Genomic DNA, 86805 nt, shown 5'->3' on the forward strand with positions numbered 1-86805 from the left:
GCGGCCATTTCCGAAACCGTGGAACCCACGAACGCCAGCGTGATCGCGACTTTGAGCGAAGCGTAGAAATAAGGGAGGGAGCGCGGCAGGCCGACCTTCAGCAGCACGTCCAGGCGTTTGGCGCCCAGCACCCGCAGCACGTCCTCCAGTTCCGGTTCGAGCGTCGCGAGGCCGGTGGCGATATTCACCATGATGGGAAAGAAGGAGATCAGGAACGCCGTCAGCACGGCCGGCCCGATGCCTATCCCGAACCATACGACCAGCACGGGCACGAAGGCCGCCTTGGGCAGGGCGTTGAAGGCGGTCATGAGCGGATAGAAGGCCGTGTACGCGACACGCGAACTACCAATGATGAAGCCCAGCACCACGCCGACCACGATGGAAATGCCGAAGCCAGCCATGGTGACCCAGTACGTCCGCCAGGCGTGTTGGGCGATGACCGGGGCGTAGTCGATCGTTGCCTGCAGGATCTGTGACGGGCTCGGGAAAATGAATTCCGAGACCTGGAATGCGCGGCAAATGATCTCCCACAGGATGATGACGAAAAGCAGCAAGGCGATCGGGGCGGTGCGTTCAGCAAACTTGTTCATGGGGTTCAATGTCCGATCCGGGTGCGCAGCTCGTGCACCAGGGAATTGAATTCGTCGGTGTAAGTCGTTTCGAGCTCTCGCGGCCTCGGCAGGTCGATCTCGCGCCGGGCAAGGATGCGGCCGGGCCGCTTGCTCATCACGTATACCGTGTCTGCCAGGAACACGGCTTCGCGCAAGTCATGCGTGACGAGCACGACATTGAATTTGCGGGCGGTCCAGAGGTCGCGCAGCACGCACCAAAGCTCCTCGCGCGTGAAGGCGTCGAGGGCGCCGAACGGTTCGTCGAGCATCAGCATCTGGGGTTCGTGGATCAGCGCGCGGCACAGCGAGGCGCGCTGCTGCATGCCTCCGGAGAGTTCCCACGGGAACTTGTGCTCATAGCCGTCGAGCCCCACCGTGGCGAGTAGGGCGCGCGCCCGTTCTTCGTACTCGGCGCGCTTGGCGCGGAAGTTGGAGCGGTACGGTTCCACGATTTCCAAGGGCAGCAGGATGTTGTCCAGCGTGGTGCGCCAGGGCAGCAAATTGGGCGCCTGGAATGCCATGCCGACGATCTTGAGCGGCCCTTTGACAGGTTGTCCGCCGACTACGACGGTGCCTCGCGTGGGCGCCTTCAGGCCCGTCGTCAGTTTCATGAAGGTGGATTTGCCGCAGCCGGAGGGTCCGACGATGGCGACGAATTCCCCCTGGCCGATAGTGAGGCTGATGTCCTCGACGGCGTATTCACCGGAGCGCTCCTGGGCAGGGGTATAGGCCAGCGATACGCGCTGGAAGTCGACGAAAGGAGTCATGGGGCTGGGTGATGCAGAAAGTCGCTGACATGCCGCCGTAGGCGGCAAGAAATTTCTGGCCCCCTGGGGGGCGATGCGCCTTCCCCAGGGGATGGCTTCATCATTACGTCATCATTTATTGCGCAAGACCGTTCCGGTCAGGGATTTCGCCGGCAGGAACGAGCGATCGAACGCAGCTTCGGGGTCCACCGTCGCCTTGGTGCCGTAGGTGCGCGTGACTTGCGCAGCCATCAGGGCCATGCGGGCAGGGGTGATGTCGCCGAACCCGTCTGCGCGCGCGTCCGGCGTGTCGATGGCGGTCTGGATGGCCAGGCGCAGCCGCTTGAGCTCGAGCGCCGTGTCGATGATGCCGTCGCGCTCCTTGACGGTGGCGATCGAGGCGGCGGGGTCGGCAAGCACGTCGCGGGTGGCCTTGGTCACTGCGCGCAGGAAGCCTTTGACCGCCTCGGGATTCTTCTTGGCGAAGCTGCGGTCGGCGATGATGGCGTTGCCGTAGAGCTTCACGCCGTATTCGGGATAGGACATGATGGCGATGTCCTGGTCCGTGATTCCCCGCGCATTCAGGTTCAGCAGCGAGGTGAAATAGAAGCCGGTGATGGCGTCCACGTCGCCGCGGGCGAGCATGGTTTCGCGCAGGGCCGGATCCATGCTGACCCAGTTGACCTTGGAGTCATCGATCTTGTTGGCTTGGGCGAAGATGGGGAAGGAGCGGCGGCCGCCGTCGAAGGACGGCGCGCCGATCTTCTTGCCCTCGAGGTCCTTGGGCGTCTTGATGCCGCTTTTCTTCAGCGAAAACACGGCCGCCGGCGTATTGTTGTAGATCATCATGACGCCCATGGGCTGGTTGGGCGCGCCGGGGTTGTTGCCCTGGAATTCCATCAGGGCGGCGAGGTCGGCGAATCCCATCTCGTACGCGCCGGAAGCCACGCGGTTGACCGCAGCGCCCGAGCCGTTGCCTGCGTCGATGGTGACGTCGAGTTTCTCTTCTTTGAAATAGCCCTTTTTCTCGGCCACGAGGAAGATTGCGCTAGGCCCTTCGAAACGCCAGTCCAATTGGAAACGGATCTTGGTGTTCTGGGCTTGCGCGCTCGCGGCCCAAGTGCTGGCCAAGATCAGCGCCGCCCCCGCAAGGACGATGCGGCGGCTCGGAGTGCGTAGCGTTGTCTTCATGGTCTGTGTTCCTCGTGAGCGTAAACGGTTGTGCCGTCCTGGATTTCGTGGGGAGAATACATTCCGGTTTGATGCGCCAACAACGCAAGAGAAACCCGCATTTGGTGCGCGGTTTCACCAAGTTGGTGCAGTCCGGCATTGCAATTTGTTAAAAGCAGGATCCATGCCGGCACGCGCCGATGGGTTTTTCAAGCGGCCGAGCGGGCGCCGCGCACCGTAGAGGGTCAACCATGTGCCAATTGTTGGGCATGAACTGCAACACGCCCACCGACATCGTTTTTAGCTTCACCGGCTTTGCGACGCGCGCAGGGCGGACAGGAGAGCACGTGGATGGGTGGGGAATCGCCTTCTTCGAAGGGGCAGGGGTCCGGCACTTCGTGGACCATGAGCCCGCGCTGGTGTCGCCGGTGGCAGATCTGATCCGGCGCTATCCGATACGCTCGCGCAATGTCATCGCCCACATTCGGAAGGCGACGGTCGGCAGGGTGGCTCTGGAGAACTGCCACCCTTTCGTGCGCGAGCTATGGGGCCGATATTGGGTGTTCGCGCACAACGGCGACCTCATCGACTATCACCCGCGGCTCGATGGTCCGTATCGTCCCGTCGGTGACACCGACAGCGAACGCGCGTTCTGCTGGATCCTGCAAAACGTGAGCCGGCGGTTTCCCAACCATCCCGGTGCCGAGGCGCTGGCCGAAGCACTGGGCGAGCTGACCGCCGGGATCGCCGCGCACGGCACGTTCAACTACATGCTGTCCGACGGGGCGGCGCTGTACGCGCATTGTTCGACGCGGCTGCACTACATCATCCGCCAACATCCGTTTACCACCGCAAGCCTGTCGGACGATGACATGACGGTAGATTTCTCCGAAGTGACCACGCCCGACGACCGCGTCGCCGTCATCGTCACCGAGCCGCTGACCGCGAACGAGGCCTGGCGCGGCTTCGAGAAGGGCGAGTTGAGGGTGTTCGTGGACGGAGCTCCCGTGCTGGCCCGGCGCGTCAGCCCGTAGCCCGGCGCGGCGGGCGCCGAGCGCTCAGGCGGGCGATCGCTCGGCAGCGAGGGAGCCTGCCATTTGTTCCAGGAAATCCAGCATCAGCTCGCCTGCCAGCTGGGCGTCGTCCGCCGTCATGGTTTCGAGCGGATTGTGGCTGATGCCGCCGTTTCCGCAGCGGGTGAACAGCATGGTGATCGAGGTGGCCTCGGCCATTTTCATGGCGTCGTGCCCCGCGCCAGATGGCAGTTCCAGCACGGGCAAGCCACGTTCGGCGATGGCGCGCGACCACATGTCCATCTGCTTGCGGGCGCAGGGCGCGGCTGCGGCGCGCACCAGTTCTTCGGTCGTCGCGGAAACCCCGCGGCGCGCGCAGATGGCGGCGATCTCCCGCTCGATGTCGGCCAACGCCGCGTCGCGCACGGCATTGTCGGCAGCCCGGATGTCGAGCGACAGCGTGCAGGTTCCCGGGATGACGTTGACCGACCCCTCGGGCACGTTCAGGATGCCGACCGTGCCCACCAGCGAGGGCGCTTGCGCGCATCGCCGCTCGACTGCCAGCACGATTTCCGCCGCAGCGCATGCGGCGTCGCGGCGCATGTCCATGGGGGTGGTGCCCGCGTGGCCCGCCACGCCGGTCAGCGTTACGAGGCGACGCACGCTGCCTGCGATTGACGTCACCACGCCCACCGGAAGATTGCGCTCGAGCAAGACGGGGCCTTGCTCGATGTGGACTTCGAAATAATGCACGAGGCGGGATGTGTCTGCAGCGGCCTTGCCCAGCTGCTCGGGATCGAGCCCCGCCAGCTGCATGGCTTCCCGCATGCTGACGTTGGAGGCGTCGAGCGCGTCGAGCAGGTTCGCGTCGAAGCGCCCGATGTAGGCCGATGACCCCAGGAACGTGCTGCCGTAGCGCACGCCCTCTTCCTCCGCAAAGGCCACGACATCGAGGTCGAAGGGGAAACGTCGATTGCGGCGCTTGAGGTCGGCCACGACGGCGATGGGTAGCAGCACGCCCAGGCGCCCGTCGTACTTGCCCGCGTTGCGTACGGTGTCGTAATGACTGCCGGTGGCGAGCAAGGGCGGCGAAGCGTCGGTGGGGGCGGCGCGGTACCGGCCCACCACATTGCCGGCCGCGTCCTGGTAAACGCTGTCGAAGCCGGCCTCTGTCATCCAGGCCTGGATGCGCGCCGCGACGGCGCGGTGGGCGGGCGTCAGGTACGTGCAGGTGAGATGGTCGGGCGAATCGGAATGCACGGCGAGCGCCTCGGCCCACGCCATGACTGCATCGCCGTAGGGGCGCGTGAGCGACAGACGGTCCGCCAGCCGGATTTCCGCGATGCGGTCGATTTGCCGCAAGGCTTCCGCGAACTCTTGGTCGGGCGCATTGCGCAGCCTGCGCTCCATCGCCGCCATGATGTCGTAGCGGCTCAGTCCGGCACCCGTGGGGCCGCGCACCGCGATGATGAACGGAAAGCCGAAGCGGCTGTTGTAGGCGGCGTTGAGCTGCTGCAGCAGTTCGAACTCCTCGGGCGTGCACTGCGTGAGCCCGGCACGCGCCTGTTCGCCGGCGGAGTCTTCGGTGAGCTGGCCGGCCACGGCCGCGCGGCCAGCGAGCTCGGGGTGGGCGCGTATGAGCGCCAGTTGCTCCTCGCGGCTGGCCTCGCGCACCGTCTGGGCGAGGGCGTACTTGAGTGCCGCGACTGAAGCGAACGGACGCTTGGCGGCCGTGCGTTCCAGTACCCAGGGGCTGTGCTCGTACAGGCCGTCGAGGAATTGCACGAAGCGCGCGGCGCTGGTGGCGTTGAGAACGTCGAGGGTGAGGGATGCGGTCATGGTTGAAATCACTCCCCGGCGATGGCGGCCGGAGCGTACGGGTGTTCCTGCTTCCAGTGCCGTGCGATGTCGATGCGGCGGCACACCCAGACGTCCGGGTGCTTCTCGATGTGGTCGAGGAAACGCTGTAGAGCCCGGAAGCGGCCAGGCCGGCCGAGCAGCCGGCAATGCATGCCGATGGACATCATGCGCGGCTTGTCTGCGCCTTCGGCGTAGAGGACGTCGAACGCATCGCGCAGGTATTGATAGAAATGATCAGCCGTATTGAAGCCCTGTGGCGTGGCAAAGCGCATGTCGTTGGCATCGAGCGTATACGGGACCACGAGGTGAGGCTTGCGCTCGCCGGAGGAGGTCTCGACCTCGGTCCAGAACGGCAGGTCGTCGCCGTAGTAATCGCTGTCGTACAGATAGTCGCCCTGTTCGACCAGCAGTCGGCGCGTATTGGGGCTGTCGCGGCCGGTATACCAGCCGAGCGGCCAGGCCCCGTTGGTCAGCCGGCGAATGATTTCCGTGCCGCGGTGCATGTGGTCGCGCTCCGTGGCTTCGTCTACGTTTTGGTAATGGATCCAGCGCCAGCCGTGGCAGGCAATCTCATGGCCCTGCTCCAGGAAGGCGGCCGTTGCCTCGAGGTTGCGTTCGAGCGCCATGGCGCAACCGAAGATGGTGAGCGGCAGGTGCCTGCGTTCGAACTCGTGCAGGATGCGCCACACGCCGACGCGGGATCCGTATTCGTAGATGGAATCCATGCTCATGTGGCGCGCGGGATATGCCGCGGCGCCGATGATCTCCGACAGGAACTGCTCGGAGGTGGGGTCGCCATGCAGGACGTGGTTCTCGGCCCCTTCCTCGTAATTCAGCACGAATTGCACGGCGACGCGCGCGCGATTGGGCCAGCGGGCGTCGGGGAGGTTGCGGCCGTAGCCGATCATGTCGCGGGGATATGCATTCATGGCATGTGCAGCGAAAGGTGGGAACGCGCACCTCATGCGGGAGCATGCCTCGGCGTTCCCGCGAGGAGTCAGGGGTGCGCGTTTTTGATGTCGTCGTCGATGAAACTATATACACTTTTGTCTGCGCCAAGAACCATCGCCTGCATGCGCCTTGCTCCATCTTCTCCATGAAAGGGTTTCCATGGGAAAACTGACCACCCACGTCCTTGATACCGCCAACGGATGTCCTGCAGTCGGGATGCGCGTCGCGCTGTACCGCCTGGTCGACGACCAACCTGTTTTCCTGCGCGAGGCCGTCACCAATCACGACGGGCGCGTGGATGCGCCGCTGGTCGAAGGGGATGAATTGGTGGCAGGCGTCTACCGCCTGGCGTTCGAGGCGGGTGAGTATTTCGAACGCAAAGGGCTGTCGCTACCCGAGCCGCGCTTCGTGGGCCGCGTCGTGCTTGACTTCGGCGTTGCCGATCCCGCCCAGCACTATCACGTTCCTTTGCTCGTCGGCCCCTGGAACTGGAGCACCTACCGGGGTAGCTAAGGCCCGGGAGCAGGCCGCACGCACGCGACGATCTGCTCGCGCAGCCATTTGATGGGGCCGTCGCGCCGGGTGCGCGGGTGCCACAGCAGGTAATACTGCAGCGGCGGCAACGGCAGCGGGAGTGGCACGACTCGCACGGGCAGCGAGCTTTCGAAGAACGCGGTAAAGCGCCTGCCCGTGGTCAATAGCAAGTCGGTTTGGGTCAGGACGTAGGGGATGAGGCTGAATACCGGGCACTCGAGCACGATCTCCCGTGCGTGTCCCAGGCGTGCCAGCAGCGCATCTACGGTGCTGCGCAGCCCGGGACGCATGGCAGTCGGCGCGGCGTGCCGGGCTTGCAGGTAGGCCTGCACTGTCAGGGGCCGTCGTGCCAGAGGATGGTGATTGCCCATCATGACGACGAGTTCGTCTTCCATCAGGGGCAGGCGATGCAATTGCGCGGGGGGGTCGGGCCAGTTCGCGATCACCAAATCCAGTCTTCCGTCCGCAAGTTTCTGCGCGTAGTCCAGGTCATCGGTCAGCGGATGCACGCTCAGCGACAGGCTGGGCGCCAAGGCGCGCAGGCGGCCGGCCAGGCGCGGCAGCAGCATGGGGTCGAGGTAATCCGGGGCGGCCAGATGCAGCACGCCACGGGCTCGCTGGGGGTCGAAGTCGGCAGCCGGTGCAAGGAAGTGCTCGGCCTGTGCGAGCAATTCGCGTGCAGGCGCTTCGAGGGATTGCGCCGTGGCGGTCGGCACGACCCCTCCGGGTCCGCGGACGAAGAGCACGTCGCCGGTTAGCCGGCGCAGGCGGGCCAATCTCGTGGAAAGCTGGGGCTGCCCCATGCCCAATCTTATGGCGGCGCGTGAAACGTTCAGCGTGTCGAGCAGCGTGACGAAGGCCTGGATATCGGTCAGGTTGAGCTGCGACAGGTCGGTGCCTGCGAGGCTGGCCGGAGTGGGGGAGTGCGGCATGGCGTGTCCCGCCTTTCATTCGCAGAGGCGAATATTGATTATATGGATATACAGATGATAACCGGCCGCAAGGCGCGTATGTTTGAGAGGAAAAACGCCCCGCGGACGGCGGGGCGGCACTCCTGGTAGAACGCTATGTCTTCCGATCTTTCCATTGAGGCGGAATCACCCGCCGTGCAGGTGCGTCCGGTCCGTTTCTGGCATGGGCGGCGGCGCGTCGAGCTAGACGGCCTGCCACCTGCGTTGACGGTGCTGGAATGGCTCAGAGAGGCAGCCGGCTGCTGTGCGGTCAAGGAGGGGTGCGCCGAAGGGGACTGCGGCGCGTGCACGGTAGCCGTGACCGACCTCGACGCAAGTGGCCGGCCCCGGACCCGCGCCATCAATGCCTGCATCCAACCCGTCGCGACCTTGGACGGCAAGGTGCTCGTGACGGCCGGCGACATCGGCGCGCCCGGCGCCCTGCATCCGGTGCAGCAGGCCATGGTGGATTGCCACGGCTCGCAGTGCGGCTTCTGTACGCCGGGCATCGTGATGTCGCTCTACGCCTTGTACGAAACCAAGCGCCGGGCCGGTGACGCATGCGTGACACGGGCCGAGGCGGTGCGGGCCTTGTCGGGCAACCTGTGCCGCTGCACGGGGTATCGTCCCATCCTGGATGCCGCGCAAGCCATGTGCCGTCCGCCTTGGCAAGGCGAGCCCGAGGACGAACTCAAGGGGCGACTGGAGCAGGTGGCGACCGACGACGGGGCGTGGATGCCGGCCGAAGCGAAGGCTGGGTTCGACGGCCACGGGCGAGGACGGTTTTTCGCACCGCGCACCCTCGCACAATTTGCAGCCTTGCGCGCTGCCTGGCCGGAGAGCCGCATCGTGGCCGGCTCGACCGATGTCGGGCTGTGGGTGACCAAGCAGCATCGTAGCCTCGGCGACCTGCTCTGGATAGGTGGCGTCCGTGAGCTGGCGGTCATCGGGAGGATGGAGCGCGACCCCATCGCGACCGAACGCTGGGGCAAGGAAACGGCGAGCCTGGAGATCGGCGCGGCCGTGACAGTGTCCGAAGCCTGGGACGCCTTGGCGCCGCTTTTTCCGGATTGCGCCGAATACTTCGATCGTTTCGCCTCGGTGCCCGTGCGCAACGGCGCAACCTTGGTCGGCAACCTTGCCAACGGGTCGCCGATCGGCGACGCAGCGCCCTGGCTGATTGCATTGGGCGGCTCGGTCGTCCTGCATCGGCAAGGTACGGAGCGCGTATTGCCACTCACGGAGTTTTATCTCGGATACCAGAAAAACGCATTGCAGCGCGGCGAGTTCGTGCGTGCAGTGCGCGTGCCGATTCCGGGTCCCGATGTTGCCGTGCACGCGTGGAAGCTTTCCAAGCGCCCGGAACAGGACATCAGTGCCGTGGCCGTTGCGACGGCGCTTCGGGTGGAAGGAGGACGCATCGCCGCGGCGGGCATCGGCGTCGGCGGCATGGCCGCGGTATCCAGCCGCGCGTCCAATACCGAGCGAGCCTTGGTCGGGCTCGCCGTCGACCGGCTCGGGTCGCGTGATAGCGCGGAAATGCGGCGGGTTTGGCAAACCATGCACGACGAGTTCGAGCCTATCGATGACCACCGCGCCAGCGCGGCATATCGGCGGCGGGCCGCGGCCAATCTGGTGCTGCGCTCATGCCTGGGCCTTGCCGGCGGGGCCGGGGTGCTGCGCATTGGTAGCTTGGCGCCTTTGGAGGTATAGCCATGAATGCGCCGGACCATCCGGGGATTTTCAACGTGGAGGCCGAACCGGCCTCGTGCGGCACGCCGGCGCGGCACGAGGCGGCGCACCTGCACGTCAGTGGGCAAGCCCTGTATGTGGACGACCTGCCCGAGCCGCGCGGCACGCTGTTCGTGGCTCCCGTCTTGTCGAACATTGCGCACGGCCGGCTGCGGGGCATCGACGCTTCGGCCGCCCTGGCCATGCCAGGCGTGTTGCGGGTGGTGACCGCATCGGACTTGCCTGCCGGCAACGTGCTCGGCCCCAAGCATGACGAACCCGTCTTGCCGGTCGATACGGTGTCGTATCTGGGGCAGCCGGTTGCCCTGGTGGTCGCCGCCGGCGCAAAGGCGGCCCGGGTCGCCGCCCGGGCGGTCAAGCTCGACATCGAGCCGCTGCCGGCCATATTGACCATCGACGAGGCCCTGGCGGCCCAGTCTTGGGTGCTGCCGCCGGTGCACCTGGTCGAAGGCGATGTCGACGCCGCGCTGGCCGCCGCCCCGCATAGGCTCGAAGGAGAGATTGCCTTGGGTGGCCAGGAGCAGTTCTACCTGGAGGGGCAGATTGCGTTCGCCCTGCCGGGTGAAGACGGCACGATGAAAGTGCTTTCTTCCACCCAGCACCCGGGGGAAGTGCAGCACTGGGTCGCTGACGCGCTAGGCGTACCTGCGCACTCGGTCCAGGTCGAGTGCCGGCGCATGGGGGGCGGCTTCGGCGGGAAAGAAACGCAGGCCGGGCATGTCGCGGTATGGGCCGCGGTGGCGGCGAAGGTTTGCAACGCGCCATGCAAGATGCGCCTCGATCGCGACGACGATTTCCTGATCACTGGCAAGCGCCATCCTTTCATCGGGCGCTGGAAGGTCGGCTTCGACGACGCGGGCCGCATATTGGGCCTGGACTTGCTGCAGGCTGCGGCCTGCGGCTTTTCGGCGGACCTCTCCGGCCCCATCGCCGATCGCGCCATCTTCCATGCCGACAACGCCTATTATTTGCCCGCGGTGGCGATCCACAGCTATCGCTGCAAGACGAACACGCAGTCGCATACGGCTTTCCGGGGCTTCGGTGGACCGCAGGGCATAGGCATGATCGAAGCCGTGATGGACGACATCGCGCGCCATCTCGGTCTCGATCCCCTGGCCGTGCGGCGCGTGAATCTTTACGGGGAGGCGCCGCGCGACCGTACGCCCTACGGCATGCAGGTGACCGACAACATCCTGCCGCAATTGATCGCGCGCCTCGAAGCCGATTGCCGGTACGCCGCCCGCCGCGCGGCCATCGACGCATGGAATGCGGGCAGCCCGGTGATCAAGCGCGGCCTGGCGCTCACGCCCGTCAAGTTCGGCATTTCGTTCACCGCCACGATGTTCAACCAGGCGGGGGCCTTGGTGAACGTCTATACGGATGGTTCGGTGTCCGTCAACCATGGCGGGACGGAAATGGGGCAAGGGCTGCACACCAAGGTGTGCCAGATCGTTGCCGACACCTTGGGCGTGCCTCTCGAGCGCGTGCGCATCACGGCTACCGATACCGGCAAGGTGCCCAATGCTTCGGCGACTGCGGCATCGAGCGGCACGGACCTGAATGGGCGCGCGGCCGAATTCGCGGCGCGGGAAATCCGGGATAGGCTCCGCGCCTACGTTGCCGGAAAACATGGCATTGATGTCTCCGACGTGTCCATCCGCCACGGCAAGGTGAAGATTCCGGGTGCGGAACTGGAGTTTGCCGAGGTCGCCAAGGCCGCCTACGCTGCCCGCATCGCGTTGTGGTCAGACGGCTATTACGCCACGCCGAAGATTCACTACGACCCGCAGACGCTGCGCGGCATGCCGTTCTATTACTTTGCTTACGGCGCCGCGGCAGCGGAAGTAGCGGTGGACCTCCTTACTGGCGAAACCAAGCTATTGCGCGTGGACATCCTGCACGACGTGGGGCGGTCCATCAATCCCGCCATCGACCTCGGGCAGGTCGAAGGGGGATTCGTGCAGGGCGTGGGCTGGCTGACATCGGAGGAGCTGGTGTGGACCCGGGACGGGCGGCTCGCCACGCATGCGCCGTCGACCTACAAGATCCCGACGGCCGGCGACGTCCCCGCCGAATTCCGCGTCGCATTTTGGCCCGAGCCCAATCGCGAAGACAACGTCTACGGATCCAAGGCCGTCGGAGAGCCGCCTTTCATGCTGGGCTTTGCGGCCTTCTTCGCCATACGCGACGCCGTGGCCGCCGCCAGGCGCGAGCGCGGTCGCTACGGGCCCGTGCCTTTGTCGGCGCCCGCGACGCCCGAAGCAGTATTGCGGGCGGTGGAGCAATGACGGGCGCTCCGCTATTGCCCGAAGGGCTGGCTGATTTCGCGCGCACCGCACCCGGGCCGTTGTGCCTGGTCAGGATACTGGGCGTGCGGGGCAGCGTGCCGCGCGGCACGGATGCAGCGATGCTGGTGGCCGGACAGGGCGTGGCCGGCACCATAGGGGGCGGCCATCTTGAGTACGAAGCAATCCGGCATGCGCGAGCCCTCTTGGCGCGGAGCACCGAGGAGGGCGTCGCACCGGCCGATGAAATCCGCCGATTCGCGCTCGGACCCAGCCTGGGGCAGTGTTGCGGCGGCAGCGTGGAGCTGGGATTTTCCGTGGTGTTCGATCCTGCCGCTGCGGTGCCCATGCTGTCCGCGATGGAGGCACGGCCGCACGAGCTCTGGCTCTATGGCGCGGGCCACGTGGCCCGCGCGCTGGTCCACGTCATGCTGCCGCTGCCGTTCCGGATCCGCTGGATCGATACGCGCGACGACGTTTTTCCCGAACCGTTGCCCTCGCACGTGCGACCTGTATCGACCGACGATGCCGCATCGGAAGCGGCGACGGCGCCGGCCGGAGCCCTGCATCTCGTGATGACCCATAGTCACGCATTGGACTTCGACATCGTGCGCACTGTCTTGGAGCGGGGCAATGCGGCATATTGCGGTCTCATCGGCTCGGCGACCAAACGGGCCACCTTCGAGCGCAGGTTGCGCGCACGCGGCATGGACGAGGCCAGCATCGCCCGCCTGACGTGCCCGGTGGGGCTGCCGCATCTGTCGGGCAAGCTGCCCGGCGTGATCGCGGTGTCGGTCGCCGCCCAGCTGCTGGCGGTGGTGCAGGCGCTCAAGGACGCACAAAAGTAGGTCCGATCATTCGCCCGCCCCTATGTAAGCAAACGGCAACCAAGGCGCTCAGCGTGGCTTCTTGCCGCATCATGCGGCCGCGGCAGCCTGCGGCGGAAGCACGGAGTGATCCATGTTCCGTAGGATGTACATCACGTAGACCACCGTCAACCCGGTAAAGGCGTAGTTGACGATGGAATTCGAAATGTTCAGCTGGTTGTATCCGTCTACGCCGTAAAGCAGGAGCACGACCACCCGCACCAGGATGGTGGCGACTTCCCGCAGCATCAGGAAGGCGGTGAATTTATAGAAGTGCCCGATGTTGACCGAATGCCCGTATAGCTGCTTGGCGCGATCCCGGGGCATGCCCATGCGATGGGCATAGTCGATGAAAAAGAAAATGCCGAAGGGGCGCTTGGCCGCCATGGTCAAGGCGTAGAACACGATGGTCGCCGCGCTGAGCCACACCGGATTCCAGATGGCTTGCGTTGCCGTCGACGAGAGTAGGTTGACGACGAGGTTCAGGGAGATCATCACGAGCAGGAATACGCCCGAGATGCTCCATGTTTTCTCGATGAGCACGGTGGCCGCCGTATAGACGAGGCCCGGCACCAGCCCCAGGGTGATCAGCCAGTAGTCGCTGATTTGCCCGCGGAAGAGATTCCAGCCGAGAAGGGGAATGACGAGATAGACCAGCAGATCGATGAGGATGCGTGTTTTTTTCATGGCGCTAGCCGGCTGGTCCTCGTGAATCGGGCAATGGGGGAGTTTGCTGGCGCACGGGCTGCTGCGCGGGGTGCTGGCGGGGTATGCGGGGCTGGCTCCCGCCGCGCTGGCTTTCGAGTGCAATGCCTGGGGCAAGCCTGCCCTAAGCTCCCGTGTGCAAGACCGCTTCCCGGTCCACTTCAATTTGAGTCATACCCGCGGCATGGCTGTCCTGGCCGTTTGCCTCGATGCAGAGGTCGGCGTAGACGTTGAGCGAGTCGATGCCGGCATCGATGCGCTGGCGCTGGCGGATGCGAACTTTTCCCAGCGCGAGCGGGCGCTGCTGCACGCATGCGTCGGCATGCGGAGAGCGGAGTGCTTCACCGAGATATGGTCGCTGAAGGAAGCATGGGTCAAGGCCCTGGGGCGCGGCTTGTCCGTCCCCCTGGATGGCTTTACCGCCCAAGTCGATGGGCGGCCACCCCACATCGTCGATCACGCATCCGGCGGCGACGTCCGTGCGGCATGCGCGTGCCGGCTCTATGAGTCCGAGGACGGCTACCGGCTTGCCGTTGCGGTGCCGGGGGTGCGCGGCGAGGCGCTCTCGGTAAGGGCCTGGACGGGCCTGCCATTGTTGGGTTTTGCCCCGGCCGGGGCGTTCCCAGCATGGGCCGGGCCTGGGGCGGGCGCGGCGGCGCGAACCGGTCCGGCGTGTAGTTCTTCTGACGGAAGCAATGTTACCCATGGTCGCAAGATTGAATACCGTTCTTCATGACCGCCGTCCGAGCGGGCGCAGGCACCTGAGAACCGGCTTGCGGATGGTGCCCGCATTGATGGCAGCTGCGTTGGCGGCGGCGCCAGCGCCGGGGTGCGCGGAAGATCTCTATGAGATCTACCGCATGGCCCGCGAGGCCGATCCCACGCTGGCCGCGTCCGATGCCACGCGCAAGGCCACCCATGAAGGCGTGAATGCGGCACGCTCGGCTTTCCTGCCGCAAGTCAATGCCACCTATACCGCGGCACGGCAGAATACCGGCGAAAGCACGACCGCGCCGACCGAATTCAACAATACGTGGTTGCTTTATTCCAGTACATATACCCGCGGCAGGAGCAGCGCCGCTGGCATCAGCCTGGACATCCAGTTGTTCAATTGGTCCAACGTCACGACGCTGCGCGGGGCGCAGGCCTCGGCGGTGGGAGCGGATTACTCCTACGACGCAGCGTCGCAGGACCTAGCCGTGCGCACGGTCGAAGCCTATTTCAACGTGCTGACGACGTCCGAGCAGCTGGAGTTTTCCGAAGCCTATGAAAAAGCCCTGGCCTTGCAGCTCAAGCAAGCCAGGGAGTTGTACCAGGCGGGCATGGCCACGGTGACCGACGTGCACCAGGCACAGGCGCAGTACGACAACGCGGTCGCACAAAGCATCACCGCCCGCAATTCCGTCCAGATGGCCAGGGAGAGCCTGAGCCAGATCATCGGCAAGGACTTCGGGCCCTTGAAGCCGTTGCGCGATCGGATCCCGTTGCTGCGTCCGGATCCGGACGACATGGAAGCATGGGTGCGGCTTGCGTATGAGCGGAATCCTCAACTCGCCGCGGCGGACAAATCGGTAGAGGCGGCCGACTACAAGGTCAAGACCGCCGCATCCGGGCACCTGCCCACGCTAACCGGCACGATCCGGCGCACGATGACGCGTGTTTGGGGGACGGAGACGGGTGAAACCATTCCGCCTGGCTACGAATACTCCTGGACCCGGACCGGCAATACGCTGGTGGGCGTGACGCTCACGATACCGATTTACGCCGGAGGCCTGACCACGGCCCAGACGCGCGAGGCCATGTACCAGCGCTACGCAGCGCAGGACCAGCGTGAGGCCGTGCGGCGCGCGGTGGCCGCGAATGCGCGCAACGCTTACCGCAGCGTGATCTCGGGCATCAGCCAGGTGGAGGCCACGCGCGCAGCGGTGGAGTCGGCACAGTCCGCGCTCGACGCCTCGGTGGCGAGCTATCGGGCCGGAAGCAAGACCATACTGGACATCCTGACCAGCCAGGCCAATCTGCTCAATGCAAAGATCGCCTATTCGGTGGCGCGTCACCAGCTCGTGTTCAGCAATCTTTTGCTGAAACAGGCGTCGGGAATCCTGGGTGAAAGCGACGTGGTCGCGATCAACGCGTTGCTGCAATGAGTGCGTTGGGGCAGGGGTGCGAGCCGGGCGGCTCACTAGCGCCGGAGCGTGCGGGCCGGCGCGCTTGCCTCAGGCCTTGATGGCCTCGAGTTCTTCCTGCAGGCTCAGCCAGGCCTCCTCGAGTTCACCCAGCCGTTTCTGCAGGTCGCCGTGCTCTGCCAGCACGCGCAGGCGTTCGTCCCGGCGGGCGTCTTCGTAAAGGCCCGGGTCGGCGATCAGCGCATCGAGCTCGCGCTTGCGTTGCTCGAGCTTCTGCATCTCGTCTTCCACCTTCTTGAGTCGCGCCTCCAGCGGTTTGCGCAGCGAGGAGAGCCGCTGCCGGGTTTCGGCTTCGAGCCGCCGCTGCATCTTGCGGTCGACCGGCGTGTCGGCCGCAGCGCAGTCCTGCGTCGGCGCGGTTTCGGCGCCGCCCTGGCGATTGGCCAGCCAGTCGCGGTAGTCCTCCAGGTCGCCGTCGAATTCGCGCACGCCGCCGTCGCCGACGATCCAGAAGCTGTCCACGGTGGTCCGGAGCAAGTGACGGTCGTGCGAGACGAGGAGCATGGTGCCCTCGAACTCGGCCAGCGCTTCGGTCAGGGCTTCCCGCGTGTCCACGTCCAGGTGGTTGCTGGGTTCGTCGAGCAGCAGGAGGTTGGGTTTCTTCCACACGACCAGCGCGAGGGCCAATCTGGCCTTTTCGCCGCCGGACATGGGACCGACCTTGGAGAGGGCAAAGTCGCCGGAAAAGCCGAAGCCCCCCAGGTAATTGCGCAGGTCCTGCTCGCGCGCTTCGGGCGCGAGGCGCGCCAGGTGCAGCAGTGGCGAGGCTTCGGTGTCGAGCATGTCCAGCTGGTGCTGGGCGAAATAGCCGACTTCCAGCCCCCGGGCGGCCTTGCGTTCGCCCGCGAGCGGGGTGAGTTCGCCGGCCAGGGTCTTGACCAGCGTGCTCTTGCCGGCGCCGTTGGCCCCGAGGATGCCGATCCGCGCGCCGGCACGCACCGACAGCGTCACGCGGTCGAGGATGGGCTTGCCGGGATAGCCCGCCTGCACGCCGTCGAGCGACAGCAAGGGGTCGGGCATGTGGTCAGGGGAGGGAATGCGGATGTCGATGCCTGCGGCTGCCCGTACCGGCGCGAGTGCCTGCATCCGGGCCAGTGCCTTGACCCGGCTCTGGGCCTGCTTGGCCTTGGTGGCCTTGGCCTTGAAGCGGTCGATGAAGCTCTGCAGGTGAGCCGCCTCGCGCTGCTGTTTTTCGTAGGCGATCTGGCTTTGGCGCAGCCGCTCGGCGCGCTGCGTCAGGAAGTCCTCATAGCCGCCCTTGTAGCGTACCAGCTTGGCCTGGTCGAAATGCAGGATGGTCCGCGCCACCGCGTCCAGGAATTCGGTGTCGTGCGAAATCACGAGCACCGTACCCGGGTAGGCCGCCAGCCATCGCTCCAGCCATAGCATGGCGTCCAAATCCAGGTGGTTGGTCGGTTCGTCCAGCAAGAGCAAGTCCGACGGCGCCATCAGCGCCCGCGCCAGGTTCAGCCGCATGCGCCAGCCGCCCGAGAAGCTGGCCACGGGTTGGCGGAATTCGTGCTGGTGGAATCCCAGGCCGATCAGCAATTGCTCGGCGCGGGACTGGGCCGAAAACGCCCCGGCATCGGCCAGTTCGGCTTCCAGTTCGGCCAGCCGCAGGCCATCAAGGTCGGCATCCACGGCGTCGCGCTCGGCCTGGAGGCGACGCAGCCGGGTGTCGCCGTCGATGACGAAATCCAGCGCCTCGCGGTCCGTATCGTGGATTTCCTGGGCGATGGAGGCGATGCGCCAGCTGGCCGGGATCTCGAGCTCCCCGGCATCCGGATCGAGCTGGCCGTTCAGGAGGGCGAACAGCGTGGACTTGCCGGCGCCATTGGGCCCGACGATGCCGACGCGTTCGCCCGGGTGGACCACGAAGTCCGCGCCTTCGAGGAGGACTTTGGTGCCGCGCCGCAGCGTAATGCCTGATGCCCGTATCATGCCGTCGCCTCAGACCAATTGGTCCTGCCTGAGTAGCAGCACTTTGTCGTCTCCGCCGGAGGTGCTCAGCCAAATGGGTTCCAGCTGCGGGAAGGCCTGTTCGAAATAGGCCTTTTCATGCCCTAGCTCCAGCACCAGGATGCCGTGCGGCTGGAGGTAGTCCGCCGCCTGCGCGAGCAGCGGCCGGATCAAGTCCATGCCGTCCGCGCCGCCGGCGAGCGCGATGCTGGGCTCATGGCGGTACTCGGGCGGAAGGGCATTCATCGAACTTGTGTTGACGTACGGCGGATTGCACAAGATCAAATCGTATTGTGCAGGGGGCAGTTGCTCGAACAGGTTCGACTGGTAGAGGGCGATGCGGTCTTGAAGGCCGTAGTCGTCGACATTGATGCGCGCGACGTCCAGGGCGTCTTGCGATATATCGACCGCATCCACCTGGGCGTGCGGGAAGGTCTCGGCTGCGGCGATGGCAAGGCACCCGGAGCCGGTGCACATGTCGAGCACCCATTCTACGGAGTAGGGGTCGTCGATCCAGGGGGCGAGCCCGTCGTCCAGCAGTTCGGCGATGTAGGAGCGTGGCACGATGACGCGTTCGTCCACGTAAAAACGTCGGCCGCGCAGCCAGGCCTCATGGGTCAAATAGGGGGCGGGCCGGCGTTCCGTGATGCGGCGTTCGATGATGTCCAGCACCGCCTGGCGCTCGTCGTCGAGCACGGCGGCGTCGATGAAAGGTTCGAGCCGGTCGATGGGCAGGTGCAGCGTGTGCAGGACCAGGTAGACGGCTTCGTCATAAACGTCCAGGGTACCGTGGCCCAGCGCGATGCCGGCGGCATTGAACCGGCTGACGGCGTAGCGGACCAAGTCGCGGACAGTGCGCAGCGGATGGTAGTCGAGGGCGGGCATAGGGAGTCCAGATTCAACATGCCCCGGCGCTGGCCGTGCCGGAGCGGCCGGGGAGCGGCGCGGGAAGCGCAGTTTTCGTTTCAAGTCCTACGGCGCGGCCCCGGCGTGCAACTTCCGGCGCGTCGGGCGGGCCTTCATCTCAGCAACGCTTCCAGCGTGCGTCGGTAAATGTTCTTCAGCGGTTCCAGGCTGTCAACGGCAATGTGCTCATTGACCTTGTGGATGGTGGCGTTGACCGGCCCGAACTCCACGACCTGGGGACAGATCTGCGCAATGAAGCGCCCGTCGGACGTGCCGCCCGTGGTAGAGAGCTCCGCCTCGATGCCGACTTCGGCGGCGATGGCCTGCGCCAGGGCGCTGCAGAGCGTGCCGCGGGGGGTCAGGAACGGCAGGCCGCTCAAGGTCCAATCCAAGGTGTATTCGAGGCCGTGCCGATCGAGGATGGCCGCGACGCGGCTCTTCAGCTCATCGGCGGTACTGGCCGTCGAGAAGCGGAAATTGAAATCGATCACTGCCTCGCCGGGGACTACGTTGGTGGCGCCGGTGCCGCTGTGGAAATTAGAGATCTGGAACGTGGTGGGCGGGAAATATTCGTTGCCACGGTCCCACTCGGTCACCGCGAGCTCGGCCAGCGCGCCGGCGCACTGGTGGATGGGGTTGCGGGCCTTTTCCGGGTACGCCACGTGCCCCTGGATGCCCTTGACCACGAGCCGGCCGGACAGCGAGCCGCGGCGGCCGTTCTTGATGGTGTCGCCCAGCTGCACCGAGGAGGTGGGTTCGCCGACGATGCAGTAGTCCAACTGCTCGCCGCGGGCCGAGAGCCATTCGCAGACTTTCACGGTGCCGTCGGTCGCGGGGCCCTCTTCGTCCGAGGTGATCAGCAGTCCGATCGATCCGGGGTGGTCGGGACAATGCGCGATGAACTCCTCGGCCGCCACCACGAAGGCGGCGATCGAGCTCTTCATGTCGGCCGCCCCGCGCCCGTACAGGTTCCCGTCGACGATGGTGGGCACGAAGGGGTCGGTGTTCCATTTTTCGCGCGGACCGGGCGGGACTACATCCGTGTGGCCGGCAAAGACAACCAGTGGGCCTTCGGTGCCGCGCCGCGCCCACAAATTGACCACTCCGCCTCCGGCGATGGTCTCGCAGGCGAATCCGCGCGCCGTCAGGCGTTCAATCAGCAAAGCCTGGCAGCCTTCGTCCTCGGGAGTCACCGAGGGACGGCGGATCAGCTCTTCAACCAGGGACAGAACGGAAGTAGTCATGGGGACGCGTTGGATGAAGGTCTATCAGGCGCGCAGCAAATCGTTGATGCTGGTCTTGGCACGGGTCTGCGCATCGACGCGCTTGACGATGACGGCGCAATACAGGCTGTACTTGCCGTCGGGCGAGGGCAGGGTACCAGGCACCACCACCGAGCCCGAGGGCACGCGGCCGTAGAGAATCTCGCCGGTCTCGCGGTTATAGATCTTGGTGCTCTGGCCGATGAAGACGCCCATGGAGAGCACCGAGTTTTCTTCCACGATCACGCCTTCGACCACTTCCGAGCGGGCGCCGATGAAGCAGTTGTCCTCGATGATGGTGGGATTGGCCTGCAGCGGCTCCAACACGCCGCCGATGCCCACGCCGCCGGAGAGGTGGACGTTCTTGCCGATCTGCGCGCAGGAGCCCACGGTCGCCCAGGTGTCGACCATGGTGCCCTCGTCGACGTAGGCGCCGATATTGACGTAGGAAGGCATCAGCACCGCATTGCGGGCGATGTACGAGCCGCGGCGCGCGACGGCGGGCGGCACCACGCGAAAGCCCCCTTGCTTGAAGTCGGCGTCGGTGTAGCCTGCGAACTTGCTCGGTACTTTGTCGAAGAACTGCAGGGGCGTGCCCGGGCCGGCGCCCATCACGACGTTGTCTTCCAGGCGGAAAGAAAGCAGCACGGCCTTCTTGATCCATTGGTGCACGAGCCAGTCGCCATTCTGTTTTTCGGCCACGCGTAGTTCACCCTTGTCCAGCGCGTTCAACACGTGATCGACGGCTTCGCGGATCGGCGCGGGAGCGGATGCGGGCGAGAGCGAGGCACGGTCTTCCCAAGCTTGTTCGATGATGTTCTGGAGGTCTTGGCTCATGGTCGGATATCCGGAAAAAAAATCAGAGAAAGAAAGCGCCGCGCCGGAGCCCGGCCCGGTCCGCGGGCAAGGCAGGCCGGGCGTCCCGCGCCCCAGGAGGGCCGTAGGCATTCATGCCGTGCGGGGGGCAGCCAGCGAGCGGGCGTAGCGGGCCAGCCGGTGGGCGGCCTCGACGCATTCGTCCAGCGGCGCCACGAGCGCCAGGCGCAAGCGGTTGGCGCCGGGATTGCCGGCGCGCGTCTCGCGGGCCAGGAAGCTGCCCGGCAGCGCCGTGACGTTTTCCTGCGCCAGCAGGCCGCGGGCGAACTCCGCGTCGTCGATGGGCGTACGGGGCCAGAGATAAAACGAAGCCTGGGGGCGTTGGACGTCCAACACGTCCTGCAGGATCGGCAGCACGGCCTCGAATTTTTCTCGGTACATGCGCCGGTTCTCGCGCACGTGCTCTTCGTCGTTCCAGGCCGCGATGCTCGCTGCCGCGACGACGGCGCTCATGGCGCTGCCGTGGTAGGTCCGGTACAGCAGGAACCGGGCCAATAGCTTGGCGTCGCCGGCCACGAAGCCCGAGCGCATTCCCGGCACGTTGGAGCGCTTGGACAGGCTCGAAAACACCACGATGTTGTGGAAATCCGTGCGGCCCAGGCGGTGGGCGGCTTCGAGCGCACCCAGCGGCGGCTGCGATTCATCTAGGTAAATTTCGGAGTAGCACTCGTCCGAGGCGATGACGAACCCATACTTGTCGGCCTGCTCGAACAGGTACTTCCATTCTTCCAGGTCCATGACGTTGCCCGCCGGGTTGCCGGGCGAGCATACGTAGACCAGCCGGGTTTCGTTCCACTCTTCGTCCGACACCGAGGACCAATCGCAGCCGAAGTTGCGAGCCGGGTCGGCGTTGACGAAGGTCGGGCGGCCGCCTGCCAGCAGCGCCGCGCCCTCATAGATCTGGTAGAACGGGTTGGGGCACAGCACCCGCGGCCGTTTGGCATCGTCGACCACGAGCTGGGCGAAGGCAAACAATGCCTCGCGCGAGCCGAGCACGGGCAGCACCTGGGTATCGGGATCGACGGCCGGCAGCCCGTAGCGTCGTTGCAGCCACCCTGCGATGGCTGCCCGCAGGGCGGGAGAGCCTTTGGTCGGTGGGTAGCTGGAGAGGCCGGACAGATTCTGGCGCACGGCGTCTTCGATGAAGGCCGGCGTGGCGTGCTTGGGCTCGCCGATGGATAGGCTGACGGGGCGCAGGTTCGCGGGCGGCTCGACACCGGCGTACAGCGCGCGGAGCTTTTCGAAGGGGTAGGGCTGGAGCAGCCCGAGACGAGGATTCATGGGCGCGATTGTAACCTCGGCGCCGCGCTTTTTTGCCGCCGGGGTCAGGCCGCGCGCTTGGATTCCTGCCTGGTGCGCTCGCACGGCTCGGTAAACGTGTAGCCCACGCCCCGCACCGCCTGCAGCGGCAACTTGATGCCTCGATGCGCAGCCTTGCGGCGCAGGCGGCTCACCAGCACCGCCACATTGTGCGACTGGCGCAACCCGTCGCGCAGCGAGGTGTCCTGCCATTGCTCGAACGTCAGGACCCGGTTCGGCGCCAGCAACAGGAGGCTGATGAATTGCCATTCGGTCAACGTGAGCGGCAGGGCACGCTCTTGGGGGTCGACGAGGCGTCGCGGCGGCGCGGTGAGCCGCCAGGTGGCGGGCGGGGGCGGCGTTATTTTGGGCTGTGGCCGCGGCGCATCCAGGTGCTGGCGCAGGGCGCGCAGTACGGAGTTCGCGTGGCCTTGCGGGTCGGGGCCAGCCGCGCGGACGTCAATTCCCCACGCGGTTTCGGTCTCGCGCTTGCCCTCGCCGACCGGGGCGTGCGGGGAACAGATGAGTTTGGGCAGGAGCGGGTCGTTGAAGGCCGACGCTTGGCTTGCGCCGGCTAGGAGCACCGGCCGCTTGCCAGCGCGAACCAAGGCGTGGACTTGCTGCGGGCTGGTGCACACGTAGACGACGAAGCCGGCGCGCATGAGGGCGCTCGCGAACTCATAGTCGCGTCCGGATTCTCCGAGCAGGATGGCGATGTCGGGCAACTTCGTGTCGGTCATGCTGAGGACGGGGGCGTACCCCTTGCATAGGGTGGGATTCCGGTCAGCCCTGGCCGGCGGCGGTGGACGGAGGCCCGTTCCGCCCGTAGCTTGTGCGCATGGGCACGGCATGGCCGGATGACGGGACGCAATCTATCCCAACGCCCCGGCGGGGATGATCAACAAGCGTAATCAAGCGGCCGTGGTGGCCGGTGAAGGGACGGGCGGAATGCAAACAAGGGTCAACCGGCCCTGGCGTGGTGCCGGTTTGCGTGGCGCTAGGGGGCGGGTCCGGCCGGCTCGGAAGGGGTGGGCAGGGAGGCTTTCAAGCGTTTTTTCATAGTCGGGTTACAATCCCATTCCGGATGCGACCGTGGCGAAATTGGTAGACGCAACAGGTTTAGGTCCTGTCGGGAGAAATCCTGTGGAGGTTCGATTCCTCTCGGTCGCACCATGAATGAGTTTTGAACCACCCTGGCGGTGTCCGGCCGCAGCCGGCACGAGGCTGCTCCCCGGGAGCCGGGCGTCGCCCAGGCGCCGTCCGGGGCTGTGGCACAATTCGCGAATGCCCGGATCGATGTTGGTTGCGGTGCCTCTCGCGGCGCGGGTAACTCCGATTCTGTCGATTACACATACTCAATATAGGTTTTTGCATGCAGCCTGTGGTTGAAACCCTGTCAGGTCTTGAGCGGCGCGTGGATCTTTCCGTCCCTGTGGCCGACGTCGAAAAAGAAGTCGAAACGCGCCTGAAGCGCCTGGCCCGCACCGCCAAGATGCCGGGCTTTCGACCCGGCAAAGTCCCTCTGTCCATGCTGGCCCGCACCTATGGGCCCGAAGTGCGGATGGAGGTTTTGAACGCCAAGATCGGCGACGCTCTGGAAAAGGTCGTCAGCGAGGCCAAGCTGCGCCTGGCCGGCTCGCCGTCCGTCGAGCCCAAGACCGAAGGCGTGCCCGAGGGCATGGTGGGCTTCACCGCCACCTTCGAGGTTTACCCTGAGGTCCAGATCCCCGACCTCTCCACGCTGGAAGTGTCGAACGCCAAGAGCGAAGTGGGCGATGCCGAGGTCGAGCGCACGGTCGAGATCCTGCGCAAGCAACGCATCTCCTTCGTCGAGCGCGAAGGCCGCGCTGCCGGCGACAATGACCGCGTGACGCTGGATTTCGCCGGCACCATCGACGGCGTTGCATTCGACGGCGGCTCTGCGACGGACTTCCCCATCGTCCTGGGGCAAGGCCGCATGCTGCCCGAATTCGAGGAAGCCGTGCGTGGCATGAAGGCGGGCGAGACCAAGAAATTCCCGCTCACGTTCCCGGCCGATTACGGTGCGGCCGAGGTCGCGGGCAAGACAGCCGAATTCACCATCACCATCAAGAAGGTGGAAGAGGGCGTGCTGCCCGAGGTCGACGCCGAGTTCGCCAAGCAACTGGGCCAGGCCGAAGGCGACGTCGAGAAACTGCGCGCGGACATCCGCGCCAACCTGGAGCGCGAGGTCCGCAACCGCACCCTCGCCCGTACCAAGGCGAGCGTGATGGACGCCCTTGCCAAGGCCGCTACCTTCGACATTCCGAAGGCGCTGGTCAACGATGACACCGAGCGCCGCATCGCCGCGGCGCGCGAGGACCTCAAGCAGCGCGGCGTGCCCAACGCCGACAAGCTGCCCATTCCCGCGGAGGCCTTCTCGGCCGAGTCCGAGCGTCGCGTGCGCCTGGGCCTGCTGGTGTCCGAGCTGGTCAAGGTCGAGAACCTCAAGGCCCGGCCCGACCAGATCCGTGCGCGGATCGAGGACTTCGCCCAGAGCTACGAGCGCCCGGAAGAGGTCGTGCGTTACTATTTGACCGACAAGGCTCGCCTTGCCGAGGTCGAGGCCATCGTGCTGGAAGACAACGTCGTCCAACACGTCCTGTCCAAGGCCAAGGTCAAGGACGAGCAAGTCTCTTTCGATGAATTGATGGGAACCACCTGATGCAACGCTTCGTAGATTTCTACGCATCGATGTATGGGGCCGAGTCGCTCGGCCCCAAATCCCTCGGCTATGTGCCGATGGTGATCGAACAGTCCGGTCGGGGTGAGCGTGCGTACGACATCTACTCGCGTTTGCTGAAAGAGCGGATCATTTTCCTGGTTGGCCCGGTCACCGAGGCCTCGGCCAACCTGATCGTGGCTCAGCTCCTGTTCCTGGAGTCCGAGAACCCCGACAAAGACATCTCGCTCTACATCAACTCGCCCGGCGGGTCGGTCTATGCGGGCATGGCCATCTACGACACCATGCAGTTCGTCAAGCCCGACGTGGCGACCCTCTGCACCGGGCTGGCCGCCAGCATGGGAGCCTTCCTGCTGGCTGCCGGGGCCAAGGGCAAGCGCATCGCGCTGCCCAATTCCCGCATCATGATTCACCAGCCCTCGGGCGGCGCCCAAGGGCAGGCGACAGACATCGAAATCCACGCCCGCGAAATCCTGTATCTGCGCGAGCGCCTGAATCGCATCCTGGCCGAAAACACCGGCCAGCCGATCGAGCGCATCGCGGTGGATACGGAACGCGACAATTTCATGTCGGCGGCTGACGCAGTATCTTATGGCTTGATCGATAAAGTCTTCAGCCGCCGTAGCGAACAGGGTTGACCATGTCGGAAAAGAAAGGGTCGAACGAAAAGCTGCTCTATTGCTCGTTTTGCGGCAAGAGCCAGCATGAGGTTCGCAAGTTGATCGCCGGACCTTCGGTGTTCATTTGCGATGAGTGCATCGACCTCTGCAACGACATCATTCGCGACGAGGCGGCTGCCGACGTCAAGACCGGTGCCAAGTCCGAGCTCCCCACGCCGGCCGAGATCAAGGAGATCCTCGACCAATACGTGATCGGGCAGACACGGGCCAAGCGGATCCTGTCGGTGGCGGTGTACAACCACTACAAGCGCATACGCCATGCCGGCGGCAAGGCGGACGACATCGAGCTGTCGAAAAGCAACATCCTGCTGATCGGCCCGACCGGGTCGGGCAAGACGCTGTTGGCGCAGACGCTGGCCCGCCTGCTGAACGTGCCCTTCGTGATCGCCGACGCGACCACGTTGACCGAGGCCGGCTACGTGGGCGAGGACGTCGAGAACATCATCCAGAAGCTGCTGCAGAACTGCAACTACGACGTCGAGAAGGCGCAGCGCGGCATTGTCTACATCGACGAAATCGACAAGATCTCCCGCAAGGCCGACAATCCGTCCATTACGCGCGACGTGTCGGGCGAAGGCGTGCAGCAGGCGCTGCTCAAGCTGATCGAAGGCACGGTGGCGTCGGTTCCTCCCCAGGGCGGCCGCAAGCATCCCAACCAGGACTTCGTGCAGATCGACACGACCAACATCCTGTTTATCTGCGGCGGCGCGTTCGACGGTCTGGAAAAGGTCATTCGCGGGCGCACCGAGAAGTCGGGCATAGGCTTTAGCGCCTCGGTCAAGTCCGAGGCCGAGCGGTCGGTCAGCGACCTGTTCGGCGAGGTCGAGCCGGAAGACTTGATCAAGTTCGGGTTGATCCCCGAGCTGGTCGGCCGCCTGCCGGTCGTCGCCACGCTGGACGAGCTGAACGAAGAAGCGCTGATCCAAATTCTGGTCGAGCCCAAGAACGCGCTGGTCAAGCAGTTCCAGAAGCTGTTCGCGATGGAGGGTGCCGAGCTCGACGTGCGCCCGCAGGCCTTGCAGGCCATCGCCCAGAAAGCGCTCAAGCGCAAGACGGGGGCCCGCGGGCTACGTTCCATCCTCGAGGCGGCCCTCCTCGACACCATGTATGAGCTGCCGTCGTTGGGCAACGTCACCAAGGTGGTGCTCGACGAGAACGCCGTCAATGGTGAAGGCGTGCCCCTGCTCATCTACGGCGACAATCCCAAGGTCGCCAGCCAGTAGGCGTGCCTGCGCGCGGGAGCGCGCCGCGAGCGGCGGAGTAGGGCCCGGATTGCCGGGCCCGGTGCTGCTGCACGGGGCGCGCGTTGCCGCGTGGCGGGAGCGCTATGTGCTACATTGGTCCATGGCGTGCAAATGCCTGCCCGTCCGGCGACTGATGTCTCTGCGCCTACCTTCGGGTCCATGCCTTTTTTTCGAGCCTAGACGCGGGAAAACGGCCTGGATCCGGCTGCTTTCGCAGACCCGATTGCCCGCCGACGCTTGAAATCCACGCTTACGCCCTCATCCTGATAGCATTCAAATTCGAGGACGAATCATGTCTGCGAGCCAGATACTCCCCTCCGAACCGATCGAGTTGCCGCTGCTTCCGCTGCGCGACGTGGTCGTATTCCCGCACATGGTCATCCCGCTGTTCGTGGGCCGGCCCAAGTCGATCAAGGCCTTGGAGTCCGCCATGGAGGCCGGCAAGAGCATCATGCTGGTGGCGCAGAAATCGGCCGCCAAGGATGAGCCTTCCGCGGACGACATCTACGAAATCGGATGCGTCGCCAGCATTCTGCAGATGCTGAAGCTGCCCGACGGCACCGTGAAGGTTCTGGTCGAGGGAGCCCAGCGCGCCCGCATCACCCGCATCGACGACCAGGGCGCGCACTTCTCGTGCGAGCTCGTGCCCATCGATCCCGATCGTGGCCAGAGCGCCGAGATCGAAGCGCTGCGCCGGGCCATCGTGTCCCAGTTCGACCAATACGTCAAACTGAACAAGAAAATCCCGCCCGAGATCCTGACCTCCTTGTCGGGCATCGACGAGCCGGGGCGCCTGGCCGACACCATCGCCGCCCACCTGCCCCTCAAGCTCGAGCAGAAACAGAAGATGCTGGAGGTGTTCTCCACCGCCGAGCGCCTGGAGGCGCTGCTGGCGCAGCTCGAGACCGAAATCGACATTCTTCAGGTGGAAAAACGCATCCGCGGCCGCGTGAAGAAGCAGATGGAAAAAAGCCAGCGCGAGTACTACCTGAACGAGCAGGTCAAGGCCATCCAGAAGGAGCTGGGCGAGGGCGAGGACGGCGCGGATTTCGAAGAGCTCGAAAAGCGGATCAAGGCTGCGCACATGCCCAAGGAGGCCAAGAAGAAGGCCGAATCCGAACTCAAGAAGCTGCGCCTGATGTCGCCCATGTCGGCCGAGGCCACCGTGGTGCGCAACTACATCGACACGCTGGTGAGCTTGCCCTGGAAGAAAAAGAGCAAGGTCAACAATTCGCTCCAGCATGCCGAAGAAGTGCTCAACAACGACCACTACGGGCTGGAGAAGGTCAAGGAGCGCATCCTCGAATACCTCGCCGTGCAGCAGCGCGTGGACAAGGTCAAGGCGCCCATCCTGTGCCTGGTCGGGCCTCCGGGGGTGGGCAAGACCTCGCTCGGGCAGTCCATCGCCAAGGCGACCAACCGCAAGTTCGTGCGGATGGCCCTCGGCGGCGTGCGGGACGAGTCGGAGATCCGCGGGCACCGTCGCACCTACATTGGCTCGATGCCCGGAAAAATCCTCCAGAACCTGGCCAAGGTGGGCGCGCGCAACCCGCTCTTCCTGCTCGACGAAGTCGACAAGATGGGCATGGATTTCCGGGGCGATCCGGCCTCTGCGCTGCTCGAGGTGCTGGATCCCGAGCAGAACCATACGTTCCAGGATCACTACGTCGAAGTCGATTTCGATCTTTCCGACGTGATGTTCGTGGCGACCAGCAATACGCTGAACATTCCGCCGGCGCTGTTGGACCGGATGGAAGTCATTCGCCTCTCGGGCTACACCGAAGACGAGAAAGTGCACATCGCCACCCAGCACCTGCTGCCCAAGCAGATGAAGCACAACGGCCTCAAGCCCGATGAGCTCAAGGTCGAGGAGTCGGCGCTGCGCGACATTGTGCGCTACTACACGCGGGAGGCGGGCGTGCGCTCGCTCGAACGCGAGATCAGCAAGATCTGCCGCAAGGTCGTCAAGGGCCTGTTGCTCAAGGGCGAGCAGCAACAGGTCGTCGTGACGCCCGACAACCTGAGCGATTACCTGGGCGTGCGGCGCTACACCTTCGGCGTGGCTGAGAAGGAAAACCAGGTGGGCCAGGTCACGGGCCTGGCCTGGACCGAGGTCGGCGGCGACCTGCTCACGATCGAAGTGGCGGTGATGCCGGGCAAGGGCAATATCCAGCGTACCGGCTCGCTCGGCGACGTCATGAAAGAATCGGTCGAGGCCGCCCGCTCCGTGGTGCGCTCGCGTGCACGGCGCCTGGGCATCGATCACACCGTCTTCGAGAAGAAGGACATGCACGTGCACGTTCCCGAAGGCGCGACGCCCAAGGATGGTCCCTCCGCCGGCGCTGCGATCACCACGGCCATCGTGTCGGCGTTGACGGGCATCCCCGTGCGGGCAGACGTCGCCATGACCGGGGAGATCACGCTGCGCGGCGAGATTCTTCCCATCGGCGGCCTGAAAGAGAAGCTGCTCGCGGCACACCGGGGCGGCATCAAGACCGTCCTCATTCCCGAGGAGAACGCCAAAGACCTGGCGGAGATCCCGGACACGGTCAAGAACCAGCTCGAGATCGTGCCGGTGCGCTGGATCGATCGCGTGCTGGAGCTCGCGCTCGAACGCCTGCCCGATCCCTTGCCGGAGGAAGAGCCTGCAGCCAAGCCCGAGGCCAAGGTCGAGGCCCACGTTACGGCAGAAGGCGGAAGTTCGGCCGACCCGGTCATGAAGCACTGATCATCGCCGATTGAAAGGGCAGAGGGCGCGCAAGCGCCCTCTTTTTTGGCTCCAAGGGAGCACGATGAGGTTTTACGCGGTTTTCCAGCGGGTTTCCCTTGACACGTCTTTCTACCCGAGGATTAAATACTCCTCTGCGTTTCGTATGCGCGGGTGGTACTGACGCGGTATGTCGCGCTCTGGGGGTGCCCCTTGCGACCCAGCATCGGGACCAACAAATTTCTTCCACAGATAGACCTTGTGAGGGGCCTAATGAATAAGACCGAGCTTATCGACCACATCGCCAAGCATGCCGACATCTCCAAGGCGGCCGCTGGCCGTTCGCTGGATGCGTTGGTGCAGGCGGTGAAAACGACGCTCAAGAAAGGTGGCACTGTGACACTGGTCGGTTTTGGCACTTTTGCAGTGACTTCTCGCGCTGCTCGCACGGGCCGCAATCCCCGCACCGGCGAAGCCATCAAGATCAAGAAAGCCAAGGTGCCCAAGTTCCGTCCGGGCAAAGCCCTCAAGGATGCCGTCAACTAATCGGTGTCTGGCTCGCGAGGCGCCTTAGTCGGGGCTGCCTCGGCAAGAGTTCGGGTAATCCGCTATACTACGCGTTCTCGAGGCGGCACACATTGTTTCCGCCTCTTCGGCGGGTGCTTAGCTCAGTTGGTAGAGCGGCGCCCTTACAAGGCGTAGGTCACAGGTTCGACCCCTGTAGCACCCACCACCGCCGACAGACGGATCAGTCCTTGAATTCGAATGTGAAAGGCACAGGGTTTTTGCCCTGTGCCTTTTTTCTTGGCTGTCATCGAGCAACTTCCGGTTTTCTGCGACAGTCGGCGGTGTTGCCTACAGGGCTCAAGCCGTGCGCAAGCTTCCTGAGTCGCATTGAGCGCCGTGCCGATCGATGTAGGCATGCCGTGAAGCCCCAGGCTCTGCAAGCTGCTTGCGCGACGGGCGGGCTAGGGGAGTGCAACATCGCCGGACTCGCTGACGCAAGCCCTTAGGCACGCTCCCGCAGGGGCTCAAACTAAGGCGAACCCCGATGCACCAGTCTGCGATGACGACCTTGCCTTAGCCGCGCATCGCTCGGTCCGGGTAACGCATCCTCGTTGATGTCACCAAGGACACGATTATGTGTGTGCTGCCGAGGTCCCTTGGCCTGGTGTGAAATTCAAGTGACGCGCTCCTTGGGGGCGCCATGCGATCGGTGAAGTGGTTGTCCCAGCGGGTTCCCTGCCTTCGGAGTTGGGCAAATGTTAGGCAGGGATAACCTTGCGAGTTCACCCTCCATGTAGAAAAACGCTGCGACGCCGGTTGTGGGCAGCGCCGCAGCGGGGATGACCTGGTAGGAGCCCGATCATCCAAGGGGGAACAGAGGAAGGCACGTTTTTGCTTCGTGCGCCTGCACGATACCCCCTGCTGGGCGGCCTAGCTAGGGGAGCGGAGCGGGCAAAACGTTATGAAAAATCGACATTTGTTGCCAAATTTGGCCGGCGCCAACGTCCTCGATCAGTTGCCGAACTCACCATCCAGGATCTGGCAGTTCAAGGGCGTCCAAGAAGTCCTTACCGTCCGGGGTTTTTTCCACTTTGCGTAAACAAACTGCTTCCAGTAATAATCACGCCTTCGCTTCTTTATGGGGATGGCAAGAAATGCGGGCGTGCGGGGAGGGGTTGGACTACTTCGTCCTTACGTTCAAGACAGACTCAGACCGGTGGATTGCCGCCTGGCGACTAAGAGAGCAGGGTGCGCAGATAGAGGTGCGAAACGCCGGTGCCAATCCGGAGCGCTTCGAGCTCCACGTATGGATGCCGATATCGCCGGTTGCGCGCCCATCCCTTGAGCAAATCGCAATCGCGTCCAAGAAGAAAAAACGGAGGGCAGAAGTCTGCACACAAAACCCGTGCGAAGCCTAGGACACGCACGTTAAGTTCCGCTTCGTGGAGAACGGATTTGTTATGTCGGAGCTGTGGCAGGGCAAGCTAGTGAATGAGAAGCGCTTTCCCATGTGATTCGCGAACACAGCCACCGAAGGGTTCGCGGAGGAGGTCGATCCAGCATTTTTGGGCTTGGCGCTGGTCGTGAACGGCGTTTCGTAGCTCGTTCTGAGGGTCCGATATTTTCCCCAGTCCACCCATAGCAGCAGCCATAAGCCGAAGAGTGCTCGTGCCACATGCTAGCTCCAGCGAGTCATCTCCCTAAGGAGCAAGCCGGCCTCTACCAAATTCTTGGTCTTGTTGATCGAAGGCGAAACTGCCCAGTCGCGCCAGAAGAAGTAGAGCCCGAGCCTACGCCGTGCGACCTTCCGAACGACCGAGACCTTGAATACGTTCGACTTCACCAATTACCAGTCTGAATCGGGAGGTGGGCATGCCCGGCGGGACCAGACCATTCCGCGAATCGGCTTCTGGCTTCCCGTACGCGACCGGCTTCTGCACAAATGGCTTCTGCTTGGTGCCGGATGGAAATTCCTGTCGCTGTCCACGACTGGGAGCATCTTAAACGCTTGGCAGGGGGAAAACGACCAAAATACAGCTGATTCCACCACCCAAGGTGATGCGTTCACAGCCAGCGTTCTTTTGGATCCCAAATGCGGAAAAATGCGGACTCCTAAACGGTGGAAGGTGATATCAGGCTGTGATCGCGAAATCCAGGCACTCGGACGGGTGCCGTTGCCCTTTCTGCTGCGTTCGGACGACGGCCTGGTATTGACGAGCCGCAGCTTTATCCCGTTGGTGAAAAACTACGGGCGGCGTCAGGAGTTCATGCGCCACAGCCCCGAGCAGAGCCGCTGGGTTGAATCACACCGGGTTTTGAAGAGGCTGTATTTCTTGAGAGAATGCAGTCATGAGCAAGAACAATAAGTTTTCCCCTGAGGTTCGTGAGCGTGCTGTGCGCTTGGTGCAGGAGCATCGCGATGAGTACCGCTCACAGTGGGCAGCGGTGCAGTCCATCGCGCCTAAGATTGGCTGCTCGGGCTACACGCTGTTGCAGTGGGTTCAACGCGCCGAGGTAGAAGCTGGTAGGCGACCTGGCCTCCCAGAGGCGGAACAAGAACGGATTAAAGCGCTTGAACGTGAAGTTAAAGAACTACGCCGCGCCAATGAAATTCTCAAGTCGGCTAGCGCTTTTTTCGCCCAGGCGGCGCTCGACCGCGAACTGAAGAAGTAAACGCCTATATCGATCAGCATCGGGACCTGTATGGGGTCGAGCCGATCTGCAAGGTTTTGCAGGTCGCCCCCTCAGCCTACTGGAGTCATGCTGCGCGACGCCGTAATCCAGAGCTGCGAAGCCAGCGAGCTAAGCGGGATGAGCGGCTCATGGTGCATGTCCAACGTGTTTGGGAACAGAACTTTCGGGTCTATGGCGCTCGCAAGATTTGGAAGCAGTTGTCTCGGGAGGGCGTGGCCGTGGCACGATGCACAGTCGAACGCTTGATGCGACACCTTGGTATCGAGGGCATCAGGCGCGGCAAACGGGTTCGTACCACGATCCCTGATAGCGAGGCCGCCTGCCCGCGCGATCTGGTGAAGCGGCATTTCGAGGCGGACCGGCCCAATCGTCTGTGGGTAGCGGATTTCACCTACGTGTCGACTTGGCAGGGATGGTTATATGTGGCGTTCGTCATCGATGCCTATGCCAAGCGTATCGTCGGATGGAGAGCCTCCAGCAGCATGACCACAGACTTCGTCCTGGATGCGCTCGAGCAAGCCGTTTATGACCGAAGACCGACGCACTCCGACGGGCTTGTTCATCATTCCGATAGAGGGTCCCAATACGTGTCCATTCGCTATTCCGAGCGGTTAGGCGAAGCCGGCATCAATCCATCAGTCGGCAGCACAGGAAGCGCGTATGACAACGCATTGGCCGAGACGATCAACGGCCTCTACAAAACGGAGGTTATTCACCGCAGAGCACCCTGGAAAACCAAGGCTGCCGTAGAGCTGGCCACGCTGGAATGGGTGTCCTGGTTCAATCACCAACGTCTGCTGGAATCGATTGGCGACATCCCACCGGCTGAAGCTGAAGAAAGATACTATCGACAACTTGCAGCACCGGCTGCGGAACCTGTTTTACTTTAACCAAACAGCCTCCGCGATTCCCGGTGTGATTCAGGGTCGCGGATGATTCGCACGCCCGAGGAGCTGTGCGTGCATTGCTACCGCCTTAAATCTCCGCAAATTACGCGTTACCGGCGATTGGAGCCACGGGAGAGCTGACCGATGGCAACATCGGGGTGGTGGCCAATGGCACTGATGGTCTGCAGATCAAGCTGGCCAAGGACATCGACCTGGGTAACGATGGCAGCATCACCACTGGCAACACCCGCATCGACACCAATGGCGTGGCCATCGGCTCGGCCGTGACGCTCAATGCCAGCGGCTTGACCATCGCGGGCGGCCCAAGCGTGACCACCTCGGGTATCGACATGGGGGGTAAGACTATCACCGGCTTGGCGGCGGGGGTCAATGCCACCGATGCGGTCAATGTCAGCCAGTTGAACGACGCCACCAACTCCGCAGCCAACAAGTGGATCACCGGTTCTCAAACCGGCGGCGATTACTCAGCCCCAGAGGCCAGTGGCTCCAATAGCACAGCGGCTGGCTCCGGCGCCGTGGCTTCCGGCAACAACAGCCTGGCGATGGGCGCGGGCGCAAAGGCCAGCACCGACAACAGCGTGGCGCTGGGTAACGGCTCGACCACTACTGAGGCGGTGGCCACCACGGGCACCACGATCCGAGGCACAGACTACACCTTTGCAGGCGGCACCCCCGCCGGCGTGGCCGCCCCCCGGCGATCGCCTGGCGCGCGAAGCGAAGGCGCGGGCGCCCGGACGCTACGACCAGGAGAATCGCAACAAGTGGCTGACGCAGGAAGGCTACGACCTCGACTATCCGTTCTATGGGTTCGAGGATGTAGACCTGGTGGACGATCACGGCGACTCCGTCCACGGCCACTATCGCCAATGGCTGCGCCAGCACCATCCCGCGGTGGAGGCCCTGATCGGGCCGAAGGCTGCCACGCCCGCGCCGGATTACGTGCTGACCTCGTTTGGCCAAGCCTGGCGCACGGCGGTACCCCAGGAGCTCTATCCCAGCGCCTATATCGCCGACCGTACCATCGAGCGCTTGGAGCGCGCCGCTGGCCAGCCGTTTTTCATTCAGTGCTCGTTCCCCGATCCCCACCATCCCTTTACGCCGCCGGGCAAGTATTGGGGCATGTACGACCCCGACGAAATGGAGCTGCCGCCTTCCTTCCATACCGGCGAGGTGCCGCCGCCCCACGTCGCATGGCTGCGGCGGCAGCGCGACGGTGGCAAGGCGGTCAAGCACACGCCCGCCATCTTCGCCTGCACGGAGCGCGAGGCCAAGGAGGCGCTGGCGCTGAACTATGGATCGATCACGAACATCGACGGCCAGATCGGCCGGGTCCTGGCGGCTCTAAGGCGGTTGGGGCTGGAGAACGACACGGTGGTGATCTTCACCAGTGACCATGGGGACTACCTGGGCGACCACCAGTTAATGCTGAAGGGCCCCATCCACTATCGCGGGCTGGTGCGGGTACCGTTCATCTGGCATGACCCCCGGCAGCCGGTGCGGGGTGCCAGCAGCGCACTGGCCAGCACCATCGACATTGCGCCCACCATCCTCGCGCGCGCGGGCTTGGCCGGCTTCAATGGTATCCAGGGAAAGAGCCTCCTGGACGTCATGTCTGGGAAGACCGCGCGCGTGCGCGAACACCTGATGATCGAGGAAGAGGGCCAGCGCGTCATCCTGGGTTTCGACACCCGCATTCGTTGCCGGACCCTGCGGTCGGATCGCTATCGCCTGACGATCTACGATGGCGCCGAGTGGGGTGAGCTGTACGACCTCGAGCGCGATCCTATTGAGGCGCGGAACCTCTGGGACGATGCCGAGTATGCGGACGTCAAGGCGGGCATGGTGCAGGCGCTGGTGCGCGGCATGCTCGCCCATATCGACACCAGCCCGTATCCCGATGCACTGGCTTGAGCCCGTACGCGCCGAGCCGGTTTCCGCAGAGCGGGAGAACGCCGCCGGAGAGCAGTCGGCGGCGCAGGGCTTTGGGAGCGCCGATTATTGGGTGGCCAGGTTCAGCGCGCCCAAGAGCTTGGTCATGGCTGCTTTATCGCGCCTGACGAACTCCGTCGTGTCGGCCGGAGAGAGGTCCATCCATTCGGCAGCTTGCGAGGACAGCAGCTTCTTGTAGGCGGGGTCGGCGTTGATCTCGGCCAGGGTCTTGCTCAGCGCCTCCACGATTTCCCGGGGCGTTCCCTTGGGCGCGGCAAGCGTGTACCACGTCGATACCTCCGTACCGCCGTAGCCGAGTTCGTTCAAGGTTGGCACGTCGGGCAGGAGCGGGGAGCGCTTCGCGCCGCCGTACGCAAGCGGCTTGACCCGTCCCGCCTCGATGAGGGACAGGGTGGGCGACACGTTCAGCATGGCGATCTGGACTTGGCCGCCGACGAGGTCCTTGAGGGCCGGCGCGGCACCTGCGTAAGGCACGTGCGTCAGGCGCACGCCCGCGCGCTGCCAGATCGCTTCGGCACCGAGGTGGGTGGCGCCGCCAGTTCCAGCGGAAGCGAAGTTGAATTTGCCGGGATCCGCCTTGATTTGCGCAACGAGGGCCTGGAAGCTGTCGATGCCGAGTGCAGGGTTGACGATGAGCACATTGGGTTGGTTGGCTACGACGGCGATGAACGCAAAATCTTCCACGCCGTCATAGGCGACTTTTTGCATGAGCGGGGTCACCACGTGGCCGGCGGAGGTGCCGAGCAGCAAGGAGTAGCCGTCGCCTGCGGCACGCGCCACGGAGCTCGTGCCTATGGCTGCGGCGCCGCCGGGCTTGGCTGTCACGACCACGGGTTGCCCCAGGCGTTGCTCCAGCTGGTGTGCGAGTCCGCGCGCCAACGAATCGGCGGACCCTCCGGCAGCGTAAGGGTGAACCAGGGTGATCGGCCGGTTGGGGTAGGCCTGCTGGGCCGTAGCCGGCAGGGCGGTCGTGGCCAGCGCGAGGGCGGCCACCACGGCGAGGCCGGGGCGTCGTCGCGAGAGTCGGAAGGCAAGGTGGATCGGCATCTCGTGTCTCCTGTCGGTGTTGTGTCGTGCAATGCGCGGGGGCGCAAGGTCCACGCTCCGGGGTTGGCTCCGGGCGGCGCACGCCTGCACCCAGGCCCAGTCGGTCGCTGAGTATTGGGCGCCGATTCATCGCCATGCAAGCAGGCGATTCTTACTTTTCGGTGCCAGAAACTTACCGGGGGCGCTGTCGCCCGCTCCAAGGGGGCGTTAGCGCGGCGACATGGCACTAAATGCCTTCGCCCGGGCGCATCCACCTCATCTTCCGGATTTCCTCAAGACTGCGGGTTTTCCTCAATCGTCGATATTTAAGAACTCAATAAAATTTTGTCGATAAAAATAAATATAAAGATTTTTATCGATATTTTTAGTGCCCGCGGGGCATGCCAGGAGGAGAGTATGAGAGTCACCATCTGTGCAGGACTCAGCTTATTGATCGGAAGCGTGACTGCTGTGACTGCTGCGACTGCGGCATCTCCTGGAGGAACGTTTCCTGAACGGACGATCAAGCTGCTGCTTCCCTTCGCGCCGGGCGGCAACCCGGATACCGTGTCCCGCATCCTGGCCCAAGAACTGACGAAAAGCCTCGGTCAGGCGGTGGTCGTGGAAAACCGTGCAGGCGCCAACGCCATCATCGCGACCGATTTGGTGGCAAAAGCGCCGGCGGATGGCTATACCTTGCTCTACACCACGGGCTCCCACGTCATCAATCCCATCCTGTATCGGTCGCTGCCCTACGATACGGACAAGGATTTCACTCCCGTCGTCTTGGTTGGGTCGACGCGCGGGCAGGTGCTCGTCGTGAATCCCTCATTGCCCGCCGCCAACGTGCAAGAGCTGATACAGCTGGCCCGCTCGACGACGTCGAACATTACCTATGGCTCGGCTGGCATCGGGAACACGATGCATTTGGTGGCGGAATACTTCAACTACAAGGCGGGCACGCACATGGTCCATGTGCCGTACAAAGGCGCCGCGCCTGCCATGAATGCCGTCATGTCGGGGGAAGTGAAGCTAGCTTTCTTGAACCCGGTATCGGCCATCGAGCAGGTCAAGCATGGAAAGCTCCGGGCCCTGGGCGTCACTGGCTCAACCCGGTTCCCCCAAATGCCTGATGTACCCACCATTGCAGAAGCGGGAGTGCCTGGCTTTGAGGTGCAAGGCGGATGGCAGGGCGTGTTTGCTCCAGCCGGGACGCCGCCGGAAGTCGTGGCCAAGCTGAACAAAGCGTTCAACGATGTGATGGCGTCCCCCGCGATACGCCAGCGCTTCGAATCCATGGGCCTGGACGTCGCAGGAGGCTCCCCGGAAGACATGTCGCGCTATTTGGCCAAGGAGACCGAGATCTACCAGGACATCGCGCGAGCAGCCAAGATCGAAAAACAATGACCCCTTGCCACGGAGACACTTCGATAATGAACGCACGCACTCAAGGGCCTGGGGCTTCGGGCTCCGACGACTCCACGCAATATACGCTGCTCTTCGAGAAAAATGTCACGATCGAAGTCAGCGACGGCGCCCGGCTCAGCGCGAACGTTTTTCGACCGCGCGAGCCGGGACGCTATCCCGTCATCATGGCCGCTGGCGTGTATGGAAAGGACGTGCATTTCGCCGACGGCTTCAAGCCTCAGTGGGAAAAACTGTGTCGCCTGTATCCCGGCCTGTGCGAGGACGGCTCCACCGGGAAGTATCTCCGGTGGGAGACGGTCGATCCCGAGCGGTGGGTCCCGCACGGCTATGTGGTCATCCACGTTGATGCGCGCGGCAGTGGCAAGTCCCCGGGCTACCTCGACCCGATGTCGCCGCGGGAGATTCAGGACTATTACGAAGCCATTGAATGGGCCGGCACCCAGTCGTGGAGCAACGGCAAGGTCGGCTTGATAGGAATTTCGTACTATGCCGCCACGCAGTGGTTGGTCGCCGCGCTGCGGCCGCCCCATCTCGCAGCGATCGTGCCTTGGGAGGGGCGATCGGACCATTACAGGGACTATGGCTACCACGGCGGGATCATGAGCAATGGCTTTTTGTTCTCGTGGTGGCCCAAGCAAGTCCTCTCCAACCAGCATGGAAATGCGAATACGCCTTACCGCGATAGGGATGACGGCCTTCCCACGACGGGGCCTGCCTTGGACGAAGCCATGCTACTCGGCAATAGGAACGATTACCCCGCGGAGATGGCCAAGCACCCGCTTTGCGACGCCTGGCACAAGCAACGCAGCCCCGACTTGGCCCGCATCGATGTGCCGCTGCTCTCGGCAGGGAACTGGGGAGGACCGGGCAATCACCTGCGCGGCAACATCGAAGGCTACCTGCGGGCAGGATCCAAGCAAAAGTGGCTTTCGATGCATATCGGCACCCACTACGAGAGCTTCTACCTGCCTCGCTACGTGGCAATGCAAAGGCGTTTTTTCGACCATTTCTTGAAAGGCGAGGACAACGGCTGGCAGGATACTGCTCCCGTGCAGTTGTCCATCCGCACGGTCGATGGCGAGATACGCAGGGACGAGAACGAGTTTCCCCTGGCCCGAACCCGATGGACCCGCTACTACCTCCATCCATCTGACGCGTCCCTGACCCTGCGCGAGCCCGCGGGGACGAGCGAGGCAAGCTTCGAGGCCATGGAAACAGGATTGCATTTCCATACCGCCCCCTTCGAGCAGGAGACGGAAATCACCGGGTTCATCACCTTGCGGCTCTGGATCGCCTCGACCACTCGCGACGCCGATATCTTCGCCGTGCTGCGCCTATTCGACCCCTCAGGAAAAGAGGTGATTTTCGATGGCGCCCACGAGCCGACTCCCGTTACGAGAGGATGGCTGCGGGCCTCGCACCGCAAGCTGGACGAAGCGATGACGACTCCCTATCGGGTCTATCACGCGCATGATGAAATCCAAAAGCTGGCCCCCGGCACTTACTACCCGCTCGATGTCGAGATCTGGCCCACCTCCATCGTCATTCCGAAAGGCTATCGCTTGGGCCTGACGCTGCAAGGCAAGGACTTCGAGTTCGAGAACGTGAAGGGGCGCCTGACGCATACGCACCCGGCCGATCGCGGTGGAGAAGACTTCCGCGGGCGCACGACGGTTTGTTCTGGACCGGAACGACCTTCTTATCTCGTTCTTCCGGTGATTCCCCCGAGCTAAGGCCAGCGCTTGCAGTCGTGGGCCGCGCACGCGTCGATCTCGGCGGCGCCCGTCCTGCGGGTGCCTGCTCCCGTGGATGCGTATCGCGCCGCGGACGCGATAGCGCATTGAGCCCGAGAACAGTCGGCAAGGCAGGTCTTCTTGGCTGACTGAGATACGCCGTGGCGGCGTATCATTCGCTGCTTCTGCAAGTCTGGACTGAGGGAGCAGCGATGTGGGACGGTAGCGAGGGATTCGACTACAGCGTTCTGACGTTCAAGAAAGATGCGGACCGGTGGATGGCGGCGTGGCGACTTCGCCAGCAGGGCGCACATATCGAGGTTCGCAATGTCGGCGATGGCCCGGAGATTTTCGAGCTTCACGTATGGATGCCCAAAGGGCCCATCGTGCGGACCAGCGTCGAGCAGATGGTAACGGCGGCGAAAAAGAAGGAAAAAGAAGAGATCCTCGCCTGCGGGTGCTGCTAGGTGGCATGCACGCGAGGGCCGGGAGCCGTTTCTGATTAGGGGTGGCCAGGGAGCGCCTCCCGGACGCCGCGTGCAGAGGCCTTCTTGGAGCTTCGCAGCAAAGCATAGCGGCTGGTGGCCGGAGGAGCCCAGCTTTCCGCACTCCGTCATTGATCTGCATCAAGATCGGGCGCGAGAGCACGGCTCGTACGATCGTCAGTCGGCGGTGAATATTTTTCGCAGCGAAGGGGGCGCCTGCGTTGCCCCATAAGCTGAATCGTGTGCGGCATAAACGGATTTGTTCGGCCGGTTTCGTAAGCGCAGCGTATCTTTCCATGCCGGGAGGGAGGCGACTAGCAGGGCATGGAGCAGGACGACGAGGACGCCGAAGGGCCAGAGGCCGACTACATCTTGGTGTTCGAGGAGGGGGCGAAAGCGCAGGCCAGGGAGGTGGCATTGAGGCTGCATGGCCGGAACGCGCATGTGGAACTTCATTCCAGGTCAGGCCGAATCGAGCTGCACGTGTGGTGGCTGCGCCGTTAACTGCCGCTGCGCTTGGTGGCCGCAATCTGCACCCAGCATCCCGAACGTCTGTGTCCGGTCATCGAGTTGGCCTGGCAGGCAAGTCATCGGTCGTGCGCAACCGCGAACGACGTTGCGCGTAGTCCGGCAATGTAGGCATCGCTCGCGCACAAGTCGCTCGCGGACGCGATCTCTTCTGTAATGATTCTTGCGATTTCCCGACGCGTCGCCTCCGGATACGGCGTGGTTTGCACCAGTCGTTGAATGGCGAGGACGACACCTGTCAGCTGTCCTTCCAAGTAGTCGTGTTTTTCTTCAGCAGTCATACGTCAAGGGAGATGGAGCACGGGGCCAACGCTGAAGCAACCAGCGGCCGGATGAATGATAAGGAATGAGGGGGACTATAGCTTACCGTCCTTGCGGCAGGCCATCATCGATACCCTTCGTCCTTCCGTGCGAACCTTGGTGCCACCCATGGCATCGGCATCGTCTCGTTCCTTTCTTTTCGAGGCGGGTGCATGACACCGGCAGAGGAGGAAGCAGCACGAACGCCGATGCGATGCTAGAGTTGCTTTGCTAGGACAACAAGGGAGGACGCCATGTCTCAGAAGCGTGTAGAAACTGCGTTCTTTTCTCTGTTTGACTGGGACTTCACCTATTCGGATGAAGATGGAACCGAGAGGGAAAGAAGCGTCGCCCTCTCCGGCCTGGACAGCGTGTCAGTGCGTTGCAGGTCATGCGGGGAAAGTTTCCGGGCGATCAACGGTCGTCCGGAACTTTCGGAAGGCGTGGGCTGCTTTGTCGTGAGATGCCGGAAGTGCGGCGCGTCGGAAGAAATCGGCTGCGATGTTTTTGACTGACCAGGATTGTTCTTCTGCGAGGTCGGAGTTGGGTGCCGATGGCCTCGGGATCCGGCATGCCGCACGACTTCATAGTCGCCAGCCTTGGTGCGCACGCGCTGCAAATTTCATTATTGCAATTTGTTACAATCGCCGTAATAATTCGGCCCTTTGGATACATGGCAGGTTCGTAGCCGAATGTGGATCAAAGAGAGGGCCGAGCTCGACTATTTCGTTCTTACGTTCAAGACCGTGGCCGATCGGTGGGGTGCCGTGTATCGATTGCGCCAACAATGCGCGTACATCCAAGTTTGCGACGTCGGAGAGGATCCTAAACGCTTGCAGCTGCACGTGTGGCTACCGAAGAAGCGGGAGGCGCATCCGCTCGGTGGGCCAGCATTGGGGCCGGCGTGAGCGGCGCCGCCATCCGGTGCTCGCTGGCGGGGAGCTGGCCTAGAACCGGGGTTCCCCGGTGCACGCGGCACCGAGGGCGGCAAGTCGCGCGGCCCGGGGCCCGAGCCGCATCCGCAAATTGCGAGAGATCGTCCTACACGCTCGTCAATTCAACGTAATCCCGCTTTTCTTCACGACGTCCTTCCATTTCTCGATTTCTGCGCGCCGGAAAGCCTCGAGTTCTTCAGGCGTGGATCCGACGAGCTCGGCGCCTATGCCCTCGAGCTTGGTCTTGACTTCGGGATCCTTGAGCACTTCGGCCAGTGTGGCCGACATCTTGTCGACGATGGGCTTGGGCGTACCCGCGGGTGCGAACACGGCATTCCATTCGTACGACGAAAAACCCGGCACGCCGGACTCCGCGATGGTGGGCAAGTGGGGCAGGACAGGCGAGCGTTTGTCTCCGCCCACTGCGATGGGTCGCAGTTTGCCGCTTTGAATGTGTGTCCATGCCGAGCCCAGGCTGGCGAACATAATGGGCACCTGGCCGGACATCACGTCGACCATGGCTGGGCCGCCGCCTTTATAGGCGACGTGCACGAGGGAGGTTCCCGCCATGACGTTGAAGAGTTCGCCCGCCAAGTGTTGCGCCGAGCCTGGGCCGGCCGAGGCGAAGTAGGCCGGGTTCTTGGACTTGCCATTCTTGATCAGGCCTTGCACTGAGTTGATCAGTGTGCTGTTTGGCGAAGTCACGAGCACGTTGGGGACGCGCAGCAGCAAGGAGACCGCCTGGAAATCCTTGAGCGTGTCGAAGCTCATTTTGGATTGCAGGGCGGGGTTTTGCGCGTGATTCGACGCGTCGAGCATGAAGGTGTAGCCGTCGGGGGCCGAGCGCGCGGCAGCAGCGCCGCCTATCATGCCGCCGGCACCGCCTTTGTTGTCGATGATGACGGACTGCCCGAGTTTGGCCGATAGCTTGGGCCCGATGACGCGGGCGACAACGTCCACGGTCCCGCCGGGCGGGTAGGTGACGATCAGGGTGATGGGCTTTTCGGGCCACGCGGCTTGCACCGCCAGTGGCAGGGCAGCGGCCAGAAGGCCTGCGGCGAAGTTGCGGTAGGGGATCATGGGGTCTCGTCTCCTTGGAATCCAAAACAGCTTCTGGGGTTGATCACGAGTATGCGCTGGCGCAGCGCCGGATCGCTGATCCAGTCGTCCAGTGCACGGCGGGTTTGTGCATACGTCACGCCCGGGTGCTGGGTGTGGGGCCAGTCGCTGCCCCATAGCAATCGGTCTGGCCCGACATGCGCGAGGAGGAGCTCGGCGGCCCTGCGCGCGTCGGCGCCGGAGGGGTCGCGCCAGTTCCGGTACGCGCCGGAGAGCTTGACCCAGAGGTCATAGTCGCCGGCGGCTTCGAGCAGCCAGCGGAACCCGGGGTCGGCCGTGCCCAATGCGGGGTCGGGGCGGCCGAAGTGGTCCACGACCAATCGGCAATGCGCCGGTTGGAGCGCCGTCACGATGTCCGCCAGCCTTGCCGCCTCGACGTGGAGTTCGACATGCCAGCCTAACTCGCGTACGCAACCCAGCAGGTCCCGCCACGTTCCATCTTCCAGCGTCGGCAACGGTTGGCCGATGAGATTCAGCCTGATGCCCACGACGCCAGCCTGGGCCATGCGCCCGAGTTCGGCTGCGTTCGTGCGTGCGTCCACGACGGCGACGCCTTTGAGCCGGTGGGGGGCCAGGCGGATGGCATCGAGCATGTAGCGGTTGTCTGTGCCGAGGAAACTGGGTTGGATGAGAAGGCCCGCCTGCAGGCCATGGGCGTCGAGGTGCGCCAGGTAGGTCTCCAGCAGCGCATCGTTCTCTGGCGCGTAGCGGCGTCCGGGCGCGAGCGCGAGCGAACGGGCAAAAACGTGCGCGTGGGTATCCACGGCAGGCGGCATGATGGTTGCCAAGAATGTCTCTCCAGGATTCTCGCCGGCCCTACCGGCCGGAATGCGGGCGATTCTAGGAAGGCTTGATATATTTATCTATCCAGGTTTTTATGTTTTTACATAAGGATTTGTGATGGATATCCGCCGGCTGGAGGAGTTCCTGACGGTGCTGGACACCGGAAGTGTGAGCAAGGCAGCGGAGCGCCTGGGCATCGCCCAGCCGGCGTTGAGCCAGTCATTGGCACGGCTCGAGCGCGAGTTGGGGGTGCGCCTGTTCCAGCGCTCCAGGCGGGGTGCAGAGCCCACCGCGGCGGCGCGCCAGATTGCCGAAGACGTTCGCAGCGGCGTCTCCCGCATTGCCAATGCCCTGGATGCGGCGCAGGCCATTGCCAGGGGGCGGGCCGGCGTGCTGCGCGTGGGGCTAGTGTCCAGCGCCCTGATCGATATCCTTCCCCGGGGCTTGCGGGCGTTGCGCGAACACGCGCCAGGCGTGCGTGTCGTGCTGCGAGAAATGAGCAACGCGGAGCAGGCCCAGGCCTTGTCCCGAGGCGAGATCGACGTCGCATTGGCACACACGCCGGTCGCACTGACCGGCGTCATGCAGGAAAAAGTGCTGATGCGCGAGCGGCTGGTGGCGGCGGTCCCGGCCGACCTGGGCCCGGGCCGGGAAGACCGGGTTTCCATGGCGGAAATCGCCCGGGCGGGCCTGGTCATGTTTCCCCACTCGCAGTTGCCGACCTTTTACGAATCCGTGATGGATACCTTCCGCAAGGCGGGACTGGATGCCGAGGTGGTGCAGGAGGCCAACCGCACGTTGACGGTATTGGCCTGCGTGGCCGCGGGCTGCGGCATAGCGTTGCTTCCCAGCTGGATACGTTCGCTGGATTTCAAAGGTGTGCGCTATTGCGAAGTGGCCGACGGGGCGCGCCTGCCGCGCTTCGACGTCAGCGCGATCTGGCCCAAGCGGTCGGTGCCCGGGCTGGCGGACGCGTTCGTGCGAGCTTGCGAAACGCCGTAAATCTGTGCCTATCCCCCACCGGAATCCCTGGGGGAACCCCGTCTTTACGTGGGCCCGGCGGTCGTAGACAATCCGAGAAGTTTCAAAATATTTCAAACGCATCGAGTGGGGCGGCGCGCCTGCCGGGCGCGCCAGCGGCTCCAAGCGCGCTGTCTGCAACGGAGGAGAGCATCGTGAAGACGAGGATGCGCCCGGGGAGGAGAGCCGGGGCGGTCTTGCTGGGCTTGTTCGGGCCCCTTTCGGTGCCGGCGGGGGATGCCTCGGCCGCCGAGCAGCTCAGGTATTTCGCTGCGACGCAGAGCCTGAACCTCGCTGCGGCGGAGTCGCTGATCTGCCAAGAGTACTTCGGGAGGGCCCTGGTGCCCCGGGTTCGCCAATTGCGGTCGGAACTGATCCTGCGCTCGGGGCTTCCCGATCCGCGCGAGGCGATCGAAAGCGCTGAACGAGAAGTCAAGGGGCTCTATTCGGCCGGCCTCGACGCTTTGCAAGCTGCCGGCAAACAGCTGGCGGAGTATTGCAGCGCTGCGCAGGCGCGCATCGAAGAGATCGTGACCCAGGTGGACGGGAGCGTCTACGGGTGGCGATGAGCCTGTGCGCATCAATGGCTTGCTGGCGCAGGAGTCCTTGTCGGCGGGGGGAGAGCAGCGCGTCTTTTGGATCCGAAGGTCCGGCGCATCATCCCCGCATCGTTCGCGCTGGCCGGCATCGGATTGGCGTTCTTGCACGTGGCGTGAGAACTGTCGTCTTTGCCACGGCGATCCCCTTGACAGGGGATATGCTCATAATTAGCATAAATGGTGATCCCTTTTTTTATGAGCCAAAAATGCTCATATTGAGCATAAACACGTTGCGGACTACGACATGACCAAGGCTGCGCTTCGCGTTCTCGAATTCGATCATCCATCTCTCGTCCGGGACGCCGAAGCCAGCGCGTGCACGGTGGGCCGGGCATGGGCCAAGGTGCCCGAGCCGCTGCCGGCCGAGCGCCGGGCAGCGCTGAAGGCGCGGATCCGTGAGCTGCTGGAACGCGAAAATGCTGTGCTGGTCGCCCATTACTACGTGGATGCGGAACTGCAGGAATTGGCCGAGGAAACCGGTGGCTGTGTGGCCGATTCCCTGGAAATGGCGCGTTTCGGGCGCGATCACCCCGCAAAGACGCTGGTGGTGGCAGGCGTGCGATTCATGGGCGAAACCGCCAAGATACTCAGCCCCGAGAAGCGCGTGCTGATGCCGGACCTGGAGGCAACGTGCTCATTGGACCTCGGCTGTCCGGCCGACGCGTTTTCGGCATACTGTGACGCCCATCCGGATCGCACGGTGGTGGTGTACGCCAATACGAGTGCAGCGGTGAAGGCTCGGGCGGACTGGACCGTGACCTCGGCGATTGCACTCGAGGTCGTGGCTCATTTGCACGCGCAAGGGCAAAAAATCCTTTGGGCACCCGACAGGCACCTGGGCGCTTACGTTCAAGCGCAGACAGGCGCGGACATGCTGCTCTGGCAGGGGTCCTGCCTGGTACATGACGAGTTCAAGGGCATTGAGCTGGAGTTGTTGCGCGCCGAGCATCCCCAGGCCAAGGTGCTGGTTCATCCGGAGTCTCCGCCATCGGTCGTGGCCCAGGCCGACGTGGTTGGATCGACTTCGCAGCTGATCAGGGCGGCACGCGAGCTCGATGCCACGCACTTCATCGTGGCCACTGATCAAGGGTTACTTTACAAAATGCGGCAGGCGGCGCCCGGCAAGACCTTCATTGCTGCGCCCACGGCTGGCAACGGTGCGACCTGCAAGAGCTGCGCCCATTGCCCGTGGATGGCGATGAACGGGTTGGCCAATCTGGCCGATGCGTTGGAGCACGGCGCGGGCGAGATCCTCTTGGATCCTGCGCTCGGCGAACGCGCACGGATTCCCATCGACCGCATGCTCGACTTCGCTGCCAGCCGCAACCGGCGAGTCCAGGCGAGCGGCGACTTGGCGCGGGACATGGCCTTGTTCGCGGGGGTGGGGCCGGCCTGATCGATGCGGGGACAACGTGGTCGGCCGACGGGTCGATGCGGCTTTCCTGCGGGGGGCCATGCTAGAATCGAAACGACACTTTTGGGTGCCCATCGGCCTTGCGCCTGTGGGCATTTTGCTTGTTAGGCCGTCTTGCCGCTGGCATCCGACCGGAGTATCCGTGCATGTTTGACCTCATTCGTAACCATCGCCGCTGGATGCAGTTTGTCTTGCTGCTGCTGATCCTGCCGTCGTTCGTCTTCGTTGGCATACAGGGTTACTCCAATTTCATGGAACGCGAGAGCGCGTTGGCCAAGGTGGCGGGTGAATCGGTCACGCAGCAGGAATTCGATGCCGCGGTCAGGGGTCGGCTGGACCAACTGCGGTCCATGATGGGCGCGCAGTTCGATCCCCAGCTTTTCGATACGCCAGCCATGCGCAAGGCGGTCTTGGACGAGATCATCAACACGCGGCTGATCGCGGCCGAGGCTTCCAAGAACTATTTCTCGGCTTCCGACGATTTGCTGCGGACCACGATCCAAGCCATTCCGGCGGTGCAGGAAAACGGCCGTTTCAGCAATGCCCGCTATCGTGACGCGCTGGCGGCCCAGGGCATGACGCCGGTCATGTTCGAGGCCCAGTTGCGCCGCGACCTCGCCCTGCAGCAAGTGTTGGGGCCGGTTGCGCAATCGGCGGTCGTGCCCGAGGCCGTCATGGATCGCCTCGTCGCCGCGGCGACCGAGCGCAGGGAGATCCAGATGCTGCGCTTTGCGGCGGCAGACTACCGGGCCAAGGTCGAGGTCACGGACGACGACGTCAAGGCCTATTACGAGGCCAATCGTTCGCGCTTCCAGTTGCCCGAGCGCGTCGACGCGCAATACGTGGTGCTGGACCAAAACGCGGTGACGCCCAACATTTCGGTGTCTGACGAGGACATCAAGGCCTACTACGAGCAGAACCAGGCCCGCTATCGCCAAGAGGAGCAGCGCCGCGCCAGCCATATCCTGGTCGCGGTCGAAAGCGGGGCGAGTGAAGCCGCGCGCGAGGAGGCCCGCAAGAAAGCGCAGGCCCTCGCCGAGCAGGCCAAGGCGCCGAACGCGGATTTCGCCAAGCTCGCGCGTGAAAACTCCCAGGACCCGGGTTCCGCAGGCAACGGCGGCGATCTCGACTGGTTCGGGCGTGGCATGATGGTCAAGCCTTTCGAGGATGCCGCGTTTGCGCTCAAGGAAGGCGAGGTGTCGGAAGTCGTGCCGACCGACTACGGCTTCCACATCATCAAGCTGACCGGCGTCCGCCCGGCGGTAGTCAAGCCGCTGGCCGAGGTGCGCAACGAAATCGTCGAGGAGATCAAGCAGCAGCAGGCGGCCCGCCGCTTTGCGGAGGCGGCCGAGCAGTTCACCAACCTGGTGTATGAGCAAAGCGATACGCTCGAACCTGCGGCCCAGAAGTTCGGCCTCAAGATCCAAGAGGCGCAAGGCATCGGCCGCAGCGGCCAGCCCGGCAACGACGTGCTGGGCAATCCCAAGGTCGCCCAGGCGCTGTTTTCCGAGGAAGTCCTGCAGGAAAAGCGTAACTCCGGCGTGATCGAGTTGGCGCCGAATCGCTTGGCTGCCGTCCGCGTGACCCGCCACATTCCCTCTACCGTGCAGCCCTTGGATGAAGTCGCGGCGACCATTCGCCAGCAATTGACCGATGAGCGCGCCATGGGCTTGGCACGCGAAGAGGGAGAGAAACGATTGAAGGCCCTGCGCGAGCAGGATTCCACGCAAGGCTTCGGCGCTCCGGTCACGGTGGCGCGCAATGCGCCCCAGGGAGTGGCTCCCACGGTGGTGGACGCGGTGATGAAGGCGCCTACCGACAAGCTGCCTGCGTTCGTCGGCACGACGACTGGCGATGCCTACGTCATCGCGCGCGTGCTCAAGGTCGAGGCCGCACCCAAGCCCGAAGCGAGCGTCATCGCCGCGGAGAAATCCATGATGGAGCGCCGCTGGGCGCAGGCCGAACAATTGGCCGTGCTCCAGATGCTGCGGGAAAAATATCAAGTCAGCGTCACGGCCGACGCGCAAGGCGCGTCCTCGTCCGCGGCGCGTTGACCGGCCTGGGCGAGGCCCGCAAGGCGCCTCGCTACGTCCTGGGGGTAGCCTTCAAGCGTTCGCGGGGCCGAGCAGCGGCTCGAGATGTCGCCAGACGTTGTCCAAGATGCGTGGCTGCGCCTGTTCTGTTGGATGCAGGCGGTCGGGCTGGAACAATTCTATGTGTTCGGCCACGCCTTCCAGCAGGAAGGGCAACAGCGCCACCTTGCGTGATTGCGCCACTTTCGCGAACAACTGTTGGAAGCGCTGCGTGTAGTCGCGCCCGTAATTGGGCGGAATCTGCATGCCTGCCAATAGCACGCGTGCGCCTGCTGCCTGCGACGCCTGCACCATTTTGTCCAGATTTTGCTCCGTCATTTGCAGTGATAAGCCGCGCAAGGCGTCGTTGGAACCGAGCTCGACAATCACGATGCGCGGTCGGTGCTGCGAAAGCAAGGCCGGCAGGCGGCTGACGCCGCCGCTCGTCGTGTCGCCGCTGATGCTGGCGTTGACCACGCGGTAGTCGTATTTGCGCTCGCGTAGCCGGCGCTCCAGCAAGGCCACCCATCCCGTTCCCCGTGCCAGGCCGTACTCGGCGGACAGGCTGTCGCCCAAGACGAGCAACACCGGCGCGGAACTCGATTGCGTCGCATCTGTCTTCTGGCTTTGCGCGGCGGCAGGCAGTCCGGCTAACGCGATGGCGAGACATAGCGCGCTCGTCAATGTCCGGCGTCGCCCATCGGGCGCAGTCGGGGCGGCGATGTCGGTCGGTAGCGATGAGCGAGGCTTTATCATGTCTTTCCTTTCTTCAGGCGATGCAACCATGACGGGAATCTCCCCATCCGACGCCAGCCAGCATGCCGCCGCGTCCAAGGCCGGCCATGCGATCGCCGTGCGGTCGTTGGCCAAGCGGGTCACCGATTCGAGCGGAGAGCTCGCCATTCTCGATGGGGTCGATTTTACGGTGGCCTATGGAGAGACCGTGGCCATTACCGGGAGTTCGGGCTCGGGCAAGTCCACGCTACTGGGCCTGCTGGCGGGATTGGACGTGCCGACGGAAGGAAACGTCTACTTGGCGGGGCAGGACCTCTTCGCGCTTGATGAAGACCAACGGGCGCAGCTTCGTGCCCGCCATGTCGGGTTCGTATTCCAATCATTCCAGCTTCTGCCGCACCTCACCGCGTTGGAAAACGTCATGCTGCCCTTGGAGTTGGCCGGGCGGGAGGCGCGCGCCAAGGCGACCGCGATGCTGGAGCGGGTCGGGTTGGGCGCGCGGCTGCGGCACTATCCCAAGACGTTGTCGGGTGGCGAGCAACAGCGCGTCTCGCTGGCGCGTGCGTTCGTGGTGGAACCCGACCTCTTGTTCGCAGACGAGCCGACCGGCAGCCTGGATTCGGCGACCGGCGAAGCTATCATCGACCTCATGTTCTCCCTGCACCGCGAGCGGGGGACGACGCTGCTGCTCGTCACGCATGATGCCAAGCTGGCACAGCGGTGCGCCCGCCAACTGGTGATCGCCGGTGGCAGGTTGGTGCACGACTCAGGCTCGGACATCGTGTAGCGGCCGTTCAGCCGCGATTGCGCAGGGCCCGCGCGGCGGGGGCGATTTCGCTCGCGGTCAATCCCAACGGGCCGGTGCCGCGTGCAACCAAATCGTCGGCGGCTGCGCCATGCAGCCATACGCCGGCGCGTGCGGCCTCGCCTATGTCCATGCCCTGGGCCAGTAGCGCGCCCAGCATGCCGGCCAGGACGTCGCCTGTGCCGGCAGTCGCGAGGCCGGCGTTGCCGCTGCCGTTGACAGACCATGATCCGTCCGGTCCGCAGACGATGCTACCTGCACCTTTCAGCACGATCCAACTGCGATAGCGCATCGCAAGCTCCCGGGCGCTCGCAATGCGGTCCGCCTGGATCTCCTCGGTCGAAGCGCCCAATAGGCGGGCGGCCTCGAGCGGATGGGGAGTGAGGATCGCCGGACCGCTGCGCGCGGCCAGCGCGCGGGACAACTCGGGGATGGCGGCGAGCAAGGCCAGCGCATCGGCATCCAGGACCAGCGGAACGGTCGTGGGGGCCTCGGCGAGGAGGCGGGCCAGCCAGCGTGCGGCGCATTCGTCCGCGCCCAATCCGCAGCCTGCGACCCATACCGTCACGCCGAGGCGTTCGGCCTGGTCCAGCAGCCCTTCAGCATCGCGCAGCATCAGTTCCGGATGCAGGGGGTCGTAGGCGGGCGTCGAGGAGGGCGCCGCCGCCATGCCCACGAGGATCTTGCCTGCGCCGCCGTATAGGGCCGCGCGAGCGGCCAGCAATGCGGCGCCCGTCATGCCCGGTGCGCCGCCGAGCAGGCCGAGCGTGCCGAAGCTGCCCTTGTGCGTGTCGTGCGGTCGGGGGCGGAAAAGCGCGGCGCAGTCGGTGCGGCGCGTGAGCCTGCCGGCGTGCGCGGCATGCTGGCGGATCAAGTCGGAGAGGCCGAGGTCGGCGACGCTGACGGTTCCCGCATGATCTTTGCCGGCACGGGTGTGCAGCCCGGGCTTGTCTGCGATGAAGGTAAGCGTGTGCTGGGCGATGAAGGCGCCGGGTTGCGCGGTGCCCGTGTCCGAATCGAGTCCGCTGGGCGTGTCGAGCGCGAGGACGGTCGCAGGCTGGTGGGACGCCCACTCTGACCAGCGCCGTGCCTGCTCCGGCAGGGGGCGGGACAGGCCAATGCCGAACATGGCGTCGACGATGAGCCTCGGTGCCAAGCGAGGCGGCTCGTTTGCGTCGGGCTCGCCCGGCTGCAGCAACCCGGGCGGCAATTCTTTCCAGGCCTGTTCGGCATCGGACGGGCGTCGGTCGCAGGGCAGGGACCACACCCGCACTTGGCGCCCGGCTCGGTGCAAGAGCGCCGCGAGCATGAGGCCGTCGCCGCCGTTATTGCCGGGCCCGCACAGGATGTCCACGGCGTGGCGCGGCCAGCGTGCGGCGATCAAGTCAGCCGCGGCGCGGGCGGCGCGGCGCATCAGGGTGTGCGGGGGCAGCGCGGCCTGCGCTTCGCGTTCGATGTGCCGGATCGCCGGCGTGCGGAACAATAGGTGCGATGACTCTTCCATGAACGAATTCTTGCGCGCGCGGCGGCGCCTGTCCAATGCCCGAGCGAAGGAGGGACGCGGCGATGGGCGCGGTGCCCCTCGTGGTTTTCCCGGATGCCCCGCTACGAAGTAAAATCTCGGCTGGCACGCGGTACTCCTCGCGTTTTCCGTCACCTCCTCCGCTTCCTGCTCTCTTATCGTGGCCTCCATTCTGCGCCTCTCCGGCCCCCTTGCCCTTTCCTCGTTTCGTCGTGAACGTCTGCTGCGTCGGCTCCAGGCTTTGCATGCCTCGGTCGCCGATGTCGCCGCCCGCTATGTGCATTTCGTTTCCGTGGACGGCGAGCTGACGGCGGACGAGCACCAACGCTTGGAAAAGCTGCTGCGTTACGGCGATCCCGCGCCGCAGGCCCCGCAGGGCCTGGAGTTGCTCGTCGTGCCGCGGCTCGGCACGGTCTCGCCGTGGGCCAGCAAGGCGACCGACATCGCTCACAACTGCGGGCTCCCGCAGGTGCGCCGGATCGAGCGCGGCGTTTCCTACACCCTGGTGCTCAAGCGCGGTTTGCTGGGCGCTGCCAAGGCACCGTCCTCCGACGAACTGGCCAAGCTGGCCGACGCGCTGCACGACCGCATGACCGAGACGGTGGTCGATGCCGGCTTCGACGGTGCGCAATTGTTCGCCACCTTGCCTGGCAAGCCCATGCAGACCGTGCCGGTGCTGGCCGAAGGTGCGCAGGCACTGGCGGTTGCCAACCGGACGCTTGGGCTGGCGCTTTCCGACGACGAAATCGCTTACCTCGTCCAGGCCTTCACCGACCTGGGCCGTGACCCGACCGACGTCGAGCTGATGATGTTCGCCCAGGCCAATAGCGAGCACTGCCGCCACAAGATTTTCAATGCGCAATGGGTGATCGACGGCGAAGCGAAGTCCGAGACCCTGTTCGGCATGATCCGGGCCACCCACCGCGCCCAGCCTGAAGGGACGGTCGTGGCGTATTCGGACAATGCCGCCATCATGGCGGGCGGCAAGGCCGAACGCTTTCACGTCCAGCCCGGCGGGCAGGGGCAGGTCTACGGCCGCCGAGAGGCCGTCGTCCATACCCTGATGAAGGTCGAGACGCACAACCACCCGACGGCGATTTCGCCTTTCCCGGGCGCATCCACCGGGGCGGGCGGCGAAATCCGGGATGAAGGCGCTACCGGGCGCGGATCCAAGCCCAAGGCAGGCCTGACCGGATTCACGGTCTCGCATTTGCGTTTCGAGGACGCCATCGAGCCTTGGGAGCGAGACGGGCACGGCGCGCCGGACCGCATCGCTTCGCCTTTGTCCATCATGATCGAAGGCCCGCTCGGCGGCGCGGCGTTCAATAACGAGTTCGGCCGGCCCAATCTGCTCGGTTACTTTCGCACCTTCGAGCAAACGGCTGGCGGCGTGCGCTGGGGTTACCACAAGCCCATCATGATCGCGGGCGGCCTGGGCAGCATCGAAGAGGGCTACACCCACAAGCAGGAGCTGCCCCCGGGCGCGTTGTTGATCCAGTTGGGCGGTCCGGGCATGCGCATCGGCATGGGGGGCGGCGCGGCCTCCAGCATGGGCGTGGGCAGCAACGCGGCCGACCTCGATTTCGATTCCGTCCAACGCGGCAACCCCGAAATCGAGCGTCGTGCGCAGGAGGTCATCGATCGCTGCTGGCAGCTGGGCCCCGAGAATCCGATTCTTTCCATCCACGACGTCGGCGCGGGTGGCCTATCCAATGCATTTCCCGAGCTCGTGGACGGCGCCGGGCGCGGCGCGGTGTTCGATCTGCAGCGCGTCCCGGTCGAAGAGTCGGGCATGTCGCCCGCCGAAATCTGGTGCAACGAATCGCAGGAGCGCTATGTGCTCGCGATCCTGCCCCAGGACCTCGACCGGTTCGACGCCATCGCTCGGCGCGAGCGCTGCCCATACGCCGTGGTGGGGGTCGCTACCGAGGAGCGCCAACTGCGCGTCGTCAACGGTGAAGGGTTTTCCGCCCCCGACGTACCTGCTGCGGAATGGGCGCGGACTGCGCGGCCGGTGGATGTGCCGGTGGATGTCATCCTGGGCAAGCCGCCCCGCATGGAGCGCAACGTAACGCGCCAGCCCGGCGCGGGCGAGCCCCTGGACGTCGTGGGCTTGGATTTGGATGACGTTGCGCTGCGCGTATTGCGTCATCCTACCGTGGCGAACAAGACGTTCCTCATTACGATCGGCGACCGCACCGTCGGCGGCCTTTCTGCGCGCGATCAAATGGTCGGGCCGTGGCAAGTGCCGGTGGCCGATTGTGCGGTGACGCTTGCCGATTACAGCGGCGTGCGGGGGGAGGCCATGGCCATGGGCGAACGCACGCCGGTGGCCGTTATTGATGCGCCTGCATCGGGTCGCATGGCGGTGGCCGAAGCCATCACCAACCTTGTCGCGGCGCCCGTCGCGCGCATGGAAGACGTCAAGCTGTCGGCCAACTGGATGGCCGCGTGCGGCGAGCCCGGGCAAGACGCCGCACTTTACGACACGGTCAGTGCCGTGAGCACGCTGTGCCAGCAGGTTGGCCTGGCGATCCCGGTCGGCAAGGACTCCCTGTCCATGCGCACGACCTGGACGGAGAACGGCGAGGAACGGCGCGTCGTGGCGCCCGTCTCGCTCATCGTGACGGCGTTCGCGCCCGTCACCGATGCCCGCAAGACGCTGACGCCGCAAATACGCACCGACCAGGGCGACACGACGCTCATCCTCATCGATTTGGGCCGTGGCAAGCATCGGCTGGGCGGCTCCATTTTGGCCCAGGTCATCGGCCAGGTCGGGCAGGAAGTGCCCGACATCGACGCGCCCGACGACTTGCGCGCCTTCTTCGCCGCAATACGCACGCTTGCGGAAAGCGGCGTGATCCTGGCTTACCATGATCGCTCGGACGGCGGACTATTCGCCACCGTGTGCGAAATGGCGTTTGCCGGGCACACGGGGCTGTCGATCAACCTCGACATGCTCACCCTCGACCCCTATGCCTCGGATTGGGGAGATTTCAAGATTCGCCCCGACCAAGTCGCGGTGCAGCGCGATGAGCTGACCATCAAGGCGTTGTTCGCCGAGGAGGCGGGCGCCGTCATCCAGGTGCCAGCCGCTAGCCGCAACGCGGTGATGGAAGTGCTGCGCGGCGCCGGATTGTCGGCCCATTCGCACGTAATCGGCGAGCCCAACGACCGGGACGAAATCGAGTTCTACCGGGATGCCAAGAAAATCTGGTCCAAGCCGCGCGCCGAGCTGGGCAAGGCGTGGAGCGAAGTCAGCCGCCGTATCATGGCGCTGCGGGACAATCCAGAATGCGCCGAGGCGGAGTTCGCGCTGTGGGACAACGCCACCGACCCGGGGCTGTCGCCCCGCGTCGGGTTCGATCCGCAGGAAGACATCGCCGCGCCCATGATCGCAACGGGGGTGCGTCCGCGCGTGGCCATCCTGCGCGAGCAGGGCTGCAATAGCCAGGTCGAGATGGCCTATGCCTTCGATCGCGCCGGCTTCGAAGCCTGGGACGTCCACATGACAGACCTGATTAGCGGGCGCATCGATTTGTCCGGCTTCAAGGGGCTCGTCGCGGTGGGCGGCTTCAGCTACGGAGACGTCCTTGGCGCCGGCGAAGGGTGGGCCAAGACCATCCAATACAACGCGAAGCTGGCCGACATGTTCGCCGCGTATTTCGGCCGGGGCGATACCTTCACGCTCGGTGTCTGCAACGGCTGCCAGATGCTGGCCGCGCTGGCGCCCATGATTCCGGGCGCCCAGGATTGGCCGCGGTTTACCCGCAACCGTTCGGAAAAGTTCGAGGCGCGCCTCTCCCTGGTCGAAATCCCGGCCTCGCCTTCTATCTTTTTCGAAGGCATGGCCGGCTCCCGCATCCCCATCGCCGTGTCGCACGGCGAAGGCTATGCGGATTTTTCGCAGCAAGGCAGGGCAGATGCGGCGATTGCCGCCATGCGTTTCGTCGATCACCTCGGCAACCCGACAGAGGTCTATCCCTACAACCCCAACGGCAGCCCGGGCGGCTTGGCAGGCGTGACGACGGCGGACGGACGTTGCACCGCGCTGATGCCTCACCCGGAGCGGGTGTTCCGCAATGTTCAGATGTCGTGGAGCCCTGAGTCCTGGGGCGAGCGGGATAGCGGGGGCGAGTTCTCCCCCTGGATGCGCATGTTCCGCAACGCGCGTCGCTGGACGGCCTGATTCGGCGCGGCTGCAGGAAGGCTGGATCGCGGTGCAGCCGGTGCCCTCTGGCTGCCTGCAGGGGGCAGGGTGGCTGGCTATCTGCCACGCGGCCCGATAAAAATAAAAACCCCGGGCATTGCCCGGGGAAATAAGGCTGGAGGCCGGACCCAGCCGTGGCAAGGGCCTTGCGGCCCTTATTAGAAGCGATGCTGCAGGCCTATGCCGAGTTGGCGATAGGTCATGTCGCGGTTCTGGTCGAAGTTGTGCACGTCGTTGTCCGCGAAGAACGCGTACAAGTTGGTGCGCTTGGACAGATCGTAGGTGTAGCCCACCGCCCAGCCGTCGACCTTGGACTTGGTCGCTTTCTGCCATGCGGCATAGAGCTTGCCGGGGCCCAGCGGAGCGCTCGCGCCGATGGTGTAGGCGTTGTCGCTCGAGAATTGCCCGCCCGTCGCTACCACGTTGTTGTAGCCGTTCAGGAAAGCCGGGGTGATGTTCTTGGCCCGGGCGTAACCGGCATGGATGGCGGCGACGCCGAAATCATACGAGGCGCCCAGCGTGATGTTGCGGAAGGGGCGGGTGCCAGGCAGCGGTGATTCCACTTGTTGGTAGGTCAGCACCCCCTTGATCGGGCCGTTGTCATACTTCAAGCCCAGGTCGACCATGCGGTTGTTCCGGCCGCTCTCGGGCGCTTCCTGCTCGCCCGTGGTCGGGTTGGCGAACGCGTTGAAGCTGTAACCCACGCCGGCCTGGATGCCATAGAACGAGGGGCTGTAGTAGTACACCGAGTTATTTACCCGGCCGCCGCCCATCACGGCATCGTTATAGGCGAAGGTGCTGCCAACGCTAGCAGTGCTGAAGTTCAGGCCGAAGGGGTTGGCAATGCCCGCCGCCCACATGAAGGCCAGGTTCGTGGTCCGTCCGAGCGTCAGGCGGCCCATGCTATTGCTTTCGAGGCCGACGAAAGCGTAGCGGCCGAATAGCCGGCCATGGGTTTGCTGGCCGTCATCCACCGTAAAACCGTTCTCCAGGGTGAAGATGGCCTTCAGCCCGTTCCCCAGGTCTTCCGAGCCGCGCATCCCGAAACGCGATTGGCTCATCAAACCGCTGTCGATGCCCTTGACGGTCTGGCCATCGACCTTTCGGTAGTCGAAGCCGGCGTCGACGAGACCGTATAGCGTCACGGAACTCTGCGCATGCGCGGCCCCTGCAAATCCGGCTAGCAGGGCAGTCGCGAGTAGGGTTTTCTTCATTCCTTGGTCTCCAGCGTAAAAACGTGTCGGCAGTCGGCTGGGTTGCATCGGTGGGCCACCTAGGGCCGCCCGGCACCCAGCCGCCGGCCAGGGTTGGATTTCCAGGCGAAGCTGCGAAGAAATCTGTAGAAAATTTCATCAGAAAGGATGATGCGTGCCAACCGATAAATTTGGCTGACGACCAAAGGTTGTTGCAATTCCGTCCACGATCGCCGGATTCGTGGTAGCAAAAACAACAGGCGCCGAGGCTGGGTTACAACCGGATACCGGAAGCGCAGGGGTGGGGTGCCTGTGTCCCCACATGCCATAAAAAACCCCGCCGAAGCGGGGTTTCATGCTTGGTCGCACCGGGGCCGAAGCCCCGCCGACGCCGGTCAAGCCGGCATCATGTGCTTAGAAGCGGTGTTGCAGGCCCAGAGCGAATTGCTTGGCGTCCAGGTCTTGGCCGGTCGTCCAGTTGCGGACTTCGTTTTGGGCGTAGTAGGCGTACAGGTTGGTACGCTTGGACAGGTCGTAGGCGTAGCCGACGGCGAAGCCCTTAACCTTGGACTGGGTGGCCTTTTGGTAGGCAGCGTAGGCCTTGCCGGGGCCCAGGGGAGCGCTCAGACCCAGGGTCCAGGCGTTGTCCTTGGTGAAGTTGGCAGCGGTAGCGCCGGTGTTGGTGCGGCCGAAGGCGGCAGAGGCGTTCCAGGCACCCACGTTGCGGATGTTCTTGGCATGGGCGTAACCGCCGTACACGGCCACGACGCCGAAGTCGTAGTTGGCACCCAGGGTCAGGTTCTTGAACTTGCCGTTGTTCGGGGTGGCGCTGGTCGGGTTCAGGTATTGGTACGTGATCACGGCCTTCAGGGGACCGTTGTCGTACTTCAGGCCGACGTCGAACAGGCGGTCGTTGTTACGGCTGCCACCGGCTTCTTGGCCGTTGACGTTGAAGCTGTAACCGAGGGCGCCTTGGAAGCCGGCGAAGTTCGGCGAGTAGTAGTAGATCGTGTTGTCGGCACGGCCGGCGCCCAGGTCGGCGTCGTTGTAGCCGAAGGTGCTGCCGACGGTGGAGGTGCCGAAGCTCAGGCCGAAGGGGTTGACGATGCCGGCGGCCCACATGAAGCCCAGGTTCGTCGTACGGCCGATGGTCAGGCGGCCAGCGGAGGCGCTTTCCACGCCGACGAAGGCGTAGCGGCCGAACAGGCGGTTTTGCAGCTGGGTGCCGTCATCGGCGTTGAAGCCGCTTTCCAGGGTGAAAATGGCCTTCAGACCGTTACCGATGTCTTCCGAACCACGGATACCCCAGCGAGACTGGCCCATCAGGCCGCTGTCGATGCCTTTACGGGAGGCTTGGCCTTCGAGCTTGGTGTAGTTGAAGCCGGCGTCGACGATACCGTACAGGGTGACGTTGCTTTGCGCTTGAGCGGCACCTGCAAAGCCGGCCAGCAGGGCGGCGGCAAGAAGGGTCTTCTTCATTAATAAGGTCTCCAGCGGAGTGAGTAACTCGATAAGACGGAGGGACGTGCCGGAAAGCTGCACTGCTGCGGTTTTCCGTAGCGGCAAGCCCATCTGCCTTGCGTTTGATTTCTACGCGATGTCTTGCTGTGAAGAAATCTCGGGGAATTTCACCAGAAAGGCCCTGGGGTGCCAATAGTTATTTCAGGTGTAATGAATAGGTGTTGCGCTTTAGGCATAAGCTTTTGTTACTTAATTACAACCCTCATGGATCGGCACGCCGCGCATGCCCTGGCTTTCTGCCAATGTCGAGCAAAAAAAAGCCCCGTATCACGGGGCGCAAGGCAGGTTTTTTTTGGTGATTTCAGGGTCAACTAGAGTAAACCCTGATTGAGAAAAAGGGGTTGGGTTGTCCCCGCCAGGGTTGTTGGTTGAATCCAACACTCACTGAATCTTGGCCTTTTCGCGCAGGCTGTTTTGGAAGTCGCGCAGCTTGGCCTGGCGCAGGGATTCCTCGATTTGCGGACGCAGTTGCTCGACCGAGGGGAACTGCACCGGGCGGACGTCGTCCAGGCGGATCACATGCCAGCCGAACTGGGTCTGGACGGGGTTCTCGGTGGTTTGCCCCTTGTTCAGCGAGGCCAGGGCGTCGGCAAACGGCTTCACGTAGGTCGCGGCGGGCGCCCAGTCGAGGCTGCCGCCGTTGGAGGCGGAGCCGGGATCCTTGGACTGCTTGGCGAGCTCTTCGAATTTCGCCCCTTTCTTGAGCTGGGCGATGATGTCGCGGGCCTGGGCCTCGGTTTCGACCAGGATGTGCCGCGCTTGGTATTCATTGTCGCCCTGGGCACCCTTGACCCGGTCGTACTCGGCCTGGATTTCTTGGTCGGTCACGGGGTTCTTGGCGAGGAAATCGTTGAACAGGCCGCGGATCAGGACGCTCTGCCGGGTCAGGTCGAGCTCGGTCTGGACGTCCGGCTGCTTGGCGATGCCGCGTTTGTCGGCCTCCTGCAGGAAGATTTCGCGATTGATGAGCTCTTCACGGATCTGTTCGCGCAGTTGGGGAGAATCGGGCTGCCCTTGCTTGGTCAACAGATTGACGAATTGATCCACGCGCGACGACGGGATGGCCTTGCCGTTGACTACGGCGGCATTCTGCGCAAAAACCGGAGCGGCCACGGTCAGCGCGGCAGCCATCATCAAAACACGCTTCATGTATGGAAGTCCTTGAGTGAAGGTAGAAAGAGTCTGAGATCGGGGCGGTAGGGACCGCCCTCAAGGGGTTGGTGCGGAGTCTTCTTCTGGAGTCAGTGCCTGGATGGCCAACGCATGGATCTGCGAGGGCATCAGGTCTGCCAATCGATCATACACCAGCCTATGGCGGGCCAGCCTGTTCAGGCCCGCGAACCGGGACGACACGATGCGTAGGCGGAAATGCCCGCCTCCGGCCGCCGCGCCGGCATGGCCTGCATGCAGGTGCGATTCGTCCCGTATGTCGAGCTCGGCCGGCGCAAGCGCTTGCAGGCGCTCCCGGATGAGGTCGATGCGTGCCTGGCTCATGACCGCCCGGCTCCGGCGTCGGTTTCGCGCTTGGCAATCTCTCGGATCGGCTCTTCGGGCTGCTTGATGTGGCGTCCGAGGTAGATCGATTGCAGCACGATGAACACGAGCAGCAACCCGAAGATGCCGAAAACCTTGAAGCTGACCCAGGTCTCGGTGGGCCAGGAGTACGCGACGTAGAGGTTGAGCGCGCCAACGGCGGCGAAGAATGCCGTCCATGCAAGGTTGAGCCGGTTCCAGATGGGATCGGGCAGCTGGATCTGCTTGCCGAGCATGCTGCGCAGGAAATTGCGCTTGAGCAGCCATTGGCCGCCGGCAAGCACGACCGCGAATAGCCAGTACAGCACGGTGGGCTTCCACTTGATGAAGACCTCGTCGTGCAGGAATAGGGTCGCTCCGCCGAACACCACGATGATCGCGAGGTTGATCCAGTGCATGGGCTCGGTTTTCCTGCGCCGGACCAGCAGCCAGGCGATTTGCAGCACGCTGGCCGCCATCGCGACTCCTGTCGCCACGTAAATGTCGGCGAACTTGTAGGCAGCAAAGAAAAGCAGCAGCGGAAAAAGGTCGAAAAGTAATTTCATCGAATTGCAGTGGCGAGGGAGATTCGTTCCCGGCCGGTCCGGGTCAGGGGTTGGAGGAAGGGTCGTCGAAAGGCTCGAACTTCAACGATACCGAGTTGATGCAGTAGCGCAGCCCGGTCGGGGGCGGCCCGTCTTCGAAAACGTGCCCCAGGTGCGAGTCGCAGACGTTGCACAGGATTTCCGTGCGAACCATGCCGTGGCTGGTGTCGAGCTCTTCACGCACGTTGTCGGGGTCGATGGGCGCGAAATAGCTGGGCCAGCCGCACCCCGACTCGAATTTGGTGTCGGAGGCGAAGAGGGGGGTGCCGCAGGCGACACAGCGATAGATGCCCGGCTCGTAGTGATTCCAGTACTCGCCGGTGAAGGCGCGTTCAGTGGCTTTTTCCCGTGCGACGGCGTATTGCATCGGAGTGAGCAGGGTGCGCCATTCGGCGTCGGATTTCTTGACTTTGGGCCTGTCGGACATGGTTTACCTCATGAAGAACAGCTGACTTGAATGGAGCTCGCCCAGTCGGGCGGAAGGCGGGCGTAAGCCTCGTAGCCGGGCCGTTCGGTATAAGGGTCCCGCAGCACTGCCAGCAAGCGGTCGATTTCGCCCGGGTCGCGTTCCTTCGCCGCTCGAATGGCAAGCTCGGCCAGGTGGTTGCGCAGCACGTACAGCGGATTGACGCGATGCATGGCGGCCCTGCGCTCGGCATCGGGCCGGCCGTCGCGCCGTATCCGGTCGCGGTAGCGCGCGAGCCATGCCCGGGCCGCTTCGCGGTCGATGAAGAGGTCTTCGAATGTTTCGTTGCCTGGCGCCGGGGCGGCCGCGCCTGCATCGGCGGCGACTTCGCCCAGGCGCCGGAAGCTGAGCGTGAAATCGGCGCGGTCGTGGTGCATGATCGACCACAACCCGTTGAGCAGTTCTTCATCTCCGGGCTGCCACTGCCGGAAGCCCAGCTTGGCCGCCATCCTGCGGTGGTAGGCGTCGAGGAACGCGGGCTCGAAGCATGCGAGCGCGGCGCGCAGCGCGGCTTCGTCCTGCACTAGGGGCAGGAGCGCGCCCGCGAGCCGGTACAGGTTCCAATGCGCGACGGCCGGCTGGGCGTCCCACGCGTAGCGGCCGGCCGTATCGGAATGGTTGCATATGTGGTGCGCGTCGAAACCATCCATGAAGCCAAACGGGCCGTAGTCGAGCGTCAGGCCCAGTATGGACATGTTGTCGGTGTTCATGACGCCGTGGCAGAAGCCCACCGACTGCCAGCCGGCCATGAGTTCCGCCGTCTTGCGCGTCACGGCCGCCAAGAGGCGCAGATAGGGGCCGGCCTGCGTTTCCGCTTCGCCGGCGGGCGTGGCCCGGCATTCGGGATAGAAGCGGTCGATGACATAGTCGGCCAGCACTTGCAGTAGGTCCGGCCGCTGCCGGCTGGCCCAGTGTTCGAAGGAGCCGAACCGGACGAAGCTGGGAGACATGCGGGTGACGATGGCCGCAGTCTCTACGGTCTCGCGGATGACCGGATCGTCGGATGCGACCAGCGCAAGGGCTCGCGTGGTGGGGATGCCGAGCCCGTGCATCGCTTCGGACGCCAGGTATTCGCGCACGGACGATCGCAGGACCGCCCGGCCGTCTCCCATGCGGGAGTAGGGCGTCGTGCCCGATCCTTTGAGCTGGAGTTCCCAGTTGCCGCTGGGGCCCTGGACCTCGCCTAGGAGCAAGGCCCGCCCGTCGCCGAGCTGTCCTGCCCAGACGCCGAACTGATGGCCGCTATAGACGGCCGCGAGGGGAGTACCGCCGGGCAGGGGGCGGGTGCCCGAAAAAACGGCCAGGAATTCCGGCGTGGACAAAGCCTCGGGTGCAAGCCCGATCAGCGCGGCCGCATCCGGATTGGCATGCACCAGCCATGGGTCGCCGAGCGGCTGTGGCGACACCCGGGAATAGAACGCATCCGGCAGCGCTGCGAAAGAGTTATCGGTGCGTAGGGAGTCGAGTGTGCTGGCGAGCTTCAAAACGGTTGCCTTGGAAGGTAATCGGCATCACGCCGGCTATCGATCAAGGTTAACCTATTTGCCGTCGTTTCTCGTTTCGTTTTCCTTCTCTCCATGCTATCCGGTCAGACCGGCGCGGCGTCCAGGGAGTTCATGGTTTGGATTGGCTGATCGTTTCGCTGCTCAACGGCGTCTGTTACGGACTCTTGCTATTCATGCTATCGGCCGGGCTGACGCTGATTTTCAGCATGATGGGCGTCATCAATTTCGCGCATGCCAGCTTTTACATGCTGGGCGCCTACTTCGCATACGCCGCGGCCGGTGCGCTGGGGGCGGCACATGTCTCCCCCGGCGCGGCCTTCTGGATCGCGCTGTTCATCGCGCCGGTGCTGACCGGGGCGGCCGGCGCGGCGGTGGAACGGTTCGCCTTGCGGCGGTTGCGCCCGCGCGGGCACGTGGCAGAGTTGCTGTTCACGTTTGCGCTGGCCTATGTGATCGTGGAATTGGTCCAGTTGGCATGGGGCCGTTCCCCTGTGCCGTACCGTATTCCCGATGCGTTGGCCGAACCGATCTTTCTCCTCGGCGGTCACGCGTTTCCCAAGCATCGGCTGCTCATCGCCGCCGCGGCAGGCGCCATGCTGGCCGCGTTGTGGTGGGGCGTCAGGCACACACGCATCGGCTTGGTCATGCAGGCCGCGATCAGTCATCCGGACATGGCGCAGGCCTTGGGGCATGACGTACCTCGCATATACGTATGGGTGTTTGCCGCCGGCTGCGCGCTGGCGGGCATGGCCGGTGCCATTGGCGGCAGCATATTCGTGACCGATCCAGGCATGGCGCAAGCGTTGGGGCCCATCGTGTTCGTCATCACCGTGGTCGGCGGCCTGGGGTCGCTCACCGGCGCCTTTGTCGCCAGTCTGCTGATCGGCCTCTTGCAAACTTTCGCCGCCGGCGCGGATTGGTCGCTGGCAGACGTGGCCGCATGGCTAGGCGCGGCGCCGGCCGACGCACAGGCGTTGGCGGCGTGGCCGTTGTCGCGGATCGCGCCGGTGCTGCCCTATCTGTTGATGGTCGCCGTCCTCATCGCGCGGCCGCGGGGGCTCATGGGCGTGCGCGAAACATGATGCGAGGCCGGGTAAACCTGTGCGCCGACCGCATATGGGGGACGGCGCTGGCGGCCTTGCTGGCCTTCGCGCCGCTGCTGCTGGGCAGCCGGTTCCAGCTGGGGCTGATGTCGCAAATGTGCGCGATGGCGGTCTTTGCCCTGTCTTATAACTTGTTGCTCGGACAGACCGGCATGCTGTCCTTCGGGCACGCCGTCTATGCCGGGCTGGGCGGTTTCGCGGTCGTGCACCTGTTGCGCGCCATGGAAACCGGCGCCTTCACGCTGCCCGTGGCCATGCTGCCGCTTGCGGGCGGCCTGGCGAGCGCTGCATTCGCTGCGTTGATCGGCCATCCAACCACTCGGCGCGGCGGCACGCCGTTTGCGATGATTTCTTTGGCAATCGGCGAGCTCGTCCATGCGGCGGCGGCCATGCTGCCAGAATGGTTCGGCGGGGAAGGCGGATTGACCGCCGACCGCACCGCCGGCCCGGCTTTATTCAGAGGCATGGAGGCCGTGTTCAGCCTGGGACCGGACACGAACATCTATTACCTGACGGCATTTTGGACGGTGGCCAGCGCGATCGCGATGCGCGCCCTGGGGCGCACGCCGCTCTTGATGCTAGCCAATGCCGTGCGCGACAACCCCCAGCGGGTCGCGTTCGTCGGACAGAATCCCCATCTCGTGAGATATGGGATGCTGGTCCTGGCGGCGTTTTTTGCGGGCATCGCGGGTGCGCTCTGGGCGCTCAACTTCGAGATCGCGAGCGTAGACGGCCTGGGCATGGAACGCTCGGCCATCGTGTTGCTGGCGGTCGTCGTCGGCGGCAGCGGTTTCTTCCTGGGGCCCGTCCTCGGTGCCGTGGTTGTCACGTTGTTTTCGGTGGCATTGTCGCGCTACACGGGGGCATGGCAGCTCTATCTCGGGCTGGCGTTCGCCGCAACCGTGCTATTCGCGCCGCATGGGCTGGCAGGTGCGGTCCATGGACTGGCGCGGCGTATCGCAGGCAAGGGGGCAGCGGCCGTCGTGCGCGAATCCGGCTGGGGAGCAGTGGGAACCCTGGCGTTGGCGCTGGGGCTGTGCTGGGCCGTGGAGCTCGCCTACGCTGCCGTCCATGCCCAGGCGGAGGCTGCGTCGCCGGCTTCGCCCATGCACTGGATGCTAGACCCGTCCGCGGCGGGCGCGTGGGCCGGGGCTGCGTGCCTGTCCCTGGGCGGCGCAGCCTGCCTGGCCTACCGTCGCACGCGCTCGTCCGCCGCGCAGGGAGCGCGCGATGGCTGAGACGCTGGTGCGCGGAAAAGGCGTCGACGCGTTAGTGCTGGCGGATATCGGCAAGCGTTATGGCGACGCGTGCATTCTCGATGGCGTGAGTTTGTCCGTCGCCGCCGGTGAAGTGCATGCGCTGATCGGTCCCAACGGCGCCGGCAAGTCCACGCTGTTCAACGTCATCTCGGGGCTGACGGCACCGTCGTCCGGCACGGTACGCTTGTATGGGCGTGACACGACCGGGCTGCCGCCCCATCGCATGGCGCGCCTGGGCTTGTCCCGGAGTTTCCAGGTCGCCAATGTGTTCCCGCGCCTGTCGGTCTTCGACAATTTGCGTTGCGCCGCCATGCGCGCGTCCGGGCTTGGCTATGTCTGGTGGCGCCCACTGCGAACCGCCACGCGTCTTGCCGAGCGGGCGCACGCCGTCATGGCCCAAGTGGGGCTTGCGCAGCGGGCTGGCGTCGAGGCTGGAGCCTTGAGCTACGCCGAGCAGCGGGCGTTGGAGCTGGGCATGGTCCTGGCAGCGGATGCGCGCGTGCTGCTGCTCGATGAACCTACGGCAGGCATGAACCGCGCCGAGTCCCGGCGCATGGTGGAGTTGATACGAACCGCCTGCCGGGGCCGGACGGTGCTCATCGTGGAGCACGACATGGAAGTGGTGTTCGGTTTGTCGGACAGGATATCCGTCCTGGTGCGCGGAGAGTTGATTGCAACCGGGGCGCCGGCCGACATCCGCGAGGATGACCGGGTGCGTCGCGCCTATCTCGGCCGAAGTCTGCAGGGATGATGAGCGAAACGTTGTTGGACATCCGCAATGCCCAGGCTTGGTATGGGCGCGCCCACGTGCTGCGAGGCGTGGACCTGCGCATCGGGGCGGGGGAGATCGTCGCCGTGCTCGGGCGCAACGGCGCTGGCCGTTCGACCTTGGCGCGCGCGATCATGGGGTTGGTGCGGCGGGAGGGGACTTTCCTTTGGCGCGGGCGCGACCTCGTCACGCTGAAAACCTTTGAAATCGCGCGGCTTGGCATAGGTTACGTGCCGGAGAGCCGCGATGTGTTTCCGAACTTGAGCGTGGAGCAGAATCTGCTTCTCGGCCAGAAAGGCGCCCGGCCGGGGCGTTGGCGCAAGGAAGACGTCTACGCGCTCTTCCCCGTCCTCGCACAGCGTGCCCGGGTGCCTGCGCAGCGTTTGTCGGGCGGGGAGCAGCAGATGCTGGCGTTGGGACGCGCGCTGATGGGAGACCCGGAACTCATCGTGGTCGACGAGCCGGCCGAGGGGCTGGCACCCCAGGTGGTGTTCCAGTTGGCTGGGCTCTTTCGGGACTTGCGCGGCCGTGGCGTGGCGATGCTGTTGATCGAGCAGAAACTGGAGCTGGCGCTGGAAGTTGCCGACCGGGCCTGTGTGCTGGGCCATGGCGAGGTGGTGTTCGATGGAACGCCGGCCGACCTGCGGGCGCGGCCGGACGTGCAGCGCGAGTGGCTCGAGCCTTAGCCGCCGGCCGTTGCCCACGCGGCGGGCGAGGCGCCCAGCGGGCCGGCCGGAATACACCATGCCATGTCTGCACCGGCAATCTCGAGCGGTACTTTGACCCGGCGCGCGCGGCCCCAGGCCGTCGTCTCGGAGGGCATGGTGCAATCCTCGCGCGTTTCAGGGGCCAGTGCGTCGGCATCGTCGGGCTGCGTGCGTTGCACCAGCAGCGCGGCGGTGCGTGCTAGCGATGCGCGGGCTTCACCGCCTGTTCCGCTGCGTACCCGGTCGACCAAGCCCCGCACGACGGCCGCGGCCATCATGTAACCAGTGGCATGGTCGAGCGCCTGCACCGGCAACGGGGTCGGCTTGGATTGGCCGAGCTGCCGCATGCCGGCGTCGGCGATGCCACAGCTCATCTGCACCAGGCTGTCGAATCCCCGCCGCGTTTTCCAGGGCCCCGTCCAACCATACGCGTCGAGCGAGACGTCCACCAGCGCCGGATTGATGCGCCGCCGCTGTTCGGCATCAAAGCCTAGTGCGGGCAAGGCGTCAGGGCGATAGCCGTGCACGAGCACGTCGGCGTCCCGCAGCAATTGGCGAAACGTGCGGCGTCCTTCCGTGCTGCGCAGGTCGAGCCGTGCGCAGCGCTTGCCCACCGTCAGCTCGGGAGCAAGGGATGGTTCGTCCCATCCCGGCGGGTCGAGCCGCAACACTTCGGCGCCATAGCCGGCCAGGAAACGAGTCGCGACGGGGCCGGCGAGCACGCGCGTCATGTCGAGCACGCGCAAGCCTTCCAGCGGGCGATCGCGGGAAACCGGCCAGGAAGGTTTGTCTGCCGCCGGGGCGGCGACGCGCCAGACCAGCGGCTCGGCGGCCACGGCGACGCCTTGGGGATGCATGGACCATTCGGCCAGGCTGCGCATCTGGGCCGCGCATCCATGCTGTTCGACAACGGCGTTTTCCAGGTCTAGCGCTTTCCACTTCTTGACTGCCTCGGCCACGCTGGTTCGGTCGGGGCCGCAGTCCAGCACGCGCAGGGCGGCCGCGCGATGGTGGGGAGCGTTGGTGTGCAGGCGGATCCAGCCGTCGGCCGCCTCGTAGTCTCCCGCGATGGGATCCCAGGCCGGCGGTAGTTTCCAGCCGACCGGCCGCAAAGAAGTACCGAACCAGAACGATGCGAGGCGGCGGTCGACGCGCACGCCGGGAAACTCGCCATGGCGCAGCGCAAGCAGTTCTGCGACGGCCAATCCGGCGGCGGCAATGGACGCGGCGGCCAGGTCGGTGACGGGAAAGACGGACGGCAGGCTGCCCGTGCCGTGGAAGGCCACGTTGTCGGGCAGGGACGGCTGCCCGCCCAACGCATTCCAGATGGCGCGCAGGTAATCGAGGCAGGCCGAAGTCGCCGGGGTTCGGTCCGCCGCCATGTCACAGCACCTCGGCCGCGTAGTCGGCCAGCCTGGACCGCTCGCCCCGCTGCAGCGTGACGTGGCCAGAATGGGGCCATCCCTTGAAGCGGTCGACCACGTAGGTCAGTCCCGAACTGCTCTCGGTGAGGTAGGGCGTGTCGATTTGCGCGATGTTGCCCAGGCATACCACCTTGGTGCCCGGGCCGGCGCGAGTGATCAAGGTTTTCATCTGCTTAGGCGTGAGGTTCTGGGCCTCATCGATGATGAGGAACTTGTTGAGGAACGTGCGGCCGCGCATGAAGTTGAGCGACTTGACCTTGACCCGTGAGCGGATCAGGTCCATGGTGGCTGCGCGGCCCCAGTCGCCGCCGTGCCCGGCTTCGCCGTCTCCCATGTTGAGCACGTCCAGATTGTCTTCGAGCGCTCCCATCCACGGCAGCATTTTCTCTTCTTCCGTCCCGGGCAGGAACCCGATGTCTTCGCCTACCGGGACGGTGACGCGCGTCATGATGATCTCTGTATAGCGCTTGGTCTCGAGCACCTGCGTCAGGCCCGCTGCCAGCGCCAAGAGTGTCTTGCCCGTGCCGGCTTGGCCCAGGAGAGACACGAAATCGCAATCGGGGTTCATCAGCAGGTTGAGCGCGAAGTTCTGTTCGCGGTTGCGCGCCGTGATCCCCCAGACGTTGTTCTTGCTATGGGTGTACTCGCGCAGCGTCTGCAGCACGGCGGTCTTGCCCATGACCTCTTTGACCTGTGCATACAGCGGCATGCTGCCTTCGAGGTAGACGAACTGGTTGATCGAGAACTGCGTGCACAGCGGCCCCGTGATCCGGTAGAAGGTGCTTCCACCCTGCTGCCAGGATTCCATGCCCTTGCTGTGCTTGTCCCAGAAATCCTCCGGCAGTTCCAGCACGCCGGTGTAGAGCAGGTCGGAATCTTCCAGCACCTGGTCGTTGAAGTAGTCCTCCGCGGGCAGGCCGAGTGCGCGCGCCTTGACGCGCATGTTGATGTCTTTGGACACCAGCACCACTTCGCGTTGCGGGAAACGCTCCTGCAGGGCACGGACCACGGCCAGGATCTGGTTGTCGGCTTTGCCGGCGGGCAGCCCGGGTGGCAGCGACGAAGAAAGCAGGGTCGTCTGCAGGTACAGGCGGCCAAGCGCGTCGCGGTGCCCCAGCTTGTCGAGTGGGATGCCCGCGTCGATGTCGCCGATGTCGCTGACCAGCTGATCGAGGAAACGGCTGACCTGGCGCGCATTTCGCGCCACTTCGGACATGCCTTTCTTGTGGTTGTCGAGCTCTTCCAGCGTCATCATCGGCAGGAAGATGTCGTGCTCCTCGAACCGGAACAGCGCACTCGGATCGTGCATCAACACGTTGGTGTCCAGCACGAACAGCTTGGTGGCCTGCGAGGCCGAGGTTTTCGTCCTGCGCTTGCCGGCCGGCTTGGCCGAGCCCTTGGCGGGCGCTTCCAGCACGGCGGCCGTGGGCTGGGGCGCGCGCGCGACCGGCTCCTCGATGCTCTTGGCCTGCGGGGTCAGCAGGGCGCCGGCCTTGGACTTGGCCGATTTGCGCGCGGTCTTGGCCGGCGCGGGCTGTATGCCCGCCAAGGACGGCTGGACTGGGTGGGTTTCGGTAGAGGAGGGCAGAGGCGGCTCGGCCTCGGAACGTTTGCCGCGAGCGACGGGACGCGCTGGTTCACCCGAAGGAAAGGTCAAGATCGAAGCGGGCCGGGTGGGCATCTTGGGAAGCGGCATGAGCGCGGATCTCCTCAATAAGGGAAGCTCAACGATACTGCATCCTCGTTGCTAGCATGGTACGCCTGTCGGCGGCACGATGCGCGCGCAGGAAGAGGTGGTTCGCCTGCCCGGAGGCGGGGGTGCCGGTGGCTTCCGGGGGCGGCCGGCGCAGCGCGGAAATGGGTTCCGGCCGGTCGCCGGCGCAGGCGTGGGGGGCGGGCGGCGTTCAAGGCGGCGCAGCCGGTTACTCCTTGGCCAGGGCGCGGACCGCCTCGAGTACGGCGTCGACGTGGCCGGGGACCTTCACACCGCGCCACTCCTGGCGAAGCTTGCCTTGGGCATCGATCAGGAAGGTGCTGCGCTCGATGCCGCGCACTTGTTTGCCGTACATGTTTTTCATCTTCATGACTCCGTAGAGCTCACAAAGCTTTTCCTCGGGGTCGGCGATGAGCGGGAAGGGGAAGCCTTGCTTTTCCTTGAATTTCTGGTGCGAGGCCAGGGTGTCCCGCGAGACGCCCAGCACCTGCGCGCCAGCCGCCTGGAAATCGGCGTAGCGATCGCGGAAGTTTTGGCCTTCGGTCGTGCAGCCGGGCGTGTTGTCGCGGGGGTAGAAGTACATGACGACAATGCGTCCTTTCAGCTCTTTCAGGGAAATCTCGCCGTCGGTGCTGGGTGCGGTGAACGCGGGGGCGGCTCGTCCGATGACGGTACTCATGCACGGGGCTCCGGAAAAGATAGGGGATGCGGGGAAATGCGGACGCAAGCACGCATCGTGTCAGGCAGGAATCAATGCAGCCAACACGCGGCGGCCTTCGGCCATCAGGATGTTGTAGGTGCGGGCAGCGGCCTGCGTATCCATGATTTCGACGCCTATGCCGGCTTTCAGCAGGGGGCGCAGCAGGGCGGGCGCGAGGAATCGCTGGCGCGCGCCGGTGCCGACCAGCAGCACTTCGGGAGGCTGCGGCGCATCCGGGCGGACGACGCGGGCCATGGCTGCGCCGTCGATCTCCTCGAAACAGGAAACGGGCCAGGCGGCGACGTCGCCTTCGGGGCCGAACACCACGGCGTGCTCGAACCGGACGCGATTGATTTCGACATAGCCTTCGCCGTAGGCCGTGACGGTATTCAGCGCCGAGGCGGGGTCGGAATGCAACTTCAAAAGGTCAGCTCCGGATCAACGGGACGATAGGCCAACTATACTGCCCTCCGACGGCCGGTACGGATGTGCAGGGGCTCAGTCGGACCGGCTTGTGGATTATTATAAGAGCCCCCGTGTTTTTGTCCCCCGGCGCGCACTGGCGCGTCCCTTCGGGGGCGCTGCGCGGCGGAGCCCGCCCCGTTCGGTCCGCCGGAGTCGCCCCTTCGAGGGGAAGCGCGCGCGAGGAGGACCATCCCCCTCCCCATTAAGGATTCGATCATGTCCAGCTCCTCCCCCCGGGAGTTTTCGCGTATCAAGCGTCTTCCGCCTTACGTTTTCAACATTACGGCCGAGTTGAAAATGGCGGCGCGACGACGCGGCGAAGACATCATCGACATGTCGATGGGCAACCCGGACGGCGATACGCCCCCGCACATCGTCGAGAAGCTGGTCGAGGCAGCCAAGCGCAGCAAGACGCATGGCTATTCCGTGTCCAAGGGCATCCCGCGCCTGCGCAAGGCCATCGCAGACTGGTATGGCCGCCGCTACGGCGTCGACATCGATCCGGATTCGGAAGCCATCGTCACCATCGGCTCCAAGGAAGGGCTGGCGCACTTGATGCTCGCGACGCTCGACCGCGGCGATACCGTCTTGGTGCCCAATCCCAGCTATCCCATCCACATCTACGGTGCCGTCATCGCGGGCGCCGACATCCGCTCGGTGCGGATGACGCCGGGCGTGGATTTCTTCGCCGAGCTCGAGCGCGCGATCAAGGAATCCATACCCAAGCCGCGCATGATGATCCTCGGCTTCCCGAGCAATCCCACCGCGCAGTGCGTCGATTTGTCGTTCTTCGAGCGGGTGGTGGCGCTGGCGCGCGAGAACGATATCCTCGTGGTGCACGACCTCGCCTATGCCGACATCACCTTCGATGGCTACGTCGCGCCCTCGATCATGCAGGTGCCGGGCGCGCGCGACGTGGCGGTCGAGTTCTTCACCATGAGCAAGAGCTACAATATGGCCGGATGGCGCGTGGGGTACATGGTGGGAAACAAGGAGCTCGTGAACGCGCTCGCCCGCATCAAGAGCTATCACGACTACGGCACCTTCACGCCCATCCAGGTCGCCTCCATTGCCGCCCTCGAGGGGCCCCAGGATTGCGTCAAGGAAATCGTCGCCCAGTACCAGCGCCGCCGCGACGTGCTGGTCAAGGGCCTGCACGAGGCGGGCTGGATGGTCGAGGTCCCCAAGGCTTCGATGTACATCTGGGCCAAGATCCCCGAGCCGTATCAGTCGCTGGGTTCGCTGGAATTCTCCAAGCGCCTGCTGGCCGACGCCCATGTGGCCGTATCGCCGGGCATAGGCTTTGGCGAGTACGGCGATGACCACGTGCGCTTTGCGCTGATCGAGAACGAACAGCGCACGCGGCAAGCCATACGCGGCATCAAGGAAATGTTCCGCAAAGACGGATTGATCAAGGTGTAGCGGGGAGCAGGGGCCGCCTGGTGCGCCCCGCCCCCTGCCGGCTTCCGCGTGCGCCGCGGGATTCAACCCCGTCTTCCCCCCGGACTCGGGAGAGTCCGTTACACTGGAGGTTTGTCCCCGACGAGGCCATGACGGGCCGCAGAAGGGGAGGGCCTGACAGATGCGGTCCGGCCAGAACCGTGCGATCCACGCTGCAGAGCCCCGCGCCTGCCCGGTGCGGTTCGAGTAGCGCGTGTCGAGCATCCGCTCGATGCCGTCCGGCACGGCATCGAAACTAACCCGATCGACCAACCATCTTTGTTCGAAGAACCCGAGTTTTGCCCGAAAACAGCATGGAACCCATCCGAGTAGGCCTCCTGGGCCTGGGCGTCGTAGGCGGCGGTACGTTCAAAGTCCTCGCCCGCAACGCCGAAGAGATCGCCCGTCGCGCCGGCCGGCACATCGTCGCCACCAAAGTTTCGGCGCGCGACCTTGCCAAGGCCAAGGCCCGCGTCGGCGAAGCCGCGGAAGTCGTGGCCGACCCCTTCCAGATCGTCCGCGATCCTGAGATCGACATCGTCGTGGAGCTCATCGGCGGCGACACGCTGGCCCGGGAACTCGTCTTGGAGGCCATTGCGCATGGCAAGCACGTCGTCACGGCCAACAAAGCGCTGCTTGCCAAGCACGGCAACGAAATCTTCGCCCGGGCCAGCGAACAGGGAGTGATGGTGGCCTTCGAGGCGGCCGTGGCCGGGGGCATACCCATCATCAAAGCCATCCGTGAAGGCCTCTCCGCGAACCAGATCGAATGGGTGGCCGGCATCATCAACGGCACCACCAATTTCATCCTCAGCGAGATGCGCACGCGCGGCCAGCCGTTCTCCGAAGTGCTCGCCGAGGCGCAGCGCCTGGGCTATGCCGAGGCCGATCCCACGTTCGACGTGGAAGGCGTGGATGCCGCCCACAAGCTCACGCTCTTGTCGTCCATTGCGTTCGGCGTACCCATTCGCTTCGACAAGGCGCACGTCGAGGGCATCTCGCAGCTGGCCCAGGAAGACATCCGCTACGCCGAAGAGCTCGGCTATCGCATCAAGCTCTTGGGCATCACCAAGGCGCGTCCGGACGGGATCGAGTTGCGCGTCCACCCGACCCTGGTCGATGCCAAGCGGGTGATGGCCAATGTCGAAGGTGCGATGAACGCAGTCATGGTCAAGGGCGATGCGGTCGGCGCGACGCTCTACTACGGCCAAGGTGCCGGCGAGGAGCCTACCGCTTCGGCCGTGGTCGCCGACCTGGTGGACGTGACGCGGCTGCACACGGCCGATCCGGAGCATCGCGTACCGCACTTGGCGTTCCAGCCCGAAGCCATTACCGATAGGCCCATCCTCTCGATCGAGGACATCACGACCTCCTACTATTTGCGGCTGGCGGTGACGGATCAGCCGGGCGTGCTGGCCGACATTACGCGGATCTTGGCCGAAGCGTCGATCTCCATCGTGTCGATGATCCAGAAGCCGCGTGCGGACGCGGGCCAAGCCGACATCATTTTCCTGACCCACGAGGCGCTGGAGCGGAACGTCAACGTCGCCATCGCCCACATCGAGGCGCTGCCCACCGTGTTGTCCAAGGTCACGCGGCTGCGCATCGAGAACCTGGCATAGCAGAACCGGATACGCGGTACCTTGGGACGCCACGGCCCTGAGGGCGGCGAGCAGCATGGAAAACTGACATGAGATACCTATCGACCCGCGGCGGCATGGCGCCGCAACCGTTCACCGACGTCCTGCTGGAGGGATTGGCGCCCGACGGCGGCCTGGCCGTGCCCGAGGCCATCCCGCAGGTCTCGCCTGAACAGCTCCAGGCCTGGCGGTCGCTGCCGTATGCCGACCTGGCGTACGAGGTGCTCAAGCTGTTCATCACCGATATCCCGGGGGACGACCTGCGTGCGCTCACGCGCGCGACCTATCGGCCTGAAGTGTTTGGCGGCGAGGCCATCGCGCCGCTCAAGCCGCTCAAGGACGGCATTTCCCTGCTGGGCCTCTCCGAAGGGCCGACCCTGGCCTTCAAGGACATGGCCATGCAGTTCCTCGGCCATTTGTTCGAATACGTGTTGGCGCGACGCGGCACCACGCTCAACATCCTCGGCGCGACATCGGGCGACACCGGCTCGGCGGCCGAGTATGCGATGCGCGGCAAGAAAGGCGTGGCGGTGTTCATGCTCTCGCCCGCCGGCCGCATGAGCGCGTTCCAGCGCGCCCAGATGTACTCGCTGCAAGATGCCAACATCCACAACATCGCCGTGCGTGGGGTGTTCGACGATTGCCAGGACATCGTCAAGGCCGTCAGCGCCGACTTGACGTTCAAGACCACGCATCGCATCGGTGCGGTCAACTCCATCAACTGGGCCCGCATCGCTGCCCAGGTAGTGTACTACTTCCACGGCTGGCGCATGGCCACCGAAGGGGCGCAGGACCCGATGGCCCCGGTTTCGTTCGCGGTGCCGTCGGGCAACTTCGGCAACATCCTGGCCGGCCACGTCGCGCGCAGCATGGGACTGCCCATCCGCCGCCTAGTGCTCGCCACCAATGAGAACAACGTGTTGGAAGAGTTCTTCCGCACCGGAGTCTATCGGCCGCGCGGCTCGAGCGAGACCTACGAAACCTCCAGCCCGTCGATGGACATTTCCAAGGCCTCGAACTTCGAGCGCTTCGTCTACGATTTGCTGGGCCGGGATGCCGCGCGCGTGAAAGCGCTGTGGGACGAACTGGCGGACAAGGGTTCGTTCGACCTGTCGGCCTACAAGCCCCGGTTCGAGCAGTACGGTTTCGTGGCCGGGACCAGCACGCATGCCGATCGATTGGAGACCATCCGGCGCGTCCATGCCGAAACGGGCGTGGTCATCGACCCGCACACCGCGGACGGCGTCAAGGTGGCGCGGCCGTACGTCGAGCCGGGCGTGCCCATGCTGGTGCTGGAAACGGCGTTGCCGGTCAAGTTCTCGGCCACCATCGAAGAGGCCCTGGGCCAGCCCGCGCCGCGTCCCGCTGGCTTCGAGAATATCGAGCAGCTGCCGCAGCGCGTACAGACCGTCGATCCCGACGTGCAGACCATCAAGGATTTGATTGCCGCACACGCCGTCTGAAGGCGCAGCGGTGACAGTGCGGCGCCCCGCTCGCGTGCGCCGCGAAGGAGTCGATAGTGAAGCCTCGTGCGAATCTGCTTTCCTTGGATGAAGCGCTCGAAATACTGCTCGCGGTCGAGCCGGTGAATCGGCCGGCCGAGCAGGTCGAGCTGGTACGCGCCGTGGGCCGCATCCTGGCGGCCGACGTGACTGCTTCCATCAATGTGCCCGGCGCGGACAACTCGGCGATGGACGGCTATGCCGTCCGCACGGCCGACGCAGCGTTGTTTGCTGCAGGCGTGCCTGTATCGCAGCGCATCCCCGCGGGAGCGGTGCCGGAACCGCTGGAGCCCGGAACGGCGGCGCGCATTTTCACCGGGGCGGAGATTCCGCCGGGTGCCGATGCCGTCGTCATGCAGGAAGAAGCCGAAGTCGAGGGCGACCGCGTCATATTCACCAAACCAGTGGAGGCCGGCGCCTGGATACGCGCCAAAGGCTGCGACATCGAGGCCGGGAGCCGCATCCTGCAGGCCGGGACGCGCCTGCGCGCCCAGGACGTCGGGTTGGCCGCCTCGGTGGGCATACCGACCCTGTCGGTGCGACCGCTCCTGCGCGTCGCCACGCTGTTCACCGGTGATGAGCTCGTGACCCCGGGCGAGCCACTGCCGCCGGGCAAGATCTATAACTCCAACCGCTACCTGCTCCAGGGCATGCTGGCCTCGCTTCCGGTCGTGCATAGCGACCTCGGCGCGGTGCGGGATGATTTCGTCGCGACGCAATCCGCCTTGAAGCGGGCGGCGCAGCACCACGACCTCATTATCACCACCGGCGGGGTGTCGGTGGGCGAGGAAGACCATGTCAAGCCAGCGGTCGAATCGCTGGGCAGGCTCGACATGTGGAGCCTTTCCATCAAGCCGGGCAAGCCGCTCGCGTTCGGCCGCCTGCGCCGGGAGGATGGATCCGAGGCCATATTCATCGGCCTGCCCGGCAATCCGGTGTCGAGCTTCCTGACCTTCGGGCTGTTGGTCAAGCCGCTCTTGCTCAAGCTCGCGGGCGCGCGGGCGTGCGCCCCGGTGCGCGTACCCATGCGCGCCGACTTCGATTGGCCCAAGGCCGATCGGCGCCGCGAGTTCCTGCGGGTTCGCCGCAACGAGCAGGGCGGGCTCGACCTGTTCCCCAACCAGTTGTCCTCGGTGCTGACTTCCACGGTCTGGGGCGACGGTGTCGTCGACAACCCGGGTGGACAGACGATTCGCCGCGGCGATATGGTTCAATTCATCAGCTATGCTGATTTACTGGGCTGAGTCATGAAAGTCGACGTTCTGTTTTTCGCTTCGCTGCGCGAGGCCCTGGGTCGGGAGAAAGAAGCCGTGGAACTGCCCGACGGCGTGCGCACGGTAGGCGAGTTGCGCAAGTGGCTGGCCGAGCGGGGCGGGGCGTGGGCTACGGCGCTCGCGCCCGAGCGCGCCGTGCGTGCCGCGCGCAACCATGCCATGGTGCCGGCCGGCGAACCCTTGCAGCCGGGCGACGAAATCGCGTTTTTTCCGCCGGTCACCGGCGGTTGACGAGGCACCTATGTCGGTCAGCGTACAGACGTCCGATTTCGATGCCGGCGCGGAAATCGCCGCCATGCGGCGCGATCCTTCGGTCGGGGCCATCGTCACCTTCGTCGGCACGGTGCGCGACGTCAATGAGGGCGACCACGTCGCATCGCTGACGCTCGAGCATTATCCGGGCATGACGGAGAAGGCGCTGGCCGACATCGTCGAACAGGCCCACGGGCGCTGGTCGTTGAATGCGGTGCGTGTCATCCACCGCGTCGGGACGCTTACGGCGGGGGACCAGATCGTATTCGTCGGCGTCGCGGGCAGGCATCGAGGCGAATGCTTCGCCGCCTGCGAGTTCATCATGGACTACCTCAAGACCCAGGCGCCGTTCTGGAAGAAGGAGGCGACGGACCGGGGCGAGCGCTGGGTCGAAGCCCGAGATTCGGATGACCAGGCCGCGCAACGCTGGCAGCAGGGCTAAAACCTATCGATTGCGCCTCGTTGCCTGGGCGAGCGCGTCGGCCAGCAGGTCGGCAGCCCGCAGGCCGCTGCGCACAGCACCTTCCAACGTCGCCGGGTAACCGGTATCGGTCCAGTCCCCGCACAACGCGAGCCGCGGCCACGCGGTGGCGTTGTCTGGCCGGAAGAGGTTGGGCGTGGCCGCAAAGGTTGCGCGCTTGTCGACCAGCAGCTTCCATCCTAGCACCGTCGGCAGCCTCCGTCCGCTACGCCTGCACAGCTGTTCCCGCAGTTGTTCGATCAGGGCAGCGGCACTGGCCGCATGGTCGCGTTCCAGGAGGGGCGTTGCGGCGCTGACGACCACGGCGAGCTCGCCGCGGCCGTCCGCGCGGCCCAGCAGGGTGCCGCGGTCGAAGACCCATTGGCCGAGGTGGCCGCGTGCCGGGGCTTCCGCCAGCATGAGCATGGGGAAGTCGAGCGGGAAGGGCGCAGCCAGGCAAAGCGTCAGGGTGGCGATGGGCAGGTAGCGGAAGCTGAGCATCGCACGCCGCGCTTCGCACATCCGAGGATGGTGCGGCAGCAGTTGGGCCGCAACGCCCGGCGGCGTGGCCAGGGCGGCGACGTCGTAGCGTTCTCCGTCGACGATGACCGCATTCTCATCCACGGTGAGTTGCCGGACGGCATGCCCATAGCGCATGGCATGCCGCGCCGCAGCCGCGCGTGGCCAGAGCGACGACAGGTCGCATCGCGGGAAGAGCAAATCGCTGTGTTGGCGCGGCGCATCCAGGCTGTCGCGCAGCACGGCAGCAAACAGCCGGGCGCAAGCTTGGTCGGGCGGGGTATTGAGCGCGGCGAGGCACAGCGGGCGCCAGAGCCGCGCAACGACGGCTTGCGGCTGCCCTAGCCTGGCGACGAGCTCGGCCACGGTGGCGCCCCCGGGTGGGTACCAATGCAGCTTCTTGAGGCCGGCCACAAACCGAAGCGCCGCCCAGCGGCCCGCCGGCGTCAGTCCGCGCGCGCTTAGCAAGGCCCAGGCTGCATGGAGCGGGGAGGGCAGCCGCGGCGCCCGCAGGTCGAAGTCGCCGTCGGCCGATGGCAGCCGCAGCGGCGTGCGCAGCAGCCGTGCCTCGGGCTCCGCACCGAGTTCGCGCATCAGCGCCAAGGTCTGTTCGTAGGCGCCCAACATCAAATGTTGCCCGTTGTCCAACGGCTGCGGGAAAAGCTCGCCGGTGCGGTGCACCACGGTGCGCGCGCGGCCGCCGGCTTCACGCGAGGCCTCATAGACCGTTACGGCGAATCCCCGCCGGGACAATCGCTGCGCAGCGGCCAGCCCCGCCCAGCCTGCGCCGATGACGGCGGCGCGCGGCGCTGGGCTTACGCCTTTATCTGCCGCCACAGGGCCCGACCGCCGGTCACGTAGGTTTTCCACGCCAGCCAGAGCTTGCGCAAAGGCGTCAGGGAAATGCGCTGGTGCAGCACTTCGTAGCCTGAACGTTCGATTTCGTCCAGCAGTGCGTAGTAGATGGCGGCCATCATCAGGCCCGGCCGTTGGGCGCGACGGTCGCCTGGCGGCAGCAGGTCTAGCGCCTCGCGATATGTTTGCCGGGCGCGTGCACATTGGAAGCGCATCAGCGCCGAGAATTTTTCGGAATAGCGTCCGTTGAGGATGTCGGCCGCTTTCACGTCGAACTGCTGCAGCTCGTTCACCGGCAGGTAAATGCGGCCCTTTCGGGCGTCGTCGCCCACGTCCCGGATGATGTTGGTCAATTGGAACGCCAGGCCCAAGCGGTCTGCAAAGACCAGGGTTTGGGGGTGGGCGTAGCCAAAGATCCCCGCCGAGAGTTCTCCCACCACGCCTGCAGCCAGCCGGCAGTACCGTTGTAGGGCAGGAAAATCGAGATAGCGCGTCTGCTCGAGATCCATTTCCATGCCGTCCACGATGGCCTGCAGCCGATCGCGCGTGATGCCGCACGGAACGAGGTGGGGCGCGAGGGCACGCGTGACGGGGTGTTCGGGCCTGCCTTCGAACAGTTTGTCGATCTCGGCCCGCCACCATGCCAGCTTCAGGCGGGCTACAGAGCCTTCGCTGGTTTCGTCCACGGCATCGTCCAACTGCCGGCACAGGGCGTATAGCGCCGTAATGGCGCGGCGGCGCTCGGGGGGCAGGAACAGGAAACTGTAGTAGAAACTCGAGCCGCTTTGCGCGGCCTTCTCCTGGCAGTACTGGTCAGGGGTCATGATGGGGAAGAGGATGCGGGCAAAGCGCGCGGCATGCGCAGGGCGCGCCAGCCGAGCCTCAGCCACTCGGTTTTCGTGAGCATCGGCCGGGCCCGGAACACGTCGTAGCCGCAGGCTTCGATGCGTTCCAGGATGCGCAGCCCGCCTTGCACGACCAGCCGCAGCTCCCAACCCACGCGGCCGGGCAGGGCCCGCGCAAGCGGCGCCCCGGAGTGTAACAGCGCACGGGCGCGCTCAACCTGGAAGGCCATGAGGGCGCGCCATGCGGGCGAGCACTGGCCGTGGGCGATATCTGCTTCGGTTACCCCATGGCGCGCCAGGTCCTCCTGGGGAATATAGACCCGGCCTTTGCGCCAGTCTATGGCGACATCTTGCCAGAAGTTGGTCAATTGCAAGCCGGTGCAAATGGCGTCCGACTGGGAGAGGTTCTCCGGCGTTGCCGCCCGGTATAGGTGCAGCAGCAGTTCTCCCACAGGGTCGGCGGAACGGTGGCAATAGTCGAGTAAAGCGGCGCAGTCGGCATACCGTTTGGTGACGACGTCTTGTGAAAAAGCCGATAGCAGACGGCGAAACGGCTCCAGCGGCAGCTTGTGGCGGGCGACAGTGGCCGCCAGCGGCGCGAAGATGGGAGCGAGGTCCGCAGGCATGGCCTCCTCCGGCATCGCGCCCGGCCGGCACGTTTTGGCCTCGATCCGGTCCAGCTCCGCACCGAAGCGCGCCAATGCCGCCAGCCGTGCTTGATCCGGCGCATCGCCTTCGTCGGCAATGTCGTCCGCGGCGCGGGCGTAGCGGTAAATATCGAGCACCGCGACGCGCAAGTGCCGGGGGAGCAACAGGGAAGCGACGGGGAAGTTTTCGTAGTGGCCGGCAGACATGGTGGTGTGGGAACGGTCCGGCGCCGATGATACCGGTTCGCAGTCGCCGTCGCATGGCACATCGCATCCTGCTTTTCTCATCCGCTGGGGCTACACTTTCCTTTTGCCAATCCGGCGCCGCGCGCCGGTTTCGTTCTGCACCATGCCTCGTCCCATTTTCGCCTGCATTTCCCGATCCGCGCTTTCCCACAATCTCGAAGTCGTCCGCCGCCGCCTCGACGCCGCGCGTCCGGCCGGCGATTCGGCCAAGGTTTGGGCCGTCGTCAAGGCCAATGCCTACGGACATGGAATCGAGCGGGCAGTGGCCGGGTTCCGCGGGGCAGACGGCTTGGCCATGCTGGACCTTGCGGAAGCGGTGCGCTGCCGGGAAGCCGGCTGGCAGGGCCCGATCCTGCTGCTCGAAGGCATATTCGAAGCGTCCGACCTCGAAGTGGTGGGGCGGTACGGATTGACGCTGGCCGTCCACCATGCTGACCAGTTGGCCTGGCTCGCGCAGGCCAAGGCGCCGCGCCCCATAGACGTCTTTGCCAAGCTCAACACCGGCATGAACCGCTTGGGGTTTACGCCAGCCGCCTATGCCGGCGCCTACGCCCGGCTCGTCGAATTGCAGCGGCGGGGCGTCTTGGGGCAGGTGGGGCATATGACTCACTTTTCGACGGCCGATACGGAAGAAGGAATCGCCGCCCAGCTCGACGTGTTCCGCCGAACCACGGCCGGGCTGCCGGGCCCGGCCAGCCTGTGTAACTCGGCGGCGAGCCTGCGCTATCCAGAAGTGGCGGCTGCCTGGGCGCGTCCCGGCATCGCGCTCTACGGGGCTAGTCCGTTCGCGGATGAGAGCGCCGAATCGCTGGGCTTGAGGCCGGCGATGGCGTTGAAATCCCGCCTCATCGCCACGCAGGACCTGCGCGCCGGCGATGCCGTGGGCTACGGGGGGCGGTACCGGGCGGAGGGTGCGATGCGCATCGGCGTGGTGGCCTGCGGCTACGCCGACGGCTATCCGCGCCACGCGCCGACCGGCACGCCCATCGTCGTGGCGGGCGTGAGGACCCGCCTGCTGGGCACGGTGTCCATGGACATGCTTGCCGTGGACTTAACCCCGGTGCCGCATGCCCAGGTGGGCGCGCCCGTCACGCTGTGGGGCGACCACGGGCTATCCGTGGACGAAGTCGCGGCCGCCTCGGGCACCATCGGATACGAATTGCTGTGCGCCCTCGCGCCGCGGGTGCCAGTGCATTTCCAGGAGTGACCATGGCAAAGGCGAAAACCGTCTACGTGTGTACCGAGTGCGGCGGCACCGCGCCGAAGTGGCAAGGCAAATGCCCGCATTGCGGCGGTTGGAACACCCTGGAAGAAACGGTTGCGTCGACTGCGGGTCCTGCCGCAGGCGCGCACCGGTATGCGCCGCTTGCGGCCAGCGCGCCGGTGCGCAAGTTGGCGGACATCGAGGCCAGGGAAATGCAGCGTTTTCCCACCGGCATAGACGAATTCGATCGCGTGCTGGGAGGCGGCATGGTGGCAGGTGCCGTGGTGCTGATCGGCGGCGATCCCGGCATAGGCAAATCCACGCTGCTCCTCCAGGCGCTCGCGGCGCTGTCTTCCCATCGCAAAGTCTTGTACGTGACCGGCGAGGAGTCCGGAGACCAGGTTGCCCTGCGCGCGCGCCGCCTCGGCCTGGATACGCGGAGCGTGGATTTGCTGGCCGAGATCCGGCTAGAGGCCATCCAGGCCGCCCTGACGGAACATGCGCCGGAAGTCGCGGTGATCGATTCGATCCAGACGCTCTATTCCGAGCAGCTGACCTCTGCTCCCGGATCCGTGGCCCAGGTGCGCGAATGCGCCGCGCAGCTGACCCGCATGGCCAAGCAGACGGGCGTGACCATCGTCATGATCGGCCATGTGACCAAGGAGGGGGCCCTGGCGGGGCCTCGGGTGCTCGAGCACATCGTCGATACGGTGTTGTATTTCGAGGGCGATACGCATTCGTCGTTCCGCCTGGTGCGCGCCTTCAAGAATCGCTTCGGCGCCGTCAACGAGCTCGGCGTGTTCGCCATGACTGATCGCGGGCTGAAGGGGGTCGCGAATCCTTCGGCGCTTTTTCTATCGCAGCACCAGCAGCAGGTGCCTGGGTCGTGCGTCATGGTCACGCAAGAGGGTAGCCGCCCGCTGCTGGTGGAAATCCAGGCCTTGGTGGATACGGCCAATTCGCCCAACCCCCGCCGCCTGTCGGTCGGCCTGGAGGGCAACCGGCTCGCCATGTTGCTGGCCGTGCTGCATCGCCACGCAGGCACGGCGGCGTTCGACCAAGACGTATTCGTCAATGCCGTGGGCGGGGTCCGGATCACGGAGCCCGCGGCAGACCTGCCGGTGCTGCTGGCGATCGTCTCTTCCCTGCGCAACCGGCCACTGCCACGCGGCATGGTGGCCTTCGGCGAAGTCGGGCTGGCCGGGGAAATCCGCCCGGCCCCGCGCGGCCAGGAGCGCCTGCGCGAAGCCGCCAAGCTGGGCTTTAGCATCGCCTTGATTCCCAAGGCCAACGCGCCGCGCCAGCCCATCGAGGGCATGGAGGTCTGGGCCGTGGATCGCCTGGACGAGGCGCTCGACCGGCTGCGCGCGTAAGGGCCGGCGTCGCGCCGGAAGACGGGTGGTATAACGGGATTTCCCCTGTGCGATGTAGGGGATTGAAACCGCTCGAATCGACCTCACATCCAGAGTATCCGGGCCGACGGCCCCCACTTATTGGCGTGAAAACTATGCGAATCGACCGACTCACTACCAAGTTCCAGCAGGCGCTTGCGGATGCCCAAAGCCTCGCCGCCCGGAACGACAATCCCTACATCGAGCCCCTGCACGTGCTGGCTGCGCTGTTGTCCGATCCCGACAGCGGAGCGGCCAGCCTGCTGGCGCGGGCCGGCGTGGCCGTCAACCGGCTGACAGCCGAGGTCAACGCTGCCATCGGCCGCCTGGCCCAGGTCCAGGGCGGCGATGCGAACATCCAAGTCAGCCGCGAACTCCAGGCCTTGTTCAACAAGATCGACAAGGAGGCAGCGAACCGCGGCGACACCTACATCGCGAGCGAGCTGTTCCTGTTGGCCCTGGCCGACGACAAGGGCGAGGCGGGGCGGCTGCTGCGCGAGGCCGGCTTGCAACGCCGCGCCCTGGAGGCCGCCATCGACGCCGTGCGGGGCGGGGCGCCCGTCGATTCGCAGGAAGGCGAAAGCAATCGCGAGGCGCTGAAGAAGTACACGATAGACCTGACCGAGCGCGCCCGCCAAGGCAAGCTCGACCCGGTCATCGGCCGCGACGACGAGATCCGCCGTACCATCCAGATCCTGCAGCGCCGCACCAAGAACAACCCAGTGTTGATCGGGGAGCCCGGCGTGGGCAAGACCGCCATCGTCGAGGGCTTGGCCCAGCGCATCGTCAATGACGAGGTGCCTGAGACGCTCAAGGGCAAGCGGGTCCTGTCGCTCGACTTGGCGGGGCTGCTCGCCGGCGCCAAGTTCCGGGGCGAGTTCGAAGAGCGCCTGAAGGCGGTCCTGAAGGAGTTGGCCCAGGATGCCGGCAAGAACATCGTCTTCATTGATGAGCTGCATACCATGGTCGGCGCCGGCAAGGCCGAGGGCGCCATGGATGCGGGCAACATGCTCAAGCCCGCCCTGGCGCGGGGAGAGCTCCACTGCATAGGCGCGACCACGCTGGACGAGTACCGCAAGTACATCGAAAAGGATGCCGCGCTCGAGCGCCGCTTCCAAAAAGTGCTGGTGGACGAACCCTCGGTGGAGGCCACCATCGCCATCCTGCGCGGCTTGCAAGAGCGTTATGAGCTGCACCACGGGGTCGACATCACCGACCCGGCCATCGTGGCCGCGGCGGAGCTGTCGCATCGCTACATCACCGACCGCTTCCTGCCGGACAAGGCGATCGACCTCATCGACGAGGCGGCCGCGCGCATACGCATGGAAATCGACTCCAAGCCGGAGGTCATGGACAGGCTGGACCGCCGCATCATCCAGCTCAAGATCGAGCGCGAGGCGGTCAAGAAAGAAACCGACGAGGCCTCGCAGCGCCGGCTGCAGCTGCTCGAGGAGGAGCTGAACAAGCTCCAGCGCGAGTACAACGACTACGAGGAAATCTGGAAGGCCGAGAAGGCCGCGGTGCAGGGCGCCCAATCGATCAAGGAAGAAATCGAGAAGGTGCGCGCGGAAATGAGCGAGCTGCAGCGCAAGGGCCAGTTCGACAAACTGGCCGAGCTGCAGTACGGCAAGCTGCCTGAGCTCGAGGCGCGCCTCAAGTCGGCTGAGCGCAAGGAAAAGGCGGCGACCTCGGACGACAAGCCCAGGCTGTTGCGCACGGAAGTGGGCGCCGAGGAAATCGCCGAAGTCGTTTCGCGCGCAACAGGCATTCCGGTCTCCAAGATGCTGCAGGGCGAGCGTGCCAAGCTGCTGCACATGGAGGAAAAGCTCCACGAGCGCGTCATCGGGCAGGACGAAGCCGTGCGGCTCGTCTCCGACGCCATCCGTCGCTCGCGCGCCGGCCTGGCCGATCCGCAGCGCCCGTATGGCTCCTTCCTCTTCTTGGGGCCGACCGGCGTAGGCAAGACCGAGCTGAGCAAGGCACTCGCAAACTTCCTCTTCGACTCCGACGACCACATGGTGCGCATCGACATGAGCGAGTTCATGGAAAAGCACTCCGTGGCACGGCTGATCGGCGCGCCGCCGGGTTACGTGGGCTACGAAGAGGGTGGATACCTGACCGAAGCAGTGCGCCGCAAGCCGTATAGCGTGATCCTGCTCGACGAAGTCGAGAAAGCCCACCCGGACGTGTTCAACGTACTGTTGCAGGTGCTGGACGATGGGCGGCTGACCGATGGCCAAGGGCGAACGGTGGACTTTCGCAATACGGTCATCGTGATGACCTCCAACCTGGCCTCGCAGCAGATCCAGGCCATGGCCGGTCAACAGTACGACGTGATCAAGGCGGTCGTCTGGGACGAGATCAAGCAGCACTTCCGTCCGGAATTCCTGAACCGGATAGACGAGGTGGTGGTGTTCCACAGCCTGGACAGCAAGCACATCGAGTCTATTGCCCGGGTGCAGCTGCAGCGCCTGGCCGAGCGTCTGGCCAAGATGGACATGCGGCTCGAGGTGTCGGATGAAGCCGTCGCCCAGATCGCACGCGCCGGGTTCGATCCCGTGTTCGGCGCCCGGCCGTTGAAGCGGGCGATCCAGCAGGAGATCGAGAACCCCATCGCCAAGTTGATTCTCGAGGGCAAGTTCGGGCCCAAGGACGTGGTGCCCGTCGACTGGAGCGAAGGCAAGTTCGTCTTCACCCGCACGCTGCAATAATGCATGAGTCACCGAGCGCCGCACCGGTCCGCCGGTGCGGCGCTTCTTTTTTGCCATGGAACGATAGGAGGCGGCCTCTGTCTACTTTCGCGCTTGATCAGGTCTGGCGCCTGATCCCACACCTCATCTATTTGCGTATCGACGTCCAGCACGGGCCCGAGGAGGTGGCCCGCGAACTCGACGTCCTGTACGGAAGGATGAATACGCCCGGCGATGCCATGTACGGCATGCCGGTCGTGGGGACCGACATGCCGGGCCTGGTGCTGCGCTATCGCGAGGCGGACGGCGAGTACTACGTCTATGTAGAAGACGTGGCCATGAAGCGGCTGGCTGGTTATACGGTGTTCAACAGGCTGATCGAGGTCAGCCGGCGTGCGGACCCGTATGTCCGCGCACCGCATTCCAAGTATGCCCTGGGCTACCAGGGCAGGGGCCTGTCGACATCGATTTACGAATGGGCCCTGAATGCGGGGCTGTGCCTGTTGAGTGGTGCGCGGCAATCGGTCGGGGCCCATGCCTTGTGGCGATCGTTGGCCAGGCGCTATGAGCTGGGTTACGTCGATTTGCGCCGCAAGCGCATGACCTACCTCGGCGACCGGGTGAGCGAATCCGTGCTGAACGACCTGCACACGCGCATGTTCCTGCTGGGAAGGGGCTGGACGCGCGAGGCGTTCGCCCGCGCGACGCAAATGGCGGGGGTTGGTTGACACGCGGATTTTTTCTTTGCTATAGTTTCGGTCTCGCAACGAATTGATTGCGAGACAACGCGGGAATAGCTCAGTTGGTAGAGCGCAACCTTGCCAAGGTTGAGGTCGCGAGTTCGAGACTCGTTTCCCGCTC

74 protein-coding genes, 3 tRNA genes, 1 pseudogene and 1 other annotated feature (1 of these 79 cut by a window edge) are annotated in these 86805 nt (G+C 64.8%); of the genes and pseudogenes, 44 read left to right on the forward strand and 34 right to left on the reverse strand.

Annotation, left to right across the window (positions count from 1 at the left end):
* The 3 genes from Q0319_RS05080 to Q0319_RS05090 all read right to left on the reverse strand — a co-directional run.
* Positions 1–590: the 5' portion of an ABC transporter permease gene (locus Q0319_RS05080; protein WP_296469958.1), read on the reverse strand. 175 nt of this gene lie to the left of the window's left edge; the window shows 590 of its 765 coding nt (coding positions 1–590); its start codon is at positions 588–590; its stop codon lies off the left edge, out of view.
* 5 nt (positions 591–595) lie between these two features.
* Positions 596–1378: an ABC transporter ATP-binding protein gene (locus Q0319_RS05085; protein WP_299451349.1), complete on the reverse strand. Its 783-nt coding sequence runs from the start codon at positions 1376–1378 to the stop codon at positions 596–598.
* A 111-nt stretch (positions 1379–1489) separates the two neighbouring features.
* Positions 1490–2548, reverse strand: a complete 1059-nt coding sequence (locus Q0319_RS05090; RefSeq protein ID WP_299451350.1) for an ABC transporter substrate-binding protein — start codon at positions 2546–2548, stop codon at positions 1490–1492.
* Positions 2549–2778: 230 nt separating this feature from the next.
* Here Q0319_RS05090 and Q0319_RS05095 point away from each other — a divergent pair, with 230 nt between their 5' ends.
* Positions 2779–3561 (forward strand): class II glutamine amidotransferase, encoded by a 783-nt coding sequence (locus tag Q0319_RS05095; protein ID WP_299451351.1) that lies wholly within the window; start codon positions 2779–2781, stop codon positions 3559–3561.
* 24 nt (positions 3562–3585) lie between these two features.
* On the opposite strand, the gene Q0319_RS05100 is transcribed toward Q0319_RS05095, so the two are convergent.
* Positions 3586–5379, reverse strand: a complete 1794-nt coding sequence (locus Q0319_RS05100) for an allantoate amidohydrolase (protein WP_299451352.1) — start codon at positions 5377–5379, stop codon at positions 3586–3588.
* A gap of 8 nt (positions 5380–5387) precedes the next feature.
* The gene (gene puuE, locus Q0319_RS05105; protein WP_296466226.1) at positions 5388–6329 is read right to left on the reverse strand and encodes an allantoinase PuuE; all 942 of its coding nucleotides are present in this window, start codon (positions 6327–6329) and stop codon (positions 5388–5390) included.
* 181 nt (positions 6330–6510) lie between these two features.
* Here puuE and uraH point away from each other — a divergent pair, with 181 nt between their 5' ends.
* Positions 6511–6864 (forward strand): hydroxyisourate hydrolase, encoded by a 354-nt coding sequence (uraH, locus tag Q0319_RS05110; RefSeq protein ID WP_296466223.1) that lies wholly within the window; start codon positions 6511–6513, stop codon positions 6862–6864.
* Here the strand turns inward: uraH and Q0319_RS05115 are convergent.
* Positions 6861–7817 (reverse strand): LysR family transcriptional regulator, encoded by a 957-nt coding sequence (locus Q0319_RS05115; protein ID WP_296466220.1) that lies wholly within the window; start codon positions 7815–7817, stop codon positions 6861–6863. The genes uraH and Q0319_RS05115 overlap by 4 nt on opposite strands.
* Positions 7818–7952: 135 nt before the next feature.
* Here Q0319_RS05115 and xdhA point away from each other — a divergent pair, with 135 nt between their 5' ends.
* The 3 genes from xdhA to xdhC are packed head-to-tail and all read left to right on the forward strand — an operon-like array spanning position 7953 to position 12720.
* Positions 7953–9548, forward strand: coding sequence for a xanthine dehydrogenase small subunit (gene xdhA, locus Q0319_RS05120; protein ID WP_299451353.1), 1596 nt, complete (start codon positions 7953–7955; stop codon positions 9546–9548).
* Between the two features lie 2 nt (positions 9549–9550).
* On the forward strand, positions 9551–11875 hold the full coding sequence (xdhB, locus tag Q0319_RS05125) for a xanthine dehydrogenase molybdopterin binding subunit (RefSeq protein ID WP_296466213.1): 2325 nt from the start codon (positions 9551–9553) through the stop codon (positions 11873–11875).
* Positions 11872–12720: a xanthine dehydrogenase accessory protein XdhC gene (gene xdhC / locus Q0319_RS05130; RefSeq protein ID WP_296466210.1), complete on the forward strand. Its 849-nt coding sequence runs from the start codon at positions 11872–11874 to the stop codon at positions 12718–12720. Before xdhB ends, xdhC begins: the two co-directional genes overlap by 4 nt.
* A gap of 69 nt (positions 12721–12789) precedes the next feature.
* Here the strand turns inward: xdhC and Q0319_RS05135 are convergent, their stop codons facing one another.
* Positions 12790–13425, reverse strand: coding sequence for a hypothetical protein (locus Q0319_RS05135; protein ID WP_299451354.1), 636 nt, complete (start codon positions 13423–13425; stop codon positions 12790–12792).
* Between the two features lie 43 nt (positions 13426–13468).
* On the opposite strand from Q0319_RS05135, the gene Q0319_RS05140 reads away from it, so the two are divergent.
* Positions 13469–14179, forward strand: coding sequence for a 4'-phosphopantetheinyl transferase superfamily protein (locus Q0319_RS05140; protein WP_299451355.1), 711 nt, complete (start codon positions 13469–13471; stop codon positions 14177–14179).
* Complete coding sequence (locus tag Q0319_RS05145; protein WP_299451356.1) at positions 14148–15590, forward strand: TolC family outer membrane protein; 1443 nt, start codon at positions 14148–14150, stop codon at positions 15588–15590. Before Q0319_RS05140 ends, Q0319_RS05145 begins: the two co-directional genes overlap by 32 nt.
* A gap of 69 nt (positions 15591–15659) precedes the next feature.
* Here the strand turns inward: Q0319_RS05145 and Q0319_RS05150 are convergent, their stop codons facing one another.
* From Q0319_RS05150 to Q0319_RS05175, 6 genes are all read right to left on the reverse strand, one after another.
* Complete coding sequence (locus Q0319_RS05150) at positions 15660–17570, reverse strand: ATP-binding cassette domain-containing protein (protein ID WP_299451357.1); 1911 nt, start codon at positions 17568–17570, stop codon at positions 15660–15662.
* Between the two features lie 9 nt (positions 17571–17579).
* Positions 17580–18473, reverse strand: coding sequence for a 50S ribosomal protein L3 N(5)-glutamine methyltransferase (prmB, locus tag Q0319_RS05155; protein ID WP_296466195.1), 894 nt, complete (start codon positions 18471–18473; stop codon positions 17580–17582).
* 134 nt (positions 18474–18607) lie between these two features.
* On the reverse strand, positions 18608–19738 hold the full coding sequence (dapE, locus tag Q0319_RS05160) for a succinyl-diaminopimelate desuccinylase (RefSeq protein ID WP_296466192.1): 1131 nt from the start codon (positions 19736–19738) through the stop codon (positions 18608–18610).
* A 24-nt stretch (positions 19739–19762) separates the two neighbouring features.
* On the reverse strand, positions 19763–20593 hold the full coding sequence (gene dapD / locus Q0319_RS05165) for a 2,3,4,5-tetrahydropyridine-2,6-dicarboxylate N-succinyltransferase (protein ID WP_296466189.1): 831 nt from the start codon (positions 20591–20593) through the stop codon (positions 19763–19765).
* Positions 20594–20704: 111 nt separating this feature from the next.
* On the reverse strand, positions 20705–21913 hold the full coding sequence (gene dapC / locus Q0319_RS05170) for a succinyldiaminopimelate transaminase (protein ID WP_296466186.1): 1209 nt from the start codon (positions 21911–21913) through the stop codon (positions 20705–20707).
* A 44-nt stretch (positions 21914–21957) separates the two neighbouring features.
* On the reverse strand, positions 21958–22671 hold the full coding sequence (locus tag Q0319_RS05175) for a helix-turn-helix domain-containing protein (protein ID WP_299451358.1): 714 nt from the start codon (positions 22669–22671) through the stop codon (positions 21958–21960).
* A 346-nt stretch (positions 22672–23017) separates the two neighbouring features.
* Here Q0319_RS05175 and Q0319_RS05180 point away from each other — a divergent pair.
* The 9 genes from Q0319_RS05180 (at position 23018) to Q0319_RS05220 (ending at position 33354) form a co-directional block, all read left to right on the forward strand.
* Positions 23018–23104: transfer RNA gene (locus Q0319_RS05180), tRNA-Leu, on the forward strand.
* 199 nt (positions 23105–23303) lie between these two features.
* Positions 23304–24614 (forward strand): trigger factor, encoded by a 1311-nt coding sequence (gene tig, locus Q0319_RS05185; protein WP_296468348.1) that lies wholly within the window; start codon positions 23304–23306, stop codon positions 24612–24614.
* The gene (clpP, locus tag Q0319_RS05190) at positions 24614–25270 is read left to right on the forward strand and encodes an ATP-dependent Clp endopeptidase proteolytic subunit ClpP (protein ID WP_296468346.1); all 657 of its coding nucleotides are present in this window, start codon (positions 24614–24616) and stop codon (positions 25268–25270) included. Before tig ends, clpP begins: the two co-directional genes overlap by 1 nt.
* 2 nt (positions 25271–25272) lie before the next feature.
* A complete protein-coding gene (gene clpX, locus Q0319_RS05195; protein WP_296468344.1) occupies positions 25273–26535 on the forward strand; it encodes an ATP-dependent Clp protease ATP-binding subunit ClpX in 1263 nt (420 codons plus the stop codon).
* A gap of 313 nt (positions 26536–26848) precedes the next feature.
* Entirely contained in the window at positions 26849–29284 is a 2436-nt protein-coding gene (gene lon, locus Q0319_RS05200) for an endopeptidase La (RefSeq protein WP_296468342.1), read from the forward strand.
* Positions 29285–29488: 204 nt separating this feature from the next.
* Entirely contained in the window at positions 29489–29809 is a 321-nt protein-coding gene (locus Q0319_RS05205; RefSeq protein ID WP_299451383.1) for an HU family DNA-binding protein, read from the forward strand.
* A gap of 111 nt (positions 29810–29920) precedes the next feature.
* A tRNA-Val gene (locus Q0319_RS05210) sits at positions 29921–29996 on the forward strand.
* 1597 nt (positions 29997–31593) lie between these two features.
* On the forward strand, positions 31594–32136 hold the full coding sequence (locus tag Q0319_RS05215) for a hypothetical protein (RefSeq protein WP_299451359.1): 543 nt from the start codon (positions 31594–31596) through the stop codon (positions 32134–32136).
* Positions 32120–33354, forward strand: a protein-coding gene (locus Q0319_RS05220) for an IS3 family transposase (RefSeq protein ID WP_299451360.1) whose coding sequence is annotated in 2 segments (ribosomal slippage) — positions 32120–32399 and positions 32399–33354 — 1236 coding nt in all. Because the reading frame shifts where the segments join, the coding sequence is not laid out codon by codon here. The genes Q0319_RS05215 and Q0319_RS05220 overlap by 17 nt, the downstream gene beginning before the upstream one ends.
* Positions 32398–32514, forward strand: a sequence feature (AL1L pseudoknot). It overlaps the preceding gene by 117 nt.
* 100 nt (positions 33355–33454) lie before the next feature.
* Here the strand turns inward: Q0319_RS05220 and Q0319_RS05225 are convergent.
* The gene (locus Q0319_RS05225; protein ID WP_299451361.1) at positions 33455–33703 is read right to left on the reverse strand and encodes a hypothetical protein; all 249 of its coding nucleotides are present in this window, start codon (positions 33701–33703) and stop codon (positions 33455–33457) included.
* Between Q0319_RS05225 and Q0319_RS19345 the strand changes: the two are divergent.
* Both Q0319_RS19345 and Q0319_RS05235 read left to right on the forward strand, forming a co-directional pair.
* Positions 33702–33935: pseudogene (locus Q0319_RS19345) on the forward strand (hypothetical protein); the annotation flags it as partial. The gene Q0319_RS05225 and the pseudogene Q0319_RS19345 overlap by 2 nt on opposite strands.
* A gap of 94 nt (positions 33936–34029) precedes the next feature.
* Positions 34030–35283 carry a sulfatase-like hydrolase/transferase gene (locus Q0319_RS05235; RefSeq protein WP_299451362.1) on the forward strand — a complete coding sequence of 418 codons (1254 nt, stop codon included), beginning with the start codon at positions 34030–34032 and terminating at the stop codon, positions 35281–35283.
* A gap of 84 nt (positions 35284–35367) precedes the next feature.
* Here Q0319_RS05235 and Q0319_RS05240 read toward each other — a convergent pair whose 3' ends face one another.
* On the reverse strand, positions 35368–36369 hold the full coding sequence (locus Q0319_RS05240) for a tripartite tricarboxylate transporter substrate binding protein (RefSeq protein WP_299451363.1): 1002 nt from the start codon (positions 36367–36369) through the stop codon (positions 35368–35370).
* A gap of 396 nt (positions 36370–36765) precedes the next feature.
* Between Q0319_RS05240 and Q0319_RS05245 the strand changes: the two genes are divergently transcribed.
* The 4 genes from Q0319_RS05245 to Q0319_RS05260 all read left to right on the forward strand — a co-directional run bounded on the left by Q0319_RS05245 (position 36766) and on the right by Q0319_RS05260 (position 40498).
* Positions 36766–37755 (forward strand): tripartite tricarboxylate transporter substrate binding protein, encoded by a 990-nt coding sequence (locus Q0319_RS05245; protein WP_299451364.1) that lies wholly within the window; start codon positions 36766–36768, stop codon positions 37753–37755.
* 26 nt (positions 37756–37781) lie between these two features.
* The gene (locus Q0319_RS05250) at positions 37782–39509 is read left to right on the forward strand and encodes a CocE/NonD family hydrolase (protein WP_299451365.1); all 1728 of its coding nucleotides are present in this window, start codon (positions 37782–37784) and stop codon (positions 39507–39509) included.
* Between the two features lie 161 nt (positions 39510–39670).
* A complete protein-coding gene (locus tag Q0319_RS05255; protein WP_299451366.1) occupies positions 39671–39976 on the forward strand; it encodes a hypothetical protein in 306 nt (101 codons plus the stop codon).
* 342 nt (positions 39977–40318) lie between these two features.
* The gene (locus tag Q0319_RS05260; protein WP_296465518.1) at positions 40319–40498 is read left to right on the forward strand and encodes a hypothetical protein; all 180 of its coding nucleotides are present in this window, start codon (positions 40319–40321) and stop codon (positions 40496–40498) included.
* Between the two features lie 83 nt (positions 40499–40581).
* Here Q0319_RS05260 and Q0319_RS05265 read toward each other — a convergent pair whose 3' ends face one another.
* Complete coding sequence (locus Q0319_RS05265) at positions 40582–40803, reverse strand: hypothetical protein (RefSeq protein WP_299451367.1); 222 nt, start codon at positions 40801–40803, stop codon at positions 40582–40584.
* A 273-nt stretch (positions 40804–41076) separates the two neighbouring features.
* On the opposite strand from Q0319_RS05265, the gene Q0319_RS05270 reads away from it, so the two are divergent.
* Positions 41077–41337, forward strand: coding sequence for a hypothetical protein (locus Q0319_RS05270; RefSeq protein WP_296465525.1), 261 nt, complete (start codon positions 41077–41079; stop codon positions 41335–41337).
* 537 nt (positions 41338–41874) lie between these two features.
* On the opposite strand, the gene Q0319_RS05275 is transcribed toward Q0319_RS05270, so the two are convergent.
* Complete coding sequence (locus Q0319_RS05275) at positions 41875–42837, reverse strand: tripartite tricarboxylate transporter substrate binding protein (protein WP_299451368.1); 963 nt, start codon at positions 42835–42837, stop codon at positions 41875–41877.
* On the reverse strand, positions 42834–43664 hold the full coding sequence (locus Q0319_RS05280) for an amidohydrolase family protein (RefSeq protein ID WP_363322242.1): 831 nt from the start codon (positions 43662–43664) through the stop codon (positions 42834–42836). Before Q0319_RS05280 ends, Q0319_RS05275 begins: the two co-directional genes overlap by 4 nt.
* Positions 43665–43776: 112 nt before the next feature.
* Between Q0319_RS05280 and Q0319_RS05285 the strand changes: the two genes are divergently transcribed.
* From Q0319_RS05285 to Q0319_RS05300, 4 genes are all read left to right on the forward strand, one after another.
* Positions 43777–44661, forward strand: coding sequence for a LysR family transcriptional regulator (locus Q0319_RS05285; protein ID WP_296465531.1), 885 nt, complete (start codon positions 43777–43779; stop codon positions 44659–44661).
* A gap of 173 nt (positions 44662–44834) precedes the next feature.
* A complete protein-coding gene (locus tag Q0319_RS05290) occupies positions 44835–45248 on the forward strand; it encodes a hypothetical protein (RefSeq protein WP_296465534.1) in 414 nt (137 codons plus the stop codon).
* Between the two features lie 274 nt (positions 45249–45522).
* Entirely contained in the window at positions 45523–46674 is a 1152-nt protein-coding gene (nadA, locus tag Q0319_RS05295) for a quinolinate synthase NadA (protein ID WP_299451369.1), read from the forward strand.
* Positions 46675–46838: 164 nt separating this feature from the next.
* Positions 46839–48746 carry a SurA N-terminal domain-containing protein gene (locus Q0319_RS05300; protein WP_296465542.1) on the forward strand — a complete coding sequence of 636 codons (1908 nt, stop codon included), beginning with the start codon at positions 46839–46841 and terminating at the stop codon, positions 48744–48746.
* 51 nt (positions 48747–48797) lie between these two features.
* Here the strand turns inward: Q0319_RS05300 and Q0319_RS05305 are convergent, their stop codons facing one another.
* Positions 48798–49409, reverse strand: coding sequence for an arylesterase (locus Q0319_RS05305; RefSeq protein ID WP_299451384.1), 612 nt, complete (start codon positions 49407–49409; stop codon positions 48798–48800).
* A gap of 139 nt (positions 49410–49548) precedes the next feature.
* On the opposite strand from Q0319_RS05305, the gene Q0319_RS05310 reads away from it, so the two are divergent.
* Positions 49549–50286, forward strand: coding sequence for an ABC transporter ATP-binding protein (locus Q0319_RS05310; RefSeq protein WP_299451370.1), 738 nt, complete (start codon positions 49549–49551; stop codon positions 50284–50286).
* Between the two features lie 7 nt (positions 50287–50293).
* Here the strand turns inward: Q0319_RS05310 and Q0319_RS05315 are convergent, their stop codons facing one another.
* Complete coding sequence (locus Q0319_RS05315; RefSeq protein ID WP_299451371.1) at positions 50294–51808, reverse strand: NAD(P)H-hydrate dehydratase; 1515 nt, start codon at positions 51806–51808, stop codon at positions 50294–50296.
* Between the two features lie 178 nt (positions 51809–51986).
* Between Q0319_RS05315 and purL the strand changes: the two genes are divergently transcribed.
* Complete coding sequence (gene purL / locus Q0319_RS05320) at positions 51987–56015, forward strand: phosphoribosylformylglycinamidine synthase (RefSeq protein WP_299451372.1); 4029 nt, start codon at positions 51987–51989, stop codon at positions 56013–56015.
* A 179-nt stretch (positions 56016–56194) separates the two neighbouring features.
* On the opposite strand, the gene Q0319_RS05325 is transcribed toward purL, so the two are convergent.
* The 7 genes from Q0319_RS05325 to Q0319_RS05355 all read right to left on the reverse strand — a co-directional run bounded on the left by Q0319_RS05325 (position 56195) and on the right by Q0319_RS05355 (position 62817).
* The gene (locus tag Q0319_RS05325) at positions 56195–57250 is read right to left on the reverse strand and encodes a porin (RefSeq protein ID WP_296465559.1); all 1056 of its coding nucleotides are present in this window, start codon (positions 57248–57250) and stop codon (positions 56195–56197) included.
* A 393-nt stretch (positions 57251–57643) separates the two neighbouring features.
* Positions 57644–58708, reverse strand: coding sequence for a porin (locus tag Q0319_RS05330; protein ID WP_299451373.1), 1065 nt, complete (start codon positions 58706–58708; stop codon positions 57644–57646).
* Positions 58709–59131: 423 nt separating this feature from the next.
* Positions 59132–59899: a peptidylprolyl isomerase gene (locus Q0319_RS05335; protein ID WP_296468791.1), complete on the reverse strand. Its 768-nt coding sequence runs from the start codon at positions 59897–59899 to the stop codon at positions 59132–59134.
* A 60-nt stretch (positions 59900–59959) separates the two neighbouring features.
* Positions 59960–60244: a BolA family protein gene (locus Q0319_RS05340; protein WP_296468793.1), complete on the reverse strand. Its 285-nt coding sequence runs from the start codon at positions 60242–60244 to the stop codon at positions 59960–59962.
* Positions 60241–60828: a septation protein A gene (locus Q0319_RS05345; RefSeq protein WP_296468795.1), complete on the reverse strand. Its 588-nt coding sequence runs from the start codon at positions 60826–60828 to the stop codon at positions 60241–60243. The genes Q0319_RS05340 and Q0319_RS05345 overlap by 4 nt, the downstream gene beginning before the upstream one ends.
* 43 nt (positions 60829–60871) lie before the next feature.
* Positions 60872–61294 carry a peptide-methionine (R)-S-oxide reductase MsrB gene (gene msrB / locus Q0319_RS05350; RefSeq protein WP_296468797.1) on the reverse strand — a complete coding sequence of 141 codons (423 nt, stop codon included), beginning with the start codon at positions 61292–61294 and terminating at the stop codon, positions 60872–60874.
* Positions 61295–61302: 8 nt separating this feature from the next.
* Positions 61303–62817, reverse strand: coding sequence for a protein adenylyltransferase SelO (locus Q0319_RS05355; RefSeq protein WP_299451374.1), 1515 nt, complete (start codon positions 62815–62817; stop codon positions 61303–61305).
* Positions 62818–62954: 137 nt separating this feature from the next.
* On the opposite strand from Q0319_RS05355, the gene Q0319_RS05360 reads away from it, so the two are divergent.
* The 4 genes from Q0319_RS05360 to Q0319_RS05375 are packed head-to-tail and all read left to right on the forward strand — an operon-like array spanning position 62955 to position 66655.
* Complete coding sequence (locus tag Q0319_RS05360) at positions 62955–63920, forward strand: branched-chain amino acid ABC transporter permease (RefSeq protein ID WP_296468801.1); 966 nt, start codon at positions 62955–62957, stop codon at positions 63918–63920.
* Complete coding sequence (locus Q0319_RS05365; protein WP_299451375.1) at positions 63917–65179, forward strand: branched-chain amino acid ABC transporter permease; 1263 nt, start codon at positions 63917–63919, stop codon at positions 65177–65179. Before Q0319_RS05360 ends, Q0319_RS05365 begins: the two co-directional genes overlap by 4 nt.
* Complete coding sequence (locus Q0319_RS05370) at positions 65172–65951, forward strand: ABC transporter ATP-binding protein (protein WP_296468805.1); 780 nt, start codon at positions 65172–65174, stop codon at positions 65949–65951. Before Q0319_RS05365 ends, Q0319_RS05370 begins: the two co-directional genes overlap by 8 nt.
* Positions 65948–66655, forward strand: coding sequence for an ABC transporter ATP-binding protein (locus Q0319_RS05375; protein ID WP_296468806.1), 708 nt, complete (start codon positions 65948–65950; stop codon positions 66653–66655). The genes Q0319_RS05370 and Q0319_RS05375 overlap by 4 nt, the downstream gene beginning before the upstream one ends.
* Here the strand turns inward: Q0319_RS05375 and Q0319_RS05380 are convergent.
* From Q0319_RS05380 to Q0319_RS05395, 4 genes are all read right to left on the reverse strand, one after another.
* Positions 66652–68058 carry a CoA transferase gene (locus Q0319_RS05380; protein ID WP_296468808.1) on the reverse strand — a complete coding sequence of 469 codons (1407 nt, stop codon included), beginning with the start codon at positions 68056–68058 and terminating at the stop codon, positions 66652–66654. The two genes, Q0319_RS05375 and Q0319_RS05380, sit on opposite strands and share 4 nt — an antisense overlap.
* Before the next feature lies 1 nt (position 68059).
* The gene (locus tag Q0319_RS05385; protein ID WP_299451376.1) at positions 68060–69796 is read right to left on the reverse strand and encodes a PhoH family protein; all 1737 of its coding nucleotides are present in this window, start codon (positions 69794–69796) and stop codon (positions 68060–68062) included.
* A 226-nt stretch (positions 69797–70022) separates the two neighbouring features.
* Positions 70023–70493, reverse strand: a complete 471-nt coding sequence (locus Q0319_RS05390) for a peroxiredoxin (protein WP_296466637.1) — start codon at positions 70491–70493, stop codon at positions 70023–70025.
* A gap of 60 nt (positions 70494–70553) precedes the next feature.
* Positions 70554–70937, reverse strand: coding sequence for an Mth938-like domain-containing protein (locus tag Q0319_RS05395; protein WP_296466635.1), 384 nt, complete (start codon positions 70935–70937; stop codon positions 70554–70556).
* A gap of 258 nt (positions 70938–71195) precedes the next feature.
* On the opposite strand from Q0319_RS05395, the gene alaC reads away from it, so the two are divergent.
* The 6 genes from alaC to moaE all read left to right on the forward strand — a co-directional run bounded on the left by alaC (position 71196) and on the right by moaE (position 77529).
* On the forward strand, positions 71196–72401 hold the full coding sequence (gene alaC / locus Q0319_RS05400; RefSeq protein ID WP_296466633.1) for an alanine transaminase: 1206 nt from the start codon (positions 71196–71198) through the stop codon (positions 72399–72401).
* A gap of 332 nt (positions 72402–72733) precedes the next feature.
* On the forward strand, positions 72734–74041 hold the full coding sequence (locus Q0319_RS05405) for a homoserine dehydrogenase (RefSeq protein WP_296466631.1): 1308 nt from the start codon (positions 72734–72736) through the stop codon (positions 74039–74041).
* A 68-nt stretch (positions 74042–74109) separates the two neighbouring features.
* Complete coding sequence (gene thrC, locus Q0319_RS05410; RefSeq protein WP_296466630.1) at positions 74110–75522, forward strand: threonine synthase; 1413 nt, start codon at positions 74110–74112, stop codon at positions 75520–75522.
* A gap of 74 nt (positions 75523–75596) precedes the next feature.
* Entirely contained in the window at positions 75597–76805 is a 1209-nt protein-coding gene (glp, locus tag Q0319_RS05415; protein WP_296466643.1) for a gephyrin-like molybdotransferase Glp, read from the forward strand.
* A gap of 3 nt (positions 76806–76808) precedes the next feature.
* Positions 76809–77066, forward strand: coding sequence for a molybdopterin converting factor subunit 1 (moaD, locus tag Q0319_RS05420; RefSeq protein ID WP_296466629.1), 258 nt, complete (start codon positions 76809–76811; stop codon positions 77064–77066).
* A 10-nt stretch (positions 77067–77076) separates the two neighbouring features.
* Positions 77077–77529, forward strand: coding sequence for a molybdopterin synthase catalytic subunit MoaE (gene moaE / locus Q0319_RS05425; RefSeq protein ID WP_296466628.1), 453 nt, complete (start codon positions 77077–77079; stop codon positions 77527–77529).
* 3 nt (positions 77530–77532) lie between these two features.
* Here moaE and hpnE read toward each other — a convergent pair whose 3' ends face one another.
* From hpnE to hpnC, 3 genes are read right to left on the reverse strand one after another with little or no spacing between them, the layout of a single operon-like run.
* Entirely contained in the window at positions 77533–78903 is a 1371-nt protein-coding gene (gene hpnE / locus Q0319_RS05430; protein ID WP_296466627.1) for a hydroxysqualene dehydroxylase HpnE, read from the reverse strand.
* On the reverse strand, positions 78882–79745 hold the full coding sequence (hpnD, locus tag Q0319_RS05435; RefSeq protein WP_296466640.1) for a presqualene diphosphate synthase HpnD: 864 nt from the start codon (positions 79743–79745) through the stop codon (positions 78882–78884). The genes hpnE and hpnD overlap by 22 nt, the downstream gene beginning before the upstream one ends.
* Complete coding sequence (gene hpnC / locus Q0319_RS05440; RefSeq protein WP_299451377.1) at positions 79742–80620, reverse strand: squalene synthase HpnC; 879 nt, start codon at positions 80618–80620, stop codon at positions 79742–79744. The genes hpnD and hpnC overlap by 4 nt, the downstream gene beginning before the upstream one ends.
* A 142-nt stretch (positions 80621–80762) precedes the next feature.
* Here hpnC and alr point away from each other — a divergent pair, with 142 nt between their 5' ends.
* The 5 genes from alr (at position 80763) to Q0319_RS05465 (ending at position 86804) form a co-directional block, all read left to right on the forward strand.
* Positions 80763–81866, forward strand: a complete 1104-nt coding sequence (gene alr / locus Q0319_RS05445) for an alanine racemase (RefSeq protein ID WP_296466625.1) — start codon at positions 80763–80765, stop codon at positions 81864–81866.
* 2 nt (positions 81867–81868) lie between these two features.
* Positions 81869–83236 (forward strand): DNA repair protein RadA, encoded by a 1368-nt coding sequence (gene radA / locus Q0319_RS05450; RefSeq protein ID WP_296466624.1) that lies wholly within the window; start codon positions 81869–81871, stop codon positions 83234–83236.
* 134 nt (positions 83237–83370) lie between these two features.
* Positions 83371–85965, forward strand: coding sequence for an ATP-dependent chaperone ClpB (clpB, locus tag Q0319_RS05455; RefSeq protein ID WP_296466623.1), 2595 nt, complete (start codon positions 83371–83373; stop codon positions 85963–85965).
* Between the two features lie 131 nt (positions 85966–86096).
* Complete coding sequence (locus Q0319_RS05460) at positions 86097–86672, forward strand: N-acetyltransferase (protein ID WP_299451378.1); 576 nt, start codon at positions 86097–86099, stop codon at positions 86670–86672.
* Between the two features lie 59 nt (positions 86673–86731).
* Positions 86732–86804: transfer RNA gene (locus Q0319_RS05465), tRNA-Gly, on the forward strand.
* Position 86805 lies beyond the last annotated feature (1 nt).

Source organism: uncultured Pigmentiphaga sp. (assembly GCF_937950555.1).
Lineage (GTDB): Bacteria > Pseudomonadota > Gammaproteobacteria > Burkholderiales > Burkholderiaceae_B > Pigmentiphaga.

Bases quoted from the DNA above. Each gene is read 5' to 3' on its own strand.
- Q0319_RS05405 (WP_296466631.1), top strand. From the start codon at position 72,734: ATGGAACCCATCCGAGTAGGCCTCCTGGGCCTGGGCGTCGTAGGCGGC.
- alaC (WP_296466633.1), top strand. From the start codon at position 71,196: ATGTCCAGCTCCTCCCCCCGGGAGTTTTCGCGTATCAAGCGTCTTCCG.
- Q0319_RS05135 (WP_299451354.1), bottom strand. From the start codon at position 13,425: ATGAAAAAAACACGCATCCTCATCGATCTGCTGGTCTATCTCGTCATT.
- dapC (WP_296466186.1), bottom strand. From the start codon at position 21,913: ATGAATCCTCGTCTCGGGCTGCTCCAGCCCTACCCCTTCGAAAAGCTC.
- alr (WP_296466625.1), top strand. From the start codon at position 80,763: ATGCCTCGTCCCATTTTCGCCTGCATTTCCCGATCCGCGCTTTCCCAC.
- Q0319_RS05265 (WP_299451367.1), bottom strand. From the start codon at position 40,803: ATGACTGCTGAAGAAAAACACGACTACTTGGAAGGACAGCTGACAGGT.
- prmB (WP_296466195.1), bottom strand. From the start codon at position 18,473: ATGCCCGCCCTCGACTACCATCCGCTGCGCACTGTCCGCGACTTGGTC.
- Q0319_RS05365 (WP_299451375.1), top strand. From the start codon at position 63,917: ATGATGCGAGGCCGGGTAAACCTGTGCGCCGACCGCATATGGGGGACG.
- clpX (WP_296468344.1), top strand. From the start codon at position 25,273: ATGTCGGAAAAGAAAGGGTCGAACGAAAAGCTGCTCTATTGCTCGTTT.
- Q0319_RS05115 (WP_296466220.1), bottom strand. From the start codon at position 7,817: ATGCCGCACTCCCCCACTCCGGCCAGCCTCGCAGGCACCGACCTGTCG.
- tig (WP_296468348.1), top strand. From the start codon at position 23,304: ATGCAGCCTGTGGTTGAAACCCTGTCAGGTCTTGAGCGGCGCGTGGAT.
- Q0319_RS05275 (WP_299451368.1), bottom strand. From the start codon at position 42,837: ATGATCCCCTACCGCAACTTCGCCGCAGGCCTTCTGGCCGCTGCCCTG.
- Q0319_RS05345 (WP_296468795.1), bottom strand. From the start codon at position 60,828: ATGAAATTACTTTTCGACCTTTTTCCGCTGCTGCTTTTCTTTGCTGCC.
- clpP (WP_296468346.1), top strand. From the start codon at position 24,614: ATGCAACGCTTCGTAGATTTCTACGCATCGATGTATGGGGCCGAGTCG.
- puuE (WP_296466226.1), bottom strand. From the start codon at position 6,329: ATGAATGCATATCCCCGCGACATGATCGGCTACGGCCGCAACCTCCCC.
- lon (WP_296468342.1), top strand. From the start codon at position 26,849: ATGTCTGCGAGCCAGATACTCCCCTCCGAACCGATCGAGTTGCCGCTG.
- Q0319_RS05270 (WP_296465525.1), top strand. From the start codon at position 41,077: ATGTCTCAGAAGCGTGTAGAAACTGCGTTCTTTTCTCTGTTTGACTGG.
- Q0319_RS05375 (WP_296468806.1), top strand. From the start codon at position 65,948: ATGATGAGCGAAACGTTGTTGGACATCCGCAATGCCCAGGCTTGGTAT.
- Q0319_RS05325 (WP_296465559.1), bottom strand. From the start codon at position 57,250: ATGAAGAAAACCCTACTCGCGACTGCCCTGCTAGCCGGATTTGCAGGG.
- xdhC (WP_296466210.1), top strand. From the start codon at position 11,872: ATGACGGGCGCTCCGCTATTGCCCGAAGGGCTGGCTGATTTCGCGCGC.
- Q0319_RS05385 (WP_299451376.1), bottom strand. From the start codon at position 69,796: ATGCCGCTTCCCAAGATGCCCACCCGGCCCGCTTCGATCTTGACCTTT.
- Q0319_RS05390 (WP_296466637.1), bottom strand. From the start codon at position 70,493: ATGAGTACCGTCATCGGACGAGCCGCCCCCGCGTTCACCGCACCCAGC.
- Q0319_RS05225 (WP_299451361.1), bottom strand. From the start codon at position 33,703: ATGTCGATACCCGAGGTGGTCACGCTTGGGCCGCCCGCGATGGTCAAG.
- Q0319_RS05370 (WP_296468805.1), top strand. From the start codon at position 65,172: ATGGCTGAGACGCTGGTGCGCGGAAAAGGCGTCGACGCGTTAGTGCTG.
- xdhA (WP_299451353.1), top strand. From the start codon at position 7,953: ATGTCTTCCGATCTTTCCATTGAGGCGGAATCACCCGCCGTGCAGGTG.
- nadA (WP_299451369.1), top strand. From the start codon at position 45,523: ATGACCAAGGCTGCGCTTCGCGTTCTCGAATTCGATCATCCATCTCTC.
- dapE (WP_296466192.1), bottom strand. From the start codon at position 19,738: ATGACTACTTCCGTTCTGTCCCTGGTTGAAGAGCTGATCCGCCGTCCC.
- hpnD (WP_296466640.1), bottom strand. From the start codon at position 79,745: ATGACCCCTGACCAGTACTGCCAGGAGAAGGCCGCGCAAAGCGGCTCG.
- clpB (WP_296466623.1), top strand. From the start codon at position 83,371: ATGCGAATCGACCGACTCACTACCAAGTTCCAGCAGGCGCTTGCGGAT.
- msrB (WP_296468797.1), bottom strand. From the start codon at position 61,294: ATGTCCGACAGGCCCAAAGTCAAGAAATCCGACGCCGAATGGCGCACC.
- Q0319_RS05300 (WP_296465542.1), top strand. From the start codon at position 46,839: ATGTTTGACCTCATTCGTAACCATCGCCGCTGGATGCAGTTTGTCTTG.
- moaD (WP_296466629.1), top strand. From the start codon at position 76,809: ATGAAAGTCGACGTTCTGTTTTTCGCTTCGCTGCGCGAGGCCCTGGGT.
- Q0319_RS05175 (WP_299451358.1), bottom strand. From the start codon at position 22,671: ATGACCGACACGAAGTTGCCCGACATCGCCATCCTGCTCGGAGAATCC.
- radA (WP_296466624.1), top strand. From the start codon at position 81,869: ATGGCAAAGGCGAAAACCGTCTACGTGTGTACCGAGTGCGGCGGCACC.
- moaE (WP_296466628.1), top strand. From the start codon at position 77,077: ATGTCGGTCAGCGTACAGACGTCCGATTTCGATGCCGGCGCGGAAATC.
- dapD (WP_296466189.1), bottom strand. From the start codon at position 20,593: ATGAGCCAAGACCTCCAGAACATCATCGAACAAGCTTGGGAAGACCGT.
- Q0319_RS05250 (WP_299451365.1), top strand. From the start codon at position 37,782: ATGAACGCACGCACTCAAGGGCCTGGGGCTTCGGGCTCCGACGACTCC.
- uraH (WP_296466223.1), top strand. From the start codon at position 6,511: ATGGGAAAACTGACCACCCACGTCCTTGATACCGCCAACGGATGTCCT.
- Q0319_RS05310 (WP_299451370.1), top strand. From the start codon at position 49,549: ATGACGGGAATCTCCCCATCCGACGCCAGCCAGCATGCCGCCGCGTCC.
- Q0319_RS05340 (WP_296468793.1), bottom strand. From the start codon at position 60,244: ATGAGCCAGGCACGCATCGACCTCATCCGGGAGCGCCTGCAAGCGCTT.
- Q0319_RS05145 (WP_299451356.1), top strand. From the start codon at position 14,148: ATGGTCGCAAGATTGAATACCGTTCTTCATGACCGCCGTCCGAGCGGG.
- Q0319_RS05095 (WP_299451351.1), top strand. From the start codon at position 2,779: ATGTGCCAATTGTTGGGCATGAACTGCAACACGCCCACCGACATCGTT.
- thrC (WP_296466630.1), top strand. From the start codon at position 74,110: ATGAGATACCTATCGACCCGCGGCGGCATGGCGCCGCAACCGTTCACC.
- Q0319_RS05150 (WP_299451357.1), bottom strand. From the start codon at position 17,570: ATGATACGGGCATCAGGCATTACGCTGCGGCGCGGCACCAAAGTCCTC.
- Q0319_RS05315 (WP_299451371.1), bottom strand. From the start codon at position 51,808: ATGGAAGAGTCATCGCACCTATTGTTCCGCACGCCGGCGATCCGGCAC.
- Q0319_RS05380 (WP_296468808.1), bottom strand. From the start codon at position 68,058: ATGGCGGCGGACCGAACCCCGGCGACTTCGGCCTGCCTCGATTACCTG.
- Q0319_RS05330 (WP_299451373.1), bottom strand. From the start codon at position 58,708: ATGAAGAAGACCCTTCTTGCCGCCGCCCTGCTGGCCGGCTTTGCAGGT.
- Q0319_RS05260 (WP_296465518.1), top strand. From the start codon at position 40,319: ATGGAGCAGGACGACGAGGACGCCGAAGGGCCAGAGGCCGACTACATC.
- Q0319_RS05285 (WP_296465531.1), top strand. From the start codon at position 43,777: ATGGATATCCGCCGGCTGGAGGAGTTCCTGACGGTGCTGGACACCGGA.
- Q0319_RS05240 (WP_299451363.1), bottom strand. From the start codon at position 36,369: ATGCCGATCCACCTTGCCTTCCGACTCTCGCGACGACGCCCCGGCCTC.
- Q0319_RS05085 (WP_299451349.1), bottom strand. From the start codon at position 1,378: ATGACTCCTTTCGTCGACTTCCAGCGCGTATCGCTGGCCTATACCCCT.
- Q0319_RS05100 (WP_299451352.1), bottom strand. From the start codon at position 5,379: ATGACCGCATCCCTCACCCTCGACGTTCTCAACGCCACCAGCGCCGCG.
- hpnC (WP_299451377.1), bottom strand. From the start codon at position 80,620: ATGTCTGCCGGCCACTACGAAAACTTCCCCGTCGCTTCCCTGTTGCTC.
- Q0319_RS05335 (WP_296468791.1), bottom strand. From the start codon at position 59,899: ATGAAGCGTGTTTTGATGATGGCTGCCGCGCTGACCGTGGCCGCTCCG.
- xdhB (WP_296466213.1), top strand. From the start codon at position 9,551: ATGAATGCGCCGGACCATCCGGGGATTTTCAACGTGGAGGCCGAACCG.
- Q0319_RS05245 (WP_299451364.1), top strand. From the start codon at position 36,766: ATGAGAGTCACCATCTGTGCAGGACTCAGCTTATTGATCGGAAGCGTG.
- Q0319_RS05090 (WP_299451350.1), bottom strand. From the start codon at position 2,548: ATGAAGACAACGCTACGCACTCCGAGCCGCCGCATCGTCCTTGCGGGG.